Raw genomic sequence first — 115,343 nt, 5'->3', positions numbered from 1 at the left:
ATTTTTTGATTATTCTCTAAAACTGCGATTACATATTTATTTTCATCATTTTTATATAATACTTTTTTTAAAACGCCTGTTAATTTGAAGCTTTTGTACTCTTGATCTGACATTAATATCCATCATCAAATTTTTTATGTTTATGTTTATCTTTACTGTAAGAGTTTTTCTTTTTCTCTTTTTGCAATAAATTTGCATCTTTTAAAAGATTAGCTCTTTCTGTTTCAAAAGTTTCTGAGTGATTATCAACATACATTAATGTTTTATCAATAAAATCTTTTAATTGGGAATAATAAGGTGAATGAAGTTCTACTGGATCAGCTTTTTTTAGATCTTCATAATTTTTTAAAGTTCTCTCTTTGAATAATTCATAATTAAAGTTATCAAGTTTTAATAAAGACATAGTTCTAGTTAAAAATTTATCTAAAACTCTAATATATCTTATTCTTTGTTGTTTTTCATGCATTATTTTAAAAGTTCTTCTAAATTTTCTATTGGTCTTGCAATAACAGCTTTTCCATCTTTTATAATTACTGGTCTTTCAATAAGTTTTGGATGATTAACCATAGCTTCAATGACTTTATCTTCATTAGTTTCATCTTTTAAATTTAAAGACTTGTATTCATCTTCACCTTTTCGTAAAAGCTCTTTTGCACTAATTCCTAGCATTTTTAATACATTTATGATTTCTTCTTTTGATGGAGTTTCTTCAAGATACTTAACAACCTTTGGTTCAATACCTTTTTCTTCTAATAAATTTAAAGCATTTCTAGATTTTGAACATCTTGGGTTGTGCCATATTTGTATATCTTGCATATAAATACCTCATTTTAAAATTTGAGGTATTATATCAAAAAGTTTTTTAGATAGAATAAATTATTACATTTTGTAATATTTTAAAATGTAGAGTTAACTCCAATAAATGGTCCACTAAACTCTAATTTTGTATCTGAATCTTTGATTGTTCTATTTTTATATCCAGCAACTAACGATGCTTCACTTAAAGCATAAGGTTTAATTCCAGCAGATAAAAAATAATCATAAGAGTAATCTATATTTTTGTTTTTACCATATCCAGCGCCATATGATAACTCAATATTTTCTATATCATGGTTAAACTCAAGCTCTAAAGATGGATATAATTCATTGTAATCTTCAGTTTCATTTACATCTAATGTCACATAATTCATATCAGCACCTATACTAAGATCATCAATGTTATATCTATATCCAAGTTTAAACCACTGAAGTTTTGTATCAATAACACCTGTATTAACAACTGAAAATTCATCTTCACTTGTAAAATATTCTGCAACAATACTACTATCTTTTATATCAAGTTTAACCTCTGGAATAATAGTATTAGATTTGCTTGATAGTGACATTCCAGAACCTGATAAATCTGTTGTAATTGGAGAAAATGTTAATTGTGCAGAAAAGAATACATCTCTTTGTAATTCTACTTCTTTATTAGGAGTTAACTTAACTTCATCTTTTAAAATCAAATCATTTTGTTTTGGAAGTTTTATTTCATTTGTTTTTTTTACTTCTTCTGCAATTATTGTATTTTCTTCTTTAGGTACTTCTTGTACAATCTTATCAACACTTTTATATCCATCAGGAATAGGAGTTGATTGTGTATTTACCTCTTTAGCATCAATAACAGTATTTCCTAAAGTAATAAAATTATATTCATATTGTTTATCTTTTGATAATTCACTCAAAGGTAAATAATCATCAGAAAATAAAAAAGATGATGTTAATAAACCTAATAAAACTGCTTTTTTCATATAATTCTCCAAATAATAATGTTGAATAATATCTTTTTTTATCTAAAAGTTAATTAAGAAGAATATTATTTAAATTTTCTAAACCTAATTTTTTTAAATCTAAATGAATTTGTCCCATTTTATTTGATTTGTGATTTAAGATTATTGGAGAAAAGGTATTTAGACTATTTTGAGTATTTTCAGTTTGTAGTACAAATATATAAAATATTGAAATATCATCTAAGTTTTTGATATCTAATTTAGTATTGAAATCTTCTGGGAACTCAATAGCTAAGTTTTTTAAAGCACCAAAATTCATAAGTCTTAGTTGTTTTTGGGACTCTTGTGCGGTAATTATAGAAAAGAAATCATCTACTTTTTCAAAACTAAACTCTTTTTCTTCTTCAAATCCATCAATTGGAACAACTACTTCAAATATCATTCAAAAACCCTTTTAAGTGATTAATTATTCTACATAAAAATACTTAAATAATTCATAAGTATCTTTTTATGTTATAATCTTAATTATGCAAGTTTTAAATAATTCACTATTAAATATTTTACTTCCAAATGATAATAAAGCTTTAAAAGATGTATTAAAGCAAGCAGATACAAACACTTTAGAGCAGATGATAAATAATAAATCTGCAAATGTAAATGAAGTTATAAAAAATCTGTTTGAACAATTAAAAAATGGAAAAAGTAATAATAGTAATATTGAAAATATATTGAAAAACTCAAATGTTTTTAAAGAGTTAGGAAGTTTTAATAAAAATATTTCGAATCTACTTACAAACTTAGAGCAAAATAGCTCAAATCCTAAATTAGAGAACTTTAAAGGAATTATAGAAAATCTATTTAAAGATATCAAAGATTTAGATGCTACAAACTTAAAAGAACAAATCTCTAAAACTGGAATATTTTTAGAATCTAAAATAGCTCAAAATGGTAACTTACAAAACTCAAAACTACTAGATACACTTTTAAATCAAATACAAAATTTAATCAAAAATATTGATTCACCACAAACAAAAGTAATAAATCAACTTCTAACAGATCTTCAAAATCCAAATTTAAAAGCAAATGAACAACTAGTAAATTTAAAATCCCTATTAACAAATTTACAGACACTATCAAATAGTTTAAGTTCAAATGAAACACAAACTTTAAATAACTTAACAAATCAATTACAAAACTTAATAAAAGATTCATCACTAATAGAATCTAAAATACAAAATAATATCCCAATTTCTACTACAAAAGAGCAACTAAACACTCAAACAAAAGAGCTTTTAAATCAAATCAGAAATGAATTTATTCAAAATCCAAATTTATCAAACTCTAAAAATCTTATTTCACAAATGGATGATTTGATAAAAACCAATGATTTATTTAAACAAAATAGCAATTTTCTTGAGCCTAAAACAGTTTTAAATGCAATTGCAAATTCAACTGAATTAAAATCACTTAGTACAACTAATCAAAATATCTCAAATTTAGTACTAAATCTTAAAAATATTGTTGAAAATATTAGTACACTTGAAACAAAAGCTTTGAATCTTCAAAATATTACTGACCCCAAAAACACTCTTTTGCAAAATATTACTGAAACACTAAGTAATTTAAAAACTGAATTATCAAATATTAAAGGTGTTGATACAACAAATTTAAATCAATTAATTTCTAAACTAGATAATTTACAAAGTCTATTTTCAAAAATAGAGGTACAAAATAATCCTATACTTCAAAATCTTCAAACATTAAGTCAAGGTACTTTTTTAAGTAATTTTGCAAACAATTTAAATAGTTTACTTTTAAATTTAAAAGAGAGTCTAACTCAAAGTCAAGATAATCCTCAAAATTTAAATCTACAAAATGATTTACAAAAAAATATCACAAAAGTTGAAAATATTATAAGAGATGTTATAACAAATCCTAATATACTTAAAAATGATTTTTCAATGACTAATGATATGAAAAGTGTACTTTTACAACTAACTCAAGAATTAGCTAACAAAAGTGACCCTAATTCGCAAGAGATAATGAAACAAGTTGAAAGATTACTAACTCAAATTGATTTGCATCAATTAAATTCACTTAATTCTAATTCAAACTATGTTTATATTCCATTTTTTTGGGAAATGCTTGAAGATGGTAGTATAAATATGAAAAAAAGTGATGAAGAGAAGTTTTATTGTCAAATTAATTTAACATTAAAAGATAATGGAAAACTAGATTTGATGTTAGCACTTTATGATAATAATAAAATAGAGATAAATATGTATGCTCAAAGGGAGCATTTTAAAGATAAATTAAAAGAGAATATTCCTAAATTAAGACAGGCTTTAAATAGTGTTGATTTAATTCCTATTAGTATAAAACTTTATGATTTAAAAGAGGTACAAGAAGATAAAAAAACTCAGAAAACAAATATTTATTCAAATACCAACTTAAATGATGATTTAGATTTAGGTTTAAATATTAGGGTATAACATGGCAAATGAAAATAATCTAAATAATCAAAAAGCAGTTGCACTAAAATATGACATTCAAAGGGATAGTGCACCTGTAGTTACTGCAAAAGGACAAGGTGAAACCGCAAAAAACATCATAAAAATTGCCCAAGAAAATGAAATTCCTATAAAAAAAGATGAAGACCTAATAGAACTACTTTCGCAACTAGATATAGATAAAGAGATTCCTCCTAGCATGTTCAAAGCAGTAGCTGAAATATTTTCATTTATCTATGAAATGTCTAAAAACAAAGAAGAAATCAATAAAAAAATTGAAAATAAAGTATTTAATAAAGATTGATATTGATATAAGACTTTTTATAATATAATCCCTCAAATCAATAAAAGCACTAAAGTATGATGATACGAAACAACCTAGAAAACCCTATTTTCCTATATATATTATTAATTTTGATTGTAACAGTAAATACAATTTCATCAATTCATTTTTTATTAATTATGTTATCAGGGGTATTATTTAATGCATTTTATATTTGTTTAAAAAAAAGATATCTATACTCTTTATTTTTTGTAATAATTACTTTTTTATTTGTAGAAATCAACTCTGGACTAAAGCCATTTTCATTAGTTTTACTCTCTTTCTTTTTGTATGTATTTGTGATTCCCCAAACAGAAAGATTAGTTTCATTTAGTAGATTAAATAACTATTTACATATAGTCTTATTTTATATAGGAGTTTTTATAACTTGGGAACTAAACTTTGAAAATAGTGATGGAATTTCATTAATATTACTTATAAATATGTTTATTGATTTAATATTTTTTGGACTATTTATATGAATTACCGACTTAATATAATATTTTTACTAATTTTTGTGATTTTAATTACCCTACTTTCTAGAGTCTATTTTTTAAGTGTTAAATCTAATACTTACTATGAAGAACTATCTAAAAACAACTACATCAATAGAGTTTACAAAACACCTGTTAGAGGTGTAATTGAAGATAGAAATGGCAAAAAATTAGCTATTAATGAAATGGGATTTTCTGTTCTTATAAAACCTCATTTAAATTCATATAAAAATAAACAAAAACTAAATGAAGCAATAGATTTAATTGTAAAACATTTTCCTCAGTATGAAAAAGAAGAACTTATAAAAAAATACAGAAGGAATAATTCACCATATAATCATGATTTTGTAGAAGTTATAGATTATATTCCCTATGAAGATTTTTTTAAGAAATATACAATATTAGCTTCAAGGGATGAGATAAAAGTTGAATCATCTACTAAACGGTTTTATCCATATAAAGAAGTTGCATCTCATGTTGTGGGATATGTAGGGAAAGCTTCAAGAATAGATATAGTTAATAATGAAATATCTGCGCATAATGGAATAATAGGTAAAAATGGTTTAGAAAAATACTACAATGATAAGCTTCAAGGAACTATGGGATACAAAGATGTAAAAGTAAATGCTCTAAATGAAGAGATTGAAGTTTTAGATGAAAAAGAGCCATCAATTGATAATAGTATTAAAATATCATTAGATATAGAACTTCAAGAGTATATTCAAAAAGAGTTTAAACATAAAAGTGGTGCTGTTATTGTAATGGATACACATAATGGTGAACTATTAGCAGCTGCTTCTTTCCCAGAGTTTGATAATAATATTTTTGCAAGAGGAATTTCTGTAAAAGAGTGGAATGAAATGAGAAATGATCTTAATCATCCTTTTACAAATAAGCTTATAAATGGTCTTTATCCTCCTGGGTCTGTAATTAAAATGGGAGTTGCTTTATCATTTTTAGAAAATGGAATTGAAGAAGATTACACAGTTAATTGTTCAGGGTCTATTAGAATTGGGAATAGAAACTTTAGATGTTGGAAAACATGGGGACATGGTAAAGTTGATTTTAGAAAAGCTATTAGAGAAAGCTGTGATGATTTCTTCTATAAAGGTAGTTTAAGAGTTGGTATTGATAAAATCTCTACTACTTTGGATAAATTTGGATTTGGACAACAAACTGGTGTTGATCAAGTAAATGAGTTTTTTGGAATAAATCCAAACAAAGATTGGAAACAAAAAAAATATAAACAACCTTGGTATGTAGGGGAAACTGTTATTACATCTATTGGTCAAGGAAATATGCTAGTAACTCCTATGCAAATGGCAAGATATACAGCATATTTAGCAACAGGAAAACTTCCAAAACCACACTTTTATAAAGCTACCTATGAAGAGCCAAAAAAACTAGATGTGCCTGAAAAATATTTAAATATGATGAGACAAGGTATGTATGATGTAGGACATAATCCAAAAGGTACAGCATACAGATATATAAAAACAAAAGTAGATATCGCATCTAAAACAGGTACAGCACAAGTTGTAACTATTCCTCAATCTGAAAAAGTAAGAATGAAAGAGAGTGAGTTAAAATATTTCCAAAGATCTCACGCATGGCTTACAAGTTATGGTCCTTATAAAAACCCTAAATATGTTGTTACTGTTTTAGTAGAACATGGTGGACATGGAGGAGAAGCTGCTGGTGGAATTACTAGTAAAATCTATAATAAATTATATGAAATGGGCTATATAAAAAATACTAAATAGTATGATAATACCATTTTAAATATTTTTTAGATATTATATTTTTTAAATTTTTTGTAGGATTTTTTTTGAAGTTACTTCTAACACTATTAATATTTTCAATATCATTATTTGCAGAAGAGACTGCCGCACCTCCTATAGTTAACTTATCAGTAGCGGCTATTGACGATCCTACTCAGTTTGTAAAAACAATTAATATTGCTATTATATTAGCTTTATTAGTATTAGCTCCTAGTTTAATACTAATGGTTACTTCTTTTACAAGAATTATTATTGTATTTTCATTACTTAGACAAGCTATGGGTTTACAACAAACTCCACCTACTCAAATAGTAATCTCACTTGGTCTAATCATGACAATCTTTATCATGGAACCTTATGCTAAAAAATCATGGGAAAATGGTATAAAGCCATATATGGATGAACAAATCGGTTATGAGCTTGCATTTGAACAAGGAATTAAGCCATTTAAAGAGTTTATGATAAAAAATACTAGGGAAGATGATTTAGCACTATTTTATAGAATAAAAAAGGAAGAAAACCCCAAAAATATTGATGATGTTTCATTAACTATTTTAATGCCTGCATTTATTGTTTCAGAACTAAGAACTGCCTTTGAAATTGGATTTTTAATATTCTTACCATTTTTAGTAATTGATATTATTGTAGCTTCAATTTTAATGTCATTGGGTATGATGATGCTACCACCTGTTATGATATCCTTACCTATTAAAATCATTTTCTTTATTGTGATTGATGGTTGGCAGTTGATTATTGGGAATTTAGCTCAATCATTTAAGTGACGGGGTTTGTAAAGGTTTTGTAATCAATTTTAACTATATAATATAGTTGTAAAAGATTTAGCTTATGAAGTTGGAGCAAAAGTAATAGTGGATTAGATGCTCCTAATATTGGCATAATGTGGTAATACAAGAAGGGGTGATTAGTCCCTTCTATGTCACTTCTAATACAATTTAACCACAAATATGCAGAGTATTAAAAGAAGTATTACCAGTTTAAATGTCATTGATATTCCTTTAAAACAGCACTCCCACCCTTTAATCTGCTACACAACCCACAGACATAAAAAAAGGCAGAGCCGAAACCCTGCCTCTTTCTAACTGTGCTATTCAAATGGGGTAATCAATCCCATATTGGAATAACTCAATGACATTTATAATCGCATTATAACTAAACAAAAATTACAAGTCAATTCTATGTTTATTTAGATTACATCAAGTTAGAGAAAACAGCTTTTTATTAGATATTAACATCTACAAATAATTAGCATAAGCATAAAAATAATTTAAAATCATCTTTTTTATTGTGATTGATGCTTGTTAGTTAAGTGATGGGGTTAAAAGTTCACACACTGGTATTTCTAAAACTTTTGAGATTTTATATAAGTGAACTAAGTTAAAATGTTCTCCATTTTTTCTTATTTCCATTCTTCCAAAATAAGAGGCACTAGAATAACCAATTTCAGTAGCCAGTTTTAGTTGACTATATCCTTTTTCTTTTCTAGCTTTTACTACATTTGCTGAAATTAAATCTAAAAATTCATTTGCTTCATTATCTAAATAATCTACCAATTTTAACACCTTATATAGTGTTTTATTTTATATAATTAGTATTTTTTATAGCAACCATATATATAGTGTTATTTAATAAATGTAAATTTAATATTTTTTTCTAAAATTATTATTGATTATTTTATTAGTAAGAAGCCTACAAGTCTGCATCTAAACTATTATTAAATCTAAAATTATTTTTGACACTTTTATGACACAAAAAATGAGTCATTTCTGAGTCATTTGCTTGCTATAATTTTGTTATTAAATTTAAAGGAAAATAAATGAAAAGATTAAACTCTTTAATACTATCAACAATAACAGCAGGATTTTTAGTAGGTTGTGGAGGTGGAGGTTCATCTTCTGGTGCTCCTTTAGCTACAACTGGTACATTGATTGATAATATTATTTCTGGTGTTAAATATGTAAATGGAACAGATACTGGATATACTGATTCAAATGGTAATTTCCCTTATACATCTGGTTTAGTTGAGTTTTATTTAGGAGATATTAAACTAGGTGAATTAAACTCTATGACTAGTGATAATAAAGTATTTATTCAAGATATTATAGGAATTGATAGAACTAATACTACTGATAATAAATTACTTAAAATAGCTGGTTTATTACAATCTCTAGATTCTGATTCTAGTACTGATGAAATTGAAATTAATTCATCAGATTTTACTAAATTTGAAAATACAAATAAAACAATTGACGATTTAAATATAAGTACAATTTTAACATCAAATGGTTTTAGTGTTAAAACTCCTGAAGAAGTTAGAGCACATATAATAAATTCTCAAAAACAACATGGGGTTATTAGTGATATGACTGCTATAGAATTAGTTAGTAGTTCTATTACAAATGGACAAACAGGTGTTTCTACAAATGCATCAATTGTTCTAACATTTTCAGAAGATATCCCTAAACAATATTTAACAAATGAGTATTTTAGATTAGTTGACTATCCAAGTGGAAATGATATTGAATTAACAATAGAAGGAGATAAAGATAGTGTTACAATAAAACCTATAAACAATTTTTCATATTCACAATCTTTAGAGTTTACTGTAAGCTCAAAGTTAAAGGATTTTGCAGGTAATTCTTTAGTAAATAATGGTGGGAACACTGATGTTTTAATAGAGTTTTTAGTTGAGGATGAAGTAGATATAACAGCACCTATTATTTCAAATAGTTCAACAATTAATATAGATGAAAATCAAACAACTGCATTTACAATAAATGCCACTGATAATTCATCAAGTTTAATATATTCAATTAGTGGAACAGATGCAGATTTATTTAATATAGATTCAACAACAGGAGAGATTACTTTTAAAGCAGCACCTGATTATGAAACAAAAAACTCATATGTAATAATTGTTAAAGCAGTAGATACTTCAAATAATAGCACTTCAAAAGAGATTACAATAAGTATTAATGATATTTATGAGCCAGATGTTACAGCTCCTGTATTTACAGATCTTCCACCAGAATTAGGAATGCATTCAGGAGTAAATGAAAATGATACTACATTTAGTGTAACAATTACAGCCACTGATGAATCTGAAATCACATATAGTTTAACTGGAGTTGATGCAAGTTATTTTAATATAGATTCTACAACAGGAGAGATTACATTTAAAGCAGCCCCTGATTATGAAACAAAAGACTATTATGAAATATATGTAGTAGCTACAGATTCTTCTAATAATAGTTCACAATCAGGAATAATTGGTATTCAAGTTATTGATGTTTATGAAAACACTGTCCCAAGTGAAAATATATCTTTAGATGATTATAGTAATACTCAATCAAGTGCAACAGAAGTATCTCTTAATACAACAACTACTGGTAGTTTAGAACTTAGTGATGATATTGATTATTTAAAATTTGAATTAACTGAACAAACTACTATTTCAATTGAAGCATTAACTACTCTTAATCTAGCTAATTATGAAATTTATAAACAAGGTTTATCTAATAAAATATTTGATAGTTCTTTTAATAATAATTCTACAAAAATTGATAATTTAACTCTTGATTCTGGAGTTTACTATATTAAAATTTATTCTATTTTAAATTACTTAACTGACTATCAAATAGCTATAAAAGGTTCTTCAGGTATTGTTAATCATGATGATTATAGTAATACTCAATCAAGTGCAGCAGAAGTATCTCTTAATACAACAACTACTGGTAGTTTAGAACTTAGTGATGATATTGATTATTTAAAATTTGAATTAACTGAACAAACTACTATTTCAATTGAAGCATTAACTACTCTTAATCTAGCTAATTATGAAATTTATAAACAAGGTTTATCTAATAAAATATTTGATAGTTCTTTTAATAATAATTCTACAAAAATTGATAATTTAACTCTTGATTCTGGAGTTTACTATATTAAAATTTATTCTATTTTAAATTACTTAACTGACTATCAAATAGCTATAAAAGGTTCTTCAGGTATTGTTAATCATGATGATTATAGTAATACTCAATCAAGTGCAGCAGAAGTATCTCTTAATACAACAACTACTGGTAGTTTAGAACTTAGTGATGATATTGATTATTTAAAATTTGAATTAGCTGAACAAACTACTATTTCAATTGAAGCATTAACTACTCTTAATCTAGCTAATTATGAAATTTATAAACAAGGTTTATCTAATAAAATATTTGATAGTTCTTTTAATAATAATTCTACAAAAATTGATAATTTAACTCTTGATTCTGGAGTTTACTATATTAAAATTTATTCTATTTTAAATTACTTAACTGACTATCAAATAGCTATAAAAGGTTCTTCAGGTATTGTTAATCATGATGATTATAGTAATACTCAATCAAGTGCAGCAGAAGTATCTCTTAATACAACAACTACTGGTAGTTTAGAACTTAGTGATGATATTGATTATTTAAAATTTGAATTAGCTGAACAAACTACTATTTCAATTGAAGCATTAACTACTCTTAATCTAGCTAATTATGAAATTTATAAACAAGGTTTATCTAATAAAATATTTGATAGTTCTTTTAATAATAATTCTACAAAAATTGATAATTTAACTCTTGATTCTGGAGTTTACTATATTAAAATTTATTCTATTTTAAATTACTTAACTGACTATCAAATAGCTATAAAAGGTTCTTCAGGTATTGTTAATCATGATGATTATAGTAATACTCAATCAAGTGCAGCAGAAGTATCTCTTAATACAACAACTACTGGTAGTTTAGAACTTAGTGATGATATTGATTATTTAAAATTTGAATTAACTGAACAAACTACTATTTCAATTGAAGCATTAACTACTCTTAATCTAGCTAATTATGAAATTTATAAACAAGGTTTATCTAATAAAATATTTGATAGTTCTTTTAATAATAATTCTACAAAAATTGATAATTTAACTCTTGATTCTGGAGTTTACTATATTAAAATTTATTCTATTTTAAATTACTTAACTGACTATCAAATAGCTATAAAAGGTTCTTCAGGTATTGTTAATCATGATGATTATAGTAATACTCAATCAAGTGCAGCAGAAGTATCTCTTAATACAACAACTACTGGTAGTTTAGAACTTAGTGATGATATTGATTATTTAAAATTTGAATTAACTGAACAAACTACTATTTCAATTGAAGCATTAACTACTCTTAATCTAGCTAATTATGAAATTTATAAACAAGGTTTATCTAATAAAATATTTGATAGTTCTTTTAATAATAATTCTACAAAAATTGATAATTTAACTCTTGATTCTGGAGTTTACTATATTAAAATTTATTCTATTTTAAATTACTTAACTGACTATCAAATAGCTATAAAAGTAGCTAATTAAACTTAAAAGCAGAATTCTTCTGCTTTTAAAAAATCATTACTATATTACTTACTGTAAAAAGCACCTACTTTGAGACTAAATTTTTATTATTAAAAAATAATAAAATTATATATTTATTTAAGCTTACTTATAATAATATTATTTATTATTTTTAAGAAAAGGAAGAAAATGATTAAATATATATTTATAAGTACTATTATGAGTTCTATTTTATTAGCTGCAGTGAGTGTTCAAGATGGTATAAGTGCCCTTGATAAAAAAAACTATGAAAAAGCTTATTCAATTTTTATGAAATCTTGCAAACTTAAAAACCCTGGTGCTTGTTATAATTTAGCTGTTATGTATGATTTTGGAATGGGTATAAAAAAAGAGAAAGAAAAAGCTATTGAATTATATGAAATGTCTTGTAAAAATGGAATAGTAAATGCTTGTTTTAATTTAGGAGTTATCTATGATAAAGGTGAGTCTAGCTCGAAAAATATCAATAAAGCAATTAAATATTATTCAATTGCATGTGAAAAAGGAAACTATAGATCATGTTACAATATTGCTGCTGTATATTTAAATGGTCAAAAAATAAAAAAAGATTATCATAAAGCAAAAATATACTTTAATAAAGCATGTAATGATTTATATAAAAAAGGGTGTAAAAACTATAAGATTTTAGTTGATAAAGGTTACTAAAAAACAAATTTATAAATTATAACATATTCTTATAAGTCTTTTTAATATTTTTTTGTATAATATTAAACAAACCTACTATAGGAAGGGCTATGCATAAGATTTATTTATCATTATTATTAGCATCACTTACTTATTCTCAAACTATAAGTTTTGATGAAGCTTTAGATATGACACTAAAAAATAATAAAGATTTAAAAAACCAAAAACTACAAATAGAAAATTCAAAATTAGATATTAAAAGTGTTGATTCATTTTCATATGGGAAATTAGCACTAAGTGAAGAAATATCAAGAACAAACCACCCTGGATATGTATTTAATTCTAAACTATCTTCTAGGGAGGCTAGTTTTAATGACTTTGGAGCATTACAATTTCAAACACCTGCTGATATAAATGTAATTCCAGATAATCTAAATAATCCAGACACTAGAAACAACTTTAATACAAAAGTAACATATGATATTCCACTTTTTACTGGATTTAAACTATCAAATCAAAAAGATATTTTAAAACTTCAACAAAAAGCCCAAGAACTAAAATATAATCTAAATGAAAAAGAGTTATCTTACGAAGTTTTAAAAGCTTACAATGGTGCTGTTGTAGCAAAAGAGTTTATAAATGCCACTCAAAAAGCAAAAGAAGCCATAGAACTAGTTGTAAAAGGTGCAACTGCATTTCATAATGAAGGCTTAGTAACAAAAATAGATGTAAAACAAGCAAAAGTACATAAACTAAATGTAAACTCTCACTTAATAGAAGCACAAAATAAATTTGAATTAGCATTAGCGTATCTTAGATTTCTAACTTCAAATGATGAAATAAAAGATGTTAAAGATTTAAAAAATATCTCAAATGGAGAATATGATTTAGAAAGATTATATAAAGTTGCACTAAAAAATAGAGATGAAGTAAAAATGCAAGATATTCAAAAAAATGCTTTAAAAAAGAGTATTGATGTTGCAAATGCTGAATATTATCCAAATATTTATACTCATTTAGAGTATGGTTTTAATGATGATAAATTTACACTTGATAGTGACAAAGATTACTATATGGCTATGCTTGGAGTTAATTTTACACTATTTGATGCAAATAGAAGTGTACAAAAAGAGAAATCAAAAATAGAGTATCAAAAAGCAACTATAAATGATGAAAAACTAAAAGATGCTATCAAATTAGAATTAAACAATGCGATACTTACTTTAAAAGCAAAAGAGAAAATATTAAAAGAAAAACTTGAAGCTAAAAATTTAGCAAGTGAAGTTTTTGAACAATCAAAACTAATGTATAAAAATCACTTGATTCCAATGACAAGTCTATTAGAACAAGAAGCAAATCTTAGAAATAATGAAGCTCAACTAATAGTAGCAAAATATGAAAAATCACTTGCACTTGCAAAATTAAAATTAGTATTAGGAAACAAACTATGATAAAAAAACTATTAGCTATAACTGCCCTATCTCTAAGCCTATTCTCTCAAGAAATAGAATTATCAGGAACAGTTATTTCAGATAATGAAAAAGTAATAAGTTCTAGAAATATGGGATTTGTAAAAAATGTATATGTGAGTGAAGGTTCTTTTGTAAAAAAAGGAGAACTTCTTTATGAGATTGATTCATCAAATATGGATTCAAATAAAAAAGAGATTTTATTAAATCTTCAAATTCAACAAAACCAATTAAATAATATTCAAACAAACTATAATAGATACAAAAGATTATATGCACAAGATTTAGTTCCAAAATATGATGTAGAACAATTAGAATTAAATCTAATGAATACAAAAAATATGATTGCCATTACAAATGCTAAATTAAAAGAGATAAATACTCAATATGATTATTTAAAAATCAAAGCTCCAAATGATGGTTTAGTTATCAAAAAATCAATCAAAGCTGGGGAAATGGCAATGCCAAGTGTTCCAGCTATTATTCTTTCAGATTTAACTAGTTTAAAAATTAAAACAGATATTAGTGAATCAAATTTAAATAGTGTAAAAGTTGGTGATGATGTAAAAGTTTCAATCCCATCGATTAACTTTGAGACAAATGGAAAAATAGAATCCATCATTCCAAATGTAAATACAACAACTCACTCATTTACACTAAAAATTAGTTTTAATAAAGGTGATAAGACTATTTATCCAGGTATGTATTCAAAACTTTTATTAGATATTAAATAGGTGAATTTATGATAAATGAACAAGAATTTTCACATAAAATTGATAAAAAAAATCAAAATATTGCTGGTCGTCTTGCAAGTGGTTTTATAGAACATCCATTAACACTTATTTTAGGAATGTTTATACTTGCCCTTGGATACATCTCACTTGTATTTATGCCAAGGGAAGAAAATCCACAAATAAAAGTAAGTGGAGGAGCTGTTATTGTTGCACTTCCAGGAGCAAAACCAAGTGAAATTCAAAAGGTGATTATTGAACCATTAGAGAAAAAAATAAAAGAAATCAAAGGTGTTGAACATATCTACTCTTATGCAAAAGATTCTGTAGGAATTGTACAAGCTCAATACTATATTGGTCAAGATAAAGAGGAATCAAATCTAAAACTGTACGATCAAGTTATGAGAAATATGGATTTAATGCCCCGTGGGGCAATGCAACCTATTATTAAAACTATGGATATTGATACAGATATTCCAATTGCTACTATTGCATTTTATTCAGCAAAAAAAGACGGAGTTGACTTAGTATCTCAAACAACTTTATACAATGAAGTAAATAAGATTACAAAAGAGATAAATAAGATTGATAATGTAGCACTTGTGGATTTAAAGGGTGAAAAAAAAGAGCAATACAATATATTAGTTGATTCAAATAAACTATCAGCTTATAATTTATCTTTAGGACAAGTTATGAAACAGATTCAATCACTTTCATACAAAACTCCAAATATCACTGGAAATACTAAAGATAATTCAATCGTAGTATTTGGAATTAAACAAGCTATTCAAAGTGCTAAAGATATTGAAAATATAATCATCTCATATAATTTTGGTGTTCCTGTATATCTAAAAGATATTGCAAATGTAACAAGAGATTATGATATTCAAAATAAAAAAGAAGCCTTACTTTATCAAAAAGATAAAAATGGTGAATTTGAAGAGATTGAACAACTTACAATGACTGTATCAAAACTAAAAGGTGCAAACTCTGTTGTTATCAATGAAAAAGTATTTGAATATATGGATAGCATCAAAGAAGAGTTACTTTCACAAAACATCAAATATACAATCACAAGAGATGATGGATACACTGCAAACAATGCAGTAAATAGTTTGGTTCAAAACTTACTTATTTCTATTGTGATTATAGCAATTTTACTTATCTTTACACTTGGATTTAAAGAAGCAATGATAGTTTCACTAGCAGTTCCTATGATTTTATCATTAACACTATTTATAGGATTTATGATTGATGAGACTGTAAATAGAATTACTCTATTTGCACTTATTGTAAGTCTTGGAATGTTAGTAGATGCTGCAATTATAGTAATTGAAAACATTCACCGACACAGACAAATGAGTTTAGATGCTGATATAAAAGTAATTTCAATAAACGCTACAAATGAAATAGGAAATGCTACAAATATTGCAACGATTGCAATTATTATGACATTTATTCCTATGTTCTTTGTTGGTGGAATGATGGGACAATTTATGCACCCTCTTCCGGTATTTATACCAATATCACTTGTTGCTTCGCTTTTTGTAGCTTATGCATTTATGCCATATTTTGTTAAGAAATTTTTATAGGATTAAGTGATGAAATTAGAAAAATTTATATTAAGTATTTTAAATAGTAAATCAAAATCACTGATGGTTTATCTTATCACTTTAGTTCTATTTTTACTTTCAGTAGCCACGTTCCCAACTGAAATAGTAAAAGCGAAGATGCTACCAAGTAAAGACTCTGATACATTCTCTGTGTATGTTGATTTAAAAGATGGCTCAAGTATAAATCAAACAAAAGAGCTAACTAGATGTATCTCAAATGAATTACAGAAAAATGAAAATGTAACTAATATCTCAGTATTTTTAGGTGAAGGTCAACCTTTAGATTTTGCAGCACTTGTAAAACAAAGTGCCCTAAAAGATAAAGAGTCACAAGCTGAAATCATGGTGAATATAAAAAGAGCTGAAAATAGAGATATCACAAGTTATAATCTAGTATCAAAACTTAGAAAAAATATCCAAGAAATTTGTACAAAATATGAAGCTACAATCAAATTAATCGAACTTCCAGCAGGTCCTCCCGTACTTGCTTCAATAGTTGCAGAGATTTATGGTGGAAATAGTTTTGAAAGTAGAAGAGATTTTTCGCAAAAAATAGCAAAAATACTAGAAAAACAAGCAACTTTAGTTGATATTGATGTTATGGCTGATGATGATTATAAAATGTATGAATTAGAACTAGATAACAATAAAGCTATAAAAAGTGGTGTTAGTTTAGAGCAAATCAAAAATATACTATTTTTAGCTTATGAAGGTATGGAAATTTCTGTTATAAATGAAAACAAAGCAGAGAGTCAAATCCCAATTTTCCTAAGACTTGATGATAGTAGACTCTTAAATAAATCTTCAAAAGAAGATTTAATAAACAGACTTCAAACTCTAAAAGTAATAAACAATCAAGGCTTTACAGTAAGTATTTCAGAGTTTGTTAGTGTTAAAGAGACTATAAAAGAACCAACAATAACTTCTAAAAATTTAAATCAAATGATAAATGTAATAGCAGAAACTGATAAAGATAGCCAAATCTATCCCCTACTTGATGCAAGAGCTGATATGTTTGATGAACTATCAAATGATTATAAAGTAGTTAAAACAAATATGCTAAATCTAGCTTTTGTAGATAAAAAGTCAAATGAGAGATTTGAACTTATTTTTGATGGAGAGCTAAAAGTAACTTTAGATACATTTAGAGACTTAGGAGGGGCATTTATCATTGCACTTGTATTAATTTTCTTTTTAATGGTAATGTATTATAAAAGTTTTGCAATTTCTGGTGGTATTGTACTAGCTAGTTTTGTCTCTATCATTGGAGTTATATTTGCTCACATTATTATGGATTTAATTACTGCTGATACTTTTTATCTAACAGCAACTTCACTTATTGGATTTATTGGGCTAATTGGAATTAATTCAAGAAACTCTACACTAATAATAGATTTTTCAAAACAGTTAGTTAATGAAAATGGAATGGGAATAAATGAAGCTATTGCAAGAGCCACTGCAACTAGATCAAAACCTATTATTCTAACAGTTTTAACTATGGTATTTGCTTCATCATTACTTGCTACTGATGCAGTATTTGGAGGGCTTGGTGTTGCACTTATTGGTGGAACTTTAATCTCTTATGTGGTTTCAATGTTCTTTGTACCAGTAATTATCAAAAATCAATTAAAAAAGGTTTTATAAAATTAAAAAATATATAAAAGAGATTATTAAATACTCAATCATAATAATAGTAGCTTTAAATGTTGTAAGCTTTTATAAAGCACAAGATTTAAATAAAGAGAAGTTTCCATACGATTCATTTACATTAATTAATGATTCAAAATATATTTTAGATGACTCAAAACCAACTTTAGTATATTTTTGGGCCACGTGGTGTCCTGTTTGTAAATTTCAGTCACCTAATATTGAATCTCTTTCAAAGGATTATCAAGTTATAACAATAGCTAGTCAGTCTGGTTCTAAAGAAAAAATAGAAGAGTATTTAAAAGAAAACAAGTTTACTTTTAACGTTATTGATGATATTTATAATGATTTTGCATACAGATTTAATATAAAAACTTATCCTACTACATTAATTTATGATAAAAATGGAAATTTAAAGTTTAGTGATGTAGGATATACTTCTAGTTTTAGTTTGAAACTGAAACTATGGTGGGCTAAATAATTTTTTAAAGGAAAATACAAATGAGTTTTGAAGAACAAGGATTTTTTGATAAAGTTTACCATAGAAATGGAAAGCTATATAAAAAAGTTACAAAAGATAGTATTCAAGAGATGATTGATGTTGTAAATTGTAAATCATTTTCAAATAAAGACTTACTAATTGTTGATATAACAGATGAAAAAATCAGGGATTATAGAAAGATGTTAGAAAAACTTGAATCTGATAATATTGAAGATTTATCAGTGAAACTTGATCATTTAAAATATAAAGTATATTTAAGACTAAAACTAAAAAACTAATAAAAAATTATAAATTTCTCAAAAAAGAGAAATTTATAAATCAATTACCATGGCAACTTCATCACAAATTGGGAAGTGTTTACATCTAATACAATCTGCCCAAATTTTTTGCTCAGGAATATCCTCTTTTGAGATTTCTCTAAAGCCACAACTTTCAAAAAAACCTTTTTCATAAGTTAAGGATAAAACTTGCTCTATTCCATAAGATTTTGCTTCTTCAATACAAGCTTCAACAAGTTTTTTCCCAAGTTTTAGACCTCTAAAATCTTTACCAACAACCAAACTTCTCACTTCCGCAAGTCTTGGAGAGTGTATATGAGTTGCAGTAAATCCCGCCATTTTCCCATCAACTGAAACAACTGTATAAGATCTAATTGTTGTTGCCATTTCATCAGCAGTTCTTAATAAAATATTTCCTTTCTCTACTTCACCCTTAACAAGCTCTTGCATAGAAGGAATATCAGCTACTGTTGGCTTATAAAATTTCATTTCCAAATAAATATCCTGTAATTCTATTTTGTAAATCTATCATACCACGTTTTTTAAGATTTGAGATGAAAATTCCATCTGGGTATGCTCTTTTTAATTTTTGTAAATCATTCTGTTTTAATTTATCAATTTTTGTAAAAGCGTGAATAATAATCTGGTCACCTCTTTTAATGTTTCCTAAAAACTCATCAACATTTTTATCAATTGCAAGATCTGGGTGTCTTGCATCAATTAAATGAACAAATATCTGCAAATTAGGTCTTTGTTCTAAATAACCTGTTAAATTTTTGTTCCAAGCAGCTTTTAAAGTTTTTGCAACTTTTGCATAACCAAACCCTGGTAAATCGACAAACCTAGCATATAGATATGGTAGTTCTTCATTCTCAGTTTTAAACTTAATCTCAAAATAATTAATCAATTGAGTTTTACCTGGAGTAGAAGATGATTTAGCTAAACCTTTTCTATTTGTTAAAGTATTTAATAATGAAGACTTTCCAACATTAGACCTACCTAGAAAAGCAACTTCTGCTCTATCGGGACTTGGAGAATCAGCTACACTTTGGGCCGATTGTAAAAACTGTGCATCAACTATTTTCATTAGTTTCCCTCACCTCTTTTTACATCAATAATAAATCTAACTGGTTTATTATCACTTCCACTCACTTTTGCTTCACCACTTAGCTGATTTACATAGATTTTCTCACCATAGATTTTTCTATTATCATTTTTTTCTTGTAAAAAACCATTTCCTATGATTGTGTATTCTTCTTTTAAAGGTGAATAAACTACTTTATTTCCTTTTCCTATATACTTTTTTGTTTTTGTATTAAATTCAAAATTTACATTACCTGTTGCTTCATATTTAGTGGGATTTTTACCATTTGTATTAAAAAAGATACTTACTTTTTCTGCATTTAATTTATCTTTTCCCATTTGTATTTTTACATTACCACTAAATGTTGAAACACCTTCTTTATCACTTGCTTCAAAATTTTTTGCATCAATAATAAGTTGTTCACTAGCTCCAAATAGCAGTGTAGAACTTAATAATAAACTAGCTAAATATTTCATTTAAATCCCTTTATTTCTTTTTCATATCTATTTCAAAATGAGTCTGTTTTGCACTAAAAGTCTTATTGTTTAGATCTAAATATAAATCTGTTCCTTTTAATTTACTATTATAATAATTACCTTCAAAACTCTTATTGTTATAAACTATATCTTTTTTTTCGTCATAAAACATTTGATTAGTTTTCAATTTTGCAAAATTATCTCTTTCATATTTTACATTATCAATCAAAGTATATAAACTATCTTTTTTTATAATTATATCTGCATTAAATTTCTCTACTTGAAATTGTTTATTCTCTAATTCATTTTTCACCAAAATATTAGCATCAAATAACTCATCTCTTGTATTATATCTAACTGCTTGAGAAGATTGAATAACCCTACTTACTCCATCTTGCGTTAGTGAATACATTAAAGGTTTTTCAAAAATAACTAAAGGTATATCTTTATCTTCATTACTTTTTTTTAAATTTTCAACAGGTAAGAAATATGCAAAAGTAGAGACACCTAAAAGTGCACTAATAAATAGTTTTATATCCATGCGTTAAGAAAATCCTCTTCTAATCCATCTTCTTTGTAAATATATTCCATCATTTCCCTAACTGCACCTTCTCCACCTTTATTTTTACAAACAACATTAACTATATCTTTAATATAGTGACTACCATTTGCAGGTGTAAAAGAAAGTCCAGCTTTTTTTAACATGTGATAATCATTTAAATCATCACCAATAGCAGCAACTTCTGACCAATCAATTCCCTCTTCTTCAAGGATTTTTTCTAAAACTTCTTGTTTATTTTTTATACCTTGATGAAGATGAGTTATTTGTAACTCTTTAGCTCTTTTTTCAACAATATCAGATTTTCTACCTGTAATAATTGCTGCTTTATTTCCAAATTTCTTTGTCCATACTGCAATTGCTAAACCATCAGCTACATCAAAAGATTTAGTCTCTTCTCCACTATTTGAGTAAGTGATTTTTCCATCAGTTAGTGTTCCATCTACATCTAAAACAATTAACTTAATCATAAAACACCTTTTGTACTTGGAATTCCAAGTTTTTCATTTTTTACTAAAGCACGTCTAAGAGCAACAGCAAATGCTTTGAAACTTGCTTCTAAAATATGGTGTTTATTTCTTCCTCTTTCATTTATGATATGAACTGTTAATCCAGCATTTCCACTTAAAGCATGGAAAAACTCTTCAGCTAGTTCTACATCAAACTCACCTACTTTTCCACTAACATTTACTTCATATACTAAAAAAGGTCTATTTGATAAATCTAAAGCACAAGTTGTTGATGCTTCATCCATAACAACAGTTGCATTTCCATATCTCTCAACAGCTTCAATAGGGAAAATCTCTTTTTTTAAAGCTTGTCCTAAAACAATTCCACAATCTTCAACTGTATGATGAGCATCAATATGTAAATCGCCATCACAAGTTAAATCAATATCTATTCCGCTATGTTTTGATAAAGCTTCTAGCATATGGTCAAAAAAACCAACACCTGTATTTATATTTGATTTTCCTGTCCCATTAATATCTAGTTTGCATCTAATATCTGTTTCTTTTGTTTTTCTATTAACTTCTACCATTAATTTTTTCCTTAATCTTTTACTATCATTGAACTATTTAAACCATTTTCTAATTTAAATACTTCTGCATCAGTTTTTGTTGAAAACCCTTTTATAAATACTTTATAAAAATATTGTCCATTCGTAAATTCTCTTTTTGCTTCAACTTTATTTGAAGGGTATAAACTTTGAAATTTATCTCTTGTTTCAATAGCACCTTGAGCTTTTGAAAAGGCTCCTACTTGAATATTATATGCTCCTACACTAGAAGGTGTTACAGTATTTTCTTCTATTGTTGTAGGGTTAATAGCTTCACCTACATCAATAACCTTTGGTTTAGTTTCAACAGGTATCTGTTTTACATGAGCTACAGTAGGCGCATTATGATTATTTATTTCACCATTATATCCTAATACAGTAACTTTTACTTTAGCTGTACCTTTTCTAACCATATCAATAGCATGGGCAGCTTTATTTGATAAGTCAATTATTCTGCCTTTTACAAAAGGTCCTCTATCATTGATTCTTACAATTACAGATTTACCATTTTCTAAGTTATCAACTCTTACAACTGTATTCATGGGTAGAGTCTTATGTGCTGCTGTTAAAGCGTACATATTATAGGTTTCACCATTTGAAGTTTTCTTTGCATGAAAATCTGGACCATACCAAGATGCAATCCCTGTAAATTCATCACCTACATTAGCCACAAAAGGATAATATTTTATACCAAAAACACTATATGGTCTTAATGTATATTTATGCATATTTCTTGAGTTTTTAATCTTTGTATTATTAGTATCTTTATAAAACTTATTGATTGTTGTATTACTTGCTAGTCTAGTTTTTTTTGAGGAACATCCAGAAAAAGCTACACCTAAAATAACAGTTGCAACTATACTTTGAAAAAATAGATTATTATTCTTAGACATAAAGTACCTTTAAATTTTTAATAAAGTTTAAATTTAAACAACTCTGTAATAGCTTATAGTAAGAATATATTTGAGTATTTGTAAATAAACTTTCTAGTATCTTAAATAGTATATATTATATCTAAGATATTCTAGAAAATTCATTAAATAATTTTATAGCATTGTTTGTAGTAAGCTTTTCTATCTCATCCCTTGGCATATTAAGTAATTCTGCCATTTTATCAGCTACAAAAACTGTATAGTATGGTTCATTTCTTTTTCCTCTATGGGGATGAGGAGTCAAATATGGAGCATCTGTTTCAATTATTAATTTATCTTTTGGGATTTTAGGTAGAACATCAACTAACTTTTTAGCATTTTTAAAAGTTAATACTCCTCCAATTCCATAATAAAATCCATGGTCAGCTAATGGAAGTAGATGCTCACTTGCATTAAAGCAGTGTAATACTCCACCAACTTCTTTTGCATTATAATCCATTAAAATTTGTCTTGAATCATTTGATGCTTCTCTTATATGTACTATTAAAGGTTTATTTACTTTTTTTGCAAACTCTATTTGAGATATAAATACCTCTTTTTGTTTTGCTATATTTTGTCTTTTTTCTTCTTCATCTTCAGGGAGTCTAAAGTAGTCTAAACCACATTCACCAATAGCAATACATTTAGGGTGAGTTACATATTTTTCCATTATTGATTCATCATAAGAATCACAATCATAAGGGTGTATTCCTACACTAAAAAATACTTCATCATATTTTTCAGCTAATTTAACAGCTTGAGGTAAATCTTCAAAATCAGCACCAGGAATTAAAAAACCTTTAACTCCATGTTCAAGTGCATTTTTTATAACTTCATCAATATCTTCATAAAATTTTTCATTGTCTAAATGACAGTGTGTATCTAAAATAATAACTTATCCCTTATGATAAAAATCTTTTATTTACTAGATTTACTATATTATTAATTTGAGAAATTTCACTTGCTAAAATCCATGCATCAATTCCAAAATTCTTGAAAGCATCATAATCACTTTCATCTTCAATTACTGCAATTGACACATATTTATCTTTTGTAACTTCAGCTTTATTCTCTTCAAATTCAAATATCGTATTAATATCCAATATCACAACATCAGCTTTCATACTAGTTCCTGTATGAAAGTGTTCAACCTTAAACTCACTATTAAATAATGATTCATCAACCTCATTAAATGTAATTATATCCATAACCAACTCCCCTAAATTATTAATAGATATATTCTATCTAAAAAATTATTAATTTTAAAGACCTATAATATATACTTAGCTAAATCGTCGTCTTCCACAATAGTATCTAGTTTTTCTTCTACTAGTTCTTTAGTTACTATTACTTTTTGTCCCTTCATTTCATCAGCATTAAATGAAATATCTTCAATAACTTTTTCAATAACAGTATGAAGTCTTCTCGCACCAATATCTTCTGTTTTATTATTTGCAGTCACAGAATATTTTGCAAAAGCTTTAATTGATTCATCATCAAACTCTAACTCTACTTCTTCAACTTCTAATAAAGCTTTATATTGTCTAAGAAGTGAATTTTTAGTATTTGTTAAAATTTTATATAAAGCATCTTCATCTAAAGTTTCTAACTCAACTCTTAAAGGAAATCGTCCTTGTAATTCTGGCAGTAAATCACTTGGTTTAGATACATGAAATGCCCCTGCTGCTATAAATAAAATATGGTCAGTTTTTACATGACCAAATTTTGTCTGAACAGAACTTCCTTCAACTATTGGAAGTAAGTCTCTTTGAACTCCCTCTTTTGATGGGTCTTGATTTTGATTTGATTTACCTGATGCAATTTTATCAATTTCATCTAAAAAAATAATTCCACCTGATTCTGCTCTTTTAATCGCTTCAATTTTAATTGCTTCTTGGTCAAGTAAAGATTCACTTGCACTTGATTTTAATAAAACCTTAGCATCTTTAATTTTCACTTCTTTTTTTATTTTCTCTTTATTAAGTCCACCAAGCATTTTATTTAAACTCTCTTGCATAGAACTCATATCTAAAGGCATATTAGAATCTAAAATCTCTACATGAGTCTTTTTAGGGATTTCTATCTCAATAGTTTTATCATCTAAATCACCCTTTAGAAGTTTCTCTTCCATCACATTATATGTTTTAATAAATGATTCTTTTGCACTATCACTTGCACTATCAGGAAGTGGTGGTACTAATTTTTCAATGATTTTTTTATTTACTTCTTCTTCAATTTTATCTTTGATTTTTTCTTCATACTCTTTTGTTACAAGATTAATTGATTCATAAACTAAGTCTCGAACCATTGATTCGACATCTCGACCTACAAAACCAACTTCAGTATATTTACTAGCTTCAACTTTTACAAAAGGTAATCCCATCATTTTTGCTAATCTTCTAGCAATCTCAGTTTTACCAACACCAGTACTTCCTATCATCAAAATATTTTTTGGCATAATTTCTTCTTGAAGTGTAGGTTCTACTTTCATTCTTCTAAATCTATTTCTTAAAGCTAAGGCAATAGTTTTTTTAGCATTTTTTTGACCAATAATATAATCATCTAAATATTCAACTATCTGCTTTGGTGTTAAATCCATCTTTTATTAATCCTCTAGTTTTAAAATCTTAATATTTTGGTTAGTATAAATACAAAGTTCACCTGCAATCATAAGTGATTCTTTAACTAACTCTTCTTCATCCATATTTGCATGTTTTGCTAAAGCACGCGCGGCACTAATTGCAAAGTTTCCACCACTTCCAATAGAAGCAATTGCCCCATCTTCTGGTTCAACTACATCACCATTTCCTGAAAGTATAAAAATATTATCTTTATTTAATACAATCATCATAGCTTCAAGTCTTCTTAGCACTTTATCTTTTCTCCACTCTTTAGAAAATGCAATCACAGCTTTTAATAAATCACCTTTAGTATTTTCTAAATGTGTTTCAAACATATCAAATAAATTAAATGCATCAGCAGTGCTTCCTGCAAATCCTGCTAAAATTTTTCCATTATATAAAGTTCTAATTTTTGTAGCATTACCTTTTAAAATAGCATTACCAAAAGTAACTTGACCGTCACCTCCAATTACTGCTTTATTAGGTCCTTTGTATGCAAGTATCGTAGTAGCATCAAACATCTATTCAACTCCAATTACATCTACTTTTAAATCTGCATGTATACCATGACCTAATTTACAATCTACTTCAAAAATACCTGCTGATTTTATTTTATTTTTTAGTGAAATATTTTTCTTGTCAATATCTATTCCAAACTCTTCATTTAATGATTCACTAATCTCTTTATTTGTAACTGATCCAATTAAGTGGCCATTTGCACCAATTTTATGTTTAATAGTAAGTTTTGTAGTATTTAATTTTTCTGCAAGTTCTTTAGCTGCTGCTATTTCTTCAGCTTCTATTTTTTTAAGTTCAGCTTGTTTTGCTTCATACTCAGCAATAACTTCATCAGTTGCATGTAATGCAAAACCTTTACCAACTAAAAAGTTTTTTCCATATCCATCTTTTACTTCTTTAATCTCTCCAGCTTTACCTAAACTTTTAACATCTTTAATTAATAATACTTTCACAATATCTCCAATTCAATTTTATTGGTGATATTCTACAATAGCCTGTATTAATTAGAAATTATAAAATAGCAATTAATAATATTGTTAAAATAATTTGAAATTTAAAAATATATCCTGCTAAAACAAATGCATCCCATCCACTTTGTTTAATAGCATTAAAACTAATTTTTAAACCAATGGCACTCATTGCGATGATAAGAGTTAATTCACTTATATTTGAAATTAAATCAATAGTCTCTTTTGGTAAAATTCCACTTGTTGCTAAAATTGAAGTAATTATGAATCCAACAATAAAAAAAGGTACGCTAATTTTCTCTTTTAAACTTGTTTGTGTTGTACTATTTTTTGAAACCTGAAATATAAGCCAAATGATAATTGGTGTTAAAAGTAGTATTCTTCCCATTTTAGTAATTGTTGCACTTTGACCTACTGTTTCATTTACACTAAACCCAGCTGCAATTGCATGACCAACTGATTGAAGGGTATTTCCTAGTAAAATTCCCATATCAACATCATTTAAACCAAGAAGCAATCCTATGATTGGTAAAATAAATAATCCTACTGTTCCTAATAAATTAACAATTGCAACAGCTAAAGCAGCTTTTTGTTTATCAAGTTTTACTATATCTTTTGTTGCAGCAATAGCAGCACTTCCACAAACACCATTACCAATAGATAAAATTTGAGCAAATGTTTTATCAAAATTTCTTTGATTTGCTATATAAGTTCCAAAGAATATAGTTGCAATTAAAGAGAGAATAATAATTATGATTGTATTAAAACCTAGTTGCATTAAAATATTAAAATCTAAATTAATTCCTAATAGAGAAATTGCTATTGCTAAAAGTGTTTTCTCACTAAAAGTTATACCGCTATTAAATTTTGAACTTAATGGCATTGTATTACCAATTAAAGCGCCTAAAATAACTGCTATTGCCACTGAGCCTATTATTATGTAATTTGAAAGGAATATTGCACCTAGGGCAATAACAACACATAAAAAAATTCCGTATAATTTATCCATGGCGGAATTATATAAAATTTTTTTATAATTTAAACTTTTAGTAAGATAAGTTTATATTAATTAGTAAGTATAAGAAACTCTTAATATTGAAGTTTATTAACTTGCAATATTAAGAGTATTAGGCAAATTTTCTCGAATCTTTCTCTTCTTAACATAGTTATTCAATCCTATATGATTGTTATAACCAAGAAGTTTTGCAATTTTTCTAACAGATAATCCAAGTTGTAATAACTCTTCAATCTTATCTCTTTGTTCATCAAATTTTGACTTTTGAATTGTACCTTTAGGTTTTCCTAATGCAATTCCATTTTGTTTTTTAACACTTAATGCTTCTTTTGTTCTTAGACTCATTAAATCTTTTTCTAAATTCATAGTCATAGATATAACACCAAGAATCATTTGAGTAAGCATATCTTTATCATCAACTAAATCAAGATTTTGATTTACTACTAAAATTCTCACTTTGTTAGATAGTAAAAATTTAACAATCTCTAAAATTGTTTCAATACTTCTTCCAAATACATTTAAATCCGAAACCAAAAGAGTAGAGTTTTTTTCACAGTTTTTTAATAATTCTAAAATATTTTTTTCTTCACTTGAACTTGAAATTTCAATTTCAAACTCTTTGTAAATAGAAATATTATGTTGATCAATATATTTACTTATTGACGCCTTTTGCTTTTGTGTATACGATTCATTATTTTTATTAACTCTTACATAAGAAAAAATATTACTCATAGCAAATTCCTTTTACATAATATTATATATAAAATATTTTTACAAACATAATGTTATATTTAATATATTTTATATTTATACATAATGTTAACATTTATAATATTAATAAAAGCTTAAATTACAATAAAAAATATGGGTAAAAAATGTGATTGAATTCAAAGTTTTTTTTCGCTATTATCTTGATTATCTTAATAAAACATAAAGGCTTAAGATTGAAACTAACTGTAGCTATTTCAGGTGCTAGTGGAACAAATCTAGCTATTCGATTTGTAAAACAACTACCTAAAGATATTGAAGTTTTTTTAGTATTTTCAAACAGTGCAAAAAGAGCTTTAAAACTTGAAACAAAAATTTCAGCAAGAAAACTATTTGATGGATATAAAAATATTACAATTTTAAAAGATAGTGATATTGGGGCTTGTATAGCATCTGGTTCATTTCATATAGATAAAATGATTATACTACCTTGTTCTATGAATACTCTTGCAAAATGTGCCGTAGGAATTTCTGATTCTTTAATAACAAGAGCATTTACAGTTATGTTAAAAGAAAAAAGGGAGATAATAGTTTCCCCAAGAGAAATGCCTCTTAATCAAATTGCTTTAGAAAATATGCTAAAACTATGTAAACTTGGGGTTACTATAGCTCCTCCTGTTTTAGGATATTATTCAAATCAACAATCACTTGAAGATATGGAAAATTTTATGATTGGTAAATGGTTAGATATGTTAAAAATAAACAATAATTTATACAAAAGATGGGAGTAAGATGTCAAATTTAGAAAATACTGAATGTGTTAAATCACACAAAAAAGCCATTTACAGTGGCACGTTTGACCCTATTACCAATGGTCATTTAGATATTATTAGAAGAGCAGCTAATATATTTGATGAAGTTATTATAGCTGTTGCAAAAAGTGAACTTAAAAAACCTATGTTTTCACATTATGAAAGAGAAGAGTTTGTAATTGCTGCAACTAAAGATATTCCAGGAGTAAAAGTTGTTGGCTTTGACACTTTACTTGTAGATTTGGCAACACAACTTGGAGTAAATACTATCATTAGAGGACTTAGAGCTGTTTCTGATTTTGAATTTGAACTACAAATGGGTTATGCAAACTCATCAATAAACAATAAAATAGAGACTTTGTATCTTATGCCAACACTTGAAAATGCTTTCGTTTCTTCAACAATAGTTAGAGAAATTATTAGATTTGATGGTAAATTTGAACATTTAGTTCCTAAAGAAGTTGTGAAATGTATGTCGTTATAGAAGGTATTGATACAGCTGGTAAATCAACACAACTTGATTTATTACAAAAAAAATTCAAAGATGCAATTTTTACAAAAGAGCCAGGTGGAACACAACTTGGAGTTAAACTCAGAGCTATGGCTTTAGGTGGTGAAGCAAAATCAAAAATTGCAGAAATGTTTCTTTTTTTAGCGGATAGAGCTGAACATATTGAAGAAGTAATAAAGCCCAATATTAATAATACAATCATATCTGATAGGTCTGTAATATCGGGGATTGCCTATGCTTCACAACTTGATATTGATAAATTAGTTGATTTAAATTTAATTGCAACAGAGAATATACTCCCAAGTCATGTAATTTTATTAGAATTAACACCTGAAGAACTAAAATTTAGACTTTCTCAAAAAGAGAATGATTCTATAGAATTAAGAGGAATTGATTATCTAATTAATATTCAAAATAGAATGAAAATAACACTTGAAAAACTAAATATAAACTATATTGCAATTGATGCAAGTTTAAAAATAGAAGAAATTGAAAAAAAGATAGAGGATTTTTTAAATGTCTAAAGAAAAAACAATACAAAGCTTAAGAGGAATGAAAGATATTGTAAATGAAGAGAGCACTTTATTTACTTATTTTGTTGAAAATGCTTCAAGAATAGCTAAAAACTATGGTTTTAGTTACCTTGAAACTCCACTATTAGAAGAAACTGCTTTATTTAAAAGATCAGTTGGAGAAAGTAGTGATATTGTTAATAAAGAGATGTATCAGTTTATTGACAAGGGTGAAAATGACGTATGCTTAAGACCTGAAGGAACAGCTGGAGTTGTAAGACACTTTGTACAACATAAGTTAGACCGAGCTGGAGGAAACTACAGATGGTATTATTATGGACCTATGTTTAGATATGAAAGACCTCAAAAAGGAAGACTAAGAGAGTTTCATCAATTTGGTTGTGAAGTATTTGGAGTTGATTCTGTTTTAGAAGATGCAAATATCATTATGATGATAAAAGACATTTTAGATTTCTTTGAGATTGGCTTTAAATTACAACTAAATTCTTTAGGATGTAATGTATGTATGCCACCGTACAAAGATAATCTAGTTAACTATTTAACAGATATTAAAGATGAACTATGTGAAGACTGTAATAGAAGGATTTCTACAAACCCAATTAGAGTACTTGACTGTAAAAATGAAAACTGCCAAAAGCTTTTAACAGATGCTCCAAGAATCACTCATAATTTATGTGAATCTTGCGATAGTGACTTTGAAAAGTTAAAAGAAATTTTAGACTTTAATGGTGTAGAGTATGAAGTTGATACAAGCTTAGTTAGAGGATTAGATTATTACTCTAAAACTGCTTTTGAATTTGTTAGTAATGAAATTGGAGCACAAAGTGCAATTGCTGGTGGAGGAAGATACGATAGATTAGTTGAATTCCTAGGTGGAAGACCAACTGCTGGTATAGGTTTTGCAATTGGTATTGAAAGATTACTTGAATTAGTAAAAATGAAAGAAACAAAAGAAGATATAATTTATATTGGTGCTTTAGATGAACCTTCTTTAAATACAGTATTAAAAATGGCAAATAAGAAAAGAAAAACAACTAAGACATTTGTTGAGTATGCACCAAGAGGTTTTGGTAAACACTTTAAACTTGCAGAAAAAGTAGAAGCAAATATTGTTGCTTTAATTGGTGAAAAAGAGTTAAATGAAGGTACTATTTTTGTAAAAAATATTACAACACAAGAAGAACAAAATTTAAAACTTGAGGATTTTTAGTGAATAATTACGGTATTGATAACTGGAGTGATAATAATTTTATTATTGAAAATGGCTTAGCAAAAGTAAATCATAAATCTAAACCATCACTTATTTCTATTGTTAAAGAAATCAGAGAGCAGGACTTTAAAGGTCCTTTACTTCTTAGGTTTCCACATATTACGCAAAAACAAATTGATACTTTATACAAAACATTTAATACTAGTATCAAAACTTATGATTATAAAGGTAGTTTTAATGCTGTTTTCCCTTTAAAAGTAAATCAATTACCCAACTTTATACATCCCCTAATTGCAAGTGGTAAAAAATATGGATATGGACTAGAAGCAGGTAGTAAAGCAGAACTTATAATTGCTATGACATATAATGCTATTGGCTCACCTATTACAATAAATGGATTTAAAGATAAAGAGATGATACACCTTTGTTTCATTGCAAAAAGTATGGGACATAACATTACAGTAATCATAGAAGGTTTAAATGAACTGGAAATGATTATAGAGGTATTAAAAGAAACTAAAATGTCTTCTCCTAATATAGGGTTAAGAGTTAGACTACATAGTGGTGGAAGTGGCTTATGGGCGAAAAGTGGAGGTATTAATTCAAAATTTGGATTAACATCAACTGAAATACTTGAAGCCTATGAATTAATGGAAGACAATAATATGGTTAATCATTTAACAATGATTCATTTTCATATAGGTTCTGCTATGAATTCAATAAAGCCTTTAAAGAAAGCTTTAAGAGAGTCTGGACATATTTATGCCGAACTTAAAAATCTTGGAGCTACTGGATTAACATCAATTAATATTGGTGGAGGATTGGCTGTTGAATATAGTGCTTATGAAAAAACTAGATTTTACTCATTAAATGAGTTTGCAAATGATGTAGTATTTACATTAAAAGAGATTGCAAAACAAAAAGGTGTAGAAGAGCCTAATATTTTCACTGAATCAGGAAGATTTATTAGTGCTTCCTCAACTGTATTAATAACACCTGTTTTAGAACTATTTTCTTCAGAATATGAATTAGATCATTTAAAATTAAAAGAGACAAATCCACCATTAATTCAAGAATTACATGATTTACACAGAGATATGACAAAAAGAACTGCTTATGAGTATATGCATGATAGTATGGATCATATGGAGTCTCTTTTAACTCTATTTGATTTAGGTTATATTGATTTACAAGATAGATCAAATGCAGAAATTTTAACACATCAAATTATTAAAAAAGCAATCACACTTTTAGAGATTGAAGACTCAGAAGAGTTAAAAAGAATTGATGAAAATATTCAAGAAAAATATCTATTAAACTTTTCTATGTTTCAATCTCTTCCAGATTATTGGGGAATAGATCAAGAATTCCCAATAATGCCTATTACACATCTAAATAAAAAACCTACAAGAAGTGCTTCTTTATGGGATATTACATGTGATAGTGATGGAGAGCTGCCATTTGATATGAAAAAACCTTTATATCTGCATGATATTAATTTAAATAAAGAGGACTACTTCTTAGGATTCTTCAATGTTGGAGCATATCAAGATACATTAGGAATGAAACATAATTTATTTTCTCATCCAACAGAAGTAAATGTAGTATTTAAAAATGATGAAGTTATATTAGAAAAAATCATAGAATCTCAAAAGGTGATAGATATTTTAGAAGATATTGATTATGATACTGAAGAGATGAAGTCAATTTTAAAAGCAAATTTAAAGCAAGATATATTTATAAAACTAGAAAAATATTTAAATGAAAATAGTTATTTAAAAACTATATGGAGTTATTATGACGAATAATGAAAAAGATAATAAAATAAAAGAAGAACTATCTTTATGGCAACAAATAAAAGAAGATTTTTCTGTTCCAAAATTAAATGATCCAGCACTAGATTCAAGTTTTGAACTATTTTTTAATTACCCTGGTGTTTGGGCTATTATAAATCACAGAATTTCTAATAGGTTATATAATAAAGGCTGGAAGAAACTTTCAAGAGCATTAACTGGTATTTCTTCACTATTTACAAAAACAGATATCCATCCAGCTGCAACTATTGGTAGAAGAGTTTTTATTGACCATGCAATTGGAGTTGTAATTGGTGCAACAACAATAATTGAAGATGATGTATTAATTTACCAAGGTGTAACTTTAGGTGGAGTAAGTCTTGATAAAGGGAAACGTCACCCTACTATAAAATCAAATGTTGTTATAGGAAGCGGTGCAAAAGTTTTAGGAAATATTACTATTGGTAAAAACTCTAAAATCGGTGCTAATTCTGTTGTTGTTTGTGATGTACCTAAAAATTCAACAGCAGTTGGAGTTCCAGCTAAAATTATAAAAAAAGACAACAAAAATTGTAAACTTGATCATGCTGATTTACCAGATATTAACAAAGAGATGTTTAAATATCTAATAGAGAGAATCCATGTTTTAGAGACTGCTTTAAAAGAAGAAGATGGAATTGATGTTAGTGATAAAGATAGAAAACTTGAAGAAGATTATAATAAATTTATAAATGCTATGAATTCTATTAAAAAGAAATAAATATGATTATTGAACTTTTACTATTTGGTGTATTAACAGGATTTATCTCTGGCTTTTTTGGAGTTGGGGGAGGAATGGTTCTTGTTCCAATGCTATTGCTTGCTGGGTTTTTAATGAAGCAAGCAATTGCGATTTCTATCATGCAAATGGTATTTAGTTCAATTTATGGCTCATTTTTAAATGCTAAAAAAGCAAAAAATGTATTAAAAGATGGAATTATTATTGGTATTGGAGGCTTTGTAGGTGGTCTTCAAAGTGGTTTAATTGTTTCAAATGTATCAAATGAAACTCTACAATATATTTTTATTGGGATTTTAATTTTCTCAATTGTAAAAATTTTCTTCTCCCCTGCTGAACACAATGAAGAATCTAAAAAACAAAATAAATTAGTTTTATTTATTATAGGTTTTGTAATTGGTATTTTTGCTATGAGTATAGGTGTTGGTGGTTCTATTTTATTAACACCAATATTAGTAGGATTTTTAAGATATGATTTAAAATCTGCAACTTCACTAGGACTATTTTTCGTAATATTTTCTTCAATTGCTGGATTTACATCAATGTCTTTACATGGGCATATGCTATTTTTAGAAGGTGCCATTGTAGGTATAGCTTCATTAATTGGCGTATTTTTTGGAATAAAAGCTAAACACACTATAAATTCAAACTCTTATAAAAAATATATCTTAATATTAAATATTTTAATACTTATTATAATGATATATAAAACATTTATATCATAATCCTATAAATGTTTTAATATATAAGATAATACCCCACCATTTCTATAAAACTCAACTTCTTGTAAATTTTCTAATTTCGATCTAAGAACAAGAGTTTTATTTAAACCTTTTTTTAAAATATTAAGCTCAATTTTTTCATTTGGAATTAAATTTCTTCTTTTTATAGATATTAATTCATCTCCTGTTAATTCTATATTTTCTAATCCTTCTTTATCAAACTCTAAAGGTAAAACTCCTACCCTTACTAAATTAGTTTTAAAACTATGGTCAAAAGATTTTGCAATAATTGCTTTTACTCCAAGTAAACTCAATCCTCTTGAAGCCCAATCTCGAACAACTCCTCCACCAAAATTTTCACCTGCAAATAAAACCAAAGGAATATTCATCTTTTTCATTTTCTCACAATATTCAAAAATACCAACTATCTCTTTAGTTTGAAAGTCTCTAGTTAAACTACCCTTTTTGGGAGATATTAATAGATTTTCTAAATTAGGACTTGAAAGAATCCCTCTAATCATTAAATCAATATTCCCTTTTCTATTTTCAAAGGTATCTAATTCATTACTTTTAATATTTTTTGATAGCAGATACTGTCCAGCTAAGGAATCTTCTTTAATCTTACCAATCGCAGAAATATCTTCATTTAAAATATTATCGCCCAATACAGCTAAAACCCTTGCATTTTTAATCTCTATTTTTTCAAGGTCTAGATTTTTGAAAGATAATGATGAGTGAATATAAGTAGAATCATCATCCCACTCATATTTTGCTGTTGTTGCAATATCTAATGATTGCCAATAAATATTTCCTAAAAAAAGGTTATTGTAACTTTTTAAATAAATATCACTTTGTATCTTTTTTAAATATTCATTTAACTCTTTATTACTTGGCCAAATATCTTTTAAGTAAACACCCTTTGCAATTTCATCATCAATAATATTACAATTAATAGTTCCCTTAAAACAATATGCAATAACAAGAGCTGGAGACATTAACCAGTTTGATTTTATTAAAGGATTAGAATTTTCTTTAAAATTTCTGTTCCCACTACTTACAGAACTAACATCCAAATCATAATTAACTATTTCTTCTTCAATTCCTGGCAATAGTTTCCCACTATTTCCAATACAACTTACACAACCATAACCAGAAATATTAAAACCAACATATTCAAAAAACTTTAATAAATCTAAATGCTTTAAATAGCTTGTAACACTATGAGAACCAGGTGTGAATATTTTTTTGATATTTGGATTAATTTCTAATCCAAACTCTATTGCATTTTTTATTAATAATCCAGCTTGAATAATTAAACTTGGGTTTGAAGTACTTAAACAAGAAGTAATACTTGCTAAAACTATGTCATTTGCTTTTAAAAGGTTTCCTCTTTTAAAACTCTTTAATTTACTTGGAACTTTATTTACTAAAACTTTTTCTTCACTTCTAGAAGGTCCCGCAACAACTGATTTTACTTGTGATAAATCAAATTCTAAAACTTCATCAAAGTCAAAATCTTCATATTTATTATACATATCTTGAAGTTTAAAATACTCTTTTATAAATGAAGCATCAACTCCCCTAGTCTTTTCAATATATGCTATTGTATTATCATCTACCCCAAAAAATGAAACAGCTACATTATACTCATTTGCCATATTTGATATTGCTGCCCTATCTTCTAAGGATAATTCTTTAACACCTTCACCAAAAAATTCTACAAACTCTTGATGTGTTTCTTGCTCATTTATAAATTTTGTTAAACTTAAAACCACATCATTTATAGTAATACCACTTTGTAATTTTCCCTCAATTTTTATTCCCGTAACTTTTGGTAAATAAAAAGGCGAATTTAAACCAAACATAATACTTTGAGATTCCATTTCCCCTACTTCCCAAGCTAAAATACCTAAAGCATTTACCATACTTGTGTGTAAGTCAGTTCCTACAATACACTCAGGGAAAATAAAAAACTTATCTTCTATTTCTTTTATATTTATCATTGTTGATAAATATTCTAAATTTACTTGATGGGAAATTCCAAAACCAGGTGGAACTACAGAAAGATTTTCAAATTGAGAACTTGCCCATTTTATAAATTTATATCTTTCTGAATTTCTTTTTATTTCATTTTCTAAATTTATTTCAACACTGTCAAAGGAACTAGTTTTTTCAATATTTAAAGAATGATCAACCACTAAATCAACCATAATCTGGGGATTAACCTTCTTTAAATCAACTCCAAAATTCTCTGCTTGATCTCGCATTGTTGCTAAATCAATTAGTATTGGAATTGCACTTAAATCTTGCATTATGATTCTAGTTGGTTCAAAAACTATTTTTTTATTTTTAATCTTTGATATAAATATATCAATAACCTTATTTATATTATTTTCTTCACAAGTTCTTAAATTAACTTCTAATAATATTTTTAAACAATTTGGAAGTTTCTCTAAAGCAGGATAGTCATTAAATATTCTCTTTAAATCACAGTAATAAAATGTATTATCACCAAATTTAAAATTATTAATATATCTATTCACACTAATAACCTTTTTATGTTAGTAACTTTTTAAGATATCCAAATTATCTTTAATAGATTATTATCTAATCTATCTTATAATATCAGCTTCAAAATTTTAAAGGCAGCTATTTATGAAAGATTCAATCAAAATTTTTAATGCAAAAGAAAATAATTTAAAAAATATTAATTTAGAAATACCAAAAAATAAACTTATCGTATTTACAGGACTATCAGGTTCTGGTAAATCAACCCTTGCTTTTGACACACTTTATGCAGAGGGTCAGAGAAGATATATAGAGAGTCTTAGTGCTTATGCTAGACAATTCTTAGATAAAGTAGGAAAACCTGATGTTGAAAGAATTGAAGGATTAACTCCTGCAATTGCAATTGATCAAAAAACAACATCAAAAAACCCAAGGTCAACAGTTGGAACAATTACTGAAGTATATGATTATCTAAGGTTATTATATGCAAGAGTTGGGAAACAGCACTGTCATAAATGTGGTGAACCAATTTCACAAATGAGTGCAAGTGATGTAATTGATCAAGTTTTAAAACTACCTGATAACTCAAAAGTTGTAATTTTAGCACCACTTATCAATAGAAAAAAAGGTACATTTGCTGATTTACTTGAAAGCTTAAGGGGTAAAGGTTATGTAAGAGCCATGATTGATGGCGTTATGGCAAGACTTGATGAAGAAATCGAGTTAGAAAAAAATAAAATGCACACTATCAAAGTAGTAATTGATAGAGTTGTTATAAAAGAAGATAATAAAGATAGAATTGCACAAGATGTAGAAAAAGGTTTAAAAGAGAGTTTTGGAGAACTTGAAATTGAAGTTTTAAACCATGAAGAAGTAGGAGTTGAAAAACATATTCACTATTCTGAACATATGGCATGTTTTGATTGTAAAATCTCTTTTGAACCATTAGAACCTTTATCTTTCTCATTTAATTCACCAAAGGGTGCTTGTAGTTCTTGTGATGGATTAGGTATTAGATATGCACTTGATATGAAAAAAGTAGTTAATGAAGAGTTACCATTAGAAGATGGTGCCATAAAAGTTATTTATGGTTTTAATAAAGGTTTCTATTTTAAAATGCTTATGGCTTATTGTGAAGCAGCTGGAATTGATATTAAAATTCCTTTTAGAGAGTTACCAGAACATCAAAGAAAATCAATCTTGCATGGTGGAGTTGAAGAAGCTAAATTTACTTGGAAAAGACATAAACTTACTAGAAAATGGGAAGGTATAATAAAACTTGCCTACGACATGATAAAAGATGAAAAAGATATGGCTGAATACATGACTGAAAAGAAATGTAGTGATTGTAATGGAAATAGACTAAAACCCTCTTCCCAAAGTGTTTTTGTAGCAAAAAAAACTATTTCAGATATTATAAATCAACCTATTGAAGATGCCCATGCCTTTTTCCAAGATGAAAAAAACTTTGAATACTTTAATGAACAAAATAGAATGATTTCAAAACCTATTTTAAAAGAGATTAAAGAGAGAATTTTCTTCTTACATGATGTTGGACTTGGTTATATTACACTTGGAAGAGACGCTAGAACTATTTCAGGTGGAGAGGCTCAAAGAATTAGAGTTGCAAGTCAAATTGGTTCTGGACTTACAGGAGTTATGTATGTTCTTGATGAACCTTCAATTGGATTACATGAAAGAGATACAAGTAAATTAATTAAAACATTAAAAGCATTACAAGAAAAAGGTAACACTGTAATAGTTGTTGAACATGATAAAGAGACTATTGAAGCAGCTGATTATATAGTTGATATTGGACCAAATGCTGGAAAATATGGTGGAGAAATTGTTTTTAATGGAACTTTAGCTCAAATGAATAAAGCAAAAACTTTAACTGCACAATATGTAAGTGGAAAGAAAAAAATCGATTATGTTCATAATAGACCCCAAGAAGAATTTATAGAAATCAAAAATGTAACCATCAACAACATTAAAGATTTAGATGTACAAATTCCATTAAAAAACCTTTGTGCAATTACAGGAGTTAGTGGTAGTGGTAAATCTTCACTTATTTTACAAACCCTACTTCCTGTTGCTAAAGAGCTTTTAAATCATGCTAGAAAAGTAAATAAAGTTGATGGAGTTGAAATTACTGGTTTAGAAAAGCTTGACAAAGTAATTTACCTAGACCAAAGTCCAATTGGAAGAACTCCAAGATCAAATCCTGCTACTTATACTGGTCTTATGGATGAGATTAGAACACTATTTTCTAAAACAAAAGAGGCAAGTTTGAGAGGATATAAAATAGGAAGGTTCTCATTTAATGTTAAAGGTGGAAGATGTGAGAAGTGTCAAGGTGAAGGTGAAATAAAAATTGAAATGCACTTCTTACCGGATATCATGGTTAAATGTGATGATTGTCAAGGTCAAAGATATAATGCTCAAACATTAGAAATTTTATACAAAGGAAAAAATATTTCGGAAGTATTAAATATGAGTGTTGATGAAGCTTTAGAGTTTTTTGCAAAGGTTCCAAAAATCAAAGCAAAACTTCAAACACTAAGTGATGTTGGACTTGGATATATTACTTTAGGACAAAATGCAGTCACTCTTTCAGGTGGTGAGGCTCAAAGAATCAAATTATCAAAAGAGTTAAGTAAAAAAGATACTGGAAATACACTTTATGTTTTAGATGAACCAACAACTGGTCTACACTTTGCAGATGTTGATAGACTTACAAAAGTACTTCATCATTTAGTTGAAGTTGGTAATTCAGTATTAGTAATTGAGCATAATCTTGATGTAATTAAAAATTCAGATTGGGTAATTGATATGGGACCTGAGGGTGGAAGTAAAGGAGGACTAATTGTTGATGAAGGAACTCCAGAATACTTAGCCAAAAACCATAAAAAATCAGGTTCTTACACAGGATATTATTTAGATAAAGAACTAAATCAAAAGTGACCATATGAAGATTGATTATACAATTTTTACACAAAAAACTGCTATAGATAGATTTATATTCGCAATTGAAAATGGCTACTATGTTGAAGCCCATGAATTATTAGAAGATGATTGGAATATGTATAAAAAACAAGGGGAAAAAGAAAAAGCCCTTGTTTTAAAAGGTTTAATCAATGGAGCTACGGCTTTAGCTTTATATCATATAAAAAAAAGACCTCATGGTTTTGATAAAGTATGGCCTGCTTTTATAAAATACATACCTTTATTAGATGAAGTTAACTTTGAGGAAAAAGATAAATATTATAAAGCTAAAGAAATTTTATTGAACCTTAATTCTCAAATATAAAGGTTAGTATGAATATTTTTTTTAAAATCATATGTTTTTGTTTTATATTTACAAACTTAATATATGCCAATGGAAAAGATAATATAGTAGATGATTCTTCTTATATATTATTAAGTGAGGAAGAGAATACTTTTTTAGAAAACAATAGAGTAAAAGTCATTTCATCAAAAACTTGGGCACCTATAAATATGAATAATGAGGAAGAAAAACTTGCTGGTATTGCTGTAGATTTTTGGAATTTAATCTCTAAAAGAGCTAATATTAATTCAGAAACAATTATTGCAAAAGATTGGAATGAAGTTTTAGAATCTATTAAAAATAGAACAGCAGATATAACATTAGGAACTACATACGATACGAAGAAAAAAGAGTATGCTAACTTTACCACCCCTTATATATCTTTCCCAATTGCATTTGCAACACTATTTGATAAAAGATTTATTCCCAAGGGTTCTTTTTTAGAAGGGAAAAAAGTTGCTGTGGGTGAAAACTATAGTTCTTACGTAATTATGAAAAAAAAATATCCTAAAATTAATTTTGTGCAAGTAAAAAATACAGAAGTTGCAATGAAACTATTAAGTGCAGGAAAAGTTGATGCTGTAATTGATATACTTCCTGTTATTGCGCATTTAATATCTATAAATGGTTATTATAATCTAAAAATTTCAGGAACAAGTGAAGAGAGAGTTAATATTTCTTTTATGATAAGAAGTGATTATCCTGAATTACTTAGTATTGTAAATAAACATATTGCTCAAATTACCCCTATGGATAAAGCTAATCTTATAAATCAATGGCTAACTGTAAAATTTGATAAAAGATTAGTAGACTACGAATACTTTTATCAGGCTTTGATACTTTTAATCATTCTATTAATCTTTTATATTTTTAAACAAAAAGACTTAAAAAGATACAATAGACAACTTGAAGAACTTTCAAAAACAGATGCACTTACAAAACTATATAATAGAAGAAAAATTGACGAAATTTTAAATAAATTGCAAAATAAAAAATACTCTTTAATCCTATTAGATATTGATAATTTTAAAGAAATAAATGATGTATTTGGACATCTTGAAGGAGATAAAGTACTAATAAAAATTGCTGAATTACTTAAAAATAATATTAATTCTAACGATGTGTTGGGAAGATGGGGTGGTGAAGAATTTTTATTGATTTGTAAAAACACAAAAGAACATGAAGCTTACTTGATTGCTGAAAGATTAAGAAAATTAATTGAAGAAAACGATTTTAAAATTAGAAAAGTAACAGCATCTTTTGGAGTAAGTGAAGCTAACAAAAAAACATCAATAAAAGATGTTTTAGCAAAAGCAGATATTGCGATGTATAATGCAAAGCAAAATGGAAGAAATCAAGTTATAGTATCATCAGACTTAAAATAATTTCTTCCAATATATTATGATGCAGTATCTAAACTCATCATATATGCTTTCATTTTCATCATTTGTTCAGTTGGATACTGATTTTCAGTATCTCCTCTTTGAACTTTCACATAAAAATCTTTAGATTTATCATTATAACCAAAATTAGTATTCGATAAAACTACTTCAAATGTATTATCCTGAACCTGAGATTCAATCTTTTTAGTTTCTGAAACCTCTTTTTCTTTATCAATTGCAGCTTGTTGTAGTTGTTGCAACTGTCCTTTTGAATTGATTTTTGAGCTTTCTTCACTAGGTTGAATTTTTTGAATTTCTAAAGATTTATTATCTGCGTATTGATCAATAGTTGGTATTAATCCATATTCCATAACTTACTCCTTTAAATTAAAAAATAACCTCTCTTATAAAATTATACAAAAAAAATGTGTTTTTTGTCAAAATATTACAAAAAGACTTTAAAATTAAGTATAATTTGATATTATTAGTTATTAAATTTAAAAATTCAAGGAGTAATGATTGGAAGATAGTTCCCCGAAGTGCAGTTTATTTAAAGGTAAGATAATATGGAAATTTTAATCTTACTATTTGTTGCGGTTATCGGTACATCGTTTTTATGTTCAATTTTAGAATCAATTCTATTATCTACGAACATTTCTTATATATCAGTATTAGAAAACAACAATCCTAAAGCTGGTAAACTTCTAAAAAAATTAAAGACAGACATAGATAGTTCTATTGCTTCTATTTTAATATTAAATACAATTGCAAATACTTTAGGTGCAACAGCAATTGGTGTTCAAGCTCAAAATGTTTTTGGTGGTGATAAAACTTTAGTAATGATTGTTTCTATTGTACTAACTTTTATGATTTTATTTTTTGCTGAAATAATTCCTAAAACTATAGGTGCAGTTTACTGGAAACAACTTGCCCCTTATGCAGCAAGAATTATAAACTTTTTTATTTTCGTAACATATCCAATAATTATTATGACTCAATTTGTCACAAAAAAAATAGGTAAAGAAAATAATGATACAATATCAAGAGAGGAGTTAATTCACTCTACTTTACTTAGTGAAGAAGAGGGAATAATTGGTGACTTAGAGTCTGATATTATTGAAAATACTTTAACATTAAACAACATTAAAGTTAAAGATATTTTAACTCCTAGATCTGTAATGTATGCTATTCCAAAAGATGCAATAATTAAAGATATTACAGAAGATAAAAGGACTTTTAAGTTTTCAAGAGTTCCTATTTATGATGGTAGTGTTGATAATATTGTTGGGATTGTATTAACAAAAAAACTATTTAAACAAGCAATTGTTGATAATGATGTTTGCATTGAAACCATAATGAAACCGGTAATTTCTTTACATGAAAACATTCCTGTTTCAAAAGCTTTAAATATGTTCATTCAGAAAAAAGAGCATATGTTTATTGTTCATGATTCTTATGATCAAACAGAAGGTATTGTTACACTTGAAGATTGTATTGAAACACTTTTAGGTTTAGAAATTATGGATGAGTCAGATACAACTGCAGACATGAGAAGACTAGCTTTAAATAAAATGAAAGCAAAAAGAAAAGAAAAAGAGAAAGGAAACTAAATGAGTCAAAAAAATACTATTATAGCTATTTTTATTGTTTTTGTAGTAGCTTTACTTTTAAGTGAAGGTGAACCTAAGAAATTAGCCCACTGGGATTATAGTGAAGACAAAGGTCCTAAAGAATGGGCAAACCTTGATGAGAGATATAATATGTGTGGAGAAGGTAAAAATCAATCTCCTATAAATATAACAGATTCTATTGATGCGGAACTTTTACCTTTAAGATTAAAAGGTGAATCAAAAGCGGAAACATTTGTTAATAATGGACATTCAGTTCAAGTTAACTTTAACAATGGAAGTTATATCAATATTAGTGATAAAAAATACTCTCTAAAACAGATTCATTTTCATACACCAAGTGAAAATCAGATTAAAGGGAAAAGTTATCCTATGGAGGCTCACTTAGTTCATACAGATTCTTATGACAATATTGCAGTAATTGCTGTAATGTTTGAAGAAGGTAATAATGATAATTTAACATTAAATAAATTATTAAGAAATCTTCCTGAAAAATATGAAGATGAGATTATTACAGAAAACGTAAAATCTATTGTTACAGGATATGAAATACTTCCTGAAAATAGAGATTACTATTTATATAATGGATCTTTAACTACTCCTCCTTGTAATGAAGGAGTAAAATGGTTTGTATTAAAAAATGCAGTTAAAATATCAAAAAGTCAATTAGATGATTTTACAAAAGTAATGCCTAAAAATAATAGACCTATTCAAGAAATTAACGCTAGAACTATTCTACACTAATACTGAAAAATATATAGAATTAATTTTCTATATATTTTCTAACAAATAAATTTTTCAGATACATATAAAATAAGAAATTTTTAAATTATTTTTAAATAGAATATTTATAAATCTATTTATAAGGAATTAAGATGACAATTAAATTAAGAAAAAGTGATGCTAAAGAGCCATTTTCATTTGTTTTTTTAAATGCAGAAGGTAAAACTATAGTTAAAAGTGAAAACTATGCTCAAAAAGCAAGTGCTAAAAATGGTATTGAATCAGTTAAGAAAAATTGTTTAGAAGATTCAAGATATGAGTTAAAAGAGTCATCTAATGGAAAACCTTTTTTCAACATTAAATCAACAAATGGTCAAATTGTAGGAACAAGTGCATTATTTGATACAGAAGCTGATAGAACAGCTGCTATTGCAGAATTAAAAGTAGATAGTGAAAGTGCTGAGATTATTGAAGAATAATTTTATACTAACTATTAGTTCAAGAGTGAATGTCTTTTAGGCATTCACTTTTTTTTTGCTATAATCTAAAATTTAATATCACAAAAGGTTTATTATGAGTAGTACTTTTGATTATGAAAAGTTAAAACTATTTTACATAGGAAAAGAGAAAATTGATGAAAATACATCAATACCATTAGTATATAAAAACAAACATTTAAGAACTCATGCAGCTATTATTGGTATGACAGGAAGTGGTAAAACAGGACTTGGTATTTCATTACTTGAAGAAGCTGCTATTGATAATATACCTTCAATAATTATTGACCCAAAAGGTGATATGGGAAACCTTTTACTTACATTTCCCAATTTAAAAGGAAGTGATTTTAAGCCTTGGATTGATCCACAAGATGCAATTAACAATGGTATTACATTAGAAGAAGAAGCAAAAAAAACTGCTGAACTTTGGGAAAAAGGAATAAAAGGAGACTATCAAAGTAGTGATAGAATTCAAAAATTAAAAGATAGTGCTGATTTTACTATTTATACTCCAGGTAGTAGTGCAGGTGTTCAAATATCAATTTTATCTACATTTAAAGCACCTTCAAATGAAGTATTACAAGACCATGACTTATTAGTTTCACTTGTAAACTCTACAGTTTCATCTATACTTTCATTAATAGATGCTAAAAATGACACTTCTTCAAAAGAGGCTATATTAATCTCTTCTATTTTTATGAACTACTATACTCAAGGAAAAGATTTAAGTTTAGAAGAACTTATTACACTTATTGTTACTCCACCTTTTGCAAAAGTTGGTATTTTTGATTTAGAGACTTTCTTTGCTCAAGATGATAGATTAAAATTAGCATTAAAGTTAAACACTATTATTGCTAATCCTTCATTTAAACAATGGATTGAGGGGCAAGCTTTAGATATTTCAAATCTTTTATATGATGAAAATGGTAAGGCAAAAGTTTCAATTTTTTCAATTGCTCATTTAAATGATACTCAAAGAATGTTTTTTGTTTCACTACTTTTAAATCAAATGGTTTCATGGATGAGAAGACAAGAAGGAACAAGTTCATTAAAAGCCCTACTTTACATGGATGAAATTTTTGGTTACTTCCCTCCAAATGCAAACCCTCCTTCAAAACAACCTATGCTTACACTTTTAAAACAAGCTAGGTCTTTTGGAGTTGGAGTTATTTTATCTACTCAAAACCCAGTTGATATTGATTATAAAGGTTTATCAAATATTGGTACATGGTTTATAGGAAGATTACAAACTAAACAAGATATTGAAAAAGTTATTGATGGATTAAGTTCAGCCAATGAAGAAGGAATTGATAAAAACTCAATCGCAAAATTAATCTCTAATTTAGACAAGAGAACATTTATTATGAAAAATATAAATGAAGACGGTATAAAAGTTTTCCAGACAAGATGGGTACTTTCATATTTAAAAGGTCCAATTTCAAAAGATGATATTAAAAAACTTATGAGTGAAAAGATTGAGAAATTAAAATCATTTATAACTCATAGTTCAAATAATCTTCAAGAAAAAAATGAAGTGAAAAGAGATGTACCAAAACAAACTGAGCAAAAAAATATTAAACCAATAATTGCAAATAACTTAGAAGAAAAATACTCTTATATATCTCAAAGTGATAGTTACTATTTACAACCTTATTTAGCATTTTCTTGTGATGTACACTTTGTAAATAGTTCAAAAAATATAGATAAAAAAGAAGAGTTTAAATATAAACTATACTTAAATAGAAAAGTTTCACAAATCGACTTTGAAGAGATTGAGACTTTTGATGAAGTTAAGCTTGAAACAAAAGAGAGAATAAATACTAACTATTATGATATTCCTACTTTTATTCAAAATGATAAAGAGATAAAAGCTATTGAAAAAGAGTTTGATAATTTTATTTATAGAAACAAAAAGTTAACTCTATTCTCAAATAGTAAATTAAAACTTATTTCAAAACAAGATGAAAGTTTAGAAGATTTTAAAATCAGATTACAAGATAGATTAAATGAAGCAATTGATGAAGATGTAGAAAAACTACAAGAAAAATTTGAAAAACAAGAAGATAGATTAGAAAAAAAACTTGAATCTTTATATGACAAATTAGAGAAAGAAGAAGCACAAGCAAGTGCAACAACTACAGATACTCTAATAGCAATTGGAACATCACTTTTAGGAGCATTCTTTGGTAAATCAATAGTTTCTAAAACAAATATAGGAAAAGTTGCTACAAGTGCAAGAAAAGCTGGAAAAGTCATAAAAGAAAGAAATGATATAAAATATGTTCAAGAAGAGATAAATGATGTTCAAAATGAAATTTCTGATTTACAAAAAGAGCTAGAAAAAGAGATTGAGCAAATTAATGAAAACTATCAAATAAAAAACTATGAAATTGAAGAGATATTTATAAAACCAAGAAGAAATGATATTTATGATATAAAAGTTGAACTTTTATGGAAGGAAGAATAATGAAAGATAATTTGATAGATTTTTTAGACTCTATTCAAAGTGTTTGTATAAACTCACTTGATGATAAAGAGTTTCCTTTTTCATCTTATGCACCATATGTAAGGTATAACAATAAATACTATGTTTACCTATCCCTTATGGCTAAGCATTCACAAAATCTAATAATAAATAACAAGTGTTCTTTACTATTTATTGAAGATGAAAAAGATTGTAAAAATATTTTTGCTAGAAAAAGAGTATCATTACAGTGTCATGCAAAAAAATTTAAACAAAATAGTGAAGAAGAAAAAAAAGTATTAAATGAATTTAAATCAAAATTTGATTCAGATATGGTTTCAATGTTAGAAAAAATGTCTGATTTTTATGTTTTTGAATTTACACCTATTTATGGTGAAGCTGTTTTTGGTTTTGGGAAAGCTTATAATGTTGGTGGTGAAAACTTTGATGAACTAATACAAAGAGCTGGTCAATCAGGTCACGGCCATGGTCATGGTAAAAAATAGCCTTTAAAAAATTTTAAATAGAACTTTGTATTTTATATCACTTTTTGATATGAATCCAAAGTTTCTACTATCGATACTATCAGGATTTGTTCCTACAAGAAAATATTTATTATTTTGGATTTCTTTGATTTGTTTAATCATCATTCCATAATCTTTTTGGAAAAATACTACAATATCCCCTACTTTTAGATTTGAAAATTTAGATTTAATACTTAGAACTATTTGTCCATTTTTATATAGAGGGAAAAGTGAATTTCCCTCACACTTAAAAAGTTTTATCATAAAACAGGAACTACAATTTCCTCATTTGGAGCGTAAGCTGCTTTAACTCTTTTTGTCTCTTTTTCTTTTACTGCCCAGAAGATTTCTGCAAATTTATTTACTTCTTTAAGTAATTCAACAGCTTTTTCTCTAGAAACATGTTGTCTATTTGCACTTCCTAACATCATAATATTATGAACAATAGTATGAATTTCAGGATACTTCTCTATTTGAGGTGGCTTAATAAAATCTCCCCAAATAATTCTAATTTCATGTTTAACTTTTTCTGCTTCTTCTTCTTTAACAGCTACATGTCTTGAAATTGTGTTTATATATTCTAAAGAGTCAGACTTTTCTAAACCTTCCATAAGGTCAACCATTCTTATTACACTTAAAGCTGCAATTTGAGCTACAATTGGGTCATAAATCCCACAAGGTACATCACAATGCGCTTTTACCGTATCTATTTTAAATAAGTTTTTCATAAAGCAATCCTTTCTTTAAATTTAATTCATTATACAACTTTTAAATTAATAGTCAATACTTATTAAGTAGCTTTAAATATTTTTCCATCACCCGAAATTAATATTGCCATTGGTTTAGTATTTTCAAACTGTGATAGAATAATTAATAATATCATCATCAAAGGTACTGATAAAAACATCCCAACTGTTCCCCACATAGCACCCCAAATTACCAAAGAAAGAATAACAACAAATTGAGAGATATTTAACTTATTTCCCATAAGTTTAGGATATAAAATATTTCCTACACTAAATTGAACTATGATTAAACAAATCAATAATGCAAAAATAGTTGAGAAATCTGTAAACTGGACTAATGCAAAAGAAAATGGAATTACAACAGCTATAATACTTCCAATAGTTGGAATAAAGTTTAATACAAAGGCAATGAAGCCCCATAAAACTGCCCCTTCTAATCCAAAAAATAGACATATAAAATAAGTTAATACACCTGTTAATAAACTTATTATTGTAGTAATTGATAAATACATTCTAATTGTTTTAGAAATAGATGTTAATACTTCTTTTGCCTTATTTCTTGTTTCATAATTAGAAAAAAGTGCATTAATTTTTGCATTAAAAAATCTTTGGTCTAAAAGTAAAAAAAGTACATATAGTAATATTTGAATTATATTACTAAAAATTGAACTAAATGCTGCTATTACTTTATTTATAAGTGTTGCTAAACTAAATTGCTCAAAAAGTTTTTCAATTGGAGTTATAATATCATAAGATGTATATGCTGATATTTTTTCTAAAATCAGTGCAAACTTTCCATCTAGTTGAGAAATTGTAGAACTTAGTTCAACCATTGAACTTGCAATAAAACTTCCAATTTCAAACATAAAATAGACTATAACAATCAAAGAGATTGGTATAGCCATGATTTCTCCAAAATTTGAATTCATAAATGGTAACTTTTTTATTTGATTTGCTAAGGCATTTATTAAAAACCAAATTAAAATTGCAATTGCAATTGGTGTTAAAATATCACTTAAACTACTCAAAGCAAACACAACTAAACTCATAAACGCTAAAAAATAAAATGCTGCTGTGAAGTTAGTATTATAAACCTTTGTTATATCGTTTTTATCAGTAACTATATTCTTTTCTAAAAAATCCAAAATCTGCCTTTAAATAATTTTGTATATAATAACAAAAATCTTATATGAAATCTATCTTAAATGGAAAAAATGAATCAAACTACTAATAGAAAAACGTGTTATAAATGTTATAGACCTCAAGCTTCGTGTATTTGTGACTTTATTAAAAAACCTATTAATACAAATACTAAATTTGTAATTTTAATGCACCCTAAAGAGTATAGAAAAACTAAAAATGGTACTGGTCATATGACAAGAAACTCTTTAATTAATAGTGAACTATATGTAGGGATAGACTTTTCTAATCATAATAGAGTTAATGAACTAATCAATGATACTAATTACGAATCATATATACTTTATCCAGGAGAAAATAGTATCAGTTTAAATAATGAAAATATAAAATCTTCGAAAAATTTACTACTATTTATTATTGATTCAACTTGGCCTTGTTCAAGAAAGATATTAAGAGTTAGTAAAAACCTACAGAAGATAAAAAGATTGAGTTTTACGCATAAAGAAATATCAAATTTTAAAATAAAAACTCAACCAAAAAACTATTGTTTATCAACTATAGAATCAACAAAAATTATTTTACAACTATTAAATGAACAAAAAATAGAAGATATAGAAAATGAATCTTTAAGTGAGTTTTTAAATCCATTTGAACAAATGGTTAATTATCAACTCGATTTTACAAGTGAAGAAAAAAAAAGTATTAGATATAAAGAAAATCTTTCTACTTAACTATCATAATAGTTATATGTTAAAGTTACTAAATCTTTAGATTTTTCATATAACCAAATTTGTTCTACAAAATCTCTAATCAAAACCAATGCAATATCATTACCTTGAGCAACAACATATAGTTGAGGAACTTCTTGTGTTTCTTTATCATAATAATATGAAAGGCCCTCTAATCTATTTTCTAAATCTACTCTTTTAACAAAATTACCATTTTGGTCAAATAATAACAAACCTTCATTTTTCCAAGTAGAAGATAAATAGATATTTGATATTAAATCATAACTTAAAGAGTTGATATCAAAGTCTTCAATATATTTTCTAATAGACAACCATTTTTCATCTACAGCATCAAAGATATAAAATTTACCATATTTACCAGATACAAAAACTCTATCACTTAGCCTATCATAGGCTATTCCTTTTGAATTAAAAATTTTTCTTCCAACTGGTATTTTATTAATACTTTCTTCTTTTGTATCAATATTTATAATTTTTATTCCATCATCTAATACTTCATAAACTTTTGATTTACTTGGATTAAAAGATACCTTTTTCTTAATTTTTGTATTAGAATAACTACTATCAAGTGGGCCATATAAATTAAACTTTATAAAATCTAATTTTTCTGATAATAATTCAAAATCAACTTCACTTTGAACTTTATTAGATTGTGCTAGCTTGGCAACTATTTTATTTTCAGATTTATTTTCATTTACAATAATTGTTTCATCATTTATTTGCTTATAAAAGTATGAAACTCTATTTTGACTATAACTATTTTTTAAATATTTGGCAAAATTCAAAAAATCTAAGTTTTCTAGATTTTCTAAATATACCAATTCTTCATATTTTTTATAAAATTTACTTTTTGAAACAACTTTTGATTCCTGATTATTAAAGACAACTAAATTTATATTTGTATCATCACCTAAACTAACATCCCATATTACTTTTTGTTTTGATAATAACACTAAAATAATATTTTTACCTGGCTTATCTACATTTATTTTTATTGTTTTATTAGCTCTACTTAAATTACTTTCACTTAATACAACCACTTCACTGTCTTTAAAGATATCAAAAGTAATTACATTATTCTCTAGCTCTTTAGCTTTTGCAGAATAGACCATTTTATCAGGGTTTTCATCAAGTTTTAGAAATTCATGAAGTAGTACTGTTTTCTCTAAGTTTTGATTTATATAATAGAATCCAGTTAAAATCAAAACAATTAAAATAATCCATCCAAACAATACTTTCATATGATTCCTAAAAATAAAATAACTTTATTATACCCTTTTTAATTTTAATTAATATTAGAATAATGAGAAATTCTAAAAAATATTATTAAAAAATTATAATTAACAGTATTTTTTAAACAGTTTTTTGGTATTTTAATAATTTAATATGACAAAGAAACTATAAGGGAATATAATGTCAAAAAATAAATTTATTTTTTCAATTTGCTTACTAACTGCAACTAATCTATTCGCAAATTTAGAAAATAATACTACTAATGAAACTATAATTAATACTGTACCAACTACTAGCACAAATAATTTAGAGATAAAAGAGATAGAACCAACATTTGAAGAATTAATAAGTATTGATTTAAAAAATGAATTAAAATTGAAGCAAAAACTTCTTTTTACAACAAATAAATACTTAAGAACATACTACAAACAAAATAATTATTTACCATTTTGGTTTGATGAAAAAGGTATAAAAGAGATATCTTTAACTCTTTTAGATAGTATTAAAAATGATCCCGTAATCGAACCCCATGCTACAAAAGCATTTAAACTTGAAAAAATATTAGATGCTCTTTCAAATATTGATAAATCTCCTGAAAACTATAATAAGTCAATGATTCAAATTGATTTTATGCTAACAGAAATTTATGATAGATATATGAGATATTTATCAAAAGGTACTATAAATTGGAAGAAGTTTCAAAGAAGATTAAATGAACTAAAGAGAAAAGATATTTTAGCAGATTGGGAAAAATTTAACGTAAAAACTGATAGTAAAAAACTACTTATTGAAGCTATTAATAAAAATGATTTAAATATCGCTTTTTCCCAAGTAAATTTCACATATCCAAACTCAGATAAATTAATTAGTGAAATTGATAAACTAGAAGAAATCTTAGAAAATGGTGATTATGTAAAAACTCCAAATTTCAAAAAAAGTTTAAGAGTCGGTGATAAATCAGAAACAATTAAAGTTCTTAGAAAAAGATTAATTCAAAGTAATGATTTAACTAGTAACTGTGTACAAACTATAGTAGCTGATGAAATTATTACAAATAATATTCAAACTAATGAAACATCTTCTCAAATAGCTCAAAAAGAAAAATTAGTTTCAAATGAATTAAAACAAATTGACTGTGAAACAATATTTGATGAAGAGTTAAAAGAAGCTGTAATATCTTTCCAAAAAAACCATGGATTAACACCTGATGGTGTAGTTGGACCAAATACAAGAAAATTTTTAAATATTTCTGCAAAAAATAAAATTGACCAAATCAGATTAAATTTAGAAAGAATGAGATGGCTACCTAGAGATTTAGGTGAAAAATTTCTACTAGTTAATATTCCTGATTATAAACTAAAAATGTATGACAATGGAGAAGTTAAATTAGATATGAATGTTGTAGTAGGAGAGAAAAAACACCCTACTCCAATTTTTTCAAATGAGATGTCATATATTGTTTTAAATCCTTATTGGAAAATACCAAGAAGAATTGCACAAAAAGAATTAATCCCAAAATTAGTTGATAATCCCAACTATGTAAATGAAAAAGGTATCCGAATTCATGAGGGGTGGGACCCTAATACCTTACCACTTGATGCAAATTCAATTAATTGGCAAGAGTATCATGCTTATTTAGAAAACAAAGAAGCAATTAAAAAAGATAAAAATGTTGAACCAATTGAAGTAAGTGAAGAGACTTTAGCACTTCCTGCTTTAAGATTCATTCAAACTCCAAGTAATAATAATCCACTTGGTAGAATGAAATTTATGTTCCCAAATAAATATTCAGTATATATGCATGATACAAATGCAAAATCTTTATTTAGAAGAACAACTAGAGCATTTTCACATGGATGTATTAGGCTAGCTGAACCAAAAGAGTTACTCAAAACTATTTCAAAATATGATTCAAATATAAATATCACCAAAGCAGATGAAGTTTTACAAGAGAGTGAAAAAAAAGATATTGGATTAAAAAAAAGAATTCCTGTACATATTGTGTACTTAACATCATGGGTTGATGAAAATGGGAAACTTCAATTTAGAGATGATATATATAAATATGACAGAATGCAAAAAGATTTAATTTTTTAATAATCAATTAAATCTAAATTATTAGAAATATGCTTTATATTATTTTCATTTAAAGCATGTTTCTCTTCAAGCACTTTCATAAAAAATCTTACTTCAGCATTTGTAAAACCATCTGGTTCTTTATCTTTTATTGATACTTCATCTTCTTGAAGTCTAATTCTTTTTAATTTTCCATTTGTTAATTTTGCATAATAAACAATATCTAATTGAGTTTGATTAACTTTTTCAATAGTTACTATAATTCTATCTGTTTTTACGTTGAACTCAAAGGCAGGAAAAAGTTTTTTAAACTCTAAAGTTGATAAATAACCAATATACAATTTTGTATACACATCAAAGTATAAACTTAATTTTGATGAAGAAAAAAATTTCAAATCTACATCAAAAAACTTATGAGCTCTTGATTTATCCAAAATCCATTGTAAAGTTGGAAAATATTGAAACTTTTTATACCTAACTTTTAAAGTCTCTATAAACTTTTTATTTTTAGGAACACTTAATGTTTTTATATCTTTTTTAGCTCTTTTTGCAAAAATGATTTTTTCTAATAGTTCATCATCATCTAAATCATCTGTTACCCAAATTGTTGCATAATCTGGGAAGTTTTTTAATCCAACAGAACCTTTTGTTACAACAATTAAAGCTTTTATATTTAAATTTGGAAAAATTAATTTTAAGAGTGCATGTTTTTTCGCAAGTCTTTTATTTAAACTTGCAGTTTTTTTTGAAGTACTCATCTCTACAAAATAAATACTATCATGAGTAAAAAACAGTGCGTCAAACTCTGATATATCTTTATAAGCAGATCTATACACAATTTGAGAACTACTATCTATTAAAAGTCCACTTTTGATATATAAGTTCTCTTTATCTTGATAAGGGCCTTTTAATACAAACTTTGTAATATCATCATTTGTTAAAGCATAATCTAAAAGTAATTCATAAATAACATTTTCATAGACCTCACCTCTAAAACTACTATATGCAGAGATGTATGATAAGTCTTCTTTTGAAACATTATTATTTAATAATGCCCTTAAACTTCTATTATCATATGAATAGTGGAATAGTTTTTCTTCAATATTATCTATTTGTAAATTCTTAATTTTTTCTGTTATTTTAAACTGTTGCAATTTTAAGTAAAAGTATTTAAATACTTTTTTCCTTTTCTAAAGTGAATTGATTATATCTAAATTAATTTTAATCAACTTTAATCTACCATAACAATTAGTAAAAGGATATAAATGAAAAATATATTAATAACTGGTTGTAGTTCAGGATTAGGATATGCACTAACAATGCTTTATTTAGAAAAAGGGTATAAAGTATATGGTATAAATAGAAGTGAGCCAAAAATAGAGAATAAAAACTTTAAATTTATTAAATGTGATTTATCAGATACTAAAAACATCAAAAGAAACTTAGAAAAAGAGATATTAAATATTAATAAATTTGAAATAGTATACTTAAATGCTGGAATGCTAGGAGAAATAAAATCCTCTTTTGATTTATCAATAGAAGAATTAAATGAAGTATATAATTTAAATGTCTATGCAAATAAAGAATTACTAGATATTCTATCTAAAATTGAAACAAAAAATATAATTGCTATCTCATCAGGAGCTGCTGTAAATGGCTCTAAAGGTTGGGGTTCATACTCTTTATCAAAAGCTGGGCTTAATATGTTAATAAATTTATACTCAAAAGAGATGATAAATACAAAACTTTTATGTATAGCACCAGGAGTAATAGAAACTCCAATGACTGACTATATTAGATTTGAAATAGATGATACAGTATTTACAAGTGCTCAAAGGTTAAAAAATGGAGAAATACAAACTCCTACACAAGCAGCAGCTAGATTAGATAAAGTTGTTGATAGTTTTGATAAGTTTGAATCAGGAAGTTTTATTGATGTGAGAAACATCTAAAAAGAGTTTAACTCTTTTTAGTGTTTGTTTTGTTTTTTCACTTGTTTAATATTTATAATCATTAAAATTGATACTATAAATGCAACTACGAAGAACGCTGCAAATACATATAGTGTTTGAGAGTATGAACCAGTAGCATCTTTAACCATAGAGATAATTAGTGGTCCTACAAGTCCTGCTGCTGCCCATGCTGTTAAGATATAACCATGTATTGCACCAAGCTCTTTTGTTCCAAAGATATCCCCAATATAAGCTGGAATTGAAGCAAAACCACCACCATAACAAGTCATGATAAAGTATAATACTACTTGGAATACAACAATCTCAGTAATTGAAGGTAACATATAAAATGCAATTGCTTGAGTTGCAAAGAAAATTACATATACTACTGGTCTTGTTAAAAAATCAGATAGTGATGCCCACATGATTCTTCCTGCACCATTAAAAATACCCATTAAACCAACAGCTGCAGCTGCAGCGATTGCTGAAACCCCAAGTACTTCTTGTAATAAAGGTGACGCAACACCAATAATAGCAATACCACAAGTTACGTTAATAAATAACATAATCCAAAGCCCATAAAATCTTGGTGTTTTAACAGCTTCACTTAATCCTAAGTTAGCAAGGTCTTTTTTGATTTTCTTTTTACCAGATTCAACTTTTTTCTTAAATCCTTCAGGTAAGTAACCCTCTTCTGGCTTTTCTAAATATAAAGCTGAAGCAAACATTACTACAAAATAAACTGCACCTAAAATAAAGAATGTTCCAGAAATTCCAACTGCTTCAATTAAAACTTTGATTGTTGGACCCCAAACAGCTGAAGCAAAACCAAATCCCATAATAGCTAGACCTGTTGCCATACCTCTTTTATCAGGGAACCATTTTACTAGTGTTGAAACTGGTGAAATATACCCAATACCAAGTCCACATCCACCTAGTACACCATAAAAGAAGTATAATAAAATCTTAGATTCCATCATAATTGCTAATCCTGAACCCATAGTACCTAAACCAAATAATGACGCAGCGATTATTGCAGAAACTCTAGGACCATTTTTTTCAACAAATTTACCCATTAAGGCTGCACTTAAACCTAAGAAAAATATTGCAACACTAAAGGCAATAGTAACATCAGTTAAATCCCAATTCATTTGAGTTTGAATAGGTTTAACATACACACTCCATGCATAAACTGAACCTATACAGATATGCACACCCACAGCACTTAGTGCCATAAGCCATCTATTTTTTTCCACTTATTTTTCCTTGTGTAGTATTAAAGTCGGGATTTTATCTAAAACTTAATTAGATTTAAGAATTCACTTAATAAAAATTAAATTCTTTAATGTTTTTTCTTCATTATTTGTAACAAACTCTTTTAAATTGTCTAATCTATCATAATATTTAAAATTAGGAGAGAACTGTTCAAACTTATCTTTAATAAATTGAGTATTTAATTCAGGAGCATTTAAACATGACAAAACAATACATTTAGTACTTGCTAATTCATCAAGCTTTTTTATAATCTTTTCATAATCTTTAGTTGCAGCAAAACTTCCTTTTTGAAAAGAAGGTGGATCAATAATTATAATATCATAAGGAGCTTCTTTTTTTATTCTGCTCCAAGATTTTAAAATATTATAAGGCATGAATTTTACTTTTTTTGTATCTAAATTATTTAGATGATGATTCTCTCTTCCTGTAGTTAAAGATCCCTTTGACATATCAACATTTACTACTTTAGATGCTCCACTATTTATAGCACTTACACTAAAAGCACAAGTATAAGAAAAGAGATTTAATACATTTTTATCTTTACAAATACTAGAAATATATTCTCTTCCAGCTTTCATATCAAAAAATAAACCTATATTTTGATTCTTAAAACTTAACTTGTATTTTAAACCATTTTCAATAGCTATAAATTCATTAGGGATAAATCCCTTTATCACTTCATAAATTTCTTCTTTTTTATATCTGTGTTGAACCAAAACTATTTCATAGTCGTTTTCTTTTACAACCTCATCAATAACCTCTAAAATCTCTTTGTAAACATTTTCGCTAATTTCTTCAAAGATAGATATAAGTAATAAATTATTTAAACTATCTATAGTTAAATATTCATAATCATCATAAAAATTCCCACGTCCATGAAAAACTCTTTTTATCTCTATAGAGGTATTTTTTATATTTTTTAATATTTCATTTTTTAATTGTTCTTTATTCATAAAATGAATTATATCAAAAATTAGGAATCATAAATCTATCAAAAGATTTAGGATAAGGAGCACTTAATAAATCACCATTTTTCATAGGTTTAAATAACTCATCATATCTTTTATAACTTGTTTGATCTAACCTTCTAAAAATATGAGTTCTATCTAATTTTTCTGGCTTATCAAGTCCAGCAGAAGCAAGTATCTCCACAAAACTCTCTATTGTCATCTCATGGAAATTTGCTACCCTTTGCTTTTTGTCTTCAACAACTAAACCTTTTGCTAAACTTTGGTCTTGTGTAGCAACTCCTGTTGGACAATTATTTTTATGACACTGTAAAGCTTGAATACATCCTAAACTCAACATCATCCCCCTAGCACTTGCACATAAATCAGCACCAATACATAAAGCTTTTGTAATATCCATTCCATTTAATATTTTTCCAGAAGCTATTACTTTAATATCATCTTTTAAATCAAATCCAATAAGACAATCTGTAACAAAAACTAAAGCTTCTCTTAAAGGCATACCAACTGAGTTTGTATACTCCAATGGAGCAGCACCTGTTCCACCTTCTCCACCATCTACAGTTATAAAATCAGGTTTTATATTTAATTCAATCATTGCTTTACAAATATCTATAAACTCTTCTTTTCTACCCACACAAAGCTTAAAACCTATGGGTTTTCCATCACTTAGTTTTCTTAACTTTTCTACAAACTGTATTAATCCTTTTGCATTTGAAAAAGCACTGTGAGTTGGAGGAGAATCAACTCTTGTATGAGCTTTTACTCCTCTATCTTCTGCAATTTCAGGTGTATTTTTATTAGCAGGAAGGATTCCTCCATGACCTGGCTTTGCACCTTGCGATAGTTTTATCTCTATCATTTTTACATTTTCAATTCTACTTTTTACTTTAAACTTCTCTTCATCAAAGTTTCCATCTTCTGTTCTACAACCAAAATATCCAGTTCCTATTTGCCAAATTAAATCACAATTAGTTGCTAAATGATATCTACTTAAACCACCCTCACCTGTATTTAAAGCAAAGTCTCCGATTTTTGCTCCATGTCCTAAAGCTAATACTGCATTTGCACTAAGTGAGCCAAAACTCATAGCTGAAATATTTAACAGTGATGCATCATAAGGTTTCTTACAATCAATTCCACCAATTTTTACTCTTGGATTTAGATCTAAATCATGTGCTTTTAAAGCATTCATAGAATGACCTATCCATTCATAGCCTTCTTTATATACATCCATTTTAGTCCCAAAAGGAATTGTACTTGCAAGTTTTTTAGATCTTCTATACACTACAGATCTTTGTTGTCTATTTATTGGAACACCATCTATGTCTGATTCTATAAAATATTGTCTAATAGGAGGTCTAAGCTCTTCTAAAACCCATCTTAACCTACCAACAACAGGAAAATTTCTCCAAAGAGAATGTTTAGTTTGTCTTAAATCATATATTCCTAATAGCACTATTGCAAAATAAATAATAGTTAACCACATAAATAAGTTATGAAATAAAGATAAAACAATAATAGATATTGCACCAAAGATTATAAAGTTTTTAAACAGTTTAGGCATATACGACTCTTTTTAATAATTTTAGATAATACTTATTAGTTTACTTTTTGTATACTTTCATTACATTGAAGGATATATTTTGCCATACATAAAAAAAGAGTTTATTACTGTAAAGAACAAAAAAATAGAAGATTTTTTAAAAGATGATGTTTTATATGATACTACTTTAACTTTAGAACTTTTAAAAAAAGGCAAAATCACAGATGAAACAGGAAGAAGAATCCAGCAAAACGCTAAACTAAAATCAAAGTTTATTTATATAACTTAACTTTCGCACCTAAAACCAAGCAATTTTCCAGTCACATCTCTTAATAGATCAATGATAGCTGTAAAATCCTCATTTCTATTGACAACTTCTTCAATTTTTGCAATCTCATCTAAAATAGCTAAAAATGCTTGCATAGCTATTGCTAGAGTATGAAGTTCACATTCTAAATCTTTAAACAATCCACCAATTGTTTTAGGTTCATTGCTGATACGATTTATATAGCTAACAACATTGTATGTAAAAAAAGATAGTGTAATTCTGGCTATCAAAGCTTCATAGATTCGATTCTCTTCTTTTCCGAATCCAAAGTGTTCACGAAGTTCTTTATACCCTTGTTCTATATCCCATCGTCTTTTATAAATATCTATAATCTCTTCATCACTAAGTATAAGATTGGTTGATACGATTGGTATTAAATTCTCTTTTGTTTTTATAAAAACAATTTTTAATTTACCAGCTTTTTTATGTTCAACTATGGTTGAAAAATACTCAAACTTTATCTTTTTGCCATATTGACCCATCTTGATAGATTTAAGCTTTTTAAATTTGTTATAGATGCCATCAAGGGTCTTTTTCTCTCCTGTAAAATTCCATATCCTGTCATTGTTTACCATTCTTGAAATGACTTGCAATCCAAGTTCATTCATAGTTTCTATAAATACAGGTTTAGAATACCAGCTATCTACAAGCAGATAATCTGCATATATACCACTAGCTACTGCTCTTTTAATCATCTCTATAGCAATTTGTGATTTCCCTTTTAAGCTTTCCAATCTTCGCTTATGTGCATTGGTTCGATGATCAATAATATTTGTAAACTCTTCTATCTTTACCCTTGCATAACTGTTCATAGCAATTGCAAAGTCCAACATAAAATTTGAATAACCATCACTATAGTTTAGTGATACAACATTTACACCTCTGATTTTTCTCTTTGCTTTATTGCTCCAAAGGTTGTCACAACTTCCCTCTATATTTTTACCAACTTTATCTTCAACAGTATCATCAAGTATAAGAACTCTTACTAGCTTTGAATCTTGCACTTTATGAAGTAGTGATAAGATCTTTAAAGAACTAAGAGATAATAGTTTTCTCCAATTATAAGAAGTATTGGAAAGTAATCGATAATATACATCTTTTTTGAAACTATCATTACTTTGATCCATAAAGGTTGATATTTTTTTATTCATAACCAGCATATATACAAAATGTAATACAACCATATGAACAGCAACTCCCTCTTTTTTAGAAAAATTGCTCTTGGTTAAAATAGTTTTCATATTTAACAAACGTAATGTTTCATAGATTGGATTTTTTAACTTATCGTTTATAATACCGATGATCTTGGATTCTATCTGCATTCTTACCCTTTAATATAATAGATATTATAGCTAAAAGTGCCTATTTAAGGGCTTTATTGAGAGTTCAAAATAGAAAAATATCATAGAAAAACAACTAAATTATTTTTATGTCAACAAGGATAAGATTATTAACTAAAGGAGTAATGTTTTAGGGAGATTTAGCTACAATTTTAATCAATTTAACGTGCGAAAGTTAAGTTATATAACTATTTTTGAAGCTAAAACGAATAATTTAAAGCCAATTTTTGAAAATTTTTTCTTTGCTATTTTTGATAAACCAAGTGGTATTTTAGTTCATCCAAGTTCTACAAAAGATTATTCATATACTTTACTTGATGAAATCAGATACTTATATGGAAATAATGCTAGTTTAGTTCATAGAATAGATAAAGAGACTTCAGGACTTGTATTAGTTTCAAAAAATAAGTTCAGTGAAGCTGTATTAAAACAAATGTTTGAAAATAAAGAGTATAAAAAAATTTATAAAGCAGTTGTAAAAGGTAAAATTGAAAAAAAGATTGATATACACAAACCTATATCAAATTCAGATTCTCAAATAAAAATAAAAATGGCAACTGATGAAAAAGGTAAAGAATCAAGAACTATAATCACACCTATAAAATATAATAAAGAAAAAAATCAAACTCTAATTGAAGCTATTCCACTAACAGGAAGACAACATCAAATAAGAGTACACCTTGATTCTATTGGTCATAATATAATTGGGGATCCTATATATGGAATAGATGAAAATATAGCTAATGATATATTAAATAAAAAAATATCAAAAGAAGAAAGAACTCTTTATACAAAAAGTTCAAGACTTCTCCTTCAAGCACAATATTTAGAGTTTGAGTTTTTAGATACAATCTATAGGTTTTCTTCCAATTTAGATTTTTTTGAATAATAATATGAAGCTATAGTTAGTATTAGGTAAATAAATACTATAAAGTATAATTGTTCTATGGCATTTACATATTCATAATAGATTATGAAAAATGTACTAAGAGCTAATACAAATATAGAAATAATCAAAACAATAGTTGAAGATTTTGTTTCATCTTTTATTTTAAAATTAGCAATTGCCATTATTAAAGATACTATCAAAAATGTAATACTTCCAAACTCTAATATTAAAGTTAAGGAACCACTTAAAACTAAAATAAAAGCTAATATAGACATAGTCCAAATAGCATTCACTGGAATATTGTGTTCATTTCTTTTTCTTAAAAACCTTGGGAATAATCCATCATTTGCAATAATTGCCATTTGTCTTGAAGCTCCAAATACGGTACTACTAATAGCACTTGAAGTTGCTAATAAGGCTCCAAATATCACTAAATCATTTCCCCAATGACCTAAAACTTTATTAGCTCCTGCTGCTAAAGCATACTCTTCATTTGCAATAATATCTTCAAATGAAATAGCTAATATTGCCCCAAGTGCTATTATCACATAAATAAGTATTGCTAAGCCAATAGCACTATATATTGCTTTGGGAATATTTTTTGATGGGTTATCCATCTCATTTACTGCATTTATAACTAATTGGAAACCTTCATATGCCACAAAAGTTATAGATGAAACTATTAAAATAGCACCTAAACTAACTTCACTATTATTCTCAATCAGTACAGGTAATGTTGTTTGAGAATTATTTATTAAAACAAATGAGATAACTATTAAAATTAAAAGTTTAGTATATACCATCAAATCTTCTAATTTTCCCATTCCTTTAACGCTCCATACGTTAATAAAAACAAAAACTAAAATGATAAGCCCTGCAACTAATTTTCTAACTAATTCACTAGTATCAAATGTACTTGTTGCATAAGAAGAAAAAGTATAAGAGTATAAAGCTATGGTACTTATATATCCAAAGATAACCCACCAACCAATAAGCGAGGCTTCAAACTTAGAATTTGGATATGTTCTTTTTATAAAAGAGTATGAAGCCCCCTCATCTTTGTAATAAACCCCTAATTTTATATATGAATAAGAAGCAAAACCTGCAATAACTCCTCCAAAAAGAATAGCCAAAGGAGTATACACTCCAATCATGGAAACTGAAACACCTAAGATTGTAAAAATCCCACCACCTACCATTCCACCAAGTGCTATGGCAATAAGTTCTAATAAACCTAAAGATTTATCTCTGTTTCTATGGATTTTATTCATTTAATTAATCTCTTCTAAATAAGTTTGAACTCTTTGTTTGACATCATCAGCTAGCCATTGAGGTTCTATTACTTTTATATATGGAATATACCAATAAATTAGTGGAATTATTTCCATTTCATTACTAATTGTAATTTCTATTTCAATTGAACCATCTTTATCTTCACCTATTATTCTTTGACCTCTAAGTGGTTTTCTTTCAAAATATTTTCTAATAGTTTTATCTAAAAATAGTCTTACTACAAATTGTTCATCTAGATTAAACCAAACAGAGTTTGCATGTTTTAATCTCTCTTCAACAATATCAGGTATTTCAAATTTTGTATCTAAAACTTGAATATTTTTGATTGTTTTTAAGTGAAACTTTTTAAATATCTCTTTATCTTTTTTTACGTGCAATGCAAGTAAATACCAAAAGCCATCAAAAAAAGCTAGTTTTAAAGGTTTAACATGAAAAGAGTGATTTTCATATTCAAATTCAATTTCTATTTTTTGTTTAATTACTCTTTCTATTTCGTTAAATAAAATCATATTTTTTTCTTCTAAATATTCACTATTTATATTTGCAAAAATTGGATGATCTAGTTGTTGAGTTACTTGTGATAATAAAGAATGAGCTTTTGAATAAAAGATTTTACCAGCACCTTTTGCCATTTCATCTAATATTCCTAAAATCATTTTTTCATTTGAAGATAGATTATCTTCTTTTAATTTTGGATCAATTTTCCAAGTTCTACCTTCTCTTATTGCTCCAAATTTTTCTAATTCTTTTAAATCTCTTTGTATTGTTTTAGTACTAACATCAAACTCATTAGCCAATTCAGTTATATTAATACCATGAGTATTATTTTTTAATATCTCATATATTTGATTTAGTCTATTATATTTTGAATTATCAGTTTGTTTTTTTATAAATTGTGGCATTAATATTCCTGTATAAAATATTATTTATTTTACATAACTTAACTTTCGCACCTAAAACCAAGCAATTTTCCAGTCACATCTCTTAATAGATCAATGATAGCTGTAAAATCCTCATTTCTATTGACAACTTCTTCAATTTTTGCAATCTCATCTAAAATAGCTAAAAATGCTTGCATAGCTATTGCTAGAGTATGAAGTTCACATTCTAAATCTTTAAACAATCCACCAATTGTTTTAGGTTCATTGCTGATACGATTTATATAGCTAACAACATTGTATGTAAAAAAAGATAGTGTAATTCTGGCTATCAAAGCTTCATAGATTCGATTCTCTTCTTTTCCGAATCCAAAGTGTTCACGAAGTTCTTTATACCCTTGTTCTATATCCCATCGTCTTTTATAAATATCTATAATCTCTTCATCACTAAGTATAAGATTGGTTGATACGATTGGTATTAAATTCTCTTTTGTTTTTATAAAAACAATTTTTAATTTACCAGCTTTTTTATGTTCAACTATGGTTGAAAAATACTCAAACTTTATCTTTTTGCCATATTGACCCATCTTGATAGATTTAAGCTTTTTAAATTTGTTATAGATGCCATCAAGGGTCTTTTTCTCTCCTGTAAAATTCCATATCCTGTCATTGTTTACCATTCTTGAAATGACTTGCAATCCAAGTTCATTCATAGTTTCTATAAATACAGGTTTAGAATACCAGCTATCTACAAGCAGATAATCTGCATATATACCACTAGCTACTGCTCTTTTAATCATCTCTATAGCAATTTGTGATTTCCCTTTTAAGCTTTCCAATCTTCGCTTATGTGCATTGGTTCGATGATCAATAATATTTGTAAACTCTTCTATCTTTACCCTTGCATAACTGTTCATAGCAATTGCAAAGTCCAACATAAAATTTGAATAACCATCACTATAGTTTAGTGATACAACATTTACACCTCTGATTTTTCTCTTTGCTTTATTGCTCCAAAGGTTGTCACAACTTCCCTCTATATTTTTACCAACTTTATCTTCAACAGTATCATCAAGTATAAGAACTCTTACTAGCTTTGAATCTTGCACTTTATGAAGTAGTGATAAGATCTTTAAAGAACTAAGAGATAATAGTTTTCTCCAATTATAAGAAGTATTGGAAAGTAATCGATAATATACATCTTTTTTGAAACTATCATTACTTTGATCCATAAAGGTTGATATTTTTTTATTCATAACCAGCATATATACAAAATGTAATACAACCATATGAACAGCAACTCCCTCTTTTTTAGAAAAATTGCTCTTGGTTAAAATAGTTTTCATATTTAACAAACGTAATGTTTCATAGATTGGATTTTTTAACTTATCGTTTATAATACCGATGATCTTGGATTCTATCTGCATTCTTACCCTTTAATATAATAGATATTATAGCTAAAAGTGCCTATTTAAGGGCTTTATTGAGAGTTCAAAATAGAAAAATATCATAGAAAAACAACTAAATTATTTTTATGTCAACAAGGATAAGATTATTAACTAAAGGAGTAATGTTTTAGGGAGATTTAGCTACAATTTTAATCAATTTAACGTGCGAAAGTTAAGTAAGCATAAGTTTTGATATTATATTTATAGAATTTAAAGGAGTTTTTAATTCATGACTCATATTTGCAAAGAAATTATCTTTTTGTTTTTGTATGTTTAAAACATTATTTCTTCTTGTTTCTAAATCTAATTTCATTTTATTCATAGCTTTAGCTAAAGTACCAATTTCGTCATTTTTATTTAAATAAGGTATTTCAGGGTCTCCACCTTCCCCTATTTCTTTTGCTTTGTTAGTTAGAATATCAAGCATTCTTGTCAATTTGTTACCTGTATAATAAGAAACAAATAGAGATATCAAAATTTCAAATAATATCAATAATAGTGTCATATTTCTATTTTCTTCTATAAACTCATTACTAGTTTTTAAATCAAATATAATTATAAATGATCCTAAAATCATATTATTTTCTTTTACACTAATAAATTTTGTTTTTAATTGTTCATTATTATATTTAAACTTTTCACTATTAAAAAATTCAATTCCTTTATCTAAAAATTCAGGATATTTACTTTTACTAGATAATATAATATTTTGATTATCATAGATAATCAGTGTATTAATTATATTTCTATTAACTGTTTTTTCAACAATATTATCTAGGGTAGCTAAATCATATATACTTAAAGGTACTTTTATTAGATCTTCAATTAAAGAGATATTAGATGTAATTTTTTCTTTTGTTAATTTCTCTGAAGCAAAATTTAGTGCTGAAAAATTAACACCTACAATTAAAGTTATAAAAAAAACTTCAATTATAATGTAGAATAAAATTAATCTATATTTAAATGACATATTTTTACTTTATATTAATATCTTTTATTACATCATATTCAGAGCTATCAATTTTTTTAAAATTTTTAATACTTAATAACTTTTTTAAATCTTCTGGCATATTTAAAATAGCTATTTCAAATCTTTCTATAACATCTTTTGAAACTCTTGGATGATACGCAAAAGGGTGACTTGGATAAGACTTAGTTTTATAAACTATATTTAAACTGTTTTTATCTTTAATATCAGAAAAATTATTAAATGTTCTAACTATACCCCCACCTAGATAACCTATATCTCTTGATATGCCTTTATAAACTGAATCATGGGAATTTACATATAAGACTTTTGCTTCTTTATCTATATCAAAATTATAAATTTTTTTTAATTCAAACTTAGTTAACAGTGTTGCAGCAAAAGCATTTGGAGCTGGGAATAAAAATCTTTTATCTTTTAAGAAATTTTTATCTTCAAAGTTAATATCTTTTCTTTTCGAAACTAAAATTCCAATTATGTCTTTATCAGCCCTAAGAAAAGCATTATAGTTTTGTTTTTTATTAGCTACAATAAAGTGATAAGGATTCATATATGCGATATCATAAAAACCTTCATATAATGTTTTTTCAAACTCAGGAATAGACTTTTCTGTACTAAAAATCACATTTAAACCTGTATGTTGTTTTAAATAATTAGCTACTTCTAGCCATTTTTTTGATAAAACAAGAGGACTTTGTTGAGGAACTACACCCAACACTAAATTATTAGCAAAAAGAGATAATGTAAATACTAATAAAATTAATACTATCTTTTTCATCTTAAACCTTTAAGTTTTGAGTTATTCTACATGAAAAAATTATTTTTATTTCTAAAATCATATTTTGTAACTTCATTGTAACATTTTTTATCTTATCTAATCAAGTATTTATTTTTTTTACTTTTATATATTGATACTAAAATACACAGAATAATCTTCCAAAAAATCATAGTTTTTTTAAATAATTGTAATTTATGTTACTTTTTTATATATTTTTGAAATCTTTAAAACTAAATAGTAAATTTGCTATGTTTATACTACGTTTTTAGTTTATAATTAAACAAATTTTATGAAACAACAATATAAGGTTAAGAATAATGAGTGAAGAAGTAAAAAGAGAAAAATCATTAACAATGACTATGTTAATGACTCCAGATAAAGCAAACTTTTCAGGACAAAATGTACATGGAGGTGAAATTTTAAAAATGCTAGACCATGTAGCCTACGCTTGTGCAGCTAGATATACAGGAATGTATGCGGTTACACTATCAGTAGATATGGTTTTATTTAAAAATCCAATTAAAATTGGTTCTCTTGTTACTTTCCATGCATCAGTTAACTATACTGGTAGAACTTCTATGGAGATTGGTATTAAAGTAATTTCAGAAGATATAAAAGACCACACAATTAAGAACACAAATGTTTGTTACTTTACTATGATTTCTGTTGATGAAGAAGGTAAACCAACACCAGTTCCAAAATTAGAGTTATTAACAGAAGATGATAAGAGAAGATATAATGACGCTATAAAAAGAAGAGAAATTAGAATGAACTCAAGACATGGGAAATAGAGTTTTTCTATTTTCTAAACATAAAAAAAGGGGGAAGTGATATCACTTCCCCCTTTTTTTTATAGTGATTATTTAGAAACTTTTGTCTCTAAATACTCTTCATAAGAACCTTTAAAGTCAACAATAGAACCATCAGCTTGAATTTCAATAATTCTATTTGCATACGCATCTAATAATTCCCTATCGTGAGACACACAAATTACACTACCTGGATAATCCAATAATCCCTCACCAAGTGCAATAATTGCTTCTAAGTCTAAGTGGTTAGTAGGCTCATCTAATACTAAAAAGTTACCCTGCTCTAACATAATCTTAGAAAGCATCATTCTGTGTTTTTCTCCCCCAGAACATTTCTCCACTTTTTTTTCTTGGTCTTGACCATTAAATAGCATTCTACCTAAACAGTTTCTAATTTCAGAAATATCTGCATCTCTATCAAAACTTCTTAACCAATCGTATAAAGTCATATCACCTTTAATAATATCAGTTGCATTTTGAGGGAAATAAGATTTTTCAATAGTTGCACCCCAATGAACTTCACCACTATCTGGTTTGATATTTTCTACTATGATTTCACATAATGTAGTTTTACCAATACCATTTGGTCCAATTAAAGCGATTTTATCATCTTTATCCACTGTAAATGAAATATCTTTTAATACAGTTTCTCCATCATAAGATTTTGAAATATCTTTGATTGATAATAGTTCTTTACCAACTTCTCTTTTTTGTCTAAAGATAATTGAAGGGTCTCTTCTTGAAGATAATTGAATTGCTCCAACATCTAATTTATCAAGTTGTTTTTGTCTAGAAGTTGCTTGTTTTGCTTTTGAAGCATTTGCACTAAATCTAGCGATGAATTTTTCTAACTCTTCTTTTTCTTTAAGTTTTTTATCTCTATCAGCATTTTGTTGTTTTGCTATTACAGTTGAAGCGATATACCAATCATCATAGTTACCAGTAAACTCTCTAATTTGTTTATAGTCAACATCTAAGATATGAGTACATACTGCATTTAAGAAGTGTCTATCGTGAGAGATAACAACCATTGTACCTTCGTGATGTTGTAATTGATTTTCTAACCAACCAATAGTTTCAATATCAAGGTTATTCGTAGGCTCATCTAAAAACAGTACATCAGGTTTTGGGTATAAAACTTGTGCTAATAAAACTTTGAATTTATCACCACCTGTGATAGTACTCATTAAATCTTGGTGTTGATCTGCTGGAAATCCTAAATCTTCTAATATTTTAGTAATTTTAATATCATACTCATATGTTGGATCTTCTTCACAACAAATAATTTCTAATTCACCTAATCTTTCATTGATTTCATCAGTGAATTCTTCTGACATATATAATTTTTCTTTTTCTTTAATAGCATCAAAAAGTCTTGGATTTCCTTTAAGTACTGTATCAAAAATTGTATACTCTTCATATGCAAATTGATTTTGAGATAAAGTACCAACTTTTTTCCCACTTTGTACTTGAACTTCACCCTCAGTTGCATCTTCTTCACCTGAAAGGATTTTTAAAAATGTAGTTTTTCCAGCTCCATTTGCTCCAATAAGTCCGTATCTTTTACCTGTATCAAGTTTGATATTAATATCTTGAAATAGTACTTTTGGACCAAAAGCTTTTTTTAGATTAACAGTTTGAACCATATTTTATTCTTCTCCAATTTATTTATTTTTCTCAATTTTCTAGGATTATATCTAAAAAAAACTATGTAAGGCTTAATACTTTTTATAGATCTACATCAAAAATATTATCTTTTATTTCATCTTCTGTTAAACTATTGTCTTTTTTAATATTTGTTGGATATTTGATTAAAAGTACTCTTTCCCTTAAATTATCTAATCTATACTTTTTTAAATTGTTTAACAAAGAGTCTGTAACTTTATCAACTGTTATACTACCATTATTAAGCATTTGGGTAATTACTTTTTCAATATTATTTCTCGTTTTTTCAAAAGCCTCTTCTTCATCTGTTAAAGTTACATATTTTTTTTCTAAGTACTTCATAACAAAGTCACCTGGATACTTATAAGTAGCTACGCCATTATAAACATACTTTTGATTTTTAACTTTTGGTAAATAAACTCCTGTAAAAACATGTCCCAATACTACATTTAATCCATCTAATTCTTTTAAAGGATTATGAGAGCAAATGTAATCTTCTTTAACCATAGAAGGAGAGAATTTTAAACTTCCAATATTATTCTGTAATACAATAAAGCTTCCACCAACCTCTTTTGGTGCACCTTTTAAAGATGAAATCTCATTTTTAAAAGCTAAAAAACTTCCTGTGACTTTTTTAGGACATCCTTCAAGGGATGTTAATTGATTATCACTTATATCAAAATCCCCATCAACTTCATTAAACTTTAGAGGCAATTTTACTAGATTTACAAGTTTATCTTTTAGTCTAACATCTTGATGTACATCAACACTATTATCTTTTAAAATAGAAAACTCTTTTATTTCATGTTTTACAAGCCATCTACTAATGTCATCAACATTAGTTAAAGCTACTATTGATTTATAAATATGTGATACTGCATCTGAACCTTTATATTTATATACACCTGTATCTTCTGTAAAAACACTATCAACATGATTCATTCTAACTTCAGTTAATAAATCCCAACCAATTTCATCAGCAACACCATCTAAATCAAATAAAGTATTTCCATTACAAATATAATCACGACCTACACTATTTGGGCCACCTGTAAGTTTATCAAGCAAGTTAAAAGAACAATCAAAATATAATTCAATATATTTTGGACCACCCTTTAAAGATGAAATTTTATTGTGTGAACAATTAAAATAACCCTTTATTGTCCTAGGACTTCCTTTTAATGATGTTATATCATTATTTGAACAATTAAAATAACCTTTCACATCTTTTGGAGCATAAGATAAATTTTTAAGTTTATTATATGAACAATCAAAATCCCCTACTTCTTTAGGTCCATCAAATAATGATTCTAAATTATTTTTAGAACAATTGAAATCTCTAGTTATAATCTCTGGACTTCCTTCTAAAGATACTAACTGGTTATCACTAATATCAAAATAACCATCAACAAGTTTAAATTTTATGGGTAGTTTTTTTTCATTAAGTTTAGAATGCAAATTTACATTACCATGAACAGTAACTTGTAATTTTTCATCAATCAAAAAATTATTTATATTGTGTCTTTCTAGCCACTCCTCTATTTCTATACTATTCATTATTCACCTTAAATTATTTACAAATTAATTGACATTATTTTAACATCTTATTATTATAATTAAAATAAATCTTTTGGAGAAGTAATGAAATCAATATTAATAATAGCAGGAAGTGATAGTGGTGGTGGTGCTGGAATTCAAGCTGATATAAAAGCTAGTCAATTTCACAAAGTATTTGTAACAACTGCAATAACTGCAATAACTGCTCAAAATACACAAGGAGTACAAGGAGTTGTAGCTTTAGAACCTTCATTTGTCCAACTTCAAATAAAATCAATTTTAGATGATTTTGAAATTAGTGCCATAAAAATAGGAATGTTAGGTAACTGTGAACTTATAAATGCAGTATATGAATCTTTAAAACATATAGATATTCCAATAATCTTAGATCCTGTTGCTATTTCAAGAGCTGGTGCAAAACTGATTGAAGATGAAGCTATTGAAAGCTTAAAAAAATTATTTCCAATAGCTACACTAATTACACCAAATAGTCATGAAGCGAAACTCTTTTTTAACGTTGAAAAAGAAGAAGATATTTCAACTGTTAATAACTATGGAACAAATATTTTATTTAAAAATCTTAATAAATACGAAGATAAAACTATAGATGTACTTATAAATAAAAATAAAGAGATTAAAAAGTTTACATCTTTAAAAGCTAATAGCTCCAACACTCACGGCACTGGTTGTAGTTTTAGCTCATCCATTGCATCATTAATAGCTAGAGACTTTACATTGGAAGATTCTATAGAAGTTTCTAAAAACTATATTTATAAAGCTATAAAAAGTGCTCCTAATTTAGGTAAAGGAAATGGTCCAATAAATCATATATTAGTTGATTAAAAAACAATATATCAATACAAAAAAACTTTTTAACATCATATAATTTCTTCAAGTTAGTACAAAACTAGCTTAACTAATTTAAGGTTGTTTATCATGGATAAGATAGTTTGGATAATAGGATCTAGCAGTGGCATAGGTTTTGAACTTGTTAAGCTTTACTTATGTGACGCCAATTGTAAAGTTATTGCAAGCTCTACAAATGCCATTTCAAATACAAAACTAAATGAACTAAAAAGCAAATATCCAAATAGATTAAATTTAGAAAATATCGATGTGTCATGTGAAAAGTCAGTTTCGAGTTGTGTAAATAAAGTTTTCGATACTTTCGGGAAATTAGATATTTGTCTTTATAATGCAGGAGTCTATGAAGTTACAAATTTAAAAAAACTAGATCTTAGCGAATTTGAATCCATGATAAACATTAATTATTTAGGTGCTGTAAGAGTTTTAAAATATTTTTTAGAAAATAAAAAAGACAATAATAAATCAAACGTAATATTTAATGCAAGTTTATCAAGTTATTTTGGACTACCATATGGAGCAGCTTATGGTTCTTCAAAAGCTGCCTTAGTTAATTTTGCCCAATCAATTCAACCTGAATTGAAATTGAATAATATTAATATTCAAATAATTAATCACGGTTTTGTAAAAACTAGATTAACATCAAAAAATGATTTTGATATGCCTCAGTTAATGGAAGCAAATGAAGCAGCAAAAAAGATTTATGATAAATTAAATAAGCCATACACTTTTGAGATTTATTTTCCTTTTATTTTATCAAAAGTTTTACGTTTAATTAGCCTTTTACCATATAGTTTAAGTCTTTTAATTACTAAAAAATTTTTAAAACCTGAAAGCTTAAAAAATAAAGATTAAGATTTAGATTGTGAATAATAACGAAGCCCTAAAAACTAAAGTTTTTTCCTATGGAATATTAGGAATTCCATTAGCTTTTTTAGGGTTTCCTTTATTTATTTATCTACCAAATTTTTATGTGGAATACTTAGGATTTACTTTAAGTAGTGTTGGTATAATACTATTTTTTTCAAGAATAATTGATATGTTTTTAGATCCTATTATAGGTAACTTTACAGATAATTATCTTACAAAAAAAACTATTATTTTATTTTCATATATATTTTTAATTATTGGTATTTATTTTCTTATAAATCCTTTTAGTAAATCTTTGTATTGGCTTTTTATTTTTTCAACTTTAACTTATATATCATACAGCTTTATTTTAATTCCTTATTTAACTTTAAATAGTGAAATAGTAAAAAAAGAACACTTTACTAAACTCTCCTTTTCAAGGGAATTTTTCATAATATTAGGGGTAATTATAGCTCTACTTCTACCTTATATTTTCAATGTTTCACAAAATAGTGAAGATACCTTGAATTTATTACTAAATTTACTATTAATAATTATTCCTATTAGTTTATTTATATTTATTAAAGGTATAGATGAACCCAAAAAACAAAAGAAAAAAGAGCAAAAGTTTATTAAGTATCTTTTAGTTTTTTTTAATAAACATCCTAATAATAAAAAAATTCTATATGCTTTTTTATTAAATAACTTAGCAAATGCACTACCTGCAACACTATTTTTATTTTATGTGAAATATGTATTGAATTTAGAGGAAAAAAGTGGTGAATTTTTACTAATATATTTTTTTAGTTCTATATTTACATTTTTATTTTGGATTAAATTATCAAAAAAATTTGGATTAGAAAATACTTGGATTATCTCTATTTCATTTAGTATTATTGCCTTTAGTTTTGTTCCTTTTTTAAATGAAGGTGATTATCTTTATTTTTTAATGATTTGTATATTTACAGGTATGTGCTTGGGTTCTGATATGGCTATACCAACTTCTATTCAATCATCAATTGCACAAAAGCATAAAAGAATAAAAGGTATTCTATTTGGTTTTTGGGCCATGATTACAAAACTTGCCTTATCACTTGCTGTTTTAATTGCATTTTTGGGACTTGATTACAATTTAGAAAATATTTCAACTGATTCTAACACAAATATAAAATTGATTATTTTATACTCAATAATTCCCATAATATTAAAAATCTTTGCTATTGTTAATATACATAAATATAAAAAGACAAATTATTCCTACTAAAAAATTGATTTTTATTATAAATTTACAATTAAAAGGGGTTATTTGTGAAATTTTTAATATTTATAATTATGTCTTTATCAACACTAAACGCAAATACCTCTTTAATTGATATAAAAAAATTTTCAGGTCTTTGGTATGAAATAGCAAGAATTGACAACTCTTTTCAAACATCTTGCGTAGCATCTTCTGTTGAGTACATTTTAGAAGATGATAAATATGATGTTTATAATAGATGTTTTGATTCTACTTTTGATGGGAAACTCATAGAATACAATGGTTCAGCAACACTTGAAAATAATAGATTAAAAATGAGATATTTTCTTTTTTTTACAGCACAATATAATATAGAATATACAAACAATTATAAAACTGCACTTGTTGTAAATGATGATTACTCAAACGCTTGGATTATGAGTAGAACACCAAGTATTGACAAAAAAGAATTAAACAAAATTTTAAAACTAATAGAAAACAAAATTGATAAATCAAAGCTTATTTTTACAAAATTACATCCAAAAGGAAAATATAAATGAAAATTGCAGTATTAGGTGCAGGAATTAGTGGCTTAGGAAGTGCTTATATTCTAAGTCAAAAACATCAAGTTGATGTATATGAAAGACAGAACAGACTTGGTGGTCATGCACGAACAACTATTTTAGAAGAGGATAATAAAAAATTTGGAGTTGATACAGGTTTTTTAGTATTTAATTATGCAACTTATCCTTTACTTACAAAACTATTTGAACAACTTGATGTAAAAATAGAAAACTCTGATATGAGTTTTGGTTTTTGGGACAAAGATAAAAATATAGCATACAATGGTCAATCTTTAGGTGGTATGTTTTTTCAAAAAAGAAACTTACTAAATCTTGTTCACTATAAAATGATAAAAGATATTTTAACTTTCAATGAAAAAGCAAATGCAGATTTAGTAAACAACTCAAAGGATTTAGACTTAAACCTAGGTGAATATATTGAAGGTTTTGGACAAGCTTTTAAAGATAGATATATTCTGCCTATGGGTGGGGCTATTTGGTCAACTCCAACAGATGAGATGAATAAATTTCCAGCTAGAACTTTTTTAACTTTTTTTAAAAATCATGGTTTACTTGGAGTAGATACTCATCACCAATGGCTTACTGTATCAAATGGAAGTATTAATTATGTAAATAAAATCAAAGAGCATATCAAAGGAAATATATATTTAAATAGTGATGTTATAAAAGTTAGAAGACTAGAAGATAAAGTAATACTTATTCATGAGGATGGGAAAGAATCAACTTATGATAAAGTAGTATTTGCAATGCATGCACCTGATGCTTTAAAAATGATAGAAAACCCTACTTTACAAGAAGTTGAAATATTAAGTGCTTTTAAATATAAAGAAAACCGTGCAGTACTTCATAATGATACTTCAATTTTATATCCAAATAAAAAAATTTATGCAGCATGGAACTATACAACTTCAAGTGAAAACAAAAATGCTGTAACTTTAACATATTGGATAAACACACTACAAAATCTTAAAACAAAAAAAGAGTATTTTGTAACACTAAATGAACCAAGTAATATTAATAAAAAAATAGAAGACATCACTTATGAACATCCACAATTTACAAGATTAGCAATAAAATCACAAAAAAGAAAAGATGAAATCTGTGGTAAAAACAATAGCTATTTTGCAGGGGCTTATTGGAGATATGGATTCCATGAAGATGGACTTTTTAGCGCAAATGAACTAGCTAAAAAATTAGGGTGTGAGCTATGAATTCCCATAAATTATATGAAGGAGAAATTTTTCATAAAAGGTTTCATCCTAAAACAAATAAGTTTAAATACAAATTCTATTTTTTAGATATAAATGTTCATAAATTATCATCTTTAAAAAATAGATATTTTTCCCAAAATAGATTTAACTTATTTTCATTTAATACAAAAGACCACTTTGGAAAATCCGATGATTTTACTAAAAATGCTTATGAATTAATTGAGAAGCTTGGATTAGAAGAACCTGATGAATTAAGATTTGTAACACTTCCTAGAGTATTGAATTTTGTTTTCAACCCAATAAGTGTTTTAATATTAATTAATAATTATAAAATCACTAATATTTTAGCTGAAGTACACAATTACAATGGTGGAAGAGTTATATATCCTATTAAATTAGAAGAAAATAATAATAAATATAAAGGAAGAGTAAAAAAAGACATGTATGTATCTCCATATTTTAAAACTGAAGGTATTTATGAATTTGAACTTAAATACAATCAACACAATTTTGATATAAAAATCGATCTTTATGAAGATGATATTTATAAATTAACAGCGCAAATGAGACTTCAAAGCATGGACTTTAATCAATCAAATAGTTTGAAAATATTTTTTAAATATCTACCTACAAATTTTTTAGTAGTTACAAGAACATATTTTCAAGCTATTAAGCTTTTTATAAAAGGGTTAAAAATTTACTCGCCAAGAGATATTGATAAAGTTAGGAGGTATTAATTATGATAAAAAATATATGGAATAAATATGGACATAAGTTTTTCTCAAAAATTCAAATAGGAAAGCTAAAGGTAACTTACAGCGATGGTACAGTTCAAACTTATGGACAAAAAGATTTAAATGAGCAAATAGAATTACATATCATAAATAGCAAGTTTTTTTACAGAGTTGCTCTTTATGGAGATATAGGTTTTGCAGAGAGTTATATAGATGGAGATTTTGAGACATCAAATCTTACAAAACTAATAGAGTTAGCACTATTAAATGCATCATATTTAGGAACAACTAGTGATAATGAAAAGAATAAACTAATAAATCTTTTTCCAGTTTTTAATAAAATAAAACACTCATTAAGAAAAAATTCAAAAACAAATTCAAGAAAAAATATTTCTGCACATTATGACTTATCAAATGATTTTTACAAACTAATGTTAGATGAAACTATGATGTATTCAAGTGCAGTTTATACACATAAAGATGAAACTTTATATGAAGCACAAAAAAACAAAATAGAAAGATTAGCTAATAAACTAAATGTTAAAGAAGGTTCAAAAGTACTTGAAATAGGTTCAGGTTGGGGAGCTATGGCACTGCATTTAGCAAATGAAAAAAAATGTGATGTAACAACTGTTACTTTAAGTGCTGAGCAAAAAAAGCTTTGTGAAGATAGATTTAAAAATCACAGTGTTGAAGATAAAATTGATATTTTATTAAAAGATTATAGAGATTTAGATGGTAAATTTGATGCAATAATTGCAGTTGAGATGTTTGAAGCTGTTGGAAAAGAGTATTTTCATATCTTCTTTAAAAAATGTCAAGAGTTACTAAAACCAAATGGTGTACTAGTTCTTCAAGTAATTACAATGCCAGATCAAAGATATAAAGATTATGCAAAAGGAACTGACTTTATTCAAAAATATATTTTCCCAGGAGGTCATCTGCCTTCAGTTTCAAAAGTTTTAGAAATTACATCTAAACATACAAGATTTAATCTTCATCATTTAGAAGAGTTTACTGAAGATTATGCAAAAACATTAAATGTTTGGCATAAAAATTTTGAAGATAAACTTGATAAAGTAAAGAACTTAGGTTTTGATGATTATTTTATAAAAATGTGGAGAATGTATCTAAACTACTGTGAAGCAGCATTTTTAACAAGGAACATAGGACTTCATCAATTTGTATTTACAAGGGATCAAAATATTCATCTAAATAGAGGCTTAACAGCATGAAAAACTTACTTTTGATAATCAGTTTAATATTTATATTTACAGGATGTAGTAACATGAAAATAGAAGATTTCAATAACACAAAACCAGAGTTTATTCCACAAGAGTACTTTAATGGAAAACTAAGAGCCTATGGATTAGTAAAAAATAGAAGTGGAGAGATTATTAGAACATTTAAAGGTACTATGGTTGGGTCTTGGGATAAAAATGGAATTGGCACACTTGATGAGTATTTTATATATGATGATGGTGAAGAAATGAAAAGAGTTTGGACTTTAAAGCCAAATGGAGAAAAAACATTTATAGCAACTGCTGATGATATAATTGGAGAAAGTCCAATGATAGCAAATGGTAATACTGTAATGTTAGATTATATCATGAGAACACCATACAAAGATGGAACTATTGATTTAAGTGTAAGAGATTGGCTACATCTACAAGATGATGGAGTTATCATAAATCACTCAAAAATGAAAAAGTTTGGATTTGTAGTTGGGGAGTTAGTTATAACAATTATTAAGGATTAAACATGATGAATTGTAAATGCAAGGATATATTTTATATAAGTGAACAGAAAAGTAAAATCCATTTTATTTCTCAAGTTAATGAATTAATATTAAAATCATCAAAAATTTTAAATAAATTAGGTATATCTTTTGAAAACAATGGAAATATAATTAGTTTTGATTTTAAAAATCCTAGAGAGTTTTTTCAAGAAAATATTGATTGTTTAAGTTATAGTTATAATGATTTAGAAAAGGATGAAATTAAAATTTTTATTGAGAATGAAAACAATAAATTAAGTTTAACTAATATTTTACAAACTAAACCTTTAAGTAGATATTTAAACTTTATCAGTGATAAAAACTTCTTTGACATTATAGAAAATAGCAGTTTAACTGCACATTTTCAGCCTATAATTGATATTAAAACAAATGAAATTTTTGCTTATGAATCATTAATTCGTGGAGTTAAAGCAAATGGTGAATTAATGTATCCTGATGAACTCTTTATGAAATCAGCTAGGAATGATATGAATTTTAGACTTGATAAGCTGTGTAGAGAAACTGCTCTTAAAACAACTGCTGTTAAAAAAATTAATGCTAAAGTATTTATTAATTTTTTGCCAACTTCAATATATGATCCAGAGTTTTGTTTAAACTCAACTGTAAAGTGGGCTAAGCAATTGGAGTTTGATCCTAAAAATATAGTTTTTGAAGTTGTTGAAACTCAAAATGTAAAAGATAAAGAACACTTAAAAACTATATTAAATTATTATCGTTCTAAAGGCTTTTTAATAGCACTTGATGATGTAGGAGAAGGATACTCTTCACTAAATATGATTATTGATATAAAGCCTGATATTATCAAAGTAGATAGAAATATAATAAGTAATATAAATAAAGATACTATGAAAAAATCTATTTATAAAGCACTTCATACAATTTGTAGAGAAAATGATATTAAGCTCTTAGCAGAAGGGATAGAAAATCCTTATGAACTTGAAACAGTAAAAGAGATTGGAGTAGATTATGCTCAAGGTTACTATTTTGCTAAACCTACTTCAGAAATTATTAGAAAGATAAATATCTAATTTATCTTTCTAAAACCCACCATATAAATAGATAAATAGTGGTATAGTAATAACTGATACAACCGTACTTAAAAATACAGCTAAACTAGCTTTTTCTGGTTTTGCATTTAGTAAAACTGCTAAAGTAACTGTATTTCCCGCTAATGGAACAATTGCAAATAAAAATAACACTTTATATAAATCTTCATTTAAAAGCATAAAAATAGTTCTATCTAAATAAATTACTCCTAAAATTGCCAATGGCCAGAAGATAAACTTTAAGAAGTATGTAATACTAATAAATTTAATATCAAAGTTTCCTTCAGAGTTTTTAAGACCCATAAGTCCCATACCAAGCATCATCATTCCTAAAATTCCATATGCACCTTTAAATTGTGCAGTATATGAACTAATAACTTCAGGTATTTCAAAGCCTGCTAAATTTAGGGCAATTCCTAAAATAAATGCATATAAAATAGGAAGTCTTGACATCTTTTTTAAAGCTTCTTTTACTGTGAAATTTCCCTTTGCTGTTACATAAAATCCTGTTGTACTTTCATATAAAAGTGAAGCTAAAACAGTAAAAATATAAATATCAGCAAGCCAAGGTGGGAAAAAGATAATAGCTAAAGGAATACCAAAATATCCAGTATTTCCCGTACCTGCACTAAAAGCTAATATATTTCCTGTTGGATCATTCCAATGATTTTTAAATATAGCTAGGGCTGAAAAAGCAATGATTGAACAAAATATAAATAAAAAAATTGGTAAAAAAGCAACTGCAAAATCAATCTTAACACTAAGTGTTGCAGAGAAAACTACAATTGGTCCTAAAATATATATAAGTAAAGTTGCAACTGATTCTCTTTGTACTTTTAAATATTTTGAAGATAAGAAACCTAATATTACATTTATATATATTGGAAATACTTTTAAAAGTATTATAAAAAATAGATTCATTTACTTTATCCTTGCATTGTTAAGGAGATATTATAATATTTATAATATCAAATTGTACTTTTATAAAAACAAAATTAAAAATTAAACATAAAATAAACCAAAAATCAATAATTTCATATCATTTTTTTGATAGAATGTCACTTTTATTTTTAAATAGGGATTTATATGAAGATTTTAATTACAGATGATACAAAGATAGCAAGGAAAATGGTAATAAAAACATTAAATGAAATTTTAGACAAAAAAGATTTTGAAATAATTGAAGCTTGTAATGGAAAAGAGGCTGTAGAATCTTATCAATTATATAAACCGAATTTAACTTTTTTAGACTTAACAATGCCTGTAATGGATGGATTTGAAGCTTTGGAAAAAATCAAAGAAATTGATGAAAACGCTACAGTTATAATAATATCAGCTGATATTCAAAAAAACTCTATAGAAAAAGCTAGAGAATTAGGTGCAACAAGCTTTATAAAAAAACCTATTGATGCAGCAAAATTGAATCAAATTATAGAAAAGATTTAACATGAATTTAGAAATAAGTTTAACTGAAGATGAAATAGATTGTTTACAAGAACTAATGAATATAGCATATGGTTCAGCAACAGCAGCAATTGCAGATATTTTTGATGCTTTTGCAACATTAACTATTCCTAGAATCAAAATTTTAAATCTTAGTGAACTAAAAAATTATCTAAAAGATGAACTTGATTTAGAATCTGAGCACTTTGTCTCACTACAAGAAATCAATGGTTCATTAAATGGTGAAAATATGTTTGTAATAGATAGAGAATCTGCTACTAATGTTGCCCTTAAATTTGGTTTAGATGATGATGAAATTAATGATTTAGAAATATCAGATATTATATTAGAAATAACAAATATCTTATCATCTTCAACTATTGGTAAACTAGCGGAAGATATACAAAGTAATGTATCATTTTCTCCACCAAGTATAAAACTTATAAATAGCGTAGATGACTTAAATAATGATTTTATTAATAATTACGAAAAGGTTATTATTATTTCAACAAGATTAATTTTTGAAGATTTAAATATAGATGGAGAACTTCTTATTTTAACTACTGATAACTCTATTTTATTAATAAAAGAAAAACTAAACAATATAATCGATAGCTTTTAAAATGAATAAGAACAAATATGATGTAATATGTAATACTGTTGATAATGGGATAATAGTATTAAATAAAAAACTTGAAGTAAAATTTTGGAATAGATGGTTAGAGATTAGAACAAAAATTAGTGCTGATGATATAGTTGGTAAAACTATTACAGATGTTTACCCAAATATCAATGGAAAAAAACTTCTAAGAAAAATTGTTACAGCTTTAACATTAAAATCAACTACTTTTTATACATCTCAAGTAAATGAAAATTTAATCGAAATAGAATTAAATAAAGTAACTGACAAAGTTTTCAAAAATATGCAACAAAATATTACTATAACTCCTTTAGATTATGACGAAGAGTTGGTAATAGTTTATATTTATGATACAACTTTATTATCAGAAATAAACTTGAAACTAAAACAACAAAATGAGAAAATTGAAGAAAAAAACAGTCAATTAAATCTGCTTTTAAATACAACTATGGAAGCTATTGTTTTATTAAGAGATAAAAAAATTATTGATTGTAATGATACAGCAGTTAAATTTTTTGGTTTTAAAGATAAAAAAGAGTTTATTAATCAAGGAATTGAAAAACTTCATTTAAATTGTGAACTTTTAAACACACAAACTGAAAAGCCAATTGAAATAAAGTTGGATTTAAAAAAACAAACCTATGCACTTTTAAATGTTAAACAAACAAATTTTAATAATCAAATATGCAAAATTATTTCACTATTAGATATAACTGAACTAAAAAACAAGGAAATTTTACTACAAGAACAAAGTAAATTAGCATCAATGGGTGAAATGTTAAGCAATATCGCCCACCAATGGAGACAACCATTAAGTATAGTATCTGTTGCAGCTTCAAGTACTAAAATAAAACAACAACTCAATCAACTTGATGATGATTTTTTATTAAATTCAATGAATAAAATTGTAGAAACAACTGAACATTTATCTAACACAATAGAAGTTTTCAGACAATTTTTAAAAGATGATAAAGAAAAAACAAACTTTAATATTTCTGAAAATATTGATAAAAATTTATCAATAATTGAATCTGTTTTAATTGAAAATAAAATTAAGATAATAAAAGAGTATGAAGATATTTTTATCACAAATTACTATAATGAATTTAGCCAAGTTATTATGAATATTTTAACTAATGCAAAAGATGCATTTATTACAAATCATAGAGACGAACAAATTATTATTATAAAACTAGAAAAAGTAAATAATAGTATAGTTATTTCGATACTAGACAATGCAGGGGGAATTAAAGACTCTATAATTAATAGAGTTTTTGAACCTTATTTCACAACAAAACACACTTATCATGGTACGGGATTAGGTTTATACATGTCCCATAAAATAATTAAAGATAGTATGAATGGTAATATTTCAGTATCAAACAAAAATTTCGAATTTAATAATAAACATTATAAGGGAGCTTGTTTTCAAATAGAATTTAAACAAGAAGAGTAAAATATCTATTAAGTAACTAAAATACAAAAAATTACTACAAAATAATCCAAAATTACTATAAATTTAAATTATGAAAATATTTATAATTTATCCTAATCAACTATTCAAAGATATAACAAAATTAAAAAATAAAAAAGTACTTCTAATTGAAGAGCCTCTATTTTTTACTCAATATGAGTTTCATATACAAAAATTAGTACTGCATAGAGCTAGTATGAAATTTTATGAAGAGTATTTAATTAAAAATGGAGTTATAGTTGAATACTTTGAAGATGAGAGTTATTTAGGTAAATATAAAAATGAAGAGATTTTTATATATGAACTTTTTGATAATTATTTAGAAAAAAAAATTTATACAAACTTTTTAAATATAACTACACTAAAAAATCCAAACTTTATAAACCCAAATGATAAAAACAAGTTCATGCATAAGTTTTATATAAATAGAAGAAATGAACTAAATATATTTATGGAAAATGGCAAACCACTTCACGGAAAATATAGTTTTGATAGTGAAAACAGAAAGAAGCTACCAAAAGATATTAAAGTTCCCCCTACTTTGTCTTATGAAAACAAATATATCACTGAAGCCAAAGAATACTGTAAAAAGTTTAAAACAGTAGGTGTATTAAATGATGATTTTTACTCCCCTACTACTTATGATGAAGCATCACTTCAACTTGAATATTTTATAAAAGAGAAGTTTGAGTTATTTGGGGATTATCAAGATGCTATAACTAGCGATAAATCTCATCACTTTTTATTTCACTCAAATATCTCTTCTAGTTTAAATATAGGATTAATTGATTTAAATGAGCTAATAGACAAAATCATAAATGCCCCTGCTCCTTATAATGCAAAAGAAGGTTTCATAAGACAGATTATTGGTTGGAGAGAGTTTATGCTAAGAATCTATCAAGACTCTCATGTGAGTTTACGAAACTCCAATTTCTTTGAATTTAAAAACTCAATGCCAAAAGAGATATTAAATGCATCAACTGGTATTGCACCACTTGATGATTGTGTAAAAAAGCTTAAAAAAAGTGCTTATAATCATCATATAGAAAGACTTATGATACTTGGAAATCTTTTTTTACTACTTGAAATTAAACCAAATGATGTTTATGAATTTTTTATGAGATATTACATCGATGCATATGATTGGGTAATGGTAGGAAATGTGTATGGGATGAGTGGTTTTAGTGATGGTGGAAGTATTACTACAAAGCCTTATATTGCTAGTTCTAATTATATAATAAAGATGAGTGATTATAAAAAAAGTGAGAGTTGGTGTGAGATTGTAGATGCTTTATATTGGAGGTTTTTACTTGTGCATTCGCCAAAATTTGAACAAAATCCAAGAATGAAAATGCAAATAAGTTTACTAAAAAAAATGGATGAACAAAAGCTATCAAAACATCTTTTAATAGCAAATGATTTTTTAAGAAAATTAACTTAACTTTCGCACGTTAAATTGATTAAAATTGTAGCTAAATCTCCCTAAAACATTACTCCTTTAGTTAATAATCTTATCCTTGTTGACATAAAAATAATTTAGTTGTTTTTCTATGATATTTTTCTATTTTGAACTCTCAATAAAGCCCTTAAATAGGCACTTTTAGCTATAATATCTATTATATTAAAGGGTAAGAATGCAGATAGAATCCAAGATCATCGGTATTATAAACGATAAGTTAAAAAATCCAATCTATGAAACATTACGTTTGTTAAATATGAAAACTATTTTAACCAAGAGCAATTTTTCTAAAAAAGAGGGAGTTGCTGTTCATATGGTTGTATTACATTTTGTATATATGCTGGTTATGAATAAAAAAATATCAACCTTTATGGATCAAAGTAATGATAGTTTCAAAAAAGATGTATATTATCGATTACTTTCCAATACTTCTTATAATTGGAGAAAACTATTATCTCTTAGTTCTTTAAAGATCTTATCACTACTTCATAAAGTGCAAGATTCAAAGCTAGTAAGAGTTCTTATACTTGATGATACTGTTGAAGATAAAGTTGGTAAAAATATAGAGGGAAGTTGTGACAACCTTTGGAGCAATAAAGCAAAGAGAAAAATCAGAGGTGTAAATGTTGTATCACTAAACTATAGTGATGGTTATTCAAATTTTATGTTGGACTTTGCAATTGCTATGAACAGTTATGCAAGGGTAAAGATAGAAGAGTTTACAAATATTATTGATCATCGAACCAATGCACATAAGCGAAGATTGGAAAGCTTAAAAGGGAAATCACAAATTGCTATAGAGATGATTAAAAGAGCAGTAGCTAGTGGTATATATGCAGATTATCTGCTTGTAGATAGCTGGTATTCTAAACCTGTATTTATAGAAACTATGAATGAACTTGGATTGCAAGTCATTTCAAGAATGGTAAACAATGACAGGATATGGAATTTTACAGGAGAGAAAAAGACCCTTGATGGCATCTATAACAAATTTAAAAAGCTTAAATCTATCAAGATGGGTCAATATGGCAAAAAGATAAAGTTTGAGTATTTTTCAACCATAGTTGAACATAAAAAAGCTGGTAAATTAAAAATTGTTTTTATAAAAACAAAAGAGAATTTAATACCAATCGTATCAACCAATCTTATACTTAGTGATGAAGAGATTATAGATATTTATAAAAGACGATGGGATATAGAACAAGGGTATAAAGAACTTCGTGAACACTTTGGATTCGGAAAAGAAGAGAATCGAATCTATGAAGCTTTGATAGCCAGAATTACACTATCTTTTTTTACATACAATGTTGTTAGCTATATAAATCGTATCAGCAATGAACCTAAAACAATTGGTGGATTGTTTAAAGATTTAGAATGTGAACTTCATACTCTAGCAATAGCTATGCAAGCATTTTTAGCTATTTTAGATGAGATTGCAAAAATTGAAGAAGTTGTCAATAGAAATGAGGATTTTACAGCTATCATTGATCTATTAAGAGATGTGACTGGAAAATTGCTTGGTTTTAGGTGCGAAAGTTAAGAAAATTAAATCTTACAAAATGACATAAAATCAAAGATTTGTAAAATTTTTATATAAGATACTAAAATGAGAAAAGATATATATGAAAAAATGGAAATACTTAGTAACAGTGCTAAATATGACGTTTCATGTAGTTCAAGTGGCGTTGAGTCAAACTATAAAAAAGGAGAGTTAGGAGCAACCCATAGTAGTGGAATCTGTCATACATATACTTCAGATGGTAGATGTGTTTCACTATTAAAAGTTCTACTTACAAATTACTGTATTTATGATTGTGCTTATTGTATAAATAGAGTATCAAATGATATTCCAAGGGCTGCATTTAGTCCAAGAGAACTAGCTGATATTACAATAAACTTTTATAAAAGAAACTATATAGAAGGTCTTTTTTTAAGTTCTGGAATCATCTCAAATGAAGACCATACTATGACTTTAATTTTAAGAACTCTAAAAATTCTAAGAAATGAGTATAAATTTAATGGCTATATACATGTAAAATTAATCCCTGGTGGAAGTATGGAATTAGTAGAAGAAATTGTAAAATTAGCAAATAGAGTTAGCTCTAACATAGAACTTCCAAGTGATAAAAGCTTAAAACTACTAGCGCCAAATAAAACAAAAGCAAGTGTACTGCAACCACTTAAATATGCAAGAGATATAAGCTTAGAGCGTGAAAGAAAACCTATAGGTATGAGTACTCAACTAATAGTTGGTGCAACTCCTGAAAGTGATAAAGATATATTAAAACTAAGTTCTGTTTTGTATGATAAAGGACTTTTAAAAAGAGTATATTATAGTGCATATATTCCTGTAAATGATAAAAATAAACTATTACCTTCAACTATCACAAAGCCACCACTTTTAAGAGAGCATAGGCTTTATCAAGCTGATTGGTTACTTAGATTTTATGATTTTACTTGGGATGAAATAGTTAGTGATGAGTTTCCAAATTTAGATGAAGAGGTTGATCCTAAAACATCTTGGGCATTAAACAATTTAAAGTACTTTCCTATGGAAGTAAACACTGCAAGTAAAGAAGAACTTCTTAGGGTTCCAGGAATTGGAGCAAGAGGTGTTATGAAAATACTTAGTGCTAGGAGATTCAAAAGACTTACATTTGATGATTTAAAGAAGTTAAAAATTTCTATAAAAAGAGCAAAATACTTCATAACATGTAATAAAGAGTTCCAAAAACAAGTACCTTTTTATAGAGAAAATATCAAAGCAGCACTTACAAAACCAGAACCTAAAAAGATTCATCAACCAAGTCTATTTGACCTACAATATAGTAATATCACAGGTGAATTATGATTTTAATATACGATGGCAGTTTTGAAGGTTTTTTAAGCCTTGTTTATGAGGTATATTATAAAAAATTGCAGCCAACTAGAATATATAAAAAACTTCCAAATGAACTAATTCTTGAAGAACTAATTGAGATAGAAACTTCAAAAAAAAGTAGTATCAAAGTGTTAGCAGCAATAAAAGAGAAGTTTCCCAAAAAAGCACTTGAAAAAATTTTAAATATCTTTTTATGTGATACAAGAGAATTTGAACTTGATTTACTTCACTACATCATACTTGGATTTAAAAATCCAAAAGATTTATTTAATATCAATATTAAGACTATATTTAACTTAAGAGCCTTAGAAAAAGAGCTTTTCTCACTAGTTCATAGAATGTATGCCTATGCTAGATTTGAAGAGCTTGAAGATGGAACATTATATGCCAAAATTGATAGTAAGTTTAATGTACTTCTTTTCTTAGCAAGACATTTTATGAAAAGGTTCAATAACCAAAATTTCATAATCCATGATGTAAAAAGAAAACTTGCATTTATCAAAAATAAAGATTATATTCAAGTTCAAGAAGTAGCTAGTTTTGAAACTCCAAAATTTAGTGAAAATGAAGAAAAATTTCAAAAATTATGGAAAAGTTTTTTTAATGCTGTTTCCATAAAAGAGAGAGAAAATCTAAAACTACAACAAAACCAAGTTCCACTTTATTATAGAACTTATATGAGTGAATTTTTAAATAATTAATCTATAAACTCAACCTTATTTCTTCCTTTTTGTTTAGCTAAATAAAGTGCACTATCAGCTCTTTCAATTATTTTATTAGAATTATCACCATTTTTTGATAATGTTACTCCAAAACTACAAGTTTTAAAACCAATATCTTCTATAGGGGTTGATTCTATTATTTTTCTAAGTTTTTGAGAGAAGTAAACTATATCCTCTTTTGTAGTTTCAGTGACAATTATAACAAACTCTTCTCCTCCCCATCTTCCTAATATGTCTGTTTGTCTTATGTTATTTCTTATAACATCTACAATCGATACTAAAACATTATCTCCAACATTATGACCAAACTCATCATTTACAGATTTAAAATAGTCTACATCAACAATAATTAAACCAAAAGATTGTTTTGTTCTTGCAAATCTTAATAATTCATATTTTAAAACTTCATCAATTTTGTGGCGATTATAAATATTTGTAAGTTTATCAGTTATTGATATTTTTTCTAGTTCTTCATTTTTTAATTCTAACTCTTTTTGTAGTTCTTTTAAATTATTTAATGCTTTTTGAGTTTTTCTTTTTTCATTATAAAGCTTATTAATCATAAAGACTGAAACAAAAATTATAACAACTACTATAAGAAGATATTTTATTAATGACGAATAGTCTACAGATTGTTCAAATTTTACATGAAACCACTGATTATATGCATCTTGTATCTCTTTTTGAGTTATTAAATTTAAAGCTTTTTGCATAATTGATTTTAAAAATACTTCATCATTACGTGTACCAATTGATAAATCCCAAACTAAATCAGATTTTCCAGAAATCTTAATATCTACATAGTTATATTTCTGGATATTATATGCAACAGATACCAAGGTATCAATAAAGGCATAAACTTCACCTTTTTTTAATAACTCTAAACCTTCTTGAATAGATTCAACTTCTATAAACTCTTTATTAGGGAATCTAACTTTTAAAATATCTGAGATTGCATAATTTCTAACTAATGCAATTTTTTTATCTATTATAGAATCAATTTTATCTATATACATTTCACTATTTAATGTTGCAATTACAAAAGGATATCTTAAGTAAGGTTTTGTGAAATCTAAATATATACTTCTACTTTCTGTTTTCATAATTAAAGAAACAATATCACATTCCCTTTGCTCAATCTTAATTAAACTCTCAGTCCAATTCTTAGTTGGTTTTAATTGAATATTTAAACCTGTTTTATCTTTTATTAAATTAATTATATCTGCTGCAATACCTTGATGTTTACCATTATTAATTGATTCTAAAGGCATCCAATTTGGATCAACACACATATTAATAACTTTTTTATTATTTAAATACTCTTTTTCTTCAGAAGTTAAATATAGAAAATCTAATTCACTTTGTCTATTTCCAAACCACTTTTTTTCTAAATCATTCAACTCTTTTACACTTATACTTTCAATTGCTTTATTTAAAATATCACTTAATACACTCATATTTTCTTGTACTAAAAAATGATAAGATGAAGGTTGATTATTATTAAATTTTCTAAACCATGATGAGATTTTAAGATTATAATATCCATACTTTTTTATACTATATTTTGCAGTTAAATCGTCTATTATTGCAGCATCTGCCTCACCATTTGATACTGCACTTAAAATTGATTCTAAAGAGTCTAAAACTAATAGTTTTATTTTCGGATGGTTTTTATACAAATACTTTTCTATTGACCAATTTTTTCCAACAGCTACAATTTTATTTTCTAAATCATCAATATCATTTATATCTGGGTTATCAATTCTTGTTATAAACTTACTTCTAAACCAAACATAAGGCTTAGAATAAATTCCTAATTTTGAACGTTCACTTGTTTTTGAAAGAGTATGTAAAATATCAATTTTTCTATCTTTAAACATTTCAAGAAGTTCATTCCATTTATAACCATTTATAAATTCAAACTCTAGTCCTGTTTTATTTGAAATAAGTTTTAACATATCAATACTATATCCAACAGCTTGATTATCTAAAGTAAAATCAAAAGGTGGATAGTCTATTTCATTACTAACTGTTATAACTGGTTTTTTTGATATGAACTCTTTTTCAGTTTCAGATAAATTTATTTTTTCAACAACATTTAAATTATTATAAAGCCATTTAGAAGCTAAATCTCTTCTTTTTGAAACACTTAAATTTTTAATACCCTTATTTATTAAAGAGTTCAAAATTGGTTTATCTTTATTTACTACAAATATAAAATTATGATATTTATCAACTTTTGGATTAAAAATAGTATAAATCTTTTTTAAATTTATATATCCATTTTTATCTATAATATAATCAATCACTATATCTGATTCTACAGTTGCATCTGCTTTCCCACTTGCAACGGCATTTACAGCCTCTTGCATATTTTCAACTATTAAATGATTAAATTCAATTCCATTTTCAATTAAAAAATCTAAATAAGAATAATCCTTAGGTAAAGCTATTGTTTTTCCACTTAAATCGTATGCATTTGTAATCTCATTATAACCTTTTCTAACTAATATAATATCTTGTGCACTTAGATATGGAATTGATGTATTTGCTTTTTTTTCATATTTATTGGATTGAAATACTGAAGTTAATATATTTACTTCATTTTTTAAAAAATCATTGACTGCATTATGCCATTTGTCATAAGGTTTAAATTTAAGTTTAAAACCATACTCTTCTAAAATCATTTTAATTAAATCTACACTATATCCAGTTGACTCACCATTTAATAAAAAATCTAAAGGAGCATAAGAATTATCGCTTCCTATAATTATTTCAGGATTATCTTTAATGAATTTTAATTCTTCTATTGTTAATAAACTATTACTTATATTATTTGGATAAATCATTGATGAGATATTTCTTTGTTTATCAGCTAAACCAAGTTCGATATATAGTTTAGCCATTTTGTTTAATTTATCTTCTTCAACTTTTCCTAGTTCATAATATTTTGAAAGTATAAACTTCTGACTTTCAATGGCTTCAAAAAGAAGTGCATCTTTTGTTTTATTTTGACTATTATATTTTGAATATAAAATATCTACAGTTTCATTTATATTATCAATTGCATACTTCCAACCTCTTGTAGATGCTTTTATGAAATCATTAACCAATTTTGGATTTTGTTTAGAAAATGCATCAGATGTAAAAAGATTAATATCTGAAAACTCAACACCATAATTACTTGGGTCTAAAATATTATAGGGAGTAGAATTTTTAATAAAATTATATGTTTCATTTGTCAAAAATATTGAAATTGCATCAATTCCATCAAAATCAACTTTTTTGAAGTCTGGATCTATGATATTAATACTCTCTCTTTTTATATCAAACATATTGAACATTTGCTGATAATTAGCACTATTTGCATCATACTCATGTACCATTATAGTTTTACCTATTAAGTCAGAAGGTATTTTTATTTCTGGTCTTGTGATAAGTGCTAAAGGTGAACGCTTAAAGTAGTTTGCTAGAATTACAATATCTTGTCCATTTAAAAATTCAGAAATTATTGAAGAGTTCCATATTCCAAACTCTTTGTTTCCATCAATAACCTCTTTTACTAAGTTCATTCCTGGCTCAAACTCTATAAAATCTACATCTATCCCAAGTTCTTCATAAAAGCCTTTTTCTTTAGCCATTATAAAACCTGCAAATTCATATTGAAACTTCCATTGCAGTTGTAACTTAACCTTTGTTAGTTTGTTATCAGCAAATAAAGTTGTGAAAAAAATAATTAAAAGTAATACTAATTTTAGCAAACAGCTCTCCCTATTCTCTAAGATATTGATTATACTATTTTTTATTTATAATTACAACAAAATAATAAATTAAAATATTTTATAAATTTACATTTTTATCCTATTAATAATCTTCATATAAATCTAAAATATGATTTTAATTTATCATGGAGTAAATATGTACTATAAAAAAGAAAAGAAACAAAAAAATAAAATTAGAGATGAAAACTATACTGAAAATGACTTAAATCGATTGATTGAAATGGCATGGCAAGATAGAACAACTTTTGATACTATTTATGAGCTTTATGGATTAACAGAGAATCAGGTGAAAAAAAAGATGAGAAGTTTAATATCACCAAAAGGTTTTAAAAGATGGAGGAAAAGAGTTCAAGGGCGAAAAACGAAACATAAAAGTAAAGTAACACATAAAGTTATTAAATTCCAAGGTCCTTGGTAAAAATGATACTTTTAATATAATAGAATAATAACTTAGGCTATAATTGCCTAATGAAAAGACTAATATCAATATCTATTTTGCTACTTGTTATCACTTTTTTATTATTTTTATTTTACAACAATGAGAAAAAAGCTTTAAAAACTCAAATTTATAACTCTAAAATAGAGGAAATTAAAAAGTTATTTGCAGATGAAGTTTCAAAGAAAAAAGGTAATACTTCAGCTATTACATACCTAATAAGTAGAGATAATTCTGTAAAAGAAGCTCTTTTAAAAAATGATAGAAATCTTATTAATTTCCAAGAAGAGTTAAAAAATATTCAACATTTTAGTGATAATAAGAATTTATGGATTCAAATTATTGATAAAAATGGTTATAGTTTTTACAGAAGTTGGACCAATAAAATTGGTGATAATGCAGCAGCTGCTAGACTTGATATTGCTGATATGATAAAAAATCCAAGGGAAATGATAACTATTAGTACTGGAAGATTTGATATGACTTTCAAAACAATGCTTCCAATTTATGATAAAAATAAAAATTTTATTGGAATGATTGAAATGATTTCAAAATTCAACTCTATTGCCCAAGAATTCAAAAATAAAAATATCGAACCTTTATTTGTATTACATGAAGAGTATACAAATAGATTTATAGAACCATTTACAAAGCTTTTTATAGGTAAAAATTATATTGCAAATTTAAATGCAAATAAAGAGCTTATGAAAAGAGTAGAAAATTATGGAATAGATAAATTTTTAAAAATAGAAGATTACCTTTTATTTGATGAATATTTTGTAGTAAAAGATGAGATAAAAGATCTTCATGGTGGGGATATGGGATATTTCTTCTTTTTTATAAAAAAAGAGAGTATTGATACTTCAAAAATAAGTGAAATGGAAGTAAACTTTCTTTTTGCAATTATAACACTAATTATTATTATAACTCTAACTTCTTTATATATAATCAATAGAAACTATGTGAAATATTTAAATAGTAAAGTCAAGATAAAAACGCATAAAATTAGAAAACAAAAAGAGTATTTAAATTCACTTTTGGAGATTTATGACAAGAATGTAATCTTTTCAAAAACTGATTTAAAAGGAATAATAGTTCATGTAAGTGAAGCTTTTTGTAAAATTAGTGGCTATAAAAAACATGAGTTAATTGGTAAAAATCACAATATCATAAGACACCCTGATATGCCAAAAGAGAGTTTTAGATATCTTTGGGAAAAACTCAAAAAAGGTGAAAAGGTAAATCTTGAAGTTAAAAATAAGAAAAAAGATGGTGGGTATTATTGGGTTAAAGCTGAATTTGAGCCATACTTTAATTCAAAAGGAAAACATGTAGGATATAGTGCAGTTAGAAAAGATATAACTGCAAATAAAGATATTGAAGATATTCAAAGAGAAATCATCTTTACTATGGGAACTATTGGAGAAAGTAGAAGTAAAGAAACAGGAAATCATGTAAAAAGAGTTGCTGAGTACTCTTATTTACTAGCTAATTTAGTAGGCTTAAAAGAAGAGGATTGTGAGTTATTAAAACAAGCAAGTCCTATGCACGATATTGGTAAAGTGGCAATTCCAGACTCTATTTTGCATAAAGCAGGAAAGCTTAATAATTCAGAACTTGAACTTATGAAAACTCACGCTATAAAAGGATATGATTTATTAAAAGGTTCTGATAGACCTTTATTAAAAATGGCTGCAATTATAGCAAAGGAGCATCATGAAAAATGGGATGGTAGTGGATATCCATATGGATTAAGTAAAAAAGAAATTAGTATTTATGGAAGAATTACTGCTATTTGTGATGTTTTTGATGCTCTTGGAAGTGATAGATGTTATAAAAAAGCTTGGATAGACAAAGATATTTTTACTTTTTTAGAAAATGAAAAAGGAAAACATTTTGATCCTCAATTAATAGATATTTTCTTTGCCAATTTAGATAAATTTTTAAATATTAGAGAAAAATACAAAGATACATTCTAAATTAAAACTAACTTACAAATTAAACATACCAAAATATCATTAATCATTATAAAATAAATAAAAAAAGGACTAAAAATGCTAAAAGAGCTTATATTTACAGGACTTGGTGGTGCATTAGTTTTAAAAGAAAAAATTGAAGATGAACTAAAAAAACTAGAAGAAAAAGGAAAATTAGATACAAAAGATGTAAAAAGTTTCTTAGAATCACTTGAGCAAAAAGGAAAGCAGAGTGATGAAAAATTTAAAGAAGAGCTTAAAACTACTATAAAAGAGATTTTAGATGAACTTGGAGTTGCTACAAAAGAAGATTTACAAAAACTAAAAGAGGATTTAAAATAGATACTTTTTTTAAAAAATTATCCTACTACTCTCCTAAAAGAGTATATCAAGTCTTTTTATTTTTACTTACAGTCTATTTGGTAATTAAAAGAAAAGAGAGTTTTTTAGGATTAAAACCACTTAAACCAAAAGCTTTAAAAGATACTATTACATATCTTGGAGCTTCATTTATAAAACTTGCTCAAGTTTTAGCCACAAGAGCTGATTTCTTTTCGCAAGAGTATTTAGATGAGTTAAGGCAATTACATGACCAGCTACCAAAGATGTCTGATAAAAATTTCAATGAAATATTTAATAAGGCATTTCATAAAAATACATTCAAAATATTTCATGAAAATCCAATAGCTTGTGCCTCAATTGGTCAAGTTCATATTGCTTTTTTACATGATGGAACTAAAGTTGCAGTTAAACTAAGAAGAAAAGGTATTAAATCCCAAGTTAGTGCTGATATTAAAATCATAAATTTTTTTAATTTTTTATTTAAACCTTTATTTTCTCACTACACAAAAAACTCTATAGAAGCAGTAATTAGTGAATTTAGTGTAATGATTATGCAAGAAGTTAGTTTAACTCAAGAGTTAGTTAATTTACAAAAGTTCTCTTATGTTTATGCAAATGAAAAAATCAAGTTTCCAATACCCTACCCTGAACTTTGTTGTGATGATGCCATAGTGATGAGTTTTGAAGAAGGTTTTAGGTTTGATGATAAAGAAAATATTTTCAAACATAAAATTGATTTTAAACAAATCATCTCAACTCTTGTAAACTTTTATACAACTCAAATGTTAATAAAAGGCTATTTTCACGCTGATCCACATCCAGGAAATATACTTATTTCAAAAAATGGTGAGATAATTTTTTTGGATTTTGGTATGGTAAAAAGTGTACCAAATGATATAAGAATAGCTATTATTGAACTAATTAAAGCAGCAAATGAAAAAGATTATGAATTATATATTAGTGCTTCAAAAAGACTTGGAACAATTGCCTATGAAGCTCCAACTAGTGAGCTTGCAGAGTTTACAGAAAAGATGTTTGAGATTTTTTCAAATGATAATTTAAATAGTGAATCAATGCAACAACTAGCTTTTGAAGTACTTGAAAGTACACGAAAAATGCCATTTAAACTTCCAAGTGATGCAATTTATATACTTAGAGTTAGTGCTATTATCGAAGGTCTTGGAACTACATATATTGAAAACTTCAATGGTGTAAAAGATATTTTACCTATCTTAAAAGATAATCTTCCAAAAGCTCTTGGAGCAAAAGATAGTATTATTGAAACAATAAAAGATGAGATAAAAGATATTCCATTTTTTGTAAAAGATTTAAAATCAGTTATAAAACAAGCCAATAAAGGTGAGCTTAAAATTGAAGTTTCTAATAATCAATTAGAATGGATAGCAAAAGAGATTAAAGATTTTATCAGACCTATTATTTTATCATTAGCACTAATTTTTATATCAATATTTACACTTTTATATGACAAAGATTTAAAAGAGATTTCATTAGGAATCTTCATAATAGCAATAATAAGATTAGTTTATAGGAAATAAGGAATAAAATGAAAATAGCAATTATTGGTGCAGGTTTTAGTGGATGTAACTTATATGATAATTTAAGATTAAGATTTGATGATATTACTATTTTTGAAAAATCAAGGGGAGTTGGAGGACGATTGAGTACTAAGTATATTGGTGATAAGTTTATAGACCACGGTACTTCAAGACTTCTTCCTATAACTGAAGATTTAAAAGAGTTTTGTCTAGATTTATCTAAAAATGCAGTTTTAAGAGCTAGGTATGATGAGTTTTTTCCCAAAGAGGGAATAAATAAAATATGCAAGTTTTTAATAGATGATAAAGATTTAAAAACAAATACAAAAATAACTAGTGCAAAGTTAGTAGATAACAAATGGAATTTAAAAGATGAAAATGGAAATAGTTTTGAAGGATTTGATAAACTATTTCTAACAATTCCAGCAACTCAAATACTTCAAATGGATATAACTTTAGAAGATAGTATTAAATCTCAACTACAAACTGTAAGTTATGATTCTGTATTTACACTAATTCTTTACTCAAATAATAAAAAAATTGAAAATATTTCAAAGATATTTGAAAATGAAAATGTTGAAGATATTATTGATAATTCAAGAAAATATTTCTATAAAGATTTTAACTCATATGTGATTCACTCTACAAAAGATTTTGCAAATAGTTTAAATCAATTCTCAAAGGAAGAAATCAGTGATAGATTTTTAAATAGTTTTAGTGAAGAAATAAAAAAAGAGTTAGAAAAACTAACTATAATTCCTCATTTATGGAAATTTGCCTTTGCAAAAACATCACTTGATATTCCATATTATTTAAATGAAGATAAAAATCTAGGTATTTGTGGTGATTATTTCAACTATAATAATCTTGAATCAGCACTTTTAAGCTCTGAATTACTTGGCAATTTGGATTTATAATAAATAAAATCAATAAAATGATACTTTTATGATACTTTTTAATAATATAATAAAGACATGAAAAATTTAAATGAATATAAAAAAAATGTAAACATACTTTATATAGAAGATGATCAATCAACTTCAAAAAAACTTCAGTCAATATTAAGTAAGTTTTTTAACAAGATATACACTGCTTCTAATGGTACAGAAGCATGTGAAATAATGAATACAATACATGATAAAATTAGTTTAATTATTAGTGATATTAATATGCCTAAAATGGATGGTATAGAGTTTTTAGAGAGAATTAGAAGTGAAAACAATACGATTCCATTTATCTTTGTAACAGCTCGAAGTGAACCTGATAAGATGCTAAAAGCAATACAATTAGATATTGATAATTATATATTAAAACCTATTGATTTAGATAACTTATTAGAAGTTATAGATAATGTTTTAAAAAAAGAGTTTAACTACTATTTAAAAGTAAAAGAACACAATATTATAAATTTAGGTAATAATTTATATTGGGATGTAAATAAAAAAACTTTACTAGAAAATGAAAAAGAGTTAAAACTTACAAAAAAAGAGTTATTATTAGAGCCGCTTGCAAATTCCACCATCATAAACTAGTGAATTTGTAAACCTACTAAGCTTATCAAGCAGATCTTTTAAACTTTTAATCATTTTACCGCTTTATGGGTCAATTTTAGATAAAAAACTATTATTGGGTGCGTGCTTGATGGTTGAGTTTTAAAAATGGCTAATTTTTAGTGTTTTTAGCTAAAAGTTATGTTACCAGTTTCAAACTCTGATGAATACAAACTGATAAAATACCAAATGCTAAAACAGAAGCTACTTTTGTAGCTCCTTTATAATAAATATTACTGCATCCAAAGTCTTCTTTGAGGTATTTATTGACTCTCTCAACCATACTTCTTTGGTTATAGTGATGGGTATCTAAACTTTGAGTAAGGTTTAGAATTTTAAATTTCTTTTTTTCATCTTTTATAAGTTGAATTTTTCCTTTTAACTCTTTGGAGTTCTTCGGATTGATATCAATAAGCGGTCTATGATTTAGTTTTTTGGAAAAATCTCTGATAATATTGCTGTCGTATCCTGCATCTTGTAAGTCATAAAGATATGATACTTTTTTGCTTGTCTCGTTTATAAGAGGAAGTGCTACTGAGCTATCATGAACATTTGCCCCTGAATAAATAGCAGTAATAGGGATATCTCCATCTACTACACTGATATGGAGTTTCCCTCCTATCCATGTTTCAAAGTTGCCTTTGGAATTCTGTTTTCTTCCAACTCCACACTGCGTTGATACCAAAGATAGCATCTGCTTTGTGGTTTTCATATCTTCTTGTTGCTGCAAGATACTGGGTGTTTTAGGCTCTCTTGTTTCACCTTTTTTAGGTCGTCCTCTTCTTTTTGGTTTAAACTTTTCTTTTTCTACTTTTACAGGTTTTTCTCTCAGTGGTATTTTTGTTGCATCACTTGCATTATAAAAAAAGAGTGTATCCCTTAGATACTCCTTCACAAACTGCTCATGCGTCTTTTGTGCAATTTTAAGCTCACTGAGCTCCTTAAAGACTCTACTAAATTTAGACTCACTTGGAATATCGTTTTTATATCTCCACCCACACAAGATCCTCAGCGTTCTATCACTATGAAGTCTATCGATAAGGTCTCTGGTTGTTTGGATATTGTAAACACTCTTTGCAATAAATGCTCGTGCAATCTCTTCTCTATGCTTTGGAGTGTTTGTAATAGATACGACAGTGATATTTTTTTCAATCGCAGCAAAGTCTAATATCTTAATAAGCTTTTGCTCTTTATTTGACAACTCTTCTAATTGAAGCTCTCTTTTCAAAGAAGGAAAAAGTGAATTTTCAAGATTTAAAACCTTAGTCCACATTTTAGATAGACTTGAAGATATTTTTGGTAGAATAATTTCCATAAGTTGAATCGCTCTTCTGTTAAATTTTTGTAGTAAAAAATTATAACTTATCTGAAGTTTGATTCAACTTTTTAAAATTTAAATCAGCTTAAATTACGGGTTGTTTTTTATAATCTGCAAGTGGCTCATTAATAAATCTTTTAATAAAAGATCCTAGTAAAATTTTTACTATTGATGAAATAATAAATGAAATTTGGCAAGAAACTTATGATGATAGAGATTATATAGCTAATTTAAAAAATCTTATCTCTCGATTAAAAAAGAAATATATCAACTTAAATATAAACAATATATATGGACTTGGTTATAAAATAAGTATAAATAAATAGTGAGAATCTAATATGGAAAAACTAAAAGAATTTGTAAAAAGCTTAAATATATTGTATGTTGAAGATGAACTACAAGCAAGAGAAATTTCTCAAAAAATATTTAAAAGAATTTTTAAAAATGTCGATTCCTTTGAAAATGGGCTAGAAGGTTTTTTAGCATTTCAAAGCAATAAAAACAATTATGATTTAATCATTAGTGATATAAATATGCCCAAAATGGATGGTATAGATATGCTTGAGAAAATCAGAGAAGTTGATACTGAAATTCCAGTTATATTTATTACAGCTAGAAATGAATCTAACGTTTTATTAAAATCTATAGAACTAGGTGTAGTTAATTATTTAATTAAACCTTTAGATATGGAAACAATGACAAAAGTAGTATATAAAACATGTGAAAAAATATATTTAAAATCTTCTTTGATGCAAAAACAATCAGAGCTAGAAGTATATTTAAAAACCATAGAACAAATTACTTATATTACAAAAATCAATAAATTAAATAAAATAACCTATATAAATGATAATTTTTGTGATTTGTTAGGAAAATCTTCTGATGAATATATTGATAAAGATTTTACTACAATTATTGATTCTTCTGTTTCAGCAGAGATTATCGATGATATCAAAGAAAAGTTTAAAGAAGGAAAAATTTGGGAAGGTACCTTAAAATCTATTGATAAAAACAATGATTTGATTTATCTTAAAACTATTTATATGCCAATATATGATTTAAATAATAAAGATGTCTTAGAGTACTTAGCAATTAGATATCAAGTAACAGATGAAGAGAAAGAGAAAAAAGAGTTAAATAAGAAAATTATTCAAAATATAGTTCAATTTAAGAAAAAAGCTTATTCAATATCAGAAGATAATAAAAAAAGTCATGAAGAAATAGTTGAGCTTAAAAAATATATTTCTACATTAAACTTAAGAATTGAAGAATTAGAAAATAATAAAAAAGCATTATTAAATCAATTAGAATCATATGAAAAGAGTCAATTAAATAATCAGTCTGGAAGACTAAATTTAATTAAACAAAAAAATGAGGAAATTGAAAACTTATTAAAATTAATTAAGCATCTCAAACATGAGAAAAATGAATTATTTGAAAAAATTGAACTTTGTAATGAAACATTAGAGCATAATAAAAATACAATAGATATTTATAAAAATAATGAATTAAGATTAAATGAGAAAATAACTAATCTTGAAGATGTAATTAATGATTTAGAGAGTAAATTAGGCTCAAGTAATAAAAAGAGTTTTTTTAGCTAATCTTGGGTTATCTTATACCCAAATCCATAAATATTTTCAATATTTAAGCTAATAACTTTTTTTCTTAATCGAGATATAGTATTTTTTAAATTTGTAACATTGGATGTAGTTTCATTATCTAACCAAATTTTATTTAATATTTCTTCATTAGAAAAAGTTTTATTTTTGACACTAAGAAGTAGATTGATTAAAAGAAACTCTTTTTTAGTTAATTTCACCTCTTTATGATTATTTACTAAAACTTTAAATTGTAAATCCCAATATAAATCTTCACCAAGTTTGATAGAAGTTGGCTTAGTAGAATTTATATTTTTTGATTCATAAATAGATTTAGTAATTTTATAAACCATATTTATAAAATCATTGTAATCTATAGGCTTCAAAATAAAATTACTTATTCCTAAATTTATTAATTCTAAAAAATAATTTGTTTCACTGTGAGCTGAAATAATAATAATTTCTTGTTTTTTATTTTGTTCTAATATTTTTTTACTTAAAGAAATACCATCTAGTTTTGGCATTTTTATATCTGTAATTACTAAATCATAAAAACAGTCTGTATCTCTTTTATAATCTAAAAATAATTTTAATGCTTCGTCCCCATTTTTTGCTAAAACTACATTAGGAAAAATTTCATCAAGTAGTTCTTTTACTTTTTTTGCACTATATTTATCATCTTCTACATATAAAACTTTAAGGTTTTTACAATATTTCTCTAAATATATATAATCAATCATATTTACCTTTTTTATTGTCTTATTTCTTATGATATAATATTTAAATTAAAATATCAAATAAATAATCAAAAAAGATTAAAAATGAAAAGTAACAAAGAACTTCTTAATAATATTTTAAATAATTCCATTGAAGGAATTATTCTTATAAAAGATGGTTTTATAACAGATATAAATCAATCCTTAGTAGAGATTTTAAAATATGAAAGTAAAAATGAACTTATTGGTAATTTAGTAACTGGAGTACTAATACCTAATATTAATACCAAATATATAAAATATGAATCTAAAACATATCAAGAATTAAATATTATCACAAAAAATGGAGAAACAATTCCTGTTTTAATTAAAATAATTGATTTAGATAAAAGAAATAAAGTAGCATATATTTTAAATCTTTCAGAGCTCAAAGAAAAAGAGAAACTTCTAATTACGAAATCTAAACACTCTGCAATGGGTGAGATGATCTCTATGATTGCACATCAATGGAGACAACCTTTAAATACTTTATCATCAATAGTTTCAAAAATATATTTTAGGAACCATACAAACAGATTAGATAAAGAATCAATTGAAAATAGTCTAAATGATATAAATAATCAAATAGTATATATGTCAAATACAATTGATGATTTTAGAAACTTTTTTTCAAAAGAGAAAAATAAAGAGTATATAGATTTATATGAAATAACTAAATTAGTCATAAAAATGATACACTCAGATTTAGACTCTAATGATATAAAAATTAAGTTAGAAAAGAAAAATAATTTATCAAAGATTTTTTTATATAAAAATGATTTAATTCAAGTAATTTTAAATATTTTAAATAATTCAAAAGATGCATTTATAGAAAATAACATCATTTACAAAAATATCTCTATAATAATTGATGAAAATGAAAAGTCTCAAACTATAGTTTTAAAGGACAATGCAGGTGGTATTTCTAAAGATATAATTGAACATGTTTTTAATCCATATTTCTCAACAAAAAACGATAGAAATGGTACAGGACTTGGTTTATATATTTGTAAAACAATTATTGAAAAAAAACTTAATGGACAAATCTATATTAGTAGTTTTAAAAATAATACTGAAATAAAAATTGAAATAGAGAAATAATTAAGCTTTTGATTAAAAATCAAAAAGCTTAAACTGTATTAATTACATAACCTCTATTTGATGAGTTTTTTAAAAATGCATCGCTTGTTTTTTCTCTAATATGCTTTACAACATTACGTAAAGAGTATATAGAAAAATTCTTACCTCTCCAAACTTCTTGAGCAATATCTTCATATGTAACTAAGTTATTAACATTTTCAGCTAAAAGTTTAACAAGTTTTCTTTCAGTTTTAGTTAATTTAATTAGTTCTTTTCCTTTAAACAACAATTCCCTATTAATATCAAAATAGAATCCATCCTCAAACTGTTTTTTCTTATTTATGCTTAAAAAATTTAAAGATAAATCGATATTAACAATTAAACTATCTAAAGAAACAGGTTTTTGTAAAACTAAAAAAGCATTACTATATTTGTACAAAGATTGTTCTTTGCTAATATTTTTTTCTAAAATAATTAAAGGAATATTTATTTCATAATTATGACTATCTTTAAAGCTATTTACAAAAGATTCTAAATCATTATTTTCATTATCAAACACTATTAAATCAAAACTATTAATAACATTATTTACTAACTTATATTTATTTTCACTATAGTATGAAATATTAAGTTTAGTATCATTATTTTCTTTTATATTTTCAATAAAATTTACATCATGACTAATAATTAAAACTGATTTAGTTGATACAGAATTATTAATATCAATAAAAATACTATTCATGTTTAATTACCTCCTATATAGTTATTATAATAATTATATAGAGATAAAGTATTGAAAAAGTATCATTTTAATAACTATTTAAAAAAATTATAAATTTTAAACCTTTGTCACTATTTTTAACTTCAATCTTCCCATTAAAACTATTCTCAATAATTAATTTAGCCATATATAAGCCTATTCCAGTGCCCTCTTCTTTTGTAGTGTAATATGCATCAAATAGATTCTCAATTTGATTATTTTCCACACCACCAGCATTATCTTCGATAGTTAATACTATTTTATCACCACTTTTAAAACTTTTTATTTCTATTAATGAGTTTTCAATACTCTTTTCTTGAAACACATCTAGTGCATTATTAATAATATTTAATACAACTTGTGAAATTTCCATTTCTACACCATAACAATTCAAAGATTCATCAATATCATATTCTAAATGAGTACCAATAGTTTTTAACTTATCTTTTAATAGTACAGTTGATTCTATAACAGCTTTATTTATATTAAATTTTTCTTTTTTCTTATTGGGATTAAAAAACTCTAAAAAGCCATTTATAGTCTTATTCATATAATTTATTTGCTCTTTAGTATTTACTTTAAAGTCATTCATAAAATCATCATTTAAATCATCAGTTTTATAAGAATAATGCATATCATCACAATACAAAGATATTAAATTCAAAGGTTGTTTTAACTGATGAGATATAACCCCTAACATCTCCCCAATAGTAGCCATTTTACTACTTTGGATTAACAAAGCATTAGATTTATTTAATTCCAAATTTTTTATCTTTAATCTATTATAAACATCAATATAAATTTTTAATTTAGACAGCAGTAATGTATTGTCAATTGGCTTAGTAATATATTCTATTGCCCCCACATCATAACCCTTGGCTTTATATTCATCTTTATCAAAAATACCTGTAATAAATATTATTGGTATATTTTTCGTAATCTCTACATCTTTTAAATATTGTGCAAACTCAAAACCATTTATATCTGGCATTTGAACATCACTTAGGATTAAATCAATTGGATGTTCAAGTAAAACTTTCATAGCATCACTTGCACTTAAAGCACTATAAATATTAACATCAAAATTATCACTTATTAACAACTCCAATGTGTAAATATTCTCTTGAATATCATCAACAATTAAGATATTAAATTTATCATTCATTATTAACCTTTTATCAATTTTTCAATTTTATTTAATAAACTCTCATCTAGCTCAATATTATTAGTAACAGTAATTATCTTTTTATAATTAAGATCATTTATTAATTTTATTATATTTTCAAAATCTTTAACTCTTTCATCAATTAAAATTACTGCCTTTTCATCTTTTAATTTTTCTAAATAAGTAATAAAGCTTTCTTCATTTAAAGCAGCAAAAGTATGATAATCACACTTTTTCAACTTAATAGTTAGTTTAAATTGCTCAATTGTATCTTTAAGATATACAATAATATTTGTTTTAATATTATTATTTTCACCATTTAATTTATCATCATTTTTTATAAAAGATTTTATTACGTTATCTTCTTTTTGTTTAGTTATTTCAAAAGTGAATATGCTACCTTTATTCTTTTGACTCTTTACTAAAATATCACCATTTAATAATATCGCTAACTCTTTTGAAATAGACAAGCCAAGACCTGTTCCACCATATTTTCTAGTTGTTGAGCCATCAGCTTGTTTAAATCTGTCAAAAATTTGTTCTAACTTATCATTATCTAAACCAATACCAGTATCTTCAATATCGATTTGATATCTATCAAATAATTCTGTTAAAGTTATTTTAACATATCCTTCAGAGGTAAACTTAATTGCATTACTTACTAAATTTTTAATAATCTGTCTAATTCTTCTTTTATCAGAAATCATAGTAAAATGATTACCTTTAAAATCCATTATCAAATCTATATTTTTATTAAGTGTCATCTCTTTCATTGAAGCATAAATATCTTCTATAATGACTTTTAAATCTATAGATTCATTATGAATAGAAACCTTTCCTGCTTCTAATTGTGAAATATCTAAAATATCATTAATTAAATCCATTAATTCTAATGAACATTTTTTAATAATATCCATATTTTTCAATGTCTTTTCATCATATTTATCATCTTTATTTTTAGACATAAGTGTTGATAATAATAAAATTGAATTTAGAGGAGTTTTTAATTCATGACTCATGTTAGCTAAAAACTCATCTTTTGTTTTATTAGCTTTTTGAAGTTCGATTTTTTGCTTTTTTACTAAATCATATGATACTAACAACTTTTCATAATTAATACATGATGATATACTTAAATTTAATCTTGGAATTAAACTTTCAAACATAGAATAAAAAAATGAACAGTCTGCATTTTTGTTTTTAGAAACTAAGAAAATAATACCTTGATCTAAATTCATCTTTATTATATTAATTTTTTCTTCTGTAATTAATGACATTGGTTTTGTATAACTATCATAATTTTTAATATCAAAATTAGATAGTTTTCCAAAACTAACTATTTTTTTTAAAGACTCTTCCTCTTTTTGATAGAACTCCCCATAAATTGCATAAGACTCAGATATAAATGTTTTAATAACCTCTGTTATCATCTCTTTTAAATTTATACTATTTCCAATAGAGCTATGACACTTATATGCTGTTGATAGTTGTTCTACTAACATATAACACCAACAACACAAGATTTATTATAAAATGTTATATATTCATCACCATTATTTGCGATTTCTCCTAAAGTTAAAGCCCCACATAATTTAGTATTGAACACAGTGTTATTTTTCATACCTTCTAACTCTTGAACAAATTTATCTCCTAAATATATACTTCTTGATATACAATCAAAAACTATTAAGCTACTTTTACTGTTTATATCTTTTATAGCATGATTTACAGCTTTTGCTGAAGACTCAATTAATTTATCTTCTTCACCTTTTAATATTTGAATAGTTGAGTTCTGAGGAATATCACCAACTAAAACTAAATTATTATTTTCATCAACTAGTATTGGATCTCTAACTATAATCTCTTTATCGTATTTTACAATACCAAGAGGATATGATTTTGCAATATCAAAGAAATTTTTATCATTAAAAACCATACCACTATCTTTTTCAACAATCTCTTTATAAACTTCAAATGCATTTCTAAAATTTAAAGTTTTTAATACATTTTTTTCAGAACTTGTTGTAATAAATGGACCTTCTAAATATTGCCATCCATTTTCTATTCCAATATTTATTTTATTTGAAAGCTTTACAATTAGTGCAGCATTATTATGAATTCCATTCTCTTTTGAAAAAATCACAGGATCTTGTTCAAAAGTCATTTTTCCAGCACCTCCACCCACTATTTGAGTATTTTCAGGAAGAAATTCAAATAAATCATCTAAAAACATAGTAATATTTGGACTTAAACCATCAAGAATAACAATTGCAGAACTAATTTCAAGGGATTCGACTTTTTCTTGATTTAAATTAGTCATATCTTCAACAAAAAGAAAATCACTATTTTCATCTAATTCAAATACAATAACACCCTTATTGTAATATTCAGTATTATAAACAATAAATGGTACAATAGCACCCATAATATCGCCTTTATAGTTATCTAAATATTCCATTTTAAAATCACTATATTCTGCTATAAGTACAAATTGTTTGTTTGTTTTATCTTGATTAGTTTTTAAAAAATCTTTAAAACAAGGATAGTATACACCTTCTCTCATATTTTAAATCCTTTATATTTATCATTATTAATTATATAATTAAAAAGTATAAGAAAAGTATCATTTTGGAATTTTTTTTTTAAAAAGTATCATTTTAGAAGAATACAAGTGTATTCTTCTTTTAATTTATTATTTTATATATTCAACTATATTCTCAACTGGTTCTCTTACAAAAGTAGATTGTGGTTCAATTCTATATCCAATTGGTAAAATAACTGATACTTGATATTTAGTAGTATCAATTTCTAAAACTTTTTCAACATTCTCTTTTTCAAATCCTTCAATTGGACAAGTATCAATTCCTCTAGCAGCAGCACCAGTCATCATATTTCCTAAAGCAATATATGTTTGTCTTGCTGTCCAAGAGTAAATATTATCATCACTACTTAATACATCTTTTAAATGAGAACCATAAATACCAACATAGAACTCTAGTTTATCTTCAGGGAAACCTTTTCTTCCAAGTTTCTTTTTCACAAGTCCAGATTCAACTTTAACTTCTTCAATAGCAGCAAGAACAATAATCAAATGTGAACATGTTGTAATTTGTGGTTGGTCCCAACAATATGGTCTAATTTTAGCTTTTAACTCTTCATTTGTAATAACTAAAAACTTCCATGGTTCCATTCCAAATGATGAGGGAGATTTTCGACCTGCTTCTATTATGTATGCTAAATCTTCATCACTAACTTTTTTTGTTTCATCAAAAATCTTACACGCATGTCTAAAATCCATAGCTTCCATAAAACTCTTTTCCATATTTTAATCCTTTCTAATTTTTTGATTATATTTTACTACATTAATAATGCTACTAAATAGCGAAAAACAAAATAATAGTTTTATTTTATATATTCAACTACGTCTTCTAACTTTTCTCTTAATTGTGTTGATTGTGGATTTATTCTATAACCAACAGGTAATACTACAGATAGTTGATATTTATTTGTATCCACACCTAAAACCTCTTCAACTTTTTCTTTTTCAAATCCTTCAATAGGACAAGTATCAATTCCCCTAATAGCTGCTGCTGTCATCATATTTCCTAAAGCAATATATGTTTGTTTTGAAGTCCAGTAATAAACATTTTCATCATTTAATAAAGTTTTAGTTCCAGTTAAATGGTCAGTATAAAGTTTAATATAAAAATCTTTTTTCTCTTGTGGCATTTCTCTTCTACTAAATTTTCTCATAGGAATTCCAGATTCTGGTTTAACACCCTCAATTGCAGCAAGAACTATAATCAAATGAGAACAAGTAGTAATTTGTGGTTGATCCCAACAAAATGGTCTAATTTTTGCTTTTAACTCTTCATTTGTTATAACTAAAAACTTCCATGGCTCCATACCAAAAGATGAAGGTGATTTTCTACCAACATCTAAAATAAAATTTATATCTTCATTACTTACTTTTTTAGTCTCATCAAAAATCTTACATGCATGTCTAAAATCCATAGCCTCAATAAATGTTTTTTCCATATTAATTCCTTATATAATAAAATTCTCTAGATCATTATTTATATCTAAATCACCTTTAAAAATGTCATGAACAGAGTATACTTCTTTAAGTTTGAAAATTATATATCTTATATACTTAATTGTTTCTTACTTTACTTTAGGTAAGTAATAGAAATTTATTTTTAATATGTTATAATCAAAAATCAAAGGATTGATATGTACTTAGTAAATGATAAAGAATACAAATGTTCAGTTGCAGTAACTTTAGATATTTTTAACGACAGATGGAAATTAGCCATTATTTGGCATCTTTTAGATGGAGAAAAGAGATTTAAAGAACTTCATGAAATTATAAGTGAAATAACTCAAAAAACCTTGACTATAAAGTTAAAAGAGCTTGAAGAAAAAAATATTATAAATAGAGAAGTATTTGCTGAAGTTCCACCAAAAGTAGTTTATAGTCTTACAAAAAGTGGAAAAGATTTAGCTCCAGTTTTACAAAGTATGTATGCATGGGGAATTGAGTATGTTAAAGAACATGGGAAAATTACAGATGAAAACTGCTGTGATATAGACTTGGCAAGTAATATTTAATATGGAAAATTTTATACTAATTTTATTAGCCATTGCTATTGGTTATGGCTTAAATAGATTAAAAATATTCTCAAAAGAAGCTCCTGCTATATTAAACTTGTTTGTGATTTATATTTCTCTTCCAGCTATGATTTTACTTCAAATTCCAAAACTAACATTTTCTATGGATACTATAATTCCAATAGTAATTTCATGGCTTGTTATGACTATAAGTGTATTTATTGTATTAGGAGTTAGTAGGTTTTTTAACTTTTCAAAAGAGATAACTGGTTCACTTTTACTTGTATCAATTTTGACAAATTCATCATTTATGGGTATTCCTATAATAAACGCTTATATGGGAGAATCTGCACTTCCTTATGTTTTAGTTTATGACCAATTGGGAACTTTTATAGCTTTAGCTACTTATGGTACATTTATAGCATCATATTATTCAAATAAAAGTGAAATAAGTTTTAAAATCATAACTATGAAAGTATTAACTTTCCCACCATTTATTTCACTTGTTATTGCTCTATTTTTAATGGGAGTTGAGTTTAACGTTACTATTACAAAGGTTTTAGAATCATTTGCAAGTACAATTGTACCAGTTGCTCTTGTAGCAGTTGGTTTACAACTTCAATTAAAATTACCAAAAGAGGATGTCAAACCTTTTAGTGTGGCTTTAATTATAAAACTTATTATAGCTCCAATTATTGCCTTTGGAATTTGTTTAATATTTGGATGGAACAATCAAGCATCAATTGTATCAATTATGGAAGCAGCCATGGCTCCAATGATAACAGCAGGAGCAATTGCTTCAATGGCAGGTCTTGCTCCAAGATTAAGCTCTGCTATTGTTGGCTATGGTATTTTAATCTCATTTTTAACAACAGCCGTTGTATTTAGGATTTTAGTATGAAACAAACAATTGATTTTTACAAAGATTTAAAAACTTTTACAAATTTTTCTGATATTACTGAAGATAAATATTTTAAAGAGATACCAGATGATTGGTTTGTTGTTGTAAGTGATATAAAAAACTCAACAAAAGCAATTGAAACTGGAATGTACAAACAAGTTAATTTTGTAGCATCACTATTGATAATAGGTATTTTAAATATAAATAGAAAACTTGATTTACCCTTTTGTTTTGGTGGAGATGGGGCTAGTGTTTTAATACCTAATTCCATAGTAAATGAAGCTAAAAAAGTTTTAGTAGATACAAAAAGTAAAGCAAAAACTAATTTTGATTTAAATCTTAGAATTGGAATAATTAGTGTAAAAGAGATAAAAGAACTTGGAGCAAAAATTGAAATCTCTAAATTATCTTTATCAAAAGAGCATTCACAAGCAATTATTAGAGGTAATGGTTTAGAATTAGCAGAAGAATTAATTAAAAAAGATGAAGAAAAATATAGTGTAAAAGATTTTACTCATATTGATTATGAATCTGACTTTGAGGGTTTAGAGTGTAGATGGCAAGATATTCCCTCACCAAAAGATGAGACTTTATCAATTTTGATAAAATCATTAAAAGATGAAGATAGTTCAAAAAAAATCTATAAAAATATATTATTAAAAATAGAAGAGATTACAGGTTCATATGATTTAAGACACCCTATTTTAGATGATTCTAAACTAAATCTTAGTTTTAATCCTATGGTTTTAAATGCTGAAGCTTCATTATTTTCAAAAAGCAAAATAGGTAAATTATTTAATTTTTTTAAAATTTATATTGAAAATATTTTAGGTAAATACTTGATGAGTAAAGGTAACTGGGGTGATTATAAAAATAGGATTTTAAGAACAACTGATACTGAAAAGTTTGATGATATGATTAGAATGGTAATTTCTATAAATAATAAAGATTTAAAAACCCTTGAGTCTTTTTTAGAAGATGAATATAAAAAGAGAAATATAATTTATGGAATTCATAAGTCAAACTCTGCATTGATGACTTGTCTTATCTTTGAAAGACATGGTAAACATATACACTTTATCGATTCTTCAAATGGTGGTTATGCAATTGCTGCAAAACAGATGAAAAATCAAATAAAAGATCTTTAATTTACGTTTGATTAACAAATAAATAGTAATATATTACAAATTTTAACTAGGATAACAAATGCTTAAAAATACAAAAAAACTAATTATAGCTTCATCTTTAATTACAAGCTCACTATTAGCTCAAACAGAGCTTTCAGACTCACAAATAAAACAGATGGAGAATTTAAATATATTTAAAAAATCTGGTATTTCAATCACTAAAGGACTTGATGCAGATTCAGTTTATATTTTAAATATTAAGGCCCAAAATGCAGTTGATACAGTCTATTTAACAAAAGATAAAAAATACTTAATTTCAGGTGATGTTTTAGATGTAAATAATGGTATGCCACTTACAATGCCAGTTGATGTTTCAATCTTAAAAGGAAAAGAAGCCTTTACATTTGGAACAGGAAGTGATGAATATATCTTATTTACAGATCCAGAGTGTCCTTATTGTAGAAAATTTGAGTCATATTTCCCTCAAATAGAAGATAAAGTAAAAATAAGAGTTTTCTACTATCCACTTGATTTTCATAAAAACGCATATGATTTATCACTATTTATAATGGCTCAAGAAAATGCTAAAGATAGATTAAACGCTATGTTAAATGTAACTGCAAAAGATGAAGAGTTTAAAAATCATAAATTTAAACCAGCTCAAAAAGAGAAACTATCAAAAAAACTTGATGAAAATATTGAACTAGCTTTACAAATGGGAGTTCAAGGAACACCTGCTATGTTTGACTTAAAAGGTAATAAAATCGTTTGGGTTAATATTTTAAGAAAATATGGAATTAATGTAAGATAGATTTTCTATCTTACAGAATTTTGTTTATAGAAGATATTTCATTTTCTTCTAAAGTAAAATTATGAATATCTAAATCTTCAGTCATATGTTTTTGTGAAGTTGTTCCATTTAGAGGAAGGATATTTACACTATTTAAATATTTATAAAATATTTGCTCTGCTGTCTTTTTATATTTTAAAGATAAACTTATAATAATATCACTATTTAACAAGTGTGGATTAGCAGTAAGTGACCAAAAACTTTGATAAATAATTCCCATATCATTACACCAAGCTCTAATATTTTTATCATAATCTGTGTGATTATAAAATCTATTTTGAACAATACTTGGTTTTACTTCACAGTTATTATATAAGTATTGTAAAGTTTCTAAATCATAGCAATTTGAGATTCCTAGTTGCCCTACTTCTCTATTATAATAAAACTCTTGCATTTTTTCCCACGCTGTTATTGTGTGAGCTAGAGGAAAAATAGGAGAGTGAAGGATATAAGAGTCAATAAAATCAACTCCTAAATTTTTCTTTGAAGTTTCAAATGATTTTTCTACTTGAACTTTTAGACTATCACTTGCTTTATAGGGCATATTGTTTTGGTCTTGTCCACTTAAAGGTGTGAATTTAGTTTGAATAAAAATATCATTTGGGTTTAAACCATCACCAAAACACTCTTTTAGGGCAATTCCTACTAAGTCTTCCCTGTAATGTTTTGGTTGACAAGCAGTATCAATGCCTTTAAAGCCAGTATTGATAGCTGTTTTTACAAGTTGTGTTGTTTGTTCTTTCTTCCAAGCAGTGCCATATATCATGTTTGGCATTTTTATGTTTTCCTTGGAAATGAACTGTATCATAATTAAGACTTCTTTACAAACTCTTGTTTTAATTTAATAGCACCAACACCTGGTACCTTACAATCAATATTGTGTCCATCGTGACCATCAACTAGTCTAATACCTTTGATTTTAGTACCAACTTTAATTCCAGAAGAACTACCCTTAACTTTTAAATCTTTAATAACTGTAACATCATCTCCATCTTGAAGTAGTGTTCCATTTGCATCTTTTACTACTAAAGCATCTTCATCAGCTGCTAATGATGCATCTTGTGACCATTCATGTGCACACTCAGGACAGATAAATAAATCTCCATCTTCGTATGTATATTCTCCTCCACATTTTGGACAGTTAGGTAATTGTTCCATTGAATTCCTTTTACTTTTTATTTAGGAATGCATTTTACCATAATCTTAATATCAAGTTTATTATGACTAAATAGATCACTCAACATCACATATTTCAATAGCTACTTTGAAAAAACCTGTATATGCTGCATTATCAAATGAAAGATTTTTATTAAGCAATAACTTTGTTTCATCTAAGATTTCTTTATAGTTTTTATAAAACTCATAGCTAGGTTTTGGTTTATATGTAATTTCATCTATTTTAAGATATTTAATAATATTTTTTGTAGTGGTTGGTTTTATAAAATACTCATCATGCCTATTTAAGTAGTATGGTACAACACTTATAATTGTCCATTTTGAAAGATTGTATTGAGCTAAAAACTCAACTAATCCTTCAAAACCCTCTTTTTTATTTCCATAAAGTAACTCATAAATTTCAATACTTAACATATCTTTTTCATATGAATTTAGTGAGCTTATCATATCTTTTAGTTTTAACTTATCAAAAAGTGAGACTAAAACTGATTTTTGGATAACTTTAAAATATGAGTCAATTACTAAATTAGGATTAGAAAAACACTCTTTATTTAAATTCTCTTTTGCAAAAATTTCAAGCTTTTGGGGATTGAACTTTTTCATAGTAGGGAAGAATTTTGCATCTTCAAATCCAGTTGGATATTGATGCAAAAATTCTGACTCTAGCTCTTTTAATCTATCAAGATTAAATCTTTTTTTATCTTCCATAATATGAAATAAGTGAAGATTTTCCAATAGTATGAGCGTTTAAGTAATAACCAACAAGTGCTGAATCTGCTTTTTCATCAAGTCCAAGTTTTTCAACATCAAGGGCATGAATAGTAAAAATATATCTGTGAGGTTTATCTCCTACTGGAGGACAAGCTCCACCAAATCCAGTTTTTCCAAAATCAGTCATACTTTGAACTACATCTTTTTGTTCTTTATTTCCAAAACCTGTTTCTAAAGTTGTTTTACTTTTAGGGATATCAAATACAATCCAATGCCACCACCCTGAACCAGTTGGTGCATCTGGGTCATAAACAGTTAATGCAAATGATTTTGTTCCCTTTGGTGCATCACTCCAAGATAATTGTGGTGAAATATTTTCACCCTCACATCCAAAGCCATTAAATACTTGAGTATTTGTTAATTGACCTTTTAAATCACTACTTGTAAGTGTAAAGTTATTTGCAAATAAAAAACTTGCAGTTAATCCTAAAGTACATAAAATTTTTTTCATCTAAACTCCTTTATTTTAATTCATCTAAATTTGGTAAACCAAATCCTATATTAGATTTAAACTCTATCTCTTGATTTAGGTTTGATAATATTATATCCAATGTTTTTACACTTGTATTACCTAACTCTCCCCTTTCAACTTTTCCAAGTGTTACTCTACTAATTCCACTTTTTGTTGCAAGTTCCTCTTGTGTAAGATTTTTTTGGATTCTTAGTCTTTTTATTTCACTTCCAATTTCGTGTAATTTCATTTGGAATCTCCTTATAACTTTTTTCATCAAGAGATAATTCCCAACAATCAATCATTTTTTGACCAATATTTTCAAACTTTTTATTTATTGAGATATACTCTTTTAACTCATTAATTGATTCTTTTAAAGAATTTATACAATCTTCATAAAATTTTGTTGCTTCATTTTGTTTTAGATAGCAGTTTTGAACTCCAAATTTTATAAGCTCTTTTTTACCAAACCATATTTTTTTTCCATTCATTGTAAGTGCTGGTCGATCATTATAAAAATAAGCA

115 protein-coding genes and 1 pseudogene (2 of these 116 only partly in view) are annotated in these 115,343 nt (G+C 26.3%); 62 read left to right on the top strand and 54 right to left on the bottom strand.

What is annotated here, in order from left to right; genetic code table 11:
* The 5 genes from APAC_RS06420 to fliW form a co-directional block, all read right to left on the bottom strand.
* On the bottom strand, nucleotides 1-113 hold the beginning of the coding sequence (locus APAC_RS06420; RefSeq protein ID WP_130233325.1) for an AAA family ATPase. 2,191 nt of this gene lie to the left of the window's left edge; 113 of the gene's 2,304 nt are visible here — the first part of the coding sequence; its start codon is at nucleotides 111-113; its stop codon lies beyond the left edge, outside the window.
* Nucleotides 113-466 carry a hypothetical protein gene (locus tag APAC_RS06415; protein WP_130233324.1) on the bottom strand — a complete coding sequence of 118 codons (354 nt, stop codon included), beginning with the start codon at nucleotides 464-466 and terminating at the stop codon, nucleotides 113-115. Before APAC_RS06415 ends, APAC_RS06420 begins: the two co-directional genes overlap by 1 nt.
* Nucleotides 466-816, bottom strand: coding sequence for an arsenate reductase (glutaredoxin) (gene arsC, locus APAC_RS06410; RefSeq protein ID WP_130233323.1), 351 nt, complete (start codon nucleotides 814-816; stop codon nucleotides 466-468). The genes APAC_RS06415 and arsC overlap by 1 nt, the downstream gene beginning before the upstream one ends.
* Before the next feature lie 80 nt (nucleotides 817-896).
* Nucleotides 897-1,790 carry a porin family protein gene (locus tag APAC_RS06405; protein WP_130233322.1) on the bottom strand — a complete coding sequence of 298 codons (894 nt, stop codon included), beginning with the start codon at nucleotides 1,788-1,790 and terminating at the stop codon, nucleotides 897-899.
* Nucleotides 1,791-1,839: 49 nt separating this feature from the next.
* Nucleotides 1,840-2,211 carry a flagellar assembly protein FliW gene (gene fliW / locus APAC_RS06400; RefSeq protein ID WP_130233321.1) on the bottom strand — a complete coding sequence of 124 codons (372 nt, stop codon included), beginning with the start codon at nucleotides 2,209-2,211 and terminating at the stop codon, nucleotides 1,840-1,842.
* An 85-nt stretch (nucleotides 2,212-2,296) separates the two neighbouring features.
* Between fliW and fliK the strand changes: the two genes are divergently transcribed.
* The 5 genes from fliK to fliP all read left to right on the top strand — a co-directional run bounded on the left by fliK (nucleotide 2,297) and on the right by fliP (nucleotide 7,658).
* The gene (gene fliK / locus APAC_RS06395; RefSeq protein ID WP_130233320.1) at nucleotides 2,297-4,261 is read left to right on the top strand and encodes a flagellar hook-length control protein FliK; all 1,965 of its coding nucleotides are present in this window, start codon (nucleotides 2,297-2,299) and stop codon (nucleotides 4,259-4,261) included.
* A 1-nt stretch (nucleotide 4,262) separates the two neighbouring features.
* Nucleotides 4,263-4,583, top strand: coding sequence for an EscU/YscU/HrcU family type III secretion system export apparatus switch protein (locus APAC_RS06390; RefSeq protein WP_130233319.1), 321 nt, complete (start codon nucleotides 4,263-4,265; stop codon nucleotides 4,581-4,583).
* Nucleotides 4,584-4,639: 56 nt separating this feature from the next.
* The gene (locus APAC_RS06385) at nucleotides 4,640-5,083 is read left to right on the top strand and encodes a hypothetical protein (RefSeq protein WP_170170129.1); all 444 of its coding nucleotides are present in this window, start codon (nucleotides 4,640-4,642) and stop codon (nucleotides 5,081-5,083) included.
* Entirely contained in the window at nucleotides 5,080-6,858 is a 1,779-nt protein-coding gene (gene mrdA / locus APAC_RS06380) for a penicillin-binding protein 2 (protein ID WP_130233318.1), read from the top strand. Before APAC_RS06385 ends, mrdA begins: the two co-directional genes overlap by 4 nt.
* Nucleotides 6,859-6,923: 65 nt before the next feature.
* Entirely contained in the window at nucleotides 6,924-7,658 is a 735-nt protein-coding gene (gene fliP / locus APAC_RS06375) for a flagellar type III secretion system pore protein FliP (RefSeq protein WP_130233317.1), read from the top strand.
* Nucleotides 7,659-8,195: 537 nt separating this feature from the next.
* Here the strand turns inward: fliP and APAC_RS06370 are convergent.
* Entirely contained in the window at nucleotides 8,196-8,456 is a 261-nt protein-coding gene (locus tag APAC_RS06370; protein WP_228255964.1) for a helix-turn-helix domain-containing protein, read from the bottom strand.
* A 254-nt stretch (nucleotides 8,457-8,710) separates the two neighbouring features.
* Here APAC_RS06370 and APAC_RS06365 point away from each other — a divergent pair, with 254 nt between their 5' ends.
* The 7 genes and pseudogenes from APAC_RS06365 to APAC_RS06330 all read left to right on the top strand — a co-directional run bounded on the left by APAC_RS06365 (nucleotide 8,711) and on the right by APAC_RS06330 (nucleotide 19,183).
* Entirely contained in the window at nucleotides 8,711-12,280 is a 3,570-nt protein-coding gene (locus APAC_RS06365; RefSeq protein ID WP_130233315.1) for a cadherin domain-containing protein, read from the top strand.
* Between the two features lie 168 nt (nucleotides 12,281-12,448).
* The gene (locus APAC_RS06360; protein ID WP_130233314.1) at nucleotides 12,449-12,964 is read left to right on the top strand and encodes a tetratricopeptide repeat protein; all 516 of its coding nucleotides are present in this window, start codon (nucleotides 12,449-12,451) and stop codon (nucleotides 12,962-12,964) included.
* A gap of 89 nt (nucleotides 12,965-13,053) precedes the next feature.
* Complete coding sequence (locus tag APAC_RS06355) at nucleotides 13,054-14,394, top strand: TolC family protein (RefSeq protein WP_130233313.1); 1,341 nt, start codon at nucleotides 13,054-13,056, stop codon at nucleotides 14,392-14,394.
* Complete coding sequence (locus APAC_RS06350; protein ID WP_308738329.1) at nucleotides 14,391-15,146, top strand: efflux RND transporter periplasmic adaptor subunit; 756 nt, start codon at nucleotides 14,391-14,393, stop codon at nucleotides 15,144-15,146. The genes APAC_RS06355 and APAC_RS06350 overlap by 4 nt, the downstream gene beginning before the upstream one ends.
* An 8-nt stretch (nucleotides 15,147-15,154) precedes the next feature.
* Nucleotides 15,155-18,400: pseudogene (locus APAC_RS13350) on the top strand (efflux RND transporter permease subunit).
* Between the two features lie 145 nt (nucleotides 18,401-18,545).
* Nucleotides 18,546-18,884 (top strand): redoxin domain-containing protein, encoded by a 339-nt coding sequence (locus APAC_RS13535; protein WP_371868583.1) that lies wholly within the window; start codon nucleotides 18,546-18,548, stop codon nucleotides 18,882-18,884.
* 20 nt (nucleotides 18,885-18,904) lie between these two features.
* Nucleotides 18,905-19,183, top strand: coding sequence for a hypothetical protein (locus tag APAC_RS06330; protein ID WP_130233310.1), 279 nt, complete (start codon nucleotides 18,905-18,907; stop codon nucleotides 19,181-19,183).
* Between the two features lie 33 nt (nucleotides 19,184-19,216).
* Here the strand turns inward: APAC_RS06330 and APAC_RS06325 are convergent, their stop codons facing one another.
* The 14 genes from APAC_RS06325 to APAC_RS06260 all read right to left on the bottom strand — a co-directional run bounded on the left by APAC_RS06325 (nucleotide 19,217) and on the right by APAC_RS06260 (nucleotide 28,624).
* Complete coding sequence (locus APAC_RS06325) at nucleotides 19,217-19,678, bottom strand: N-acetyltransferase (protein WP_130233309.1); 462 nt, start codon at nucleotides 19,676-19,678, stop codon at nucleotides 19,217-19,219.
* Nucleotides 19,659-20,270, bottom strand: a complete 612-nt coding sequence (gene yihA / locus APAC_RS06320; RefSeq protein WP_130233308.1) for a ribosome biogenesis GTP-binding protein YihA/YsxC — start codon at nucleotides 20,268-20,270, stop codon at nucleotides 19,659-19,661. Before yihA ends, APAC_RS06325 begins: the two co-directional genes overlap by 20 nt.
* A complete protein-coding gene (lptA, locus tag APAC_RS06315) occupies nucleotides 20,270-20,743 on the bottom strand; it encodes a lipopolysaccharide transport periplasmic protein LptA (RefSeq protein WP_130233307.1) in 474 nt (157 codons plus the stop codon). Before lptA ends, yihA begins: the two co-directional genes overlap by 1 nt.
* Nucleotides 20,744-20,753: 10 nt before the next feature.
* Nucleotides 20,754-21,284 carry an LPS export ABC transporter periplasmic protein LptC gene (gene lptC, locus APAC_RS06310; RefSeq protein WP_130233306.1) on the bottom strand — a complete coding sequence of 177 codons (531 nt, stop codon included), beginning with the start codon at nucleotides 21,282-21,284 and terminating at the stop codon, nucleotides 20,754-20,756.
* Nucleotides 21,275-21,772 carry a KdsC family phosphatase gene (locus APAC_RS06305; protein ID WP_130233305.1) on the bottom strand — a complete coding sequence of 166 codons (498 nt, stop codon included), beginning with the start codon at nucleotides 21,770-21,772 and terminating at the stop codon, nucleotides 21,275-21,277. Before APAC_RS06305 ends, lptC begins: the two co-directional genes overlap by 10 nt.
* Entirely contained in the window at nucleotides 21,769-22,341 is a 573-nt protein-coding gene (hisB, locus tag APAC_RS06300; RefSeq protein WP_130233304.1) for an imidazoleglycerol-phosphate dehydratase HisB, read from the bottom strand. Before hisB ends, APAC_RS06305 begins: the two co-directional genes overlap by 4 nt.
* 11 nt (nucleotides 22,342-22,352) lie before the next feature.
* Nucleotides 22,353-23,252, bottom strand: a complete 900-nt coding sequence (locus APAC_RS06295; RefSeq protein WP_130233303.1) for a septal ring lytic transglycosylase RlpA family protein — start codon at nucleotides 23,250-23,252, stop codon at nucleotides 22,353-22,355.
* Between the two features lie 121 nt (nucleotides 23,253-23,373).
* The gene (locus APAC_RS06290) at nucleotides 23,374-24,162 is read right to left on the bottom strand and encodes a TatD family hydrolase (protein ID WP_130233302.1); all 789 of its coding nucleotides are present in this window, start codon (nucleotides 24,160-24,162) and stop codon (nucleotides 23,374-23,376) included.
* A gap of 10 nt (nucleotides 24,163-24,172) precedes the next feature.
* Nucleotides 24,173-24,478 carry a hypothetical protein gene (locus APAC_RS06285; RefSeq protein ID WP_130233301.1) on the bottom strand — a complete coding sequence of 102 codons (306 nt, stop codon included), beginning with the start codon at nucleotides 24,476-24,478 and terminating at the stop codon, nucleotides 24,173-24,175.
* Nucleotides 24,479-24,540: 62 nt separating this feature from the next.
* The gene (gene hslU / locus APAC_RS06280; RefSeq protein WP_130233300.1) at nucleotides 24,541-25,869 is read right to left on the bottom strand and encodes an HslU--HslV peptidase ATPase subunit; all 1,329 of its coding nucleotides are present in this window, start codon (nucleotides 25,867-25,869) and stop codon (nucleotides 24,541-24,543) included.
* A 6-nt stretch (nucleotides 25,870-25,875) separates the two neighbouring features.
* A complete protein-coding gene (gene hslV, locus APAC_RS06275) occupies nucleotides 25,876-26,412 on the bottom strand; it encodes an ATP-dependent protease subunit HslV (protein WP_130233299.1) in 537 nt (178 codons plus the stop codon).
* On the bottom strand, nucleotides 26,413-26,862 hold the full coding sequence (gene rplI / locus APAC_RS06270) for a 50S ribosomal protein L9 (protein WP_130233298.1): 450 nt from the start codon (nucleotides 26,860-26,862) through the stop codon (nucleotides 26,413-26,415).
* A 58-nt stretch (nucleotides 26,863-26,920) separates the two neighbouring features.
* Nucleotides 26,921-27,886 (bottom strand): YeiH family protein, encoded by a 966-nt coding sequence (locus APAC_RS06265; protein WP_130233297.1) that lies wholly within the window; start codon nucleotides 27,884-27,886, stop codon nucleotides 26,921-26,923.
* 96 nt (nucleotides 27,887-27,982) lie between these two features.
* Nucleotides 27,983-28,624, bottom strand: a complete 642-nt coding sequence (locus APAC_RS06260) for a recombinase family protein (protein ID WP_130233296.1) — start codon at nucleotides 28,622-28,624, stop codon at nucleotides 27,983-27,985.
* Nucleotides 28,625-28,836: 212 nt separating this feature from the next.
* Between APAC_RS06260 and APAC_RS06255 the strand changes: the two genes are divergently transcribed.
* From APAC_RS06255 to APAC_RS06225, 7 genes are read left to right on the top strand one after another with little or no spacing between them, the layout of a single operon-like run.
* Complete coding sequence (locus APAC_RS06255) at nucleotides 28,837-29,391, top strand: UbiX family flavin prenyltransferase (protein WP_130233295.1); 555 nt, start codon at nucleotides 28,837-28,839, stop codon at nucleotides 29,389-29,391.
* A gap of 1 nt (nucleotide 29,392) precedes the next feature.
* Entirely contained in the window at nucleotides 29,393-29,896 is a 504-nt protein-coding gene (coaD, locus tag APAC_RS06250; protein WP_130233294.1) for a pantetheine-phosphate adenylyltransferase, read from the top strand.
* Nucleotides 29,881-30,447 (top strand): dTMP kinase, encoded by a 567-nt coding sequence (gene tmk / locus APAC_RS06245; protein ID WP_130233293.1) that lies wholly within the window; start codon nucleotides 29,881-29,883, stop codon nucleotides 30,445-30,447. The genes coaD and tmk overlap by 16 nt, the downstream gene beginning before the upstream one ends.
* Nucleotides 30,440-31,666, top strand: coding sequence for a histidine--tRNA ligase (gene hisS, locus APAC_RS06240; protein ID WP_130233292.1), 1,227 nt, complete (start codon nucleotides 30,440-30,442; stop codon nucleotides 31,664-31,666). The genes tmk and hisS overlap by 8 nt, the downstream gene beginning before the upstream one ends.
* Complete coding sequence (gene speA, locus APAC_RS06235) at nucleotides 31,666-33,474, top strand: biosynthetic arginine decarboxylase (RefSeq protein WP_130233291.1); 1,809 nt, start codon at nucleotides 31,666-31,668, stop codon at nucleotides 33,472-33,474. The genes hisS and speA overlap by 1 nt, the downstream gene beginning before the upstream one ends.
* Complete coding sequence (cysE, locus tag APAC_RS06230; protein ID WP_130233290.1) at nucleotides 33,464-34,219, top strand: serine O-acetyltransferase; 756 nt, start codon at nucleotides 33,464-33,466, stop codon at nucleotides 34,217-34,219. Before speA ends, cysE begins: the two co-directional genes overlap by 11 nt.
* A gap of 2 nt (nucleotides 34,220-34,221) precedes the next feature.
* Nucleotides 34,222-34,962 (top strand): sulfite exporter TauE/SafE family protein, encoded by a 741-nt coding sequence (locus APAC_RS06225; protein ID WP_130233289.1) that lies wholly within the window; start codon nucleotides 34,222-34,224, stop codon nucleotides 34,960-34,962.
* 2 nt (nucleotides 34,963-34,964) lie between these two features.
* Here APAC_RS06225 and acnA read toward each other — a convergent pair whose 3' ends face one another.
* Nucleotides 34,965-37,502: an aconitate hydratase AcnA gene (gene acnA, locus APAC_RS06220; RefSeq protein ID WP_170170128.1), complete on the bottom strand. Its 2,538-nt coding sequence runs from the start codon at nucleotides 37,500-37,502 to the stop codon at nucleotides 34,965-34,967.
* A gap of 112 nt (nucleotides 37,503-37,614) precedes the next feature.
* On the opposite strand from acnA, the gene uvrA reads away from it, so the two are divergent.
* From uvrA to APAC_RS06205, 3 genes are read left to right on the top strand one after another with little or no spacing between them, the layout of a single operon-like run.
* Complete coding sequence (uvrA, locus tag APAC_RS06215; RefSeq protein ID WP_130233287.1) at nucleotides 37,615-40,431, top strand: excinuclease ABC subunit UvrA; 2,817 nt, start codon at nucleotides 37,615-37,617, stop codon at nucleotides 40,429-40,431.
* A gap of 4 nt (nucleotides 40,432-40,435) precedes the next feature.
* Complete coding sequence (locus APAC_RS06210) at nucleotides 40,436-40,777, top strand: DUF309 domain-containing protein (protein ID WP_130233286.1); 342 nt, start codon at nucleotides 40,436-40,438, stop codon at nucleotides 40,775-40,777.
* An 8-nt stretch (nucleotides 40,778-40,785) separates the two neighbouring features.
* Complete coding sequence (locus APAC_RS06205; protein WP_130233285.1) at nucleotides 40,786-42,180, top strand: transporter substrate-binding domain-containing diguanylate cyclase; 1,395 nt, start codon at nucleotides 40,786-40,788, stop codon at nucleotides 42,178-42,180.
* Nucleotides 42,181-42,194: 14 nt separating this feature from the next.
* Here the strand turns inward: APAC_RS06205 and APAC_RS06200 are convergent, their stop codons facing one another.
* On the bottom strand, nucleotides 42,195-42,548 hold the full coding sequence (locus tag APAC_RS06200) for a hypothetical protein (protein WP_130233284.1): 354 nt from the start codon (nucleotides 42,546-42,548) through the stop codon (nucleotides 42,195-42,197).
* 195 nt (nucleotides 42,549-42,743) lie between these two features.
* Here APAC_RS06200 and APAC_RS06195 point away from each other — a divergent pair, with 195 nt between their 5' ends.
* The 5 genes from APAC_RS06195 to APAC_RS06175 all read left to right on the top strand — a co-directional run bounded on the left by APAC_RS06195 (nucleotide 42,744) and on the right by APAC_RS06175 (nucleotide 47,995).
* Nucleotides 42,744-43,787: a CNNM domain-containing protein gene (locus APAC_RS06195; protein ID WP_130233283.1), complete on the top strand. Its 1,044-nt coding sequence runs from the start codon at nucleotides 42,744-42,746 to the stop codon at nucleotides 43,785-43,787.
* Nucleotides 43,788-44,549 (top strand): carbonic anhydrase, encoded by a 762-nt coding sequence (locus APAC_RS06190; RefSeq protein WP_130233282.1) that lies wholly within the window; start codon nucleotides 43,788-43,790, stop codon nucleotides 44,547-44,549.
* Between the two features lie 131 nt (nucleotides 44,550-44,680).
* Complete coding sequence (locus APAC_RS06185) at nucleotides 44,681-45,007, top strand: YegP family protein (RefSeq protein WP_130233281.1); 327 nt, start codon at nucleotides 44,681-44,683, stop codon at nucleotides 45,005-45,007.
* A gap of 94 nt (nucleotides 45,008-45,101) precedes the next feature.
* Complete coding sequence (locus tag APAC_RS06180) at nucleotides 45,102-47,492, top strand: helicase HerA domain-containing protein (protein WP_130233280.1); 2,391 nt, start codon at nucleotides 45,102-45,104, stop codon at nucleotides 47,490-47,492.
* The gene (locus tag APAC_RS06175) at nucleotides 47,492-47,995 is read left to right on the top strand and encodes a HugZ family pyridoxamine 5'-phosphate oxidase (protein ID WP_228255963.1); all 504 of its coding nucleotides are present in this window, start codon (nucleotides 47,492-47,494) and stop codon (nucleotides 47,993-47,995) included. Before APAC_RS06180 ends, APAC_RS06175 begins: the two co-directional genes overlap by 1 nt.
* A 3-nt stretch (nucleotides 47,996-47,998) precedes the next feature.
* On the opposite strand, the gene APAC_RS06170 is transcribed toward APAC_RS06175, so the two are convergent.
* The 3 genes from APAC_RS06170 to APAC_RS06160 form a co-directional block, all read right to left on the bottom strand.
* Nucleotides 47,999-48,277: a S24/S26 family peptidase gene (locus APAC_RS06170; protein ID WP_130233279.1), complete on the bottom strand. Its 279-nt coding sequence runs from the start codon at nucleotides 48,275-48,277 to the stop codon at nucleotides 47,999-48,001.
* A complete protein-coding gene (gene sodN / locus APAC_RS06165) occupies nucleotides 48,274-48,741 on the bottom strand; it encodes a superoxide dismutase, Ni (RefSeq protein ID WP_130233278.1) in 468 nt (155 codons plus the stop codon). The genes APAC_RS06170 and sodN overlap by 4 nt, the downstream gene beginning before the upstream one ends.
* Nucleotides 48,742-48,803: 62 nt before the next feature.
* Complete coding sequence (locus APAC_RS06160) at nucleotides 48,804-49,904, bottom strand: AI-2E family transporter (RefSeq protein ID WP_228255962.1); 1,101 nt, start codon at nucleotides 49,902-49,904, stop codon at nucleotides 48,804-48,806.
* Between the two features lie 69 nt (nucleotides 49,905-49,973).
* On the opposite strand from APAC_RS06160, the gene APAC_RS06155 reads away from it, so the two are divergent.
* Complete coding sequence (locus tag APAC_RS06155) at nucleotides 49,974-50,630, top strand: tRNA-uridine aminocarboxypropyltransferase (RefSeq protein WP_130233277.1); 657 nt, start codon at nucleotides 49,974-49,976, stop codon at nucleotides 50,628-50,630.
* Here APAC_RS06155 and APAC_RS06150 read toward each other — a convergent pair.
* Complete coding sequence (locus APAC_RS06150) at nucleotides 50,627-51,889, bottom strand: hypothetical protein (protein ID WP_130233276.1); 1,263 nt, start codon at nucleotides 51,887-51,889, stop codon at nucleotides 50,627-50,629. The genes APAC_RS06155 and APAC_RS06150 overlap by 4 nt on opposite strands.
* 172 nt (nucleotides 51,890-52,061) lie before the next feature.
* Here APAC_RS06150 and APAC_RS06145 point away from each other — a divergent pair, with 172 nt between their 5' ends.
* The gene (locus tag APAC_RS06145; protein WP_130233275.1) at nucleotides 52,062-53,978 is read left to right on the top strand and encodes a L,D-transpeptidase family protein; all 1,917 of its coding nucleotides are present in this window, start codon (nucleotides 52,062-52,064) and stop codon (nucleotides 53,976-53,978) included.
* Here APAC_RS06145 and APAC_RS06140 read toward each other — a convergent pair.
* Nucleotides 53,975-55,111, bottom strand: a complete 1,137-nt coding sequence (locus tag APAC_RS06140) for a hypothetical protein (protein ID WP_130233274.1) — start codon at nucleotides 55,109-55,111, stop codon at nucleotides 53,975-53,977. The genes APAC_RS06145 and APAC_RS06140 overlap by 4 nt on opposite strands.
* 111 nt (nucleotides 55,112-55,222) lie before the next feature.
* On the opposite strand from APAC_RS06140, the gene APAC_RS06135 reads away from it, so the two are divergent.
* Nucleotides 55,223-55,909 (top strand): SDR family NAD(P)-dependent oxidoreductase, encoded by a 687-nt coding sequence (locus APAC_RS06135; RefSeq protein ID WP_130233273.1) that lies wholly within the window; start codon nucleotides 55,223-55,225, stop codon nucleotides 55,907-55,909.
* A 17-nt stretch (nucleotides 55,910-55,926) separates the two neighbouring features.
* Here the strand turns inward: APAC_RS06135 and APAC_RS06130 are convergent, their stop codons facing one another.
* The 3 genes from APAC_RS06130 to APAC_RS06120 all read right to left on the bottom strand — a co-directional run bounded on the left by APAC_RS06130 (nucleotide 55,927) and on the right by APAC_RS06120 (nucleotide 59,719).
* Nucleotides 55,927-57,165 (bottom strand): L-lactate MFS transporter, encoded by a 1,239-nt coding sequence (locus tag APAC_RS06130; RefSeq protein WP_228255961.1) that lies wholly within the window; start codon nucleotides 57,163-57,165, stop codon nucleotides 55,927-55,929.
* Nucleotides 57,166-57,228: 63 nt separating this feature from the next.
* Nucleotides 57,229-58,137, bottom strand: coding sequence for a class I SAM-dependent methyltransferase (locus tag APAC_RS06125; RefSeq protein ID WP_130233272.1), 909 nt, complete (start codon nucleotides 58,135-58,137; stop codon nucleotides 57,229-57,231).
* A gap of 13 nt (nucleotides 58,138-58,150) precedes the next feature.
* Nucleotides 58,151-59,719 carry an FMN-binding glutamate synthase family protein gene (locus APAC_RS06120; protein WP_130233271.1) on the bottom strand — a complete coding sequence of 523 codons (1,569 nt, stop codon included), beginning with the start codon at nucleotides 59,717-59,719 and terminating at the stop codon, nucleotides 58,151-58,153.
* 79 nt (nucleotides 59,720-59,798) lie between these two features.
* Here APAC_RS06120 and APAC_RS06115 point away from each other — a divergent pair, with 79 nt between their 5' ends.
* Nucleotides 59,799-59,987: a hypothetical protein gene (locus APAC_RS06115; protein ID WP_130233270.1), complete on the top strand. Its 189-nt coding sequence runs from the start codon at nucleotides 59,799-59,801 to the stop codon at nucleotides 59,985-59,987.
* Here APAC_RS06115 and APAC_RS06110 read toward each other — a convergent pair.
* Complete coding sequence (locus tag APAC_RS06110) at nucleotides 59,984-61,348, bottom strand: IS4 family transposase (RefSeq protein ID WP_130232179.1); 1,365 nt, start codon at nucleotides 61,346-61,348, stop codon at nucleotides 59,984-59,986. The genes APAC_RS06115 and APAC_RS06110 overlap by 4 nt on opposite strands.
* A 184-nt stretch (nucleotides 61,349-61,532) precedes the next feature.
* Here APAC_RS06110 and APAC_RS06105 point away from each other — a divergent pair, with 184 nt between their 5' ends.
* The gene (locus tag APAC_RS06105) at nucleotides 61,533-62,255 is read left to right on the top strand and encodes an RluA family pseudouridine synthase (RefSeq protein WP_130233269.1); all 723 of its coding nucleotides are present in this window, start codon (nucleotides 61,533-61,535) and stop codon (nucleotides 62,253-62,255) included.
* Here APAC_RS06105 and APAC_RS06100 read toward each other — a convergent pair.
* The 5 genes from APAC_RS06100 to APAC_RS06080 form a co-directional block, all read right to left on the bottom strand.
* Nucleotides 62,219-63,526 carry an APC family permease gene (locus tag APAC_RS06100; protein ID WP_130233268.1) on the bottom strand — a complete coding sequence of 436 codons (1,308 nt, stop codon included), beginning with the start codon at nucleotides 63,524-63,526 and terminating at the stop codon, nucleotides 62,219-62,221. The two genes, APAC_RS06105 and APAC_RS06100, sit on opposite strands and share 37 nt — an antisense overlap.
* Nucleotides 63,527-64,450, bottom strand: coding sequence for a helix-turn-helix transcriptional regulator (locus APAC_RS06095; protein ID WP_130233267.1), 924 nt, complete (start codon nucleotides 64,448-64,450; stop codon nucleotides 63,527-63,529). It abuts the gene before it with no gap.
* 38 nt (nucleotides 64,451-64,488) lie between these two features.
* Nucleotides 64,489-65,853: an IS4 family transposase gene (locus tag APAC_RS06090; RefSeq protein WP_130232179.1), complete on the bottom strand. Its 1,365-nt coding sequence runs from the start codon at nucleotides 65,851-65,853 to the stop codon at nucleotides 64,489-64,491.
* 193 nt (nucleotides 65,854-66,046) lie between these two features.
* The gene (locus tag APAC_RS06085; protein ID WP_130233266.1) at nucleotides 66,047-66,844 is read right to left on the bottom strand and encodes a histidine kinase dimerization/phospho-acceptor domain-containing protein; all 798 of its coding nucleotides are present in this window, start codon (nucleotides 66,842-66,844) and stop codon (nucleotides 66,047-66,049) included.
* Nucleotides 66,845-66,848: 4 nt separating this feature from the next.
* Nucleotides 66,849-67,637 (bottom strand): phosphate/phosphite/phosphonate ABC transporter substrate-binding protein, encoded by a 789-nt coding sequence (locus APAC_RS06080; RefSeq protein ID WP_130233265.1) that lies wholly within the window; start codon nucleotides 67,635-67,637, stop codon nucleotides 66,849-66,851.
* Nucleotides 67,638-67,954: 317 nt separating this feature from the next.
* Here APAC_RS06080 and APAC_RS06075 point away from each other — a divergent pair, with 317 nt between their 5' ends.
* Nucleotides 67,955-68,428 (top strand): acyl-CoA thioesterase, encoded by a 474-nt coding sequence (locus APAC_RS06075; RefSeq protein ID WP_130233264.1) that lies wholly within the window; start codon nucleotides 67,955-67,957, stop codon nucleotides 68,426-68,428.
* Between the two features lie 68 nt (nucleotides 68,429-68,496).
* Here APAC_RS06075 and APAC_RS06070 read toward each other — a convergent pair whose 3' ends face one another.
* Both APAC_RS06070 and APAC_RS06065 read right to left on the bottom strand, forming a co-directional pair.
* Complete coding sequence (locus APAC_RS06070; protein WP_130233263.1) at nucleotides 68,497-70,092, bottom strand: ABC-F family ATP-binding cassette domain-containing protein; 1,596 nt, start codon at nucleotides 70,090-70,092, stop codon at nucleotides 68,497-68,499.
* 82 nt (nucleotides 70,093-70,174) lie between these two features.
* A complete protein-coding gene (locus APAC_RS06065; protein ID WP_228255960.1) occupies nucleotides 70,175-71,668 on the bottom strand; it encodes a hypothetical protein in 1,494 nt (497 codons plus the stop codon).
* Nucleotides 71,669-71,752: 84 nt separating this feature from the next.
* On the opposite strand from APAC_RS06065, the gene thiD reads away from it, so the two are divergent.
* The 9 genes from thiD (at nucleotide 71,753) to APAC_RS06020 (ending at nucleotide 79,973) form a co-directional block, all read left to right on the top strand.
* Nucleotides 71,753-72,511 (top strand): bifunctional hydroxymethylpyrimidine kinase/phosphomethylpyrimidine kinase, encoded by a 759-nt coding sequence (gene thiD, locus APAC_RS06060; RefSeq protein ID WP_130233261.1) that lies wholly within the window; start codon nucleotides 71,753-71,755, stop codon nucleotides 72,509-72,511.
* A 93-nt stretch (nucleotides 72,512-72,604) separates the two neighbouring features.
* On the top strand, nucleotides 72,605-73,387 hold the full coding sequence (locus tag APAC_RS06055; protein ID WP_130233260.1) for an SDR family NAD(P)-dependent oxidoreductase: 783 nt from the start codon (nucleotides 72,605-72,607) through the stop codon (nucleotides 73,385-73,387).
* A 10-nt stretch (nucleotides 73,388-73,397) separates the two neighbouring features.
* Nucleotides 73,398-74,645 (top strand): MFS transporter, encoded by a 1,248-nt coding sequence (locus tag APAC_RS06050; RefSeq protein WP_130233259.1) that lies wholly within the window; start codon nucleotides 73,398-73,400, stop codon nucleotides 74,643-74,645.
* A 44-nt stretch (nucleotides 74,646-74,689) separates the two neighbouring features.
* Nucleotides 74,690-75,178, top strand: coding sequence for a lipocalin family protein (locus APAC_RS06045; protein WP_170170126.1), 489 nt, complete (start codon nucleotides 74,690-74,692; stop codon nucleotides 75,176-75,178).
* Nucleotides 75,175-76,413 (top strand): NAD(P)/FAD-dependent oxidoreductase, encoded by a 1,239-nt coding sequence (locus APAC_RS06040; protein WP_130233258.1) that lies wholly within the window; start codon nucleotides 75,175-75,177, stop codon nucleotides 76,411-76,413. Before APAC_RS06045 ends, APAC_RS06040 begins: the two co-directional genes overlap by 4 nt.
* On the top strand, nucleotides 76,410-77,150 hold the full coding sequence (locus APAC_RS06035) for a DUF1365 domain-containing protein (protein WP_130233257.1): 741 nt from the start codon (nucleotides 76,410-76,412) through the stop codon (nucleotides 77,148-77,150). The genes APAC_RS06040 and APAC_RS06035 overlap by 4 nt, the downstream gene beginning before the upstream one ends.
* 2 nt (nucleotides 77,151-77,152) lie before the next feature.
* Complete coding sequence (locus APAC_RS06030) at nucleotides 77,153-78,382, top strand: SAM-dependent methyltransferase (RefSeq protein WP_228255959.1); 1,230 nt, start codon at nucleotides 77,153-77,155, stop codon at nucleotides 78,380-78,382.
* Nucleotides 78,379-78,906: a DUF3833 domain-containing protein gene (locus APAC_RS06025; protein ID WP_130233256.1), complete on the top strand. Its 528-nt coding sequence runs from the start codon at nucleotides 78,379-78,381 to the stop codon at nucleotides 78,904-78,906. The genes APAC_RS06030 and APAC_RS06025 overlap by 4 nt, the downstream gene beginning before the upstream one ends.
* A gap of 5 nt (nucleotides 78,907-78,911) precedes the next feature.
* Nucleotides 78,912-79,973, top strand: a complete 1,062-nt coding sequence (locus tag APAC_RS06020; RefSeq protein WP_170170125.1) for an EAL domain-containing protein — start codon at nucleotides 78,912-78,914, stop codon at nucleotides 79,971-79,973.
* 9 nt (nucleotides 79,974-79,982) lie between these two features.
* Here the strand turns inward: APAC_RS06020 and APAC_RS06015 are convergent, their stop codons facing one another.
* Nucleotides 79,983-80,912 carry an AEC family transporter gene (locus APAC_RS06015; protein ID WP_130233254.1) on the bottom strand — a complete coding sequence of 310 codons (930 nt, stop codon included), beginning with the start codon at nucleotides 80,910-80,912 and terminating at the stop codon, nucleotides 79,983-79,985.
* 165 nt (nucleotides 80,913-81,077) lie between these two features.
* Here APAC_RS06015 and APAC_RS06010 point away from each other — a divergent pair, with 165 nt between their 5' ends.
* The 7 genes from APAC_RS06010 (at nucleotide 81,078) to APAC_RS05980 (ending at nucleotide 88,589) form a co-directional block, all read left to right on the top strand.
* On the top strand, nucleotides 81,078-81,437 hold the full coding sequence (locus APAC_RS06010) for a response regulator (RefSeq protein WP_130233253.1): 360 nt from the start codon (nucleotides 81,078-81,080) through the stop codon (nucleotides 81,435-81,437).
* A gap of 1 nt (nucleotide 81,438) precedes the next feature.
* Nucleotides 81,439-82,056, top strand: a complete 618-nt coding sequence (locus APAC_RS06005; RefSeq protein WP_130233252.1) for a chemotaxis protein CheX — start codon at nucleotides 81,439-81,441, stop codon at nucleotides 82,054-82,056.
* Between the two features lies 1 nt (nucleotide 82,057).
* Nucleotides 82,058-83,530, top strand: coding sequence for an ATP-binding protein (locus tag APAC_RS06000; RefSeq protein WP_130233251.1), 1,473 nt, complete (start codon nucleotides 82,058-82,060; stop codon nucleotides 83,528-83,530).
* A gap of 70 nt (nucleotides 83,531-83,600) precedes the next feature.
* Nucleotides 83,601-84,989 (top strand): cryptochrome/photolyase family protein, encoded by a 1,389-nt coding sequence (locus APAC_RS05995; protein WP_130233250.1) that lies wholly within the window; start codon nucleotides 83,601-83,603, stop codon nucleotides 84,987-84,989.
* 193 nt (nucleotides 84,990-85,182) lie between these two features.
* A complete protein-coding gene (locus APAC_RS05990) occupies nucleotides 85,183-86,547 on the top strand; it encodes an IS4 family transposase (RefSeq protein WP_130232179.1) in 1,365 nt (454 codons plus the stop codon).
* A 66-nt stretch (nucleotides 86,548-86,613) separates the two neighbouring features.
* Nucleotides 86,614-87,858, top strand: a complete 1,245-nt coding sequence (locus APAC_RS05985) for a putative DNA modification/repair radical SAM protein (RefSeq protein ID WP_130233249.1) — start codon at nucleotides 86,614-86,616, stop codon at nucleotides 87,856-87,858.
* Complete coding sequence (locus tag APAC_RS05980) at nucleotides 87,855-88,589, top strand: TIGR03915 family putative DNA repair protein (protein ID WP_130233248.1); 735 nt, start codon at nucleotides 87,855-87,857, stop codon at nucleotides 88,587-88,589. Before APAC_RS05985 ends, APAC_RS05980 begins: the two co-directional genes overlap by 4 nt.
* Here the strand turns inward: APAC_RS05980 and APAC_RS05975 are convergent.
* Nucleotides 88,586-92,371 carry a transporter substrate-binding domain-containing protein gene (locus APAC_RS05975; RefSeq protein ID WP_130233247.1) on the bottom strand — a complete coding sequence of 1,262 codons (3,786 nt, stop codon included), beginning with the start codon at nucleotides 92,369-92,371 and terminating at the stop codon, nucleotides 88,586-88,588. The two genes, APAC_RS05980 and APAC_RS05975, sit on opposite strands and share 4 nt — an antisense overlap.
* Nucleotides 92,372-92,528: 157 nt before the next feature.
* Between APAC_RS05975 and APAC_RS05970 the strand changes: the two genes are divergently transcribed.
* The 6 genes from APAC_RS05970 (at nucleotide 92,529) to APAC_RS05945 (ending at nucleotide 98,234) form a co-directional block, all read left to right on the top strand.
* On the top strand, nucleotides 92,529-92,810 hold the full coding sequence (locus APAC_RS05970) for a TIGR03643 family protein (RefSeq protein WP_130233246.1): 282 nt from the start codon (nucleotides 92,529-92,531) through the stop codon (nucleotides 92,808-92,810).
* A 50-nt stretch (nucleotides 92,811-92,860) separates the two neighbouring features.
* Nucleotides 92,861-94,807 (top strand): HD domain-containing phosphohydrolase, encoded by a 1,947-nt coding sequence (locus APAC_RS05965; RefSeq protein WP_130233245.1) that lies wholly within the window; start codon nucleotides 92,861-92,863, stop codon nucleotides 94,805-94,807.
* 75 nt (nucleotides 94,808-94,882) lie between these two features.
* The gene (locus tag APAC_RS05960; protein WP_130233244.1) at nucleotides 94,883-95,146 is read left to right on the top strand and encodes a hypothetical protein; all 264 of its coding nucleotides are present in this window, start codon (nucleotides 94,883-94,885) and stop codon (nucleotides 95,144-95,146) included.
* Nucleotides 95,147-95,223: 77 nt separating this feature from the next.
* Nucleotides 95,224-96,702, top strand: coding sequence for an ABC1 kinase family protein (locus APAC_RS05955; RefSeq protein WP_228255958.1), 1,479 nt, complete (start codon nucleotides 95,224-95,226; stop codon nucleotides 96,700-96,702).
* Nucleotides 96,703-96,710: 8 nt separating this feature from the next.
* The gene (locus APAC_RS05950) at nucleotides 96,711-97,619 is read left to right on the top strand and encodes an NAD(P)-binding protein (protein WP_130233242.1); all 909 of its coding nucleotides are present in this window, start codon (nucleotides 96,711-96,713) and stop codon (nucleotides 97,617-97,619) included.
* A gap of 57 nt (nucleotides 97,620-97,676) precedes the next feature.
* On the top strand, nucleotides 97,677-98,234 hold the full coding sequence (locus tag APAC_RS05945) for a response regulator (protein WP_130233241.1): 558 nt from the start codon (nucleotides 97,677-97,679) through the stop codon (nucleotides 98,232-98,234).
* A 157-nt stretch (nucleotides 98,235-98,391) separates the two neighbouring features.
* Here APAC_RS05945 and APAC_RS05940 read toward each other — a convergent pair whose 3' ends face one another.
* Nucleotides 98,392-99,567 carry a transposase gene (locus APAC_RS05940; protein WP_130232576.1) on the bottom strand — a complete coding sequence of 392 codons (1,176 nt, stop codon included), beginning with the start codon at nucleotides 99,565-99,567 and terminating at the stop codon, nucleotides 98,392-98,394.
* Between the two features lie 131 nt (nucleotides 99,568-99,698).
* Between APAC_RS05940 and APAC_RS13530 the strand changes: the two genes are divergently transcribed.
* Both APAC_RS13530 and APAC_RS05930 read left to right on the top strand, forming a co-directional pair.
* Complete coding sequence (locus APAC_RS13530; protein WP_130234595.1) at nucleotides 99,699-99,896, top strand: helix-turn-helix domain-containing protein; 198 nt, start codon at nucleotides 99,699-99,701, stop codon at nucleotides 99,894-99,896.
* Between the two features lie 12 nt (nucleotides 99,897-99,908).
* A complete protein-coding gene (locus APAC_RS05930; protein WP_130233240.1) occupies nucleotides 99,909-101,174 on the top strand; it encodes a response regulator in 1,266 nt (421 codons plus the stop codon).
* Here APAC_RS05930 and APAC_RS05925 read toward each other — a convergent pair.
* Complete coding sequence (locus APAC_RS05925; RefSeq protein WP_130233239.1) at nucleotides 101,171-101,911, bottom strand: response regulator transcription factor; 741 nt, start codon at nucleotides 101,909-101,911, stop codon at nucleotides 101,171-101,173. The two genes, APAC_RS05930 and APAC_RS05925, sit on opposite strands and share 4 nt — an antisense overlap.
* Before the next feature lie 81 nt (nucleotides 101,912-101,992).
* Here APAC_RS05925 and APAC_RS05920 point away from each other — a divergent pair, with 81 nt between their 5' ends.
* Nucleotides 101,993-103,027, top strand: a complete 1,035-nt coding sequence (locus APAC_RS05920) for a PAS domain-containing sensor histidine kinase (RefSeq protein WP_130233238.1) — start codon at nucleotides 101,993-101,995, stop codon at nucleotides 103,025-103,027.
* A 28-nt stretch (nucleotides 103,028-103,055) separates the two neighbouring features.
* Here the strand turns inward: APAC_RS05920 and APAC_RS05915 are convergent, their stop codons facing one another.
* The 6 genes from APAC_RS05915 to APAC_RS05890 form a co-directional block, all read right to left on the bottom strand.
* Entirely contained in the window at nucleotides 103,056-103,748 is a 693-nt protein-coding gene (locus APAC_RS05915; RefSeq protein WP_130233237.1) for a winged helix-turn-helix domain-containing protein, read from the bottom strand.
* A 67-nt stretch (nucleotides 103,749-103,815) separates the two neighbouring features.
* On the bottom strand, nucleotides 103,816-104,931 hold the full coding sequence (locus tag APAC_RS05910) for a hybrid sensor histidine kinase/response regulator (RefSeq protein WP_130233236.1): 1,116 nt from the start codon (nucleotides 104,929-104,931) through the stop codon (nucleotides 103,816-103,818).
* Between the two features lie 2 nt (nucleotides 104,932-104,933).
* A complete protein-coding gene (locus APAC_RS05905; protein WP_130233235.1) occupies nucleotides 104,934-106,433 on the bottom strand; it encodes a sensor histidine kinase in 1,500 nt (499 codons plus the stop codon).
* Nucleotides 106,427-107,494 carry an FIST signal transduction protein gene (locus APAC_RS05900; RefSeq protein ID WP_130233234.1) on the bottom strand — a complete coding sequence of 356 codons (1,068 nt, stop codon included), beginning with the start codon at nucleotides 107,492-107,494 and terminating at the stop codon, nucleotides 106,427-106,429. The genes APAC_RS05905 and APAC_RS05900 overlap by 7 nt, the downstream gene beginning before the upstream one ends.
* 129 nt (nucleotides 107,495-107,623) lie before the next feature.
* The gene (locus APAC_RS05895; protein WP_130233233.1) at nucleotides 107,624-108,253 is read right to left on the bottom strand and encodes an NAD(P)H-dependent oxidoreductase; all 630 of its coding nucleotides are present in this window, start codon (nucleotides 108,251-108,253) and stop codon (nucleotides 107,624-107,626) included.
* An 80-nt stretch (nucleotides 108,254-108,333) separates the two neighbouring features.
* Nucleotides 108,334-108,969, bottom strand: a complete 636-nt coding sequence (locus tag APAC_RS05890; RefSeq protein ID WP_130233232.1) for an NAD(P)H-dependent oxidoreductase — start codon at nucleotides 108,967-108,969, stop codon at nucleotides 108,334-108,336.
* A 195-nt stretch (nucleotides 108,970-109,164) separates the two neighbouring features.
* Here APAC_RS05890 and APAC_RS05885 point away from each other — a divergent pair, with 195 nt between their 5' ends.
* The 4 genes from APAC_RS05885 to APAC_RS05870 are packed head-to-tail and all read left to right on the top strand — an operon-like array spanning nucleotide 109,165 to nucleotide 112,381.
* Entirely contained in the window at nucleotides 109,165-109,542 is a 378-nt protein-coding gene (locus APAC_RS05885) for a winged helix-turn-helix transcriptional regulator (protein WP_130233231.1), read from the top strand.
* 1 nt (nucleotide 109,543) lies between these two features.
* Nucleotides 109,544-110,443 carry an AEC family transporter gene (locus APAC_RS05880; RefSeq protein WP_130233230.1) on the top strand — a complete coding sequence of 300 codons (900 nt, stop codon included), beginning with the start codon at nucleotides 109,544-109,546 and terminating at the stop codon, nucleotides 110,441-110,443.
* The gene (locus tag APAC_RS05875) at nucleotides 110,440-111,591 is read left to right on the top strand and encodes a DUF3095 domain-containing protein (protein WP_130233229.1); all 1,152 of its coding nucleotides are present in this window, start codon (nucleotides 110,440-110,442) and stop codon (nucleotides 111,589-111,591) included. The genes APAC_RS05880 and APAC_RS05875 overlap by 4 nt, the downstream gene beginning before the upstream one ends.
* 58 nt (nucleotides 111,592-111,649) lie before the next feature.
* Nucleotides 111,650-112,381 (top strand): DsbC family protein, encoded by a 732-nt coding sequence (locus APAC_RS05870; RefSeq protein ID WP_130233228.1) that lies wholly within the window; start codon nucleotides 111,650-111,652, stop codon nucleotides 112,379-112,381.
* Between the two features lie 10 nt (nucleotides 112,382-112,391).
* Here APAC_RS05870 and APAC_RS05865 read toward each other — a convergent pair whose 3' ends face one another.
* The 6 genes from APAC_RS05865 to APAC_RS05840 all read right to left on the bottom strand — a co-directional run.
* On the bottom strand, nucleotides 112,392-113,195 hold the full coding sequence (locus APAC_RS05865) for an aldo/keto reductase family protein (protein WP_228255957.1): 804 nt from the start codon (nucleotides 113,193-113,195) through the stop codon (nucleotides 112,392-112,394).
* A 35-nt stretch (nucleotides 113,196-113,230) separates the two neighbouring features.
* Nucleotides 113,231-113,578, bottom strand: coding sequence for a zinc ribbon domain-containing protein YjdM (locus APAC_RS05860; RefSeq protein ID WP_130233227.1), 348 nt, complete (start codon nucleotides 113,576-113,578; stop codon nucleotides 113,231-113,233).
* Nucleotides 113,579-113,653: 75 nt separating this feature from the next.
* Nucleotides 113,654-114,331, bottom strand: coding sequence for a hypothetical protein (locus tag APAC_RS05855; RefSeq protein ID WP_228255956.1), 678 nt, complete (start codon nucleotides 114,329-114,331; stop codon nucleotides 113,654-113,656).
* Nucleotides 114,294-114,818, bottom strand: coding sequence for a YbhB/YbcL family Raf kinase inhibitor-like protein (locus tag APAC_RS05850; RefSeq protein WP_130233226.1), 525 nt, complete (start codon nucleotides 114,816-114,818; stop codon nucleotides 114,294-114,296). The genes APAC_RS05855 and APAC_RS05850 overlap by 38 nt, the downstream gene beginning before the upstream one ends.
* A 10-nt stretch (nucleotides 114,819-114,828) precedes the next feature.
* Nucleotides 114,829-115,068 carry a helix-turn-helix domain-containing protein gene (locus APAC_RS05845; RefSeq protein ID WP_170170124.1) on the bottom strand — a complete coding sequence of 80 codons (240 nt, stop codon included), beginning with the start codon at nucleotides 115,066-115,068 and terminating at the stop codon, nucleotides 114,829-114,831.
* On the bottom strand, nucleotides 115,043-115,343 hold the 3' portion of the coding sequence (locus APAC_RS05840; protein ID WP_130233224.1) for a type II toxin-antitoxin system HipA family toxin. It continues 908 nt past the right edge of the window; only the last 301 of its 1,209 coding nucleotides appear in the window; its start codon lies beyond the right edge, outside the window; it ends in the stop codon at nucleotides 115,043-115,045. The genes APAC_RS05845 and APAC_RS05840 overlap by 26 nt, the downstream gene beginning before the upstream one ends.

Origin of the sequence: Malaciobacter pacificus, from assembly GCF_004214795.1 — a bacterium.
Lineage (GTDB): Bacteria > Campylobacterota > Campylobacteria > Campylobacterales > Arcobacteraceae > Malaciobacter_A > Malaciobacter_A pacificus.
The sequence above is the reverse complement of the archived record's forward strand: the minus strand, read 5'-3'. Positions and strand labels throughout refer to the sequence as shown.

Bases quoted from the DNA above. Each gene is read 5' to 3' on its own strand.
- APAC_RS06415 (WP_130233324.1), bottom strand. From the start codon at position 466: ATGCATGAAAAACAACAAAGAATAAGATATATTAGAGTTTTAGATAAA.
- arsC (WP_130233323.1), bottom strand. From the start codon at position 816: ATGCAAGATATACAAATATGGCACAACCCAAGATGTTCAAAATCTAGA.
- APAC_RS06405 (WP_130233322.1), bottom strand. From the start codon at position 1,790: ATGAAAAAAGCAGTTTTATTAGGTTTATTAACATCATCTTTTTTATTT.
- fliW (WP_130233321.1), bottom strand. From the start codon at position 2,211: ATGATATTTGAAGTAGTTGTTCCAATTGATGGATTTGAAGAAGAAAAA.
- fliK (WP_130233320.1), top strand. From the start codon at position 2,297: ATGCAAGTTTTAAATAATTCACTATTAAATATTTTACTTCCAAATGAT.
- APAC_RS06390 (WP_130233319.1), top strand. From the start codon at position 4,263: ATGGCAAATGAAAATAATCTAAATAATCAAAAAGCAGTTGCACTAAAA.
- APAC_RS06385 (WP_170170129.1), top strand. From the start codon at position 4,640: ATGATGATACGAAACAACCTAGAAAACCCTATTTTCCTATATATATTA.
- mrdA (WP_130233318.1), top strand. From the start codon at position 5,080: ATGAATTACCGACTTAATATAATATTTTTACTAATTTTTGTGATTTTA.
- APAC_RS06365 (WP_130233315.1), top strand. From the start codon at position 8,711: ATGAAAAGATTAAACTCTTTAATACTATCAACAATAACAGCAGGATTT.
- APAC_RS06360 (WP_130233314.1), top strand. From the start codon at position 12,449: ATGATTAAATATATATTTATAAGTACTATTATGAGTTCTATTTTATTA.
- APAC_RS06355 (WP_130233313.1), top strand. From the start codon at position 13,054: ATGCATAAGATTTATTTATCATTATTATTAGCATCACTTACTTATTCT.
- APAC_RS06350 (WP_308738329.1), top strand. From the start codon at position 14,391: ATGATAAAAAAACTATTAGCTATAACTGCCCTATCTCTAAGCCTATTC.
- APAC_RS06330 (WP_130233310.1), top strand. From the start codon at position 18,905: ATGAGTTTTGAAGAACAAGGATTTTTTGATAAAGTTTACCATAGAAAT.
- yihA (WP_130233308.1), bottom strand. From the start codon at position 20,270: ATGAAAATAGTTGATGCACAGTTTTTACAATCGGCCCAAAGTGTAGCT.
- lptA (WP_130233307.1), bottom strand. From the start codon at position 20,743: ATGAAATATTTAGCTAGTTTATTATTAAGTTCTACACTGCTATTTGGA.
- lptC (WP_130233306.1), bottom strand. From the start codon at position 21,284: ATGGATATAAAACTATTTATTAGTGCACTTTTAGGTGTCTCTACTTTT.
- APAC_RS06305 (WP_130233305.1), bottom strand. From the start codon at position 21,772: ATGATTAAGTTAATTGTTTTAGATGTAGATGGAACACTAACTGATGGA.
- hisB (WP_130233304.1), bottom strand. From the start codon at position 22,341: ATGGTAGAAGTTAATAGAAAAACAAAAGAAACAGATATTAGATGCAAA.
- APAC_RS06295 (WP_130233303.1), bottom strand. From the start codon at position 23,252: ATGTCTAAGAATAATAATCTATTTTTTCAAAGTATAGTTGCAACTGTT.
- APAC_RS06285 (WP_130233301.1), bottom strand. From the start codon at position 24,478: ATGGATATAATTACATTTAATGAGGTTGATGAATCATTATTTAATAGT.
- hslU (WP_130233300.1), bottom strand. From the start codon at position 25,869: ATGGATTTAACACCAAAGCAGATAGTTGAATATTTAGATGATTATATT.
- hslV (WP_130233299.1), bottom strand. From the start codon at position 26,412: ATGTTTGATGCTACTACGATACTTGCATACAAAGGACCTAATAAAGCA.
- APAC_RS06265 (WP_130233297.1), bottom strand. From the start codon at position 27,886: ATGGATAAATTATACGGAATTTTTTTATGTGTTGTTATTGCCCTAGGT.
- APAC_RS06260 (WP_130233296.1), bottom strand. From the start codon at position 28,624: ATGAGTAATATTTTTTCTTATGTAAGAGTTAATAAAAATAATGAATCG.
- coaD (WP_130233294.1), top strand. From the start codon at position 29,393: ATGTCAAATTTAGAAAATACTGAATGTGTTAAATCACACAAAAAAGCC.
- tmk (WP_130233293.1), top strand. From the start codon at position 29,881: ATGTATGTCGTTATAGAAGGTATTGATACAGCTGGTAAATCAACACAA.
- hisS (WP_130233292.1), top strand. From the start codon at position 30,440: ATGTCTAAAGAAAAAACAATACAAAGCTTAAGAGGAATGAAAGATATT.
- cysE (WP_130233290.1), top strand. From the start codon at position 33,464: ATGACGAATAATGAAAAAGATAATAAAATAAAAGAAGAACTATCTTTA.
- APAC_RS06225 (WP_130233289.1), top strand. From the start codon at position 34,222: ATGATTATTGAACTTTTACTATTTGGTGTATTAACAGGATTTATCTCT.
- uvrA (WP_130233287.1), top strand. From the start codon at position 37,615: ATGAAAGATTCAATCAAAATTTTTAATGCAAAAGAAAATAATTTAAAA.
- APAC_RS06210 (WP_130233286.1), top strand. From the start codon at position 40,436: ATGAAGATTGATTATACAATTTTTACACAAAAAACTGCTATAGATAGA.
- APAC_RS06205 (WP_130233285.1), top strand. From the start codon at position 40,786: ATGAATATTTTTTTTAAAATCATATGTTTTTGTTTTATATTTACAAAC.
- APAC_RS06200 (WP_130233284.1), bottom strand. From the start codon at position 42,548: ATGGAATATGGATTAATACCAACTATTGATCAATACGCAGATAATAAA.
- APAC_RS06195 (WP_130233283.1), top strand. From the start codon at position 42,744: ATGGAAATTTTAATCTTACTATTTGTTGCGGTTATCGGTACATCGTTT.
- APAC_RS06190 (WP_130233282.1), top strand. From the start codon at position 43,788: ATGAGTCAAAAAAATACTATTATAGCTATTTTTATTGTTTTTGTAGTA.
- APAC_RS06185 (WP_130233281.1), top strand. From the start codon at position 44,681: ATGACAATTAAATTAAGAAAAAGTGATGCTAAAGAGCCATTTTCATTT.
- APAC_RS06180 (WP_130233280.1), top strand. From the start codon at position 45,102: ATGAGTAGTACTTTTGATTATGAAAAGTTAAAACTATTTTACATAGGA.
- APAC_RS06175 (WP_228255963.1), top strand. From the start codon at position 47,492: ATGAAAGATAATTTGATAGATTTTTTAGACTCTATTCAAAGTGTTTGT.
- APAC_RS06170 (WP_130233279.1), bottom strand. From the start codon at position 48,277: ATGATAAAACTTTTTAAGTGTGAGGGAAATTCACTTTTCCCTCTATAT.
- sodN (WP_130233278.1), bottom strand. From the start codon at position 48,741: ATGAAAAACTTATTTAAAATAGATACGGTAAAAGCGCATTGTGATGTA.
- APAC_RS06155 (WP_130233277.1), top strand. From the start codon at position 49,974: ATGAATCAAACTACTAATAGAAAAACGTGTTATAAATGTTATAGACCT.
- APAC_RS06150 (WP_130233276.1), bottom strand. From the start codon at position 51,889: ATGAAAGTATTGTTTGGATGGATTATTTTAATTGTTTTGATTTTAACT.
- APAC_RS06145 (WP_130233275.1), top strand. From the start codon at position 52,062: ATGTCAAAAAATAAATTTATTTTTTCAATTTGCTTACTAACTGCAACT.
- APAC_RS06135 (WP_130233273.1), top strand. From the start codon at position 55,223: ATGAAAAATATATTAATAACTGGTTGTAGTTCAGGATTAGGATATGCA.
- APAC_RS06125 (WP_130233272.1), bottom strand. From the start codon at position 58,137: ATGAATAAAGAACAATTAAAAAATGAAATATTAAAAAATATAAAAAAT.
- APAC_RS06120 (WP_130233271.1), bottom strand. From the start codon at position 59,719: ATGCCTAAACTGTTTAAAAACTTTATAATCTTTGGTGCAATATCTATT.
- APAC_RS06110 (WP_130232179.1), bottom strand. From the start codon at position 61,348: ATGCAGATAGAATCCAAGATCATCGGTATTATAAACGATAAGTTAAAA.
- APAC_RS06100 (WP_130233268.1), bottom strand. From the start codon at position 63,526: ATGAATAAAATCCATAGAAACAGAGATAAATCTTTAGGTTTATTAGAA.
- APAC_RS06095 (WP_130233267.1), bottom strand. From the start codon at position 64,450: ATGCCACAATTTATAAAAAAACAAACTGATAATTCAAAATATAATAGA.
- APAC_RS06090 (WP_130232179.1), bottom strand. From the start codon at position 65,853: ATGCAGATAGAATCCAAGATCATCGGTATTATAAACGATAAGTTAAAA.
- APAC_RS06085 (WP_130233266.1), bottom strand. From the start codon at position 66,844: ATGTCATTTAAATATAGATTAATTTTATTCTACATTATAATTGAAGTT.
- APAC_RS06080 (WP_130233265.1), bottom strand. From the start codon at position 67,637: ATGAAAAAGATAGTATTAATTTTATTAGTATTTACATTATCTCTTTTT.
- APAC_RS06075 (WP_130233264.1), top strand. From the start codon at position 67,955: ATGAGTGAAGAAGTAAAAAGAGAAAAATCATTAACAATGACTATGTTA.
- APAC_RS06070 (WP_130233263.1), bottom strand. From the start codon at position 70,092: ATGGTTCAAACTGTTAATCTAAAAAAAGCTTTTGGTCCAAAAGTACTA.
- APAC_RS06065 (WP_228255960.1), bottom strand. From the start codon at position 71,668: ATGAATAGTATAGAAATAGAGGAGTGGCTAGAAAGACACAATATAAAT.
- thiD (WP_130233261.1), top strand. From the start codon at position 71,753: ATGAAATCAATATTAATAATAGCAGGAAGTGATAGTGGTGGTGGTGCT.
- APAC_RS06055 (WP_130233260.1), top strand. From the start codon at position 72,605: ATGGATAAGATAGTTTGGATAATAGGATCTAGCAGTGGCATAGGTTTT.
- APAC_RS06040 (WP_130233258.1), top strand. From the start codon at position 75,175: ATGAAAATTGCAGTATTAGGTGCAGGAATTAGTGGCTTAGGAAGTGCT.
- APAC_RS06035 (WP_130233257.1), top strand. From the start codon at position 76,410: ATGAATTCCCATAAATTATATGAAGGAGAAATTTTTCATAAAAGGTTT.
- APAC_RS06030 (WP_228255959.1), top strand. From the start codon at position 77,153: ATGATAAAAAATATATGGAATAAATATGGACATAAGTTTTTCTCAAAA.
- APAC_RS06025 (WP_130233256.1), top strand. From the start codon at position 78,379: ATGAAAAACTTACTTTTGATAATCAGTTTAATATTTATATTTACAGGA.
- APAC_RS06020 (WP_170170125.1), top strand. From the start codon at position 78,912: ATGAATTGTAAATGCAAGGATATATTTTATATAAGTGAACAGAAAAGT.
- APAC_RS06015 (WP_130233254.1), bottom strand. From the start codon at position 80,912: ATGAATCTATTTTTTATAATACTTTTAAAAGTATTTCCAATATATATA.
- APAC_RS06010 (WP_130233253.1), top strand. From the start codon at position 81,078: ATGAAGATTTTAATTACAGATGATACAAAGATAGCAAGGAAAATGGTA.
- APAC_RS06005 (WP_130233252.1), top strand. From the start codon at position 81,439: ATGAATTTAGAAATAAGTTTAACTGAAGATGAAATAGATTGTTTACAA.
- APAC_RS06000 (WP_130233251.1), top strand. From the start codon at position 82,058: ATGAATAAGAACAAATATGATGTAATATGTAATACTGTTGATAATGGG.
- APAC_RS05995 (WP_130233250.1), top strand. From the start codon at position 83,601: ATGAAAATATTTATAATTTATCCTAATCAACTATTCAAAGATATAACA.
- APAC_RS05990 (WP_130232179.1), top strand. From the start codon at position 85,183: ATGCAGATAGAATCCAAGATCATCGGTATTATAAACGATAAGTTAAAA.
- APAC_RS05985 (WP_130233249.1), top strand. From the start codon at position 86,614: ATGAGAAAAGATATATATGAAAAAATGGAAATACTTAGTAACAGTGCT.
- APAC_RS05980 (WP_130233248.1), top strand. From the start codon at position 87,855: ATGATTTTAATATACGATGGCAGTTTTGAAGGTTTTTTAAGCCTTGTT.
- APAC_RS05970 (WP_130233246.1), top strand. From the start codon at position 92,529: ATGTACTATAAAAAAGAAAAGAAACAAAAAAATAAAATTAGAGATGAA.
- APAC_RS05965 (WP_130233245.1), top strand. From the start codon at position 92,861: ATGAAAAGACTAATATCAATATCTATTTTGCTACTTGTTATCACTTTT.
- APAC_RS05960 (WP_130233244.1), top strand. From the start codon at position 94,883: ATGCTAAAAGAGCTTATATTTACAGGACTTGGTGGTGCATTAGTTTTA.
- APAC_RS05950 (WP_130233242.1), top strand. From the start codon at position 96,711: ATGAAAATAGCAATTATTGGTGCAGGTTTTAGTGGATGTAACTTATAT.
- APAC_RS05945 (WP_130233241.1), top strand. From the start codon at position 97,677: ATGAAAAATTTAAATGAATATAAAAAAAATGTAAACATACTTTATATA.
- APAC_RS05940 (WP_130232576.1), bottom strand. From the start codon at position 99,567: ATGGAAATTATTCTACCAAAAATATCTTCAAGTCTATCTAAAATGTGG.
- APAC_RS05930 (WP_130233240.1), top strand. From the start codon at position 99,909: ATGGAAAAACTAAAAGAATTTGTAAAAAGCTTAAATATATTGTATGTT.
- APAC_RS05925 (WP_130233239.1), bottom strand. From the start codon at position 101,911: ATGATTGATTATATATATTTAGAGAAATATTGTAAAAACCTTAAAGTT.
- APAC_RS05920 (WP_130233238.1), top strand. From the start codon at position 101,993: ATGAAAAGTAACAAAGAACTTCTTAATAATATTTTAAATAATTCCATT.
- APAC_RS05915 (WP_130233237.1), bottom strand. From the start codon at position 103,748: ATGAATAGTATTTTTATTGATATTAATAATTCTGTATCAACTAAATCA.
- APAC_RS05910 (WP_130233236.1), bottom strand. From the start codon at position 104,931: ATGAATGATAAATTTAATATCTTAATTGTTGATGATATTCAAGAGAAT.
- APAC_RS05905 (WP_130233235.1), bottom strand. From the start codon at position 106,433: ATGTTAGTAGAACAACTATCAACAGCATATAAGTGTCATAGCTCTATT.
- APAC_RS05900 (WP_130233234.1), bottom strand. From the start codon at position 107,494: ATGAGAGAAGGTGTATACTATCCTTGTTTTAAAGATTTTTTAAAAACT.
- APAC_RS05895 (WP_130233233.1), bottom strand. From the start codon at position 108,253: ATGGAAAAGAGTTTTATGGAAGCTATGGATTTTAGACATGCGTGTAAG.
- APAC_RS05890 (WP_130233232.1), bottom strand. From the start codon at position 108,969: ATGGAAAAAACATTTATTGAGGCTATGGATTTTAGACATGCATGTAAG.
- APAC_RS05885 (WP_130233231.1), top strand. From the start codon at position 109,165: ATGTACTTAGTAAATGATAAAGAATACAAATGTTCAGTTGCAGTAACT.
- APAC_RS05880 (WP_130233230.1), top strand. From the start codon at position 109,544: ATGGAAAATTTTATACTAATTTTATTAGCCATTGCTATTGGTTATGGC.
- APAC_RS05875 (WP_130233229.1), top strand. From the start codon at position 110,440: ATGAAACAAACAATTGATTTTTACAAAGATTTAAAAACTTTTACAAAT.
- APAC_RS05870 (WP_130233228.1), top strand. From the start codon at position 111,650: ATGCTTAAAAATACAAAAAAACTAATTATAGCTTCATCTTTAATTACA.
- APAC_RS05865 (WP_228255957.1), bottom strand. From the start codon at position 113,195: ATGCCAAACATGATATATGGCACTGCTTGGAAGAAAGAACAAACAACA.
- APAC_RS05860 (WP_130233227.1), bottom strand. From the start codon at position 113,578: ATGGAACAATTACCTAACTGTCCAAAATGTGGAGGAGAATATACATAC.
- APAC_RS05850 (WP_130233226.1), bottom strand. From the start codon at position 114,818: ATGAAAAAAATTTTATGTACTTTAGGATTAACTGCAAGTTTTTTATTT.
- APAC_RS05845 (WP_170170124.1), bottom strand. From the start codon at position 115,068: ATGAAATTACACGAAATTGGAAGTGAAATAAAAAGACTAAGAATCCAA.